Source organism: Niveispirillum irakense DSM 11586 (genome assembly GCF_000429645.1).
Lineage (GTDB): Bacteria > Pseudomonadota > Alphaproteobacteria > Azospirillales > Azospirillaceae > Niveispirillum > Niveispirillum irakense.
This window is the reverse complement of record NZ_KE386933.1, coordinates 960404-1048947: the sequence shown is the minus strand read 5'-3', so window position 1 is coordinate 1048947 and position 88544 is coordinate 960404. Positions and strand designations below refer to the sequence as shown.

The following is an 88544-nucleotide window of genomic DNA, read 5'->3' as shown; positions in this document are numbered from 1 at the left end:
CACTCTCATTGTTGTCGAACACCTTGTGCCGCTTGCTATCCCCAGCCAGCAGCACCGCATCAAATTTGAGCTTGGCAATGTCGATACCCAGGAAACCCGCCATCGTCCCCTCCGCCAGTCAATAGATGCGCCGCGTCCGACGACCATCCTTGTGCATCCAGGCTCACCGGCAAAGGGGCCTCTGATACCGTACAGTCTCTACGCGGCAAAACGGCGGGGGCCTGATCTTAATCTCGAACTCAAAGGAAAAAGGGAGATACAAGCTCACCCGCCGATGGCCAAACCATCGCACGGAGTGGCCGCAGCAGACATACAAGGGAGGTTGGTTTAAGCCAGGGCTGCCAGGGCGGCGACATGACCGGACTGCACCGCCCCTTCTATGGTCGCGGGCAAACCGGTTTGCGTCCAGTCCCCCGCCAGCCAGAGATTTTCCAATCCCTGCACCTTCGCGGCGGGCCGGCGGCTTTCCATGGAAGGGGTGGCGGCAAAGGTGGCCCGGCGTTCCTTGATGACGCGGCAAGGTGGGCAGGTTTGCCCGGATCGGCCCAGATGCGGCGCCAGTTCGGCCCAGATGCGGGCCGATATTGTTTCCGCCGTCTCCTCCATCCAGGCATCAGCCGCGCTGATGGTAACGGACAAGACATCCCCGCGCAGGAACAGCCATTCCGCCAATCCTCCCACCAGCCCCACTAAGGGCAATCCCCCTGGCAGGCTGGACGGCACGGGGGCAGGCAGGCGGAAATGCAGGTTCAGGATGGCCCGGCTTTCCAGCGGTGCCGCAAGGTTGGGAAGGAGCGATACAGCCGCATCGGGGGGCACAGCCAGGACCACCCGATCCGCTGCACCGAGGGGCCGCGCGCCATCGGCAAAGCCCAGCGCCACCACCCGCCCATCCGCAATCTCCAGGTGGCGCAAACGGTGATTAAACCGCACCTCTGCGTCCCGGCTGGTGAGATGGGACAGGGCCGGTGTCACCAAGGCCGCGGAAAGCCCCCCTTCACCGGCAATATAGGGGCGGCAGGCTTCGGCCCCGCGCAGCAATGTGCGCTTGAAAACGGACCAGAGCAGCCGGGCCGATGCTTCTGCCGGATCGGTGTTGAGGATGGAAACGGCCAGCGGGTGCCACAAAGCGCGCCCCGCCGGGCTTTTCATATCCAGCACATCGCCAACCCGGTCCGCAGCACTGGCGAAGGCCAGCCGCAAGGGGGCCAGCATATCCAAAAGTCCCAGATCGGGCGGGCGGCGTTTCCTGTCCAGCAGCCAGAGGGGCAGGGCGCCCATGCCCGGGCTGACCTGCCAGTGCCGCCCATCCGCCACATCCAGGAAGGGCAGGCGAACGGGATCAATCCGGATCAATCCCTGCCGACCGCCAATCCGGTCCAGATAGGCAAACGCATGGAGGTTGGCCCCCAGCATCAGGTGGTTGCCATTGTCGATCAGCCGATCCAGCAGCGGATCAGTGAAGGAGCGGCAGCGCCCGCCGGCCTGTCCCGCGGCCTCATACAGCGTGACGGCAGCCCCTTGTTCCGCCAGAAGGCTGGCACAGGAAAGCCCAGCCAGACCCGCGCCGACAATATGGTAGTGGGGATGAGTGTTCGGTACGGTCAAGGGCGGGGAACGCGCCCCAGCAGGCTGCCCAGTGCCACCCGTATCTTCTCCAGCTTGCTGAGCTTGGGCCGCTGGTCCAGCAGCCCCGGTGCCCAGCCTCGCCGGCAGAGACGCAGCAGGATGCGGTAATAAAGCCGCATCATGGCGAGCGCCGGCCAAAGCGGCCTTGTATCCCCCGTCAGCAACCGCCCCGCCTCATGAAAGCGGCTTTCCGCACGGGCGGCGAGCGCCGTGCAGGCCTGATGGAATTGCGGATGGGAGAGGATGCCCACCGGGTCGGTTCTGGCCAAAGCCGGGTCAATGCCTGCCTGTCGGATCAGGTCGGCGGGCATATAGCAGCGTCCCTCTCGCGCATCCTCTCCCAGATCGCGCAGGATGTTGGTCAATTGCAGCGAATCTCCCAGGGCCAGTGCGAACGCATCGGCACCCGGATCGCTGCGGCCAAACACGCGCACGGACAGCAAACCCACGGCCCCGGCCACCCGGCGGCAATAAAGGATCAGTTCCTCCGGCTCCGGCGCGCAGACGGGACCGTCAACATCCATCATCATGCCATCGATCACGGCATGAAATTCGGCCTGTGGCAGATCGAACCGGTCAATCGCATCGGCCAGATCGCGCAAGGGGCCGCGCCGCTCCACCTCCGCCGTGGCGGGGCTATACAACGCATCGACACGGCGGCGCCAGTCGGCCAGCCCCACACGCTTGGCTTCTGGTGTGGCGGTGCCATCGGCAATATCGTCCACGGCGCGGCAAAAGCCGTAAATCGCGAACATGGCACGCCGCCGTTCTGCCGCCAGCAGCCGCAGGGGCCAGTAAAAGGTTGAACCTTCCTCCACCGGCTGCGCCAGACTGGGGGGCTGGCCCCGGCGCGGACGCTGCGCGATGCCGCGGCCAACACCGGACAGGACGGCCCCCAGCCGCGCCCATAGCCCGACCTCCACCCGGTCAGCCAGCGGGTCGCGGCGACGCAGGCGGCGCGACAAAGCCATGGCAAGACGGATGATGATCGCCGCTTCCAGCCGCAGGCCGGTATTGCCGACCTGCCCCGGCAACAAAGCCGCCTTGGCCAGCAACTCATCCACCCGGTCGAGCGAGCGGTTGATCACGGTGCGCACGGCGGGCGTGGCTGCCTTCTCGACCAGTTGTTCCACAGTGCCGCCCGCATCCTCAAACCAGGCGAGCGGCAGATAGCAGCGGCCCAGTTCCACCCAATCCTCCCGGCAATCCTGGATATGATTCAGGATCTGCAAAGCGGTGCACAGCGCATCGGCGGCCGGTGCCGCCACCATGCTTTCGCCATGCAATTCCAGCAGGAAGCGACCGACCGGATTGGCAGAGTAACGGCAATAGAGCAGCAGGTCAGCCCATTGCCGGCAATGGCTGCCCTGGGCATCGCGGCGAAAAGCCTGCAGCATCTGGCGCGCATGCAGGCCGGAAACACCGGTGGCCGTCAGGCTGGCCTTCAGTTGCAGGGCGGGTGCCAGCCAGGCGCGGTTACCCACGCCGCTGACCAGCGCGCGTTCCAGCGCATCAAGCTGGGCGATCTTCATGTCCGGTTCGACATGGGGATCATCGGCAATATCATCGGCCAGACGGACGAATCCATAGAAGGCCAGCACATGGGGCCGGTAGCGCGCCGGGATCAGGCGCGAGGCAACAGGGAAATTCTCCTCCGACGCGGCTTTGCGCGCCGTGGGTTCCCCCGGCTGGGCAGGATTCTGTACCGTGCGGAAATCGGCCATGGGATAGCCCCGGACAACGATGGCGAAGCAGTTTGCCAGATTGCCGGCTTTGGGAGAAGCACGCTTCGCTATGATCACACGTCTGGATAAACAAAACCCCGGCCGGTCGCCCGGCCGGGGTTGCGCCCCAAGCATGATGCTCGGTGGTTGGGCGATCAGATGACCGCACCGCCCTTGATGCGGGCCAGACGCTCGTTCACGGCGTCCCAGTTCACCACATTCCACCAGGCAGCCAGATAGTCGGCGCGGCGGTTCTGGTACTTCAGGTAATAGGCGTGCTCCCACACGTCGTTACCGAACAGTACCGGGGTGCCGTTGAACAGCGGGGTGTCCTGGTTCGGCTGGGCGACGAGGGACAGCTTGCCGGCGGTATCGGCGGTGACGAACACCCAGCCGGAGCCGAACTGCTTCGTGCCGGCTTCGTTGAACTTCTTCTTGAAGTCCTCAAAGTTGCCGAAATCGCGGGCGATGGCGGCGCCCACTTCACCGGTCGGCTCACCGCCGCCATTCGGGCCCATGATGGACCAGAACATGGAATGGTTGGCATGGCCGCCACCATTGTTGCGCACGGCGGTGCGGATGCTTTCCGGCAGCTCGCCCAGGCGCTTCAGCAGGTCTTCCAGCGACAGACCCTGCAGCTGGCCATGGTCGGCCAGGGCATTGTTCAGGTTGGTGATATAGGTCTGGTGGTGCTTGCCATGGTGCAAGCCCATGGTCGTCGCATCGATGTGCGGCTCCAGCGCTGCGGTGTCGTATTTGAGTTCCGGCAGGGTGAACGCCATGGTGATGGCTCCTGTGGCTGATTGTTATACCGACCCAATCGTTGGGGCGGCCTGACACGGCCTTGAGAGATACGACCGCGATGTCACATGGTCAACCCGCTGTGGCAGTAAAGGTTTCACATCGGATAGCGCCCTAGGCACCAGCGCATTGAACGCCTATAAGGCGGGAAACCCCATCTGGACGACGCGAAAGACCTTATACGCCATGGCGGAACCGACCCTCGGATATTGCGCGGACGCCGTGCGCCGGCACGATCATGACCGTTATCTGACGGCCCTTTTCGCGCCCGCCCCGCTGCGGGACGATCTGTTCGCCCTCTATGCCTTCAACATCGAGGTGGCGAAAACCCGCGAGGTGGTGAGTGAGCCGATGCTGGGCCAGATTCGCCTGCAATGGTGGCGGGAGAGCATAGAGGGTGCCTATGCGGGGACCCCGCGCCGGCATGAGGTGGTGGAGCCCCTGACGGCCGCCATCACCCGGCACCGCCTGGACCGCGCCCTGTTCGAGCGTCTGATCGACGGGCGCGAGGCCGATATGGATGATGAGGCGCCGGCCGATCTGGAATGTCTGGTGAATTACGCCCAGGTCACCGGCGCGCCGGTGACCCAACTGGCCGCATCGATCACGGGCGCGACCGATGCGGCCAGCCAGGAAGCCGCCCGGCTGGTCGGTACCGGCTGGGCCCTGACCGGCATCATCCGCGCCGTCCCGTTCCTGGCGCGCGGCCATCGCAGCCGGCTGCCGGCCAACCTGATGGCCCAGCAGGGCGTGACGGAGCAGGCCCTTTATGATCTGAAACCGGAACCGGGCATCACGAAGGTGGTGGAAGCCGTGGCGGATGCCGCCGCTGATCACCTGCGCCGTGCCCGGTCCCTGCGTCGGGATGTCGCCAAGGCCGCCTTGCCAGCCTTGTTGCCGGCAAGGCTTGCCGACCATTATCTGGGCCGAATCGCCAAGGCCGGGCATGACCCGATGAACCGCGACCTGCTGCGCCCGCTGGTGTCACGGCAATTAGGGCTGGCCTGGAGCGCTACACTGGGACGGTACTGACCGGCCCGCCGGGCTGGGGGATCAATCCCCCAGGCGCCAATCTTCCGGCGCCGGTCGCCGGTCCCCGGCCATGAAGCGGCCGCCATAGGGGGCCAGGCACAGATCAACCAGGGCCAGCACTTCTGACGGGTCCTGACTGGCGAACAGTTCCCCGAACGCATGCTCAAAAGCTGCCGCCAGCATCGGTTCCAGGCGCATCAGCGCCTTGGCCAGCCCCTTGCCACTGCCTGTCCAACCGCCATTGGCGCGGACGGTAAAGTCCGCCAGATCAATATAGAGCCGGGCACCGATGGCAAGCTGTTCAGCCGGGCTGCGCGGCTGGGCCAGATCGGCTGCCAGATCGGAGATGGCATAGCGGCGCGACCGCATCTCCTCTTCCGGCAGATCGGGCGGGCCGCCATCCAGGATGGTCTGGGCCTGTCGCTTCAATTCCTCGATCAATCCGGGATCGCCGGCGATGGGCAGGCCATTGGCCACCATGCGGGCCAGCGACGGCTTGCCGACCCGGCGATCCGCCTCCCAGAAATAGGCCAGCGTGTCGGGATCGTGCAGGAACAGTTCCACCGTGATGCCCAGCCGCTCATGCGTTTCCCGCACGGCGCAGGGCAGGTGGTTATAGACCAGCACGGCATCAATATCCGATCCAGGGCCTGCATTGCCCTTGGCAACGGACCCGGCCAGGAAGGCGGCAATCACGTCGGGCTGTTCGGTCCATTCCCGCAGGATGGTGTCAGCAATCTCGATCGTCGGGGTGATGCCGGTCATGCTGCTGCATTCCCGTTGCCAGCGGCAAGCGCAAGGGTCAGCGCCCGTTCCACCGTCGCCAGACGGATATCGGTACGGTCGCCGGCCAAGACATGGCGTTCCACCAGCACCGCCCCGCCGCGCCGGGCACAAGCGATATAGACCAGCCCCACCGGTTTTTCCGCCGATCCGCCGCCCGGACCGGCAATCCCGGTGACGGCCAGGGCCACATCTGCCCGGCTATGGGCGATGGCGCCCAGCGCCATCGCTTCTGCCACGGGATGGCTGACGGCGCCATGCTGGTCGATCAGGTCAGCCGGCACGCCCAGCATCTGGGCCTTGGCCTCGTTCGTGTAGGTGACAAAGCCACGATCGACGATGGCCGACGAACCGGCCACCGCCGTCAGGCAGCCGGCAATCAGCCCGCCGGTACAGCTTTCCGCAGTGGCGATCCACAGCCCCCTTGTGGCATAGGCCTGCCGGATCATCTCGGCCAGATCAGTCAGATGCTGCGGGAACATCGGTAATCCTCCCGTCGGGGGTGGCGGCTGGGTCAGTCGAGGGTCAGCGGCAGGCGGATGGTGGCCGCTGCCTGGGCCGCAATGCCTTCCCGCCGGCCAGTGAAGCCAAGCCCTTCCGTCGTCGTTGCCTTCACGCTGACGCGGGCCGGATCAATGGCCAGGATTTCGGCGATGCGGGCGGCCATGGCCTCACGGTGCGGGCCGACCTTGGGCCGCTCACAGATCAGGGTGACATCGACATGGGCGATGACCCCGCCCTTTTCCGCTACCAGATCGGCGGCATGGCGCAGGAATTTGGAACTGTCCGCCCCCTTCCATCGTGGGTCGCTGGGGGGGAAATGCTGGCCGATATCGCCGGCGCAGATGGCGCCCAGGATGGCATCGGTCAGGGCATGCAGGCCGACATCGGCATCGGAATGGCCTTCCAGCCCCTGATCATGCGGCACGTTCAGGCCACACAGCCAGACATGATCGCCATCCGTGAACTTATGGACATCGAAACCGGTCCCGGTGCGCACATCGCCCAGGCTTGCGAGATAAAGCCGCTCAGCGCGGGCCAGATCGTCCTTGGTGGTCACTTTCAGATTATCCGGATTGCTGGGGACCAGGGTAACGGCAAGCCCGGCCTGTTCGGCCACGGCGGCATCGTCCGTCAGGTTCATGCCGGCAGCGCGGCGATGGGCGATAAGGATATCCGCAAACCGGAAGCCCTGCGGGGTCAGCGCCCGCCACAGGCCGGTGCGGTCCAGGGTGCCGGCACTGCTGACTGTGGCGCCTGTATCGCTGCCTCGCTTCAGCGTATCGGCCAGCGGTGTGGCGGCAATGGCACCCGGCGCATGGTCCAAAGCAGCGATAACATCGCGGATCGCCTTGCCATCCACCAGCGGGCGGGCGGCATCATGGATCAGCACCAGATCGGGCGCATGCCCGGCCAGGGCTTCCAGCCCGTTCAGCACACTGTCCTGACGGGTCGGGCCGCCAATGATGGGCGGCGGCAGGTCCAGCCCGGCCACGGCCTGTTCGTAAAGATCCTGGAAAGCCGGGTCGATGACGACACGGATGGAGGTGATCTCCGGCTGGCGCAGGAAAGACTCCACCGTCCGGCGCAGCACCGGCTTTCCGGCCAGGGGCAGATATTGCTTGGGCATATCAGCCCCGAAACGGACACCGCGTCCGGCGGCGACGATCAGGGCAACACAACTCGGCATCGTATGACCATGGCAGGGGAATGATGCGGGGAACCTAGCGCGCTTCCCGCCCCACGCCAACTTTTGCCGGCACCGGTCTGGTTTGCCTCAAAGAAGAGGCCAAAAGGGAAGGGGTTGGCCGCATTGCGGCATCACCGGCATGCGGTGCGAAATATTGCAATTTTCATGCGATATGATAGGTTCTCGCCTAATTTTGATGCACTTAGGGAAATTGCCCATTTATTGGGCAGTTTTGCGCCTCTATCGGGCCGTTGCATCAAACGGGTGCAAAGGTATTCGGTAATATGGTCAAGCGTCTCAACCCCATTCAGATCGGCCCGGTCCGGATCGACGATCCGGTGATTCTGGCCCCCCTTTCCGGCGTGACCGACATGCCCTATCGCCGTCTGGTCAAGCGGACAGGGGCCGGGCTTGTCGTGTCAGAGATGATTGCCAGCCAGGCGATGATCCGCGCCACGCGGGAAAGCATGCTGAAGACGGAATGGAGCCTGGATGAGGCACCCATCTCCATGCAGCTTGCCGGGTGCGAGCCCGATGTGATGGCCGAGGCGGCCAAGCTGAATGAGGATCGCGGCGCCCATATCATCGATATCAATTTCGGCTGCCCGGTGAAGAAGGTCGTGAACGGCTATGCCGGTTCCGCCCTGATGAAGGATGAGCCGCTGGCCGGCAAGATCATGGAAGCGACCGTGAAGGCCGTTTCCGTGCCGGTGACGATGAAGATGCGCAAAGGCTGGGATGCCAATAACCTGAACGCACCGCGCATGGCGAAAATCGCGGAAGAGTGCGGCATCCAGATGCTGACCGTGCATGGCCGCACCCGCTGCCAGATGTATAACGGCACCGCCGATTGGAAATTCATCCGCGAGGTGAAGGAAGCGGTGAAGATCCCCGTCATCGCCAATGGCGATATTAACAGCTTCGAAGATGCCGTGCGTTGCCTGGAGGAATCGGGTGCCGACGGCATCATGATCGGCCGCGGCACCTATGGCCGCCCCTGGTTCATCGCCCAGGTGATGCATTATCTGCGCACCGGCGAGAAGCTGCCGGAGCCGGCATTGGCCGATCAGATGCGCATCGTTCTGGACCATTACGACGCCATCCTGGCTCATTACGGCATTGCCGCCGGGCTGAAGATCGCGCGCAAGCATGTCGCCTGGTATTCAAAGGGCCTGCCCGGTTCCGCCGATTACCGCAACGCCATCATGACAACGGAGGATCCGGAGACGATGAAACAGCATATCGTTGGTTTCTACCGGGCCACCATGGATCGCGGCATCACCGAACGGGTGGCCGCCTGATGCCGCGCAGCCCGGTCTATCCCCGCCGCACTGGTGGCGATATTGATCCGACGGCAATCCTGGCAGCCCTTCCCGATCCGGTCATGGTGCTGGATGGGGAAGGGTTGATCCGCTTCATCAATCTGGAAGCCCAGGAATTTTTTGATGTCAGTGCGGCCCGCATCCTGGGCACCAAACTGACGGAACTGATCCCCGCTGACAGCCCCGTCATGGCATTGCTGGATCAGGCGCGGGTGACCCATTCCACCGTCTGTGAATATGGGGTGACGGTGGAAACCGCGCGGATCGGGCCCCATTCCGTCACCCTTCAGGCCGCCCCCCTGGGTGACCCGCCCGATCAGGTGGTGTTGAGCATTCATGAACGCTCCATCGCCCGGCGGATTGACAAGCAATTGAACCATCGCGGGGCCGCCCGCTCGGTCGTTGCCATGGCAGCGATGCTGGCGCATGAGGTGAAAAACCCCCTGTCCGGCATCCGGGGTGCGGCGCAATTGCTGGAAGAAAATGCCAATGAGGATGATCAGATCCTGACCCGCCTGATCTGCGATGAGGCCGACCGCATCGTCGCCTTGGTGGACCGGATGGAAGTGTTTACTGATGGCCGCCCGCTGGAGCGCCACGCGGTGAATATCCATGCCGTGCTGGAACATGTGCGCCGCATCGCCCAGACCGGCTTTGCCCGCAATATCCGCTTTATCGAAAAATATGACCCGTCGCTTCCGCCCGTTCTGGGCAATCGCGACCAGTTGGTGCAGGTTTTCCTGAACCTTGTGAAGAACGCGGCTGAAGCCTGCCCCGACCAGGGCGGGGAGATTGTGCTGTCCACCGCCTATCAGCATGGCGTGCGCCTTGCCGTGGCCGGTTCTGACAGCCGCATGCATCTGCCCCTGCTGGTCAGTGTGGCGGATAACGGCCCCGGCATCCCGGATGATATCCGCGCCAACCTGTTCGATCCCTTCGTCACGACGAAGATGAATGGAACCGGCCTGGGTCTTGCATTGGTCGCCAAGATCATCGGTGACCATGGCGGGGTGATCGACTTTGAAAGCATGCCGAAGCGCACGATCTTCAAGGTTTCCCTTCCTGTCACCGATACAGAACGTCACGGAGAGGGTGCCTAAAAAATGGGCGCAACCATTCTCGTTGCGGATGATGACCGGGCTATCCGCACGGTGCTTACCCAGGCACTGACCCGCTTGGGCCATGATGTAAGGACTACAGGCAACGCCGCCACCTTATGGCGGTGGGTGCAGGAAGGAGAGGGCGATCTCGTCATCACCGATGTGGTGATGCCAGATGAGAACGGGCTGGATCTGGTTCCCCGGATCAAGAAGCTGCGCCCCGAACTGCGCATCATTGTGATGAGCGCGCAGAACACGCTGCTGACCGCGGTGAAGGCGGCAGAGCGCGGGGCGTTTGATTATCTGCCCAAGCCCTTCGACCTGAAGGACCTGATGGCGATTGTCCAGAAGGCCCTGTCGGCGCCGGTACCGTCCAGCCAGCCGGCCCCGCCGCCACCGGCGGAGGAAGAGGAAGAAAATCTTCCCCTGATTGGCCGGTCCCCTGCGATGCAGGAGATTTATCGCGTCCTGGCCCGCCTGATGGGTACCGACCTGACCGTGATGATCACGGGCGAGAGCGGCACCGGTAAGGAACTGGTGGCCCGTGCCCTGCATGATTACGGCAAGCGGCGCGGCGGGCCGTTCGTCGCCATCAACATGGCCGCGATCCCGCGGGAATTGATCGAGTCTGAACTGTTCGGGCATGAAAAGGGAGCCTTCACCGGCGCCACCATGCGATCCACCGGCCGGTTTGAGCAGGCGCAGGGCGGCACCCTGTTCCTGGACGAAATCGGCGACATGCCGCTGGAGGCCCAGACCCGTCTGCTGCGCGTGCTGCAGGAGGGCGAATATACCACCGTTGGCGGCCGTACCCCGATCAAGACCGATGTCCGCATCGTGGCTGCTACCCACCGCGACCTGCGGACCCTGATCCGCCAGGGCCTGTTTCGCGAAGATCTGTTCTATCGCCTGAATGTGGTGCCCATCCGCCTGCCGCCCCTGCGGGAACGGACGGAGGATGTGCCGGCCTTGGTGCGCCATTTCCTGAACCAGGCCGCCCAGCAGGGATTGCCGCACAAAAGCGTCGATAATGCTGCCATGGACCGGCTGAAGCGTTATCGCTGGCCGGGCAATGTGCGTGAGCTGGAAAATATGGTGCAGCGTCTGGCGGCACTCTATTCCCAGGAAGTGATCAGCCTGGATGTCATTGACACTGAACTGGCGGAAACCAGCCCCACGGCGGCACCGACCCAGGAACCGGTGAATGAAGGGCTGAGTGCGGCGGTGGAGCGCCACCTGCGGGAATATTTCGCCGCTCATAAGGATGGCATTCCAGCCGCTGGTCTTTACGACCGCATCCTGCGGGAGGTAGAGCGTCCGCTTCTGTCGCTGTCACTGACGGCGACCCGGGGCAACCAGATCAAGGCCGCCCATATGCTGGGCCTGAACCGCAACACCTTGCGCAAGAAGATTCGCGACCTGGATATCCAGGTCGTGCGGGGCCTGAAATAACAGGGGGCGGCTCCCGTCGGATGCCGCCCTTTTTCCCCTTTGCTTCTGTTGCAGCTTTATCACGTTGCCCTGTGGCGCAGGGTGTAGCTTTCTGGTAACAGTTCTGTTGGCGGTCGGGATCGAACCCTGCCGCCGGCCGAACCGGGCCTTCACTCCTTCAAGCCACAAGGTAGCGGATTGCTTCACCCGATCCTGGTCATGATCGTCCATGTGCCAGCCCTTCAAGGGGCCCGGGTATGAGTGTGACGACACCCGGTTCCAGTGACGTGCCAACCTCCCGGATGACGCATCTCTGGCGCCAACTGGTGGGCTGGTCGCAGGGCAGGCATTTGTCAGCATTCCTGGCGGTGCTGCTGACCCTGGCCGCCATTGCCGCCGGCGCCGCCACCTATGCCGCACTGACAGAAGCGCTGCCCGTCGGGTCGGACCAGAACACGGTCACCCTGCTGCTGACGCTGGATGGTGTGCTGCTGCTGCTGCTGGGTGCGGTGGTTGCCCGGCGCATTGTGGCGCTGTGGGTTGAGCGGCGGCGCGGCATGGCGGGCTCGCGGCTGCATATGCGCCTGATCGCCGTCTTCTCGCTTCTGGCGGTGCTGCCGGCTATCATCATGGCCATCTTCTCGGCCCTGTTCTTCTATGTCGGCCTGCAAAGCTGGTTCAGCGACCGGGTGCGGCTGGTGGTGAACGAGTCCCTGGCCGTTGCCGAAGGTTATCTGAAGGAACATCAGCAGACGCTGTCTCGCGATGCGGAGGTGATGCGCAACGATCTGGCCCGCCTGCCGCCTTCACTCTATTGGGACCCGCCACGTTTCCGTCAATTCTTCCAGATGCAGGCCCTGCAGCGGTCGGTGACCGAAGCAGTGATCTTTGATGGCACGGGCCGGGTGGATGCCGTGTTCGGCCTGGGTTTCGCGTTCGATTTCACAACGGTTGACACCAACGACCTGGAACGCGCCCGCAAGGGTGAGGTAGTGCTGATCGTCAGCGAAAGCGGCAACCGGGTGAATGCGATCATCCAGCTTGATGCCGATTTTGACCGGTTCCTGTTCGTTGGCCGTCCGGTGGAAAGCCGGGTGCTGGAGCATATGGACACGACGCAGAGCGCGGTCCAGGAATACCGGCAGATGGAAGGCCAGCGCTTTGGCCTGCAGGCGCGCATGACAGTGATCTTTGTCGGCATCGCTGTGCTGCTGCTGCTGTCCGCCATCTGGATGGGATTGAATTTCGCGACATATCTGGTGGCCCCCATCGGGGCGCTGATCGCTGCCGCCGACCGTATCCGGGCTGGTGACTTGACCGCGCGTGTGCCGGACAGCGCGGTGGAGCCGGTGGACGAACTGGCATCGCTCTCCCGTGCCTTCAACCGCATGACCAGCCAGTTGGAAAGCCAGCGAACCGAACTGGTCGAGGCCAACCGTCAGTTGGACTTGCGCCGCCGCTTCACCGAGGCCGTGCTGACTGGCGTATCCGCCGGTGTGCTGGGCCTGGACCATCAAGGGCGCATCAACCTGCCTAACCTGTCGGCGGCAGAGTTGCTGGGCGTGGGTGATCCTGCCTCCCTGATCGGCCGTGACCTGCTGGAAGTGGCGCCGGAAATGGCCGAACTGATGGCCAACATCCGTCGCCGTGCCGGGCGTCAGGTGGAAAGCCAGGTTCAGTTGCGTCGTGCCGGCCAGCATCGCACCCTGCTGGTACGGGTGGCGGCAGAAATTGTCGGGGGCGAGATCAAGGGCTTTGTGGTTACGTTCGACGATGTGTCGGAATTGCTGTCCGCCCAGCGCAAGGCCGCCTGGGCCGATGTGGCCCGCCGTATCGCGCATGAGATCAAGAACCCGCTGACGCCCATCCAGCTTTCAGCCGAACGCCTGCGCCGGAAATATCTGAAGGAGATTACCAGCGATCCGGAGACGTTCCGCGCCATGACCGACACGATCGTCCGGCATGTCGATGATATTGGCCGGATGGTGGATGAATTCTCCGCGTTCGCCCGCATGCCACAGCCGGTGATGAAGCCGACCGCGATGCAGGATCTTTGCCGGCAGGCGGTGGTGCTGCAGGCATCAGCCTATCCGGCAATCAAATTTGATACTGATTTGCCGTCCGATCCGCTGCTGGTCACCTGTGACAGCCGGCAGATCGGCCAAGCATTGACCAACCTGCTGAAGAATGCCGGCGAGGCAATCGAAGGCAGGTTGGAGGACACGCCCGCCGGTGCCGAAAAGGTGCCGGGGCATATTACCGCCCGTATCAAGGTCGAGGATGACCATGTGCGGCTGACGGTGGAGGATAATGGCAAAGGTCTGCCGACCACGGAGGAACGTGACCGGCTGACCGAACCCTATGTCACCACCCGGGCCAAAGGCACCGGCCTGGGGTTGGCAATTGTGAAGAAGATCATGGAAGACCACGGTGGCGCGCTGCTGCTGGAGGATCGGCCGGGCGGTGGCGCCCGGGTGACCCTGCTGTTGCCGCGCACCATCCAGCCCAGCACGGCATCGGCCGCGCCGGGTGCCGGTCCCAATGATCCAGTGACCCGATGACCGCCTTGTTGCGGAAGGATTGATTGAGATGGCGCACGATATTCTCATCGTCGATGACGAGGCCGATATCCGCATGCTGATCGCCGGCATCCTTGACGATGAAGGCATGAAGACGCGGGAGGCGGCGGACGCCGATCAGGCACTGGCCGCTGTGGCGGCGCGGCGGCCCAGTCTGGTCATTCTGGATATCTGGCTTCAGGGCAGCCGGCTGGACGGATTGCAGATCCTTGCGGAATTGAAGCGCGACCATCCCGACGTGCCGGTGGTGATGATATCCGGTCACGGCAATATCGAGACGGCGGTGTCGGCCATCAAATCCGGCGCTTATGACTTCATTGAAAAGCCCTTCAAGGCCGACCGGCTGCTGCTGCTGGTGGAACGCGCCATTGAGGCGGCAAGGCTGCGCCGGGAAAATCGGGAGTTGCGCCTGCGCACCGGCGTGGATGTGGACCTGATCGGCCGGTCCCTGCAGGTCAACCAGTTGCGCCATTCGGTGGAAAAGGTGGCCCCTACGGGCAGCCGCGTGCTGATTTCCGGCCCGCCGGGCAGCGGCAAGGAAGTGGTCGCCCGCATGCTGCACACCCGGTCCCGCCGGGCGGAAGGGCCGTTCGTGGCGCTGAACTGCGCCACCATGCGGCCTGACCGGCTGGAGGTGGAGCTTTTCGGCACTGAACATGCCGTGGAAGGGGGCGGCCGCAAGGTCGGCACGTTCGAGCAGGCCCATGGCGGCACGCTGTACCTGGATGAAGTGGCCGATATGCCCCTGGAAACCCAGGGCAAGATTGTCCGCGTGCTGCAGGAGCAGACATTTGAGCGGGTGGGCGGCACCTCCCGGGTGGAAGTGGATGTTCGTGTCATTGCCAGCACCAACCGCGACCTGACGGCGGAGATTGAGCAGGGCCGCTTCCGTCAGGATCTGTTCTACCGCCTGTCGGTCGTGCCGCTGAAAATGCCGGCTTTGCGGGAACGGCGGGAGGATATCCCCCTGCTGGCACGCCATTTCATGCAGCGCACAGCGGAATCCGCCGGCCTGCCGTTACGCGTCTTCGGCGAAGATGCAATGGCGGCCCTTCAGGCCTATGAGTGGCCGGGTAATGTCCGCCAACTCCGCAATACGGTGGAATGGCTGCTGATCATGGTGGCCGGTGATCCGGCCGAGCCGATCCGTGCCGATATGCTGCCGCCGGAAATCGGCGCCATCACCCCCACCGTGCTGAAATGGGAGAAGGGCGGGGAGATTATGGGCCTGCCCCTGCGTGAAGCGCGGGAAGTGTTCGAGCGGGAATATCTGCTGGCCCAGGTCACCCGTTTCGGCGGCAATATCTCCCGCACCGCCAGCTTTGTCGGCATGGAACGGTCGGCGTTGCATCGCAAGCTGAAATCCCTGGGCGTCCATGGCACCGACAAGGGTGCCAAGCTGACCATGGAGTGACAGGGCCATGAAGGTCATCGTCTGCGGCGCCGGTCAGGTTGGCTCCAACATCGCCCGATATCTGGCGTCGGAAGGCAACCACGTCACCGTCATCGACCAGTCGCCGGAGCTGATCCAAAAGATCAGCGACACGCTGGAAGTACAGGCAATGGTTGGCTTTGCCTCCCATCCGAATGTGCTGGAAGCGGCGGGTGCGGCCGATGCCGACATGCTGATTGCGGTGACGCTGGCTGACGAAGTGAACATGGTTGCCTGTCAGGTGGCCAACAGCCTGTTCAATGTGCCGACCAAGATCGCCCGCGTTCGCCACCAATCCTATCTACAGCCGATCTGGGCCGACCTGTTCTCCCGCGAGCATATGCCAATCGACGTGATCATCTCGCCGGAGATCGAGGTGGCGCGGGCAGTTTCCCGCCGCTTGCAGGTGCCTGGCGCCTTCGACATGATCCCGCTGGCGGATGGGTTGGTGCGGGTGATCGGCGTTGTCTGCTCCCAGAATTGCCCGATCATCAACACGCCTCTGCGCCAGCTCACCGGCCTGTTCCCTGATCTCTCCATCGAAGTAGTCGCCATCATTCGTGGCGACCAGCAGTTCATTCCCAGCGGCAATGATCAGATGCTGGCGGGTGATGAGGTTTATTTCGTTGCCGATACAAAGCATGTCCAGCGTGCCATGGCCGCTTTCGGGCATGAGGAACGGGAGGCCCGCCGGGTTATCATCGTTGGCGGTGGTAATATCGGCCTGTGTCTGGCGGAAGAGATTGAAGCCCAGCATCCCGGCGTCTCGGCCCGGATCATCGAAATCGACCGCCGTCGTGCCACCCAGGTGGCACAGAAGTTGAAGCGCACCATGGTGCTGCATGGGGACGGCCTGGACCCGGCGATCCTGGAGGAAGCCAATGTCAGCGCCTCGGAAACCGTGGTCGCCGTCTCCAACAATGACGAGGGCAATATCCTCTCCAGTCTGCTGGCCAAGCGCCATGGCTGTCAGCGCGCCATCACCCTGATCAACAAGACGACATATCAGCCACTGGTCCAGCCGCTGGGCATCGATGCCGTGGTCAGCCCTCGCTCCATCACCGTCTCATCCATCCTGCAGCATGTGCGGCGGGGCCGCATCAAGTCGGTACATTCCCTACGCGAGAATTTTGCCGAGGTGATCGAGGCAGAGGCGTTGGAAACCTCTACCCTGATCAACATGCCGCTGAAGGATATCCGCATGCCTGACGGTATCATCGTCGGGGCCATCGTGCGCGGGCAGGAAGTGATCATTCCCCGGCCCTCCACCGTCATCAAGCCCAATGACCGGGTGATCATCCTGGCAGAGGTAGGGCAGGTGAAGAAGGTAGAGAAGATGTTCGCCGTGCGACTTGAATTTTTCTGACCGGGCTGGTCACAAGCTGGTCAACAGCCGCAATTTACGTTCAACCTGATCAATAACGGGCGCCCAATCACCTGATTGGCGTTGGCGGAACAGGGTCATTGTTGGATACCAGGGGCTGGAATTCCTCTCACGCAGCCAGCGCCAGTCATTGGGCCAGCCTAGCAGTGCCCAGGTCGGTCGCTTGCACGCTCCCGCCAGATGCAGAACGGAAGTATCGACGCTGATAACCAGATCCAGATGGGTCAGCGCCGCCGCCGTATCTGCGAAATCATCCAGAAGAGGGCCAAGGTCGGTAACGCCGGGGCGGTCTGACAGCATGTCGGCTGTCGCAGGTACCATATGTTTTTGTAATAGAAACCATGAAACCTTCGGCACCGACAGCAGCGGTTCCAGCGCGGCGGCGGGGATAGACCTGTTCATATCGTTATAGTGCTGGGGGTTGCCCCGCCAGACCAGGCCGACACGCAACGTGCCTCGCGCTGCCGTAATACGCTTTCCCCAATCATGGCGTAGATCAGGCGATGGATGTAGATAAGGAACCAGATTAGGGATGCTGGTAAGCTGGGTTTCGAAGAGACCGGGCAGGCTGAGAAGAGGGACATGGGTCGTGAAGGGCGGCAACCCTGCACCGCCCGGAAAATCCGAGGCCCGCTCCACAATCCGGATATCCTGGGTTGCAAAGCTGTTTTTCAGCAACCGGACGAGGCTCGCCTGTGCCTCAACCACGACTTCTCCCTGGAATGCCTGCTTGGCCAGTGGAATATATCGCGCCATCTGCAAGGCATCACCGATCCCTTGCTCCGTGTGAATCAAAAGGCGGCCTTTGGGGTCGCACGCACCATCCCATTGTCCGACGGCAAAGCGGCGTTTCGCTGCAGCCATACCGCCATGGCCCTGCCAGCGCGCTTCAAACAATCGCCATCCTTCCTCATACCGGCCGTCGGAAAGAAGACAAATAGATAGATTCCAAGCAGCCTTTGCTGAGCTCGGGTCGATCGTCAGCGCCCGCTCAAGATCCATAATCGCTGCTGTGTCCTTACCCATGGCGTGGTAGATCAGGCCGCGTTGAAGCAAGGCAACAAACATATCACGATCACTTAAAAGTGCTTGATCGTAACATGAGAGCGCTTCTGCTAAATTTCCCGTATTTTCGTGAAGACGTCCAAGGTTAAAGAAACCAGTAGCATTGGGAAGGTGTTGTATAGCCTGTTGCAAAGCAATGCGCGCTTCATCAAATCTGCCAGCAGACGTCAAACAAATACCAAGGTTGCTGTATAAGTCAGCTCTATCCGGCGCTGACATGATCGCGCGATTGAAAAAGGCTATAGCCCCGTTCCAATCCCGCTTAGACTGTATAACCAAGCCCATGCCATTGAGCCCTGCCACATCTTCCGGGTCCATCTCCAACAGACGACAGAACAGTTCACCCGCCTGCTCATACTCACCCTTTTCGATATAAAGGGCAGCTAGGTTATTCAATGTCAGCCGTAATGCCAGGGCATCCGGCTCCTCCATATTCAGGACCTGAGCATATAGGCTGGCTGCATGATCCAAATCTCCGGACTGATGTGCCCGCAGACCAATATTATATATTGATTTTGATTTTCTATTGTTTTTCATTTTATTATTCATTAATTATATTAATACTGAAATTTTCATGAAAACAATTCAATCTATAATCAAAGATCATGTCTCAAATCTCTCAATTAGATCAATCAACCGCACACGCGGAAAGATGTCCCACCTTCATGCCATGACGGGAAGAAAATGTGAATATATCTAATATTGGTATATTGTGAACACTGTTGAGAGTAAGTACCATTTCATCTTTTGATTGATTTTTTTATAAAATCTCTACTTTTTAGTTTTTGCGTTGCCTCATTTGAGGAAATGCCACGAATATAATTCCGCCCCTTGACCACACGGGGCAGGACGCGCGACATCTGGCCCATATTTAATCACTGGAACCCGCTTGCCATGCCCCGAATCGCCTATGTCAATGGCCGCTACGTCCCACACGTTGCGGCGAGCGTGCATATTGAGGATCGTGGCTTCCAATTTGCCGATGGCGTCTATGAGGTGGTGACGGTTATTGCCGGCACGCTGATGGATGAGGAAGGGCATCTGGCCCGGCTGACCCGCTCCCTGAAGGAACTCTCCATTCCCTGGCCGGTGAAGCCGCGAACCCTGCGTATGATCATGCGTGAAGTGGTGCGCCGGAACCGGTCGGCCAATGCGTTGCTCTACATCCAGATCACGCGGGGGCCGGCGCCCCGCGATTTCAAGTTCCCGGCAGAGCCGACGCCCACCCTGGTCATCACCTGCCGCCGCACCAGCTTTCAGCCGGCTTCCGCGCTGGAAAAGGGCGTGGCGGTCATTACCCTGCCGGATATACGCTGGCAGCGACGCGACATTAAATCCATCTCCCTGTTGCCCCAGGCCCTGGGCAAGCAGCAGGCGGTGCAGGCTGGTGCCTTTGAAGGCTGGCAGGTCGATCCAGATGGCTTTGTCACGGAGGGCTGTTCGTCCAATGCGTGGATCGTGACCAAACAGGGCATGCTGGTGACCCGTCCGGCTAGCCATGCCATCCTGAATGGCATTACCCGGCAAACCATTCTGGCCTGCGCCACACAAGAGGGCATCGCGTTCGAGGAACGGGCCTTTACTGTGGCCGAGGCGCTGGATGCCGCCGAAGCCCTGATGACCAGTGCCGGCACCATCGCCCTGCCGGTGACCCGGATTGACGGTCAGCCCATTGGCGATGGCCGGCCTGGCCCCCTGGCAAAACGCGTGCGCGAGATGTATCTCGCCCATGGTGGTGTGGCTGATCCTGTGCGGGCAGGTGGCGTATGAAAGACGCACCCATGCCCATGCCGACCCTGGCGGATATGCCCCTGCCACCTTTCGACCGGTTACCCAAGGCGATCCTGTTCGATTGGGACAATACGCTGATCACCAACTGGCGCTGCATCCATGCGTCCATCAACGCCGCGCTGGCTGCGTTTGGCCTGCCGCAATGGACGCTGGAGGAAAGCTATGGTCGCGTGCGGCGCAGCCTGCGTGACAGTTTTCCGGAAATTTTCGGGCAAGACTGGGAGAAGGCCCGCGACATTTTCTACGCCCATTTCAAGGCCCATCATCTGGATTACATGGATGTGCTGCCGGGGGCGGAGGCGATGCTGCGCGATCTGGCGGGCCGCGGCATCCGGCTGGGTGTCGTCAGCAACAAGAATGGCAGTTTCCTGCGCGCAGAGGCCGAAGCCCTTGGTTGGACGGGCCTGTTCGATGCCCTGATCGGCGCTACCGATGCCAGCGCGGACAAGCCTGACCCGGCCCCGGTCGCCCTGGCCCTGGCACCGTCCGCCATCCCAGCCGGCCCCGATGTCTGGTTTATTGGGGATGCCGATGTGGATATGGAGATCGCGCATCGGACCGGCTGTGTGCCTATCCTGGTCGGCGCCACACCGCATGTGGGGGAGGGGCTGGACCGTTTTCCCCCGGCGATTTGGCTGGACGGATGTGCTGCGATTTCATCCTTGGTTCAGCGTATTGGTGATACCATATCCTGTGACACCGGGACGGAGGGCTGAGAAGCTGCTCCGGGCGTCGGTGGTAACCCTGGGTAGGCCATTCATGACCGCCCCAATAAACCGAGCATAAGCGAGGCTGCTCCAATGTCTGAAAAATCCCAAAATGTTCAGGACGTCTTCCTCAACCATGTCCGCAAGAGCAAGACCCCGGTGACCGTATTCCTGGTCAATGGTGTCAAGCTGCAGGGCATCATCACCTGGTTCGACAATTTCTCGGTGCTGCTGCGCCGTGACGCGCATTCGCAGCTTGTTTACAAGCATGCCATTTCGACCGTGATGCCGGCGCATCCGATCCAACTGTTCGACCCGCCGGCGAAGGAGAATGACCACGACTGAGTTGGGTAACCTCGAAGCGCGCGGGTCTTCCACCCGCGCCTTCGTCCTGCATCCGGTCCTGCCCGAGGACCGGAACGATGCGCGTGAGCCGGACTCCCGGCTTGAAGAGGCTGTCGGCTTGGCCGCAGCCATTGATCTGGATGTGGCGGTTGCCCGCATCTTCCGCGTCATGCGCCCGCGCCCGGCCACGCTGCTGGGTACCGGTGTGGTGGAAGAGGTGAGGGCGGCGCTGGAGGCCGAGGAGATCGGCCTTGTCATCGTCGATCACGCGCTCACCCCCATCCAGCAGCGCAACCTGGAACGCGACCTGAAGGCCAAGGTGATCGATCGTACCGGTCTGATCCTGGAAATCTTCGGTAAGCGTGCCCGCACGCGTGAAGGCCAGCTTCAGGTGGAACTGGCGGCGCTGACCTATCAGCGATCCCGCCTCGTCCGGTCCTGGACCCACCTGGAACGCCAGCGCGGCGGCTTCGGCTTCCTGGGCGGCCCTGGTGAAAGCCAGATCGAAATGGACCGCCGCCTGATCAGCGACCGGATCGTGAAGCTGAAGACTGAGCTGGAAGAGGTGCGCCGCACCCGTGGCCTGCATCGTAAGGCCCGGGAAAAGGTGCCCTATCCGGTGGTGGCGCTGGTTGGCTATACCAATGCCGGCAAAAGCACCCTGTTCAACCGTATGGCCGGGGCGGATGTTTTCGCCAAGGATCTGCTGTTCGCCACGCTGGACCCGACCATGCGGTCGATCACCCTGCCATCGAACCGCAAGATCATCCTGTCCGATACGGTGGGCTTCATCTCCGACCTGCCGCATGGGCTGGTCGAGGCATTCCGCGCCACGCTGGAAGAGGTGATGGCCGCCGACATCATCCTGCATGTCCGTGACGTGTCCCATCCCGATACGGAAGCGCAGAAGGCCGATGTGGAATCGGTGCTGCGCGATCTGGGGATTGATCCGGAGACGGATGACCGGGTGATGGAGGTGTTGAACAAGCTCGACCAGTTGGAAGGGGAGGATCGCGATACCCTTCTTCGTCTGGCCCGGCGCACCGGTGGCATTGCCATTTCCGCCCTGACCGGTGACGGGCTCGACACTTTGTTCGATGCCATTGACCGGCGCATGGTGGCTGGGCGGGAAGTGGTCACCTTTGATCTTCCCCATACCGACGGCGCTGCCATTGCCTGGCTCTATGGCAAGGGTGAGGTGCTGGAGCGGGAGGATGATGAGGACCATGTCCACCTGCGGGTAGGACTGGAGCCAGCAGATCTTGCCCGTTTTGAGGATCGGTTCCCGTACAAGGCCAAGCCCGGTCCGGGACAGGTGACGGCCCGCCCCCGTGCAGAAACGGCGAGACAGCCATGGCATCCCTGAATCAGCGGGCGCGTGTCGATATGGATTCCGTCGCTGCTATCCTGCGGGATGTTGCAGCGACGGAAATCATGCCCCGCTTCCGCAACCTCCTCGCCAGTGATATCCGGGAAAAGAACCCCGGTGACCTAGTGACGGTTGCCGATGAGGCCGCCGAGAAGGCTTTGACGGCCCGGTTGCGGGATGTGCTGCCCGGTTCCATCGTGATTGGGGAGGAGGCATGTGCCGCCGACCCCGATCTGGTCCACCGGCTGGCCACGGCGCCGGAACCGGCCTGGATCATTGATCCGGTGGATGGCACGCATAATTTTGCCCACGGCAAACCGGTCTTCGGCCTGCTGCTGGCCCTATCCCACGGCGGCCAGGCCACGGCCGGTTGGATTTATGATCCGGTGGGCGAACGGATGGCGATGGTGGAAGCGGGCGAGGGGGCCTGGATGGGTAGCCAGCGGCTGAAAGCCAAACCGGCCGCCGCCATTGCGGAGATGCAGGGATCGCTCTCCACCAAGTTTTTTTCTGCGGAAGAACGCAAGCGGCTGGATGGATTGCGCGGGTCTTTTGCCGGCACCTACCGGCTTTTCTGCGCCGCGCATGATTATCTCAACCTCATCACCGGTGTCGGGCAATTCGCCATGTATAACCGGATCATGCCCTGGGACCATGCCGCCGGCGCCCTGGCCTATAGGGAAGCGGGCGGCCATGTCGCCAAGTTCGACGGCTCCCCTTATCGTGCCGCCGATGTGGAAGGCGGCTTGCTGATGGCAGCGGATGCCGAAAGCTGGGCCGAGTTGCGGGATTTCATTTTCCCCAATGCCTGAAAGCTGAAAGGGGCGGGCCATCAAACCCGCCCCTTCCTATACTGGTCAGACCTGCGGTGTGCGATGCACGGCCAACCCGCCGGGCCCCTGGGTGGTGGGCATGATTTCCAGCCGGTTCACATTGAAGTGCGGCGGCAAGGTTGCAGCCCAATAGACTGATTCAGCGACATCTTCAGCCGTCAAGGGAACCGTATCGGCGTAAACCTTGGCCGCGCGCTCGGCATCGCCCTTGAAACGCACGAGGCTGAAGCCGGTTTGCACCATGCCGGGTTCCAGCGAGGTCACCCGCACGCCAGTCCCGATCAGGTCTGCCCGTAAGGAGAGGCTGAACTGGGTGACGAAAGCCTTTGAAGCGCAATAGACATGGCCGCCCGGATAGGGATAGCTGCCAGCGACAGAACTGAGATTGATGATATGGCCGCGACCGCGCGCGACCATGCCGGGCAGCACCAGCCCGGTCACGATGGCCAGCGCCTTATCATTGGTGTCGATCATCACCTCCCAATCATCCAGATTGGCCTTGAAGGCAGGGTCGGCACCCAGCGCCAGACCGGCATTATTGACCAGCAAATCGATCTCGGCGAATTCAGCCGGCAGGGTTGCCAAAGCTTCTTCCACCGCCTTGCGGTCGCGAACATCCAGCGTCAGCACATGGACCGGCACCGACAGCGTGTCCAGCAGCGGCTTCAACTTGGCCAGATCGCGGGCCGTCAGGATCAGTTTGGAGCCGATGGCGGCGAAACGGCGGGCAAAGGCGGCGCCGAATTCGCCACTGGCACCGGTGATCAGAATGGTACGCGGGGTGTAAGCGGGGGCAGGGTTGGTCATCACGTGGTTCCTATCGCTTCAAGCGGTTTGGCGTTCGCTCTTTTTGGCTTCAACCCAGAGCGCTTCCATCTCATCCAGGCTGGCATCCTGGGGTGTGCGTGACTGGGCCGCCAAAGCCGCCTCCACCTGCCGGAAGCGGCGGTCGAATTTGGCATTGGTGCCGCGCAGGGCCGTCTCCGGGTCAATCTCCAGCCGGCGGGCCAGATTGACCAGGGCGAAGAACAGATCACCCAGTTCATCCTGCACCCGTTCCGGCGCCTGTTTCTGGGCCTTGATCTCGGCCCGTAATTCGCCGATCTCCTCCTCGATCTTGTCGAGGATTTCCTCCGCCCGGGTCCAGTCAAAGCCAACGCGCGCGGCACGCTTTTGCAGCTTCGTGGCACGGGTGAGGGCGGGGAGGCCGGGGGTGATGCCATCCAGGGCAGAAGGGGGGAGACCGCTGGCCGCCGCTTTCTCTGCGCGTTCCTTTGCCTTCAGTTCCTCCCAATGTCGGGTCTGGTCGTCCGCCGTGGCGACGGAGACCTCACCAAACACATGGGGATGGCGGCGGATCATCTTGTCTGCGATATGACCGGCAATGGCATCGAAATCGAACAGGCCGCGCTCTTTGCCCATCTGGGCATAGAAGACGGTCTGGAACAGCAGATCGCCCAACTCATCCTTCACCGCCATCATATCGCCTGACTGGATGGCATCCGCCACCTCATACGCTTCTTCAATCGTATGCGGGGCGATGGAGGCGAAATCCTGCTCCAGGTCCCACGGGCACCCGCCATCGGGATCACGCAGCCTGGCCATGATACCGAGCAGACGGGCGAGATTTTCCGACATTGGTTTGCTTCCGACAGGTGGGGCAGATGGTTGGACCTTAACGGCTTCTCTCAGCCCATTCCAGAGGGTGTTTTGGGCTTTTCCACCTAAGAACGGACATTAATCCATTTGATCGATAAGCATGATTATGGAAATTAATGAGATCCCCAAGGTATTGAGCTTGGGTGATCTCACTGCCTAGAACTTGTAGGATTAGGTTGGATCAACCTACACCGTCACCCATGCTGCGGCCGGGGTCCAGGGTCACAAGCGCGTTGCTCTACGAAACTGGACCCCGGCCGCAGCATGGGTGACGGTAGTGAGAACCATTTCCGATTCCAACTAAACCGGACACGTTCTAACCACGCGGTTCGACCTGACCCGGACCCCAGCCGTCAGAGCGCCCGGTTCAGCGATACCGGGCAATGCCAAGGCCGTCAGGGTCGATCGGCGGTTTCGTTCCGCCCATAAGACTGGCAATCAGGCGGCCGGAGCCACACGCCATGGTCCAGCCCAACGTGCCGTGGCCGGCATTGAGGAATAGGTTGGATATCGGCGTGGCGCCGACAATGGGCGTGCTGTCGGGGGTCATGGGGCGCAGGCCGCTCCAGTAATGCGACGGCGCGCTGTTGTCGGCGGCACCGGGGAACAGATTGTTGAGCGAATAGCGCAGCGTCGCTTCCCGCCGCGACGGCAGCACATTGTTAAACCCCGACAGTTCCGCCATGCCCCCTACCCTGATCCTGTCACCCAGGCGGGTGATGGCGATCTTGTAGCTTTCATCCAGCAGTGTCGATACCGGCGCGCGATCCGGGTCGCTGACCGGCAGGGTGATGGAGTAGCCCTTCACCGGATAGATCGGCAGATCCAGCCCAAGCGGGCGGAGCAGCGCCGGAGCGTAGCTGGCCAGGGCCACCAGATAGGCGTCGCCCTGCACTATGCCCTTGTCGGTATGGACCCCGGCGATGCGCCCGCCTTCCACCGCCAGCGACGTGATGGACGTGCCATAGCGGATATCCACCCCCATGCCCGGCAGCAAGGCGGCCAGCTTGTTGGTGAAGATATGGCAATCGCCAGTCTCGTCACCGGGCAGCCGCAGGCCGCCGACGAAATTGTCGCGCGTTGCCGCAAGTCCGGGTTCGGCGGCGACGCACCCATCACGGTCCAGCACTTCGTAGGAGACGCCATATTCACGCAGCACGGCGATGTCGCCCCCGCTGCCGTCGAGTTGCTTCTGCGTGCGGAACAGTTGCAGCGTGCCCTGTGACCGATGGTCATAATCGAGACCGAGCTTGCCGCGCAGCGCCACCAGCTCGTCACGGCTGAACTCTGCCAGCCGCACCATCCGGCTTTTGTTGAGCGCATAGCGTGCCTGGGTGCAATTACCCAGCATGGCCAGCATCCATCGCAACATCGCCATGTCGGCGGTCGGCTTGATGATCAGCGGGGCGTGCGTCATGAACAGCCACCGCAACGCCTTGGTCGGGATTCCCGGTGCGGCCCATGGCGAGGCATAGCCCGGCGAGATCTCGCCAGCATTGGCAAAGCTGGTTTCAAGCGCCGGCCCCGGCTGACGGTCGATCAGCACCACATCATGCCCGGCTTCGGCCAGATAATAGGCGGAGGTCACACCGACGACGCCGGCACCCAGAACGATGACTTTCAAAGCGGTTCTCCAGCAGCGAAGGTTTGCGCAACACCGTTCTCGACAAAAATCCGCGTGTGGCGGGTGCCGAGCGAGGTCAATATTTCATAGGCAATGGTTCCCGCGTCACGGGCCACATCGCTCAGTGATTGCGAGGGACCCAGGAACTCGACAAAGTCGCCTTCCGCCAGCGCCGCTTCGGGCAATGCGCTGATATCGACCGTCAGGCTGTCCATGGATACCCGGCCCAGGATCGGCAGCCGAACGCCACGATGCCAGGCAGCACCGACACCGCTCAGGCTGCGCGGCCAGCCATCGGCGTAGCCGAGCGAGATCGTGGCAACGCGCTGCGCTGCGGTCGCGACATGCTTCAGGCCATAACCGACACCGGTTCCCGCCGCGATGGTACGGATCTGGATCACCCGCGCCCCCAGCCCGATGACGGGACGCAACCCGGCGTCGGCGGGTCCCGGATCGACGCCATAGAGTGCGACCCCGGGCCGCGCCAGATCACCATGATAGTCAGACGACAGCATGACGCCTCCGCTATTGGCCACCGACTTCGGCACCGACGGGAAACAGGCGCCGACAGCGTTGAAAGCCGCCAGTTGAGCACTGTTCTCCGGCCGCTCGGGTTCGTCGGCGCAGGCAAGATGTGTCAACAGCAGGCGCAGTTCGACCTCCCGCGCGAAGGATGCATCCCCGGCCAGCGCCATCGCCGCGGACTGCGGCAGACCCAGGCGCGACATGCCGGTATCGATCTGCAGGGCGGCGGGAAGCGCACGCCCCAAGGTCCGCGCCAGTGCCCGCCAGCGCTCCACCTGCGACAGAGAATTGAGCACAGGCAGGAAATTCTGTTCGGCGCAGAAGGCTTCGTTGCCAGGGTCCACGCCGTTGAGAATGAAGATCTCCGCCCCGGCACCGATGGCCCGGGCCAGTGCTGTCGCCTCACAGAACTGAGCGACGAAGAAACTGCGGCATCCCTCTCGGTAAAGGGCCGGTGCGGCCTGCGCGACGCCCAGTCCGTAGGCGTTCGCCTTTACGACGGCGCCACAGCGTGCCGGCGCAACACGAACCGCCAGCGAGCGATAATTGGCGCGAAGCGCATCCAGATCGATGGTGAGCCGGCTTGACCCGGCAGGCACCGGCCTCTGTTCATTCATGTCTCATCTCCCCACAGGAAGATAAGAAAAATTCCTGTCAATTTCTCACCTAACTGTCGTATGAATTGACAGTCAGGGCCGGATATTCAGCATAATCTGCGAAGCTTTGGAATTTTCTGCATGAGCACGCTTGACGATGCCGACCGTCGGATATTGAACTGCCTGCGGCTTGATGCGCGCATCACCAACAATGCGCTGGCCGCTGCGGTGGGCCTGTCGCCCTCGGCTTGTCTGCGGCGGGTGCGGCTGCTTGAAAAGGCCGGGGTGATCCGTGGCTATACGGCCATCGTTTCCGGGGCCGCTCCCGATGAAGGCACGACCGCGATCGTCCAGATCGAACTGGAACGGCAGACAGAGGAATATCTGACGCGGTTTGAGGCGGCCCTGCGCCCCCATCCCGAGATTCAGGAATGGTATCTGATGACCGGCACAGGCGATTATCTGTTGAGGGTGCAGATTGCAGGCATCGACGATTATGGTGCGTTCCACCGCGATGCGCTGTCGCGCCTGCCCGGGGTCGCGCGCATCAAATCAAGCTTTGCCATGCGCAGCCACCGGCGGGTGTAATCCAGAACAAGGGCCTGCGTCACATCTGCATCAAGGTGACTGGAAGCCCAGCCCTCACCCCAAATAGTTATGACATAAGCGCTCGGTAAAATGCGCAGCACATCACGCCGGTGCCCGCAGTAACCCTTTTGCAAGATGTTGGAATGCTTCCACAGCCTTCGGCATGGTTGCCGGCGGATCGTCGGCGGCTGCGATCCATAAGGCCGCGTTCAGGGCCGCGCCATTCAGCAGCCGCGCTGCCGCTTCGGGATCCATCGGGTGGATCGTGCCATTGTCGATCAATGTCTGGATCGTTACCGTCGCCCGGCGCAGGCACGCATTCTGATTTGGCCATTGCGATGGATCCCCCAGCACGGCGGGGCCGTCCAACAGCATGATACGCTGGATTTCCGGGTCCAGTGCCAGTTCGATGAACGCGATATTCTCCGCCAGCAATCCTTCCCATTCCGTAGCGGCACGAGCCTGCACGCCCCGCAAATGGTCCAGAATTTCCGCGTCAATCTGATCGATGACGGCTTTAAGCAGCCCCTTCTTATCGCCGAAATTATGGTAGAGCGCCCCCCGCGTCAGCCCGGCTTCCGCCGTCAGATCATCCATGGAGGCAGCCGCGTATCCTTTGGACGCAAAGGCTTTGCGCGCTGCCTGGACCAGTTTGCCCCGGGTTTCTTCCACCATCTGTGCGCGGCGTCCGGCCATCGGCTTTCCTTAAAAAAATTTCATACGCGACGTATGTATTTGTTGACATACGTCGCGTATGTGATCATTTATTCACATACGGAACGTATATCAAATCCTCTCGTGAAGGAGGAACGTCCATTTTAGAGGACGGCTCATCCATCACCTGCGGACCTCCTTCAGGGCGCCATCTCTCCTGGCGTCATGGGTCTCCCTTACCCTTTTCGCTCTATGTGAAGGACCAAGATCATGAGCAACCGTGAAGCCATTTTCCCTGTCGGACGGCAGGCGCTTTACGATATCAACCGCTATTCTGCTGCCATCCGCTCCGGCGATCTTCTGTTCGTCTCAGGACAGGTTGGCAGCCGCGAGGATGGCTCGCCCGAACCGGATTTCGCCCGGCAGGTTCAACGCGCGTTTGACAATCTGGCCGCCGTGCTGGAAGCGGCCGGATGCACAATGGCAGACATTATTGATGTCACGACCTTTCACACCGATCCGGAAAACCAGTTCGATATCATTCAGCCCATTCGCCTGAAAATGATCGGTGACGCGCCCTATCCGAACTGGACCGCTGTTGGTGTGAACTGGCTGGCGGGCTTTGATTTTGAAATCAAGGTGATCGCCAGGATTCCTGAAGCTGCATAAGCACGCGGCGGCGCGCCGGATTAAAGGATGATTTCCTTTTTCTCATCAGCACTCCGGCACCCAATCTCGATCAACCGCATGACCTGGACGGCTTCATCGGCGGTGACGGGATTGGGGGCCATGCCCCGTATGGCGTCACGGACCTGGGCAAAATAAGCCAGATAGTCGCCCGGCACAGGCGCAACAGGTTCCGTCTTAGGCTGATCGCCTTCCCACCGGGTCAGCATGGGTACCATGGCCGGCTGGCCCCATCCGGAACCGCCCGGTATCTGCCCGGCCTTCAACGCATCCTCCTGGCTATCCAGGCCATGACTGATGAAGCTGGCTTTATCACCATGAACGGCAAAGCGCAGACCGCTGGCGGCAATCAGCATGGAGGCGTGCAGGATAACCCGCCGCCCATCAGGATAGCGCAGCAGGGCGTGGAAATAATCCGGCGCACCATCGCCCCGCCGCTGGGTGCCGATATCGGTGTAAAGGGATGCCGGCTGGCCGAACAGACACAGGGCTTGATCCAGCACATGTGGCCCCAGATCATACCAGAGCCCCGCACCCGGCCCCGGCTTTTCCCGCCACCGGTTCCGCAGCACAGGGCGGAACCGGTCGAAATGGCTTTCAAACTGGGTGATACGTCCCAACTCCCCCGCCGCGATCAACCGCCGCAGGGTCAGGAAATCACCATCCCAACGTCGATTATGGAAAATAGAAAGGATGCGGTCGCCTCTCACGGACAAGGCCGCCAGATCTTCGGCATCAGCCAGATCAACGGTAAAGGGCTTGTCCACTACCACATGCTTGCCGGCGGCCAGGGCGCGGCGAGCCAGATCGGCATGGGTGTCATTGGGGGTCGCGATGACAACAAGGTCGATATCAGCCGCATCGAAGGCGGCTTGCACGTCTGGCAGAACGCGCGTCTCGGGCCATTGCGACTTCACCTTGTCTGCATTGCTGGACACAATGGCGGCCAGATGCAGCCCCGGTGTCGCAGCAATCAAAGGGGCATGGAAGGTCTGTCCAGCATAGCCGAACCCGATGAGAGCGACGTTGAGCATCTTCCCATATCCCTTTGAAACTATCCGATCGCTTCGATCACCATACCATCATAGGCCGGTTCCACCCCAGGCGGCAGCATGCGGCACAGGCTGTCATAATCCATCAGATGGTTCATGTGGGTCAGGATGGCGCGCTTAGGCTTCAACCGTTCGATCCAGCCGCGCGTGATCTCCCAATGGGCATGGACCGGGTGCGGCGGTTCCAGCCGTACACAATCAACGATCCAGGTTTCCACCCCTTCCAGCACGGCAAAGGCTTCATCGCTCAACCGCACCACATCGGTGGAATAACCGATGCGGCCAAAGCGGAAGCCCAGGCTGCTGGAATGGCCGTGATCCTGCACGAACGGGACAATATCCATCGTGCCGACACGGAATGGCCCTTCTACCACATGGGGCACCAGAACGGGCCGGGCATAGACATTGCCGCCCGGTGGCAGCGGCTTGAAACAATAGTCGAAACGCCGGCCCAGGATATCCAGCGTCTCTGCATCGCCATAGACATCCACCGGCTTACCCGTCAGCCAGTTCACGGCCCGCAGATCGTCGATGCCGTGAACGTGATCGGCATGGGCATGGGTATAAAGCACCCCGTCCAGCCGCTGGACGCCCGCATCCACCAACTGCTCCCGCATATCGGGACCGGTATCGACCAGCACGGTGGTGGAGGCATTTTCCACCAGGATGGACGGCCGGCGCCGGCGATTGCGAGGATTGGCCGGATCGGCATTACCCCAGACATTGCCGATCAACGGCACACCGGAGGAACCGCCACAGCCGAGAATGGTGACCCGCATGCCCTGCCCCGCTTCCCGCCTGTCAGGCTGCCACGGCCAGCGCTGCTGCCGGCACCCTGGTGAAAAGACGACGGAAATTCTCCGTCGTGGCCTGGGCCAGCTCGGCTTCGGACACGCCTTTCACCTCCGCCATATGGCGGGCGGTATGGGCAACAAAGGCCGGCTCGTTGCGCTTGCCGCGCATCGGCACCGGCGCCAGATAGGGCGCATCGGTTTCCACCAGGATGCGATCCAGCGGCACATCGGCCGCAATGGCCCGCAAATCCTCCGATTTCTTAAAGGTCACAATGCCGGACAGGGAAATGTAAAAGCCTAATTCCAACGCTTCTTCAGCCAGTTGCCGGCCGGAGCTAAAGCAATGTAACAGCCCGCGCAACCGGCCTTGTCCCTCTTCCCGCAGGATACGGATCGTGTCCTCATCTGCATCGCGGGTATGGACGATCACCGGGAGGTCAGTTTCCAGGCACACGCGGATATGGCGGCGGAAACTTTCCTGCTGAATGTCGCGCGGGCTTTTATCGTAAAAATAATCCAGGCCCGTCTCACCAATGCCAACCACCTTTGGGTTTAGACGGGAAAGTTCAACCAATTTCTCCACATCGCAATGGGGAAATTCCTCTGCCGCCTGATGCGGATGCACACCAAGCGTACAGAAGACATCCGGATAGGATTGAGCAATATCAAGAACTTGGTTGAATTTGCTGATATGGGTGCAGATGGACAGCATCAACCCCACACCAGCGTCGCGCGCGCGCTGAACCACAGCGTCACGCTCCGGGGCGAAATCCGGAAAATCCAGATGGCAATGACTGTCCACCAGCATCACTTGGCCTCCTCACCCTCCGGCGCGACATAGCGCGGGAAAGCCGGCTGCGGTGCCGGCAACGACGTGCCGGGCACCAGCTTGGCCGTTGACAGATCGCCAAAGCCACGTTGGTCCGCAGGGATCACCAACTGGTCCAGGATGCGGGCACTGCTATCCGGCATGAAGGGCTGGGTCATGATCGCAATCTGACGGATCACATCGGCCAGATTATACAGCACCGTGCCCAGGCGGACCTGATCGGTCTTGCGCAGGGTCCAGGGTGCCATCTCATCGACATAACGGTTGGCGTCGCCAACCACCCGCCAGATCGCATCCAGCGCCTTGGTGAAGGCCTGATTGTCCAACTCCGCACGCACTGCATCCAGCATGCCGGACGCCGCACCCAGCAGGGTATTGTCAGCATCGGTCAGCGCGTCGGGCTGGGGCACCTTGCCATCATGATATTTCTGGATCATGGACAGGACGCGCTGGCATAGATTGCCGTAATCATTGGCCAGTTCACCATTGATCCGCTGCACCATGGCACGCTTGGAAAAGTCGCCATCATTGCCGAACGGGATTTCCCGCATCAGGAAATAGCGGGTCTGGTCCAGACCATAGGTGTCCAGCAGTTCCTGCGGCTTCACCACATTGCCCAGCGATTTGGACATCTTCTCGCCTTCCACGGTCCACCAGCCATGGGCGAAGACGCGCTTGGGCAGCGGCAGACCAGCTGCCATCAGGAACGCCGGCCAATAGACCGTGTGGAAGCGCAGAATATCCTTGCCCACCATATGCAGGTCGGCCGGCCAGTATTTGGCGAAATCGCTGCCCTCACCCGTCACCGGATAGCCGATGGCGGTGATGTAGTTCACCAGCGCGTCCAGCCAGACATACATCACATGCTTGTCATCGCCCGGTACCTTCACCCCCCAGTCAAAGGTGGTGCGGCTGATCGACAGGTCACGCAGGCCCGTCTTCACAAAGCTGATGACTTCCGACCGCTTGCCGGCCGGCATGATGAAATCGGGCTGCTGCTCATAAAGCTGCAGCAGGCGGTCACCATAGGCGGACAGCTTGAAGAAATAGCTCGGTTCTTCCACCCATTCCACCGGGGCGCCGGTGGGAGCAAAGCGCTGACCGTCGCGCTGGGTCAGCTCATCCTCGCCGTAATAGGCTTCGTCACGGACGGAATACCAACCGCTATAGCTGCCGAGGAACACATCGCCGCTTTCCAGCAGCTTTTGCCAGATGGCCTGGACAGAGCGGATATGGCGCGGCTCGGTCGTGCGGATAAAATCCGTATTTGAGATATTAAGAAGTTCCGCCAAGTCACGGAAATTTTGTGAATTTTTGTCAGCCAACGCCTGGGGCGTGGTGCCAAAATTCTCCGCTGATTTCTGCACCTTCTGGCCATGTTCGTCCGTTCCGGTCAGGAACTTGACGTCATAACCGTCCAGCCGCTTGAAACGGGCCAGCACGTCGCAGGCGATCGTCGTGTAGGCGTGCCCGACATGGGGGGCATCGTTCACGTAATAGATCGGCGTCGTAATATAGTAGGGCGCACGCCCGGACATGATCATTCTCCGCTGCGACGGGAGGAGGTTTTTTCGGCTCTTATCAGGCAGTTGCCGCCTCAATCTGCATCAGCACCCCCATCAGGGTCTGACGCCGGTCGAGATTGACGGAATCCGCCTTGGCGAACAGGTGGTTGGTGTTCTCCCACACCTCAACCCAGCGATCAAGGCGCCCGCTCCGAAGGCTCCCCTGCATCAGACGGTGGACAAGGGCGGCTTCGCCCGGCACCACCTCCGGCGGGATGGCCCCGCGCGCCGCCGCGCGGGCTACACGACCCAGCCACCAGCCGATCAATTCGGAAATGGCGGTCCAGCTTGCCTCGTCATTCCCGCGCAGGACGGCATCAATGAAGGCATAAGCACCCAGTATATCCAACCTGGGCAAAGTCTCGAACACGCCCAGCATGGCCTTGTAGAGGTCCATGCCACCGGCTTGGTGCAATTCCAATGCTTTACCGACCGATCCTTCACCAAGCCGGGCCAGGGCCGTTCGGTCCCCTTCTGGCAGATCAGGCTGATAGCGGAACAGCAATGCCTTGACCTGGGCTTCCGACAATGGGTCGAGCATCAGCTTGCGGGTGCGCGAGCGGATGGTGGGCAACATGGCGCCGATATTATCGGCAACCAGCAATATCAATGTCTTGGATGGTGGTTCTTCAAGTATTTTCAGAATGGCATTCTGGCCACTGGTATTCAACTGATCGGCACCATCGACAATGACCACCCGCCACCCGCCTTCTGCTGAGGTGAGGCGCAGGAAAGGGGCAATCTTGCGCACCTCATCCACCGGCAGGTCGCGCTTGTAGCGCTTCCGCTTCTCATCCCAGGTGCGCTGGATGGTCAACAAATCAGCGTGCCCACCCGCAGCGATACGGCGGCAGACGGGATGTTCAGGATCCACATTCAAGCTGGTCGGATCGGGCGGCGGGCCGAAAAGGCCCATCTCCGCTTCTTCCGGCAATCCTTTGATCAGAACGAAACGTGCCATGCGGTAAGCGAGCGTCGCTTTGCCGATACCGGGCGGCCCGCCAATCAGCCAGGCATGATGCATGCGACCGGAATTCCAGCTTTCCAGCAGCAGGGCCTGTGCCTCTGCATGGCCTTCCAGATGGCTGTTGCGGCGGGGATGGAAAGCCTCCGCATCGAAAGGCTCCGCGCTCACCGCAACGCTCCCAGCCGGTCCCGTACCGCTTGGCGGATATCGGCCTGTATCACATCGATCCCGTTACCGGCATTGATGATGGCGCACCGATCCGGTTCGGCGGCGGCAATGGCGAGATAGCCATCCCGCAGCCGGCGATGGAAATCGAGCTTCATCTGCTCATACCGATCTTCGCCCCCGTTACGGGCGGCAGCGCGGGCAAGGCCGATGGCAGGATCGACATCCAGGATCAGGGTGAGATCAGGACGGGTATCACCCACCGCGATGTCGCGCAGCCGGAACAGCAGATCAAGCGCCAGCCCATGACCATAGCCCTGATAAGCAATCGTGCTGTCCGCAAACCGGTCGCACAGCACCCATTGCCCCGCGCCCAGCGCCGGCAGGATGGTCCGCTGCACATGGTCGTGCCGGGCGGCGGAAAGCAGCATCGCCTCGCTGACCGGCAGCCAGCGACCAACCGAACCATTGACCAGCAGGGAGCGGATTTCCTCCGCCCCTGCCGATCCGCCCGGCTCCCGCGTGGTCACCACCTGCCGGCCTTCGGCGCGTAAAGCCTCGGCCAGCAGGCGGATCTGGGTGGATTTCCCTGCCCCCTCGCCGCCTTCCAGAGTGATGAAGCGGCCTTGAGCGGTCATTTACTGTGCCTTTGCAGGTTCGGCTGCCGGTTTCGCGGTATCCGGCGCGCCGAAAAGCATATGCGACGCCGCCGCCGCAACACGTCCAAACAGGCCCTTGCGCTGCACTTCCGCACTGGCCACGAGGGGGATTTCCAGGGTCTGGAAATCCGGTGCCGTGATGCGCAGGGTTGCCAGCTTGGCCCCCTTGGCAACCGGTGCTTCCACCGGGCTGTCAGCCACCAGGGTCACCTTCATCTGGCGGCGCTGCTCATGGGTGAAAGTGATCTTGACCTGCTGCTCAACAGTCAGCGGCACCGTTTCCGCCTCTCCCAGCCAGACGGGCAGGCTGTCGACAATCTCACCGGCCTTGAACAGGGCGTAATTGTCGAATTCCCGCCAGCCCCATTCCAGGATGCGGGCGCTTTCATCGGCACGGGCCTGCATATTGGGCAGGCCATTCACCACCATCACCAGACGCCGATCATTGCGCTTGCCGGTGGCGATGAGACCATAGCCCGCCGCCTCGGTATGGCCGGTCTTCATGCCATCCACACCCATGTTCCGGTAAAGCAGGGGATTGCGATTGCCCTGCTTAATGCCGTGATAGGTGAATTCCTGCTCCGAATAATAATGAAAATATTCGGGGAAATCGTGGATCAGGCGAACCGCAAGAGTGGAAAGATCACGGGCGGTCGAATAATGGTCGGGGTCGGGCCAGCCGGATGCATTCATCAGGTTGGTCGCATTCAAGCCAAGTTCCTTCATCCGCTTATTCATGGCGGTCGCGAAGGCGGCTTCCGTGCCGGACAATCCTTCGGCCAGCACGACGCAGGCATCATTGCCAGACTGGATGATGACGCCGCGGATAAGGTCTTCGACCTTGATGTTGTTGCCCAACTCCACAAACATCTTGGAGCCCTGGACCTTCCAGGCCTGTTCGGAAACCGGCAAGGTGTCGTCCAACGACAGACGGCCTTCCTTCAGCCGTTCGAACACCATATAGGCGGTCGCGACCTTGGACATGGAAGAAGTCGGCATCCGCTGATCGGCATTTTTCTCGAACAGCACCGTCCCCGTCTCCATATCGATCAGGATCGCCTGTGCGGCGATCGTGTCGAGGTTGGCGGCGGCGACCGGCAGGGCGGAGGCGGAGAAAAGGAGGGCAACCGCCAGCCCGCGGAAAGCGCCCTTCATCCGACGTGCAATCCGGAATTCCATGTCGTGCAATAACCCTTCAAGACTGCGTAACCAATGCCGGGGCAATCCACCACCGGCCATGCGCCCCCGCATAATGGCCGGCAGCGGCGGCAAATGCCACCCCTGCCGCCGGGCATCGGGGATTAATCCGTTCGCGCTCAATCCACAATGATACGGGCACCGTTGGTACCGGTGGCCAATACCTGCGCCAGCACCTGATCGGCCCGATCCACATTGTCGAATGGCCCGACCCGGACGCGGAAGAACTGCGTGTCACCCACCATGGCCTGAGAAATGGCCGTCGGCGAGATGGAATTCAGCCGCGCCCGCAGCCGGTTCGCATTGTCATAGACCGTAAAGGCACCCGCCTGCACATAAATGCGCTGCGGTCCGGGCGGCAAGGGCTTCTGTTCCACCACAGGGGCCGGCATGAAGCGGCCATCATCCGTGGTGGAGCCGGCCAGGGTGGTCGGCGCTGTCACCGTACGCGGCGACGACTGCGGTCGGCTCGGCGGCGGCGGTGCCCCTTCGACCGTAACGCTGGGACGTGGCGCCGCCTTGGGGATGGGCGCCCCATCATCGGACACCGTGGCGCCGGCCACCTGCGTGGCATTCATGGCGGCGGCGGCGATGGCGCGGCTCTCGTCAGCCAGCACTTCAACCCGCACCTTTGCCGTGCCCTTCTGGTCGAAGCCCAGCAACTGGGCCCCGCGACGGGACATGTCGATGATCCGGCCAGCGACGAAAGGCCCCCGGTCATTGATGCGAACGACGATGGAGCGACCATTTTCCAGATTGGTGACGCGCACCAGACTGGGCATCGGCAGGGTCTGATGCGCGGCCGTCAGCTCATTCTCATTATAGGCCTCGCCGTTGGCGGTGACCTTTGTATGGAATCCCGGGCCATACCAACTGGCAATGCCGGTCTGGTTATAATTGTAATCGACTTGTGGATAGTACCAGACGCCATTGATCTGGTAGGGGGAGCCCACCTTATAGGTGCCGCCGGGTATCGCGGCCGGCTCCGAGGCCGCAGGGGCCTGCTTCTGCGTCGCCGGTGGCGGTTTGGACGCGCACGCCGACAAGCCGGCCAGACCGACGCCGATAAATACCACTTTTACAAGATTTGCCCGCGTCATGCCGACCAGTCCCCTACGGATTGTGGCCGCACACTACATCAAGTCATTTGGCTGCGCCAATATGGTCCGCAAGGATTCCGACTGCCGTTGCGAAGTAGGTCGAACGGTTCCAGTCCATGATGGTCCGGTAATTGTCATAGACCAGATAGGCTTTACCCCCTGCCCCATCCGGCATGATCAAGGCAGCATTCATCGCGGCGGTCGGCAAAGGCTTGCCGTCAATCTGATGGAATCCGCGCTTTGCCCAGACAGAAAGCGGCTGGGCCTTGTCCAGGCCAGCCCAGGCGACCAGGTCTGCCTTGCCCTTGGGTGGGCGAACGGCGCGCCCCCAGGTCTGGTCCACATGCCAGCCAACGGTGGAAAGATAATTGGCCGCGGAAGCGAACACATCAGCCGGCGTTCCCCAGATATCGCGGCGGCCGTCGCCATCAAAATCCTGGGCATAGCGGTTGAAACTGGATGGCATGAACTGGCATTGCCCCATAGCCCCGGCCCAGGAACCGATCATACGGTCGGGCGCAATATGTCCTTCCTTCAGAATCTGCAATGCGTGCAGCAACTCACTGCGGAAAAAGGCCGATCGCCGCCCGTCATAGGCAAGCGTCGCCAATGCGTCGATTACCTTGAAACCACCCATATTGCGGCCGAAATCCGTTTCCATCCCCCAGAGAGCGACGATGAAGCGCGGCTGCACCCCATAGTGCCGGCCCACCTTTTCCAGCAGCGCACCATGGGTGCGGTACAGTTCACGGGCCTTGGCAATGCGGGTCTTGTTGACTGCACGGGAAAGATAGGTGTCGAACGTGATGGTCCGTTCGGGCTGGCGCGCATCCAGTTCGAGAATACGGGGAATTGGTTGGATATCGGTCAGCGTCTGTGTCACCAGCGGTTCCGGGATGCCTGCGGCCAGGGCTTCCTGCCGCAAATCCCCCAGCCATTGCTGGAAATCAGGCGCTGCCAAGGCGGGAAAAACCCCGCCAGCCAGCGTCCAGACCAGCAACCCACAGCGGATCGCACGCTTTGACCAGTTCTTCATCAACCGTCACTCCCTTTGCTCTGCCGTCGTTTGTGGCACAAGCAATTGAACGGCGGCAACCCGTCGGGCTGGCGGTCGAACGATTGTCACCCATCGGTGACAGATCAGGGTTCCGGAAACAAAGCACTGGTGCGACCGGCCAGCCAATAGGCCAGCAAACCGCGATATTCATGGGACGCACGGTCAATCTGGCCCATATTTTCACCCAGACTGATTGAAAAACGCCATTTCTCCCGCTGATTGGCCACAAATCCGACCGGATAGGGCACAACCTCAATCCCCGCCTTGCGGAAAACGCCCATGGACCTGGGCATATGGGATGCCGAAGTCACCAGTAACCAGGGCCCTGCACCTGGCGTCAGCAGCGGCTTTGTGAGAATGGCATTTTCATAGGTATTGCGGGAATCACTTTCCAGGGTCACCCGCGCCATATCCACCCCAAGATCGGCCAGCAAGGCAGCCGCATAAGGCGCTTCCCGTGCATCTGGGGCACGGGGGTCGCCGCTGCCGCCGGTAAAGATCACAGGGGCGTCCGGATAGTGACGCATCAAGCCGGGCACCACGGTCAACCGCTCCGCATCCTGGTTTAATTGCGGGCTCTGATGCTCATCCGATCCGATCGGCATGATCGCACCACCCAGAACAATGATGCCAGCAATCTTCTCAGGCAGGGGATTGGGCATGGGGAAGCGCTGCTCCAGCGGCAGAAGCAACCAGGTGGAAAGCGGTGTGACCATGATCAGTGCCAGCGAGAGGATACAGAACCCCATCAGCAGACGACCGGCCCGGAAGCCAAAAAGACCCAGCACCAGACCCACCAGACCCGTAACCACAAGGAAATTGCTTGGAAAGGTCAGTGCCCCCAGCAACTTGGTGAGACCAAAACTCATGCAACACCGCCTAAAAATACAGACCCTGTGGTCGGGATAGTGGCACAGGAGAGACCATGGCCTCTCCGTTAATATCGCGTGGAAGGCTAAATCCGGCCCCTACCCCGGTCCGCTATATTCAGGCGTCGGGGTGTGAACCAGCAAATGGCCATAATTTCCAGAAAAGAAATTCATGTGAAGGGCATGGTTCGATCATATTCTTCGTGGGTTTGGTGGATATGAGCATGCTATGGTTCATGATGTTGGGTGAATTGATCACCAAACCTGCTATGCCGGTTTCGGAATTTCGCCGTCGTGACTCTCTCCACTCCCTTTCTCCCGTCAGGCACCATGGAAATAGACTCCATCGCGCGTGATGCCGTTACCGGTCTCTGGGAGATGCGGCCTTTCGCCAATCGTGTATCGGAACTGATGGACGCCCATAACGGGCAGTTGATCGCCGGTTTGCTGGTGGTGGAAATCGAGCGAATGCACCAGCTTTTCCGGGTTCATGGCCAGGGTTCGCTGGACCAGGCAATGTCCATGCTGGTACGGCGGCTGCTGCCGATCTGCGGGCCCGATGATTTAATTTGCCGATTCGCTCAGACCCAGTTTGCCATTTTCCTGCCTGGTCTTGACCATGCCGGCAAGGCGCTGTTCGCTGCCTCCGCCATTGCCAACAGCATGGGCGAGACGATCAGCATCGAAGGGCAGCAGATCCATGTCTCAGCAAAAATCGGGGTCGCAGTTTCCCCTGCCGACGCAACCGACGGGCCATCGCTGATCCGCAATGCCTGCATCGCCCTGGAGCAGGCCCTTTCATCCGGTACGGCCAGCTATCTCCACTTCACCCGCTCCATGCGCTCTGAATTGAAGGAAAAACTGGATCTGGAGGATGCGCTGCGTGCCGCCATCCGCGAGGACCAGTTGACCGTCCATTACCAGCCCAAGGTTGCTATCCAGGATGGTACACCGGTGGGGGGGGAAGCGTTGCTGCGCTGGACCCATCCCGACCGGGGCATGATCCCGCCAAACGTCTTCATTCCCACAGCGGAGGAAACGGGATTGATCGTTCCCATCGGGGAATGGGTGCTGCGCAAGGCCATCAATCAGATAAGGGAATGGCTGGATGAGGGCCTGCCGCCAATCCAGATTGCCGTCAATGTGTCGGAACGGCAGTTCCGATGGGGACATCTGCCGGCCTTGATCGACGTTCTGTTGGCAGAAAGCCGGATTCCTCCCCATCTTTTGCAGCTTGAGATCACGGAAACCATCCTGCCGGATGATCTGGAAGGCGCGTTGCAGCAGATGCGCTGGATCGCCGACCGGGGCGTCGCCTTGGCGCTGGATGATTTCGGTACCGGCTACTCCTCTCTTTCCTATCTGCGGGAACTGCCGCTGGATTGCCTGAAAGTCGACCGGCAATTCGTATCGGATATGGAGCGCGACCAATCCACCCGTCACATCGTGGAAGCCATCGTTGCCATGGCCCAGGCGATGGATCTCAAGGTAGTGGCGGAGGGGATTGAGACGCCGGCGCAATGGGACATTCTGCGCCGACTGGGGGTGGAAGAAGGCCAGGGATACCTGTTCGCCCGCCCGATGCCGGCGGAGGCATTCGCCGCCTTCGTTCGCCATGCCGGGGCCGAAGGCTGATCCAGCAGGGATTAAAGCAGGACCAGAGTCGCCAGCCCCAGGAATGAGAGGAAGCCCACCACATCCGTTACCGTGGTCAAAAAGACGGATGAGGCGACGGCTGGATCAATCTTCATCCGATCCAGCAGGAATGGAATCAAGGCGCCGAACAGGCCGGCGCAAAACAGATTCACCACCATGGCGCAGCCGATCACCATCCCGATCAATCCATTGCCAAACCAGATATAGGCGATGGTGCCAACAATGGTCGCCAGCGCCAGACCATTCAACAGGCCGACCAGCACCTCCTTGGAGATGACGCGGGCAGCGTTGCTGGGGGTCAGTTCCTTGGTGGCGAGTGCGCGCACAGCAACGGTCAGCGTTTGGGTACCGGCATTACCCCCCATGCTGGCCACGATGGGCATCAGCACCGCCAGCGCCACGATATGGGCAATGGTATCGGCAAACAGATCAATGACGCTGGCGGCAAACAGGGCCGTGACGACATTCACCGCCAGCCAGCGGAAGCGGGACCGCGCCGTATCCCAGACGGCGCGATACAGGTCGTCTTCTCCCACGCCGCCCAGCGCGAGCAGATCAGCCTCCGCCTCTTCCTCGATCACGTCCACAACGTCATCGACCGTGATTGCGCCCAGCAGGCGCCCGCCCTTATCGACAACGGGAGCAGAGACGAGACCGTAATTGCGGAAGAGGCGCGCCACCTCTTCCTGGTCCATGGTCACCGGGATGCGGTGAATATCTTCATGCAGAATTTCATTCAGCTTCACGCCGCGCCGGGCCCGCAGCACCCGCGACAAGGGCACACTGCCGACAACGCGATGCATCGGATCGACAATGAAGATATCGTAGAACTCTTCCGGCAGGTCGCTCTCATCCTGGGTGGCGGCGGCCCGCAGATAATCCAGCAGCCCGCCCACGGTCCAGAATTCGGGAACGGAGACGAACTCACGCCCCATCAGGCGGCCGGCGGAATATTCCGGATACGTCAGCCCTTCTTCCACCAGGGCCCGGGTTTCAGGCGGCAGATTGGCCAGGATTTCCGCCTGCGCCTCAGCCTCAAGATCCTGGATGACATCGACGGCATCGTCGGTGTCCAGTTCCGCCATGGCGGCGGCCAGGGCCTTGGGCTCCAGCCGCTCCACCACCTCTTCGCGCAGGTCAAGGGGAAGATATGTGAGGATTTCGGCGTCGAAGACGGGGCGCAGCAGCGCCACCATCTCCTCCCGCCGGTCCTCATCAGCCATTTCCAGAAGATCGGCGACATCGGACGGGTGCAGATCGGCCAGAAGATTGGCCGCACCACCCATGTCCCCATCATCCATCAGGCCGAAAACGCGCAGCATTTCCGGGGCCCCGGTGCTGCCGTCCAGTTCGACGGCGCGCCGGGGCTGTTCTTCCGGCCGATCCGGGTTATGCGGGTCGGCCGGATGGGTCATGCGGTCGCGTCGGCGAAGGGGGCGTGCATCTGGGCGTCGATCACGGCCAACGCCGACATGTTCACAATCCCGCGCACCGTCACCGACGGGGTCAGGATGTGGGCCGGCTTGGCCGCCCCCAGCAGGACAGGGCCGACCGCCAAACCGTCACCCAGCATCTTCAGCAGGTTGAAGGAAACGTTGGCCGCGTCCCGGTCGGGCATGACCAGCAGGTTGGCCGTGCCCTGCAGGCGGCTGTTGGGGAAGATGCGGCTGCGGATTTCCGGGCTGATGGCAGCATCGCCATGCATTTCGCCCTCCACCTCCAGGTCAGGACAGCGGGCGGTCAGGATCTGCAACGCCTCACGCATTTTCAGCGCCGCTGGGTCGTTATGGCTGCCGAAATTGCTGTGCGACAGCAGCGCCACCTTGGGCGACAGGCCGAAGCGCCGCACCTCCTCCGCCGCCAGATCGGTGATCTCGGCCAGATCGGTGGCGGTGGGTGTGGCATTCACATAGGTATCGGTCAGGAAGAAGGTGCCGCGCGTCAGGATCAGCACGGACAGCGCCGCCATCACCCGGGCACCGGCCTTCTTGCCGATCACATCATTCACATGCTTCAGATGCCAGTCATACAGGCCAACCGTGCCGCAGACCAGGGCATCGGCCTCCCCCTTCTCCACCATCAGCGCGCCGATGACGGTGCTGTTGGTGCGCACCACCTGACGGGCGCGGTCAGGCGAAACGCCACCACGCTGCATGATGCGGTGATAGGTCTGCCAATAATCATTATAGGCAGGGTCGTTCTGCGGATCGATCAGGCGGACATTCTCATCCAGACGCAGGCGCAGACCCAGCTTCTCAATGCGGCGTGTCACCACCTCGCGACGACCGATCAGGATCGGCTGGGCGATGCCATCTTCCAGCACCTGCTGGGCGGCGCGCAGCACCCGCTCCTCTTCGCCCTCGGCATAGGCGATGCGGCGGGGATCGGCCTTGGCCTTGGCGAAGACCGGCTTCATCAACAGGCCGGAGCGGAAGACGAACTGGCCCAACTGCTCCCGATAGGCATCGAAATCCTGGATCGGGCGCGTGGCAACGCCGCTTTCCATCGCGGCCAGCGCCACGGCAGGCGCAATCTCCAGGATCAGGCGCGGGTCGAACGGGCGCGGGATCAGATATTCCGGGCCGAAACTGGGCTGCTGCTCGCCATAGGCCATGGCGACCATATCATGCACTTCCGCCTGGGCCAGACGGGCGATGGCCTTCACCGCGGCGATCTTCATCGCCTCATTGATGGTGGTCGCCCCCACATCCAGCGCACCGCGGAAGATGAAGGGGAAGCACAGGACATTATTGACCTGATTGGGGAAATCCGACCGGCCGGTGCCTACAATGGCATCCGGACGCACGGCCTTCACCTCATCGGGCATGATCTCCGGCGTCGGGTTGGCCAGTGCCATGACGATGGGGTGTGGCCCCATCTTCTTCACCATGTCCTGCGTCAGCACACGCGGGGCCGACAAGCCCAGGAATATGTCGGCATCGCCGATAATATCATCCAGCGTGCGGGCATTGGTGGGCTTGGCATAGCGCTGCTTGCGCGGGTCCATCAGTTCGGTGCGACCTTCATAGACCACGCCCTTGATGTCATTGACCCAGATATTCTCCACCGGCAGGCCCATATCGACCAGCAGGTCCAGGCAGGCCAGCGCCGCCGCACCCGCACCGGAACAGACCAGCTTGACCGTGGCGAAATCACGGCCCGTCAGCTTCAGCGCATTGGTGATAGCGGCGGCGACAATGATGGCGGTGCCATGCTGGTCATCATGGAAGACCGGAATCTTCATCCGCTCGCGCAGGGTCTTCTCGATATAGAAGCATTCCGGCGCCTTGATATCTTCCAGATTGATGCCGCCAAAGGTGGGCTCCAGCGCGGCGATCACCTCCACCAGCTTCTCGGGATCTTTCTCATTGATCTCGATATCGAACACGTCGATGCCGGCGAACTTCTTGAACAGAACGCCCTTGCCTTCCATCACCGGCTTGGATGCCAGCGGGCCGATATCACCCAGGCCCAGCACCGCCGTGCCATTGGTGATGACCGCCACCAGATTGCCGCGGCTGGTATATTTGGCGGCATTTGCCTCGTCTTCCACAATGGCTTCGCAGGCATGGGCCACGCCCGGCGAATAGGCCAGCGCCAGATCGCGCTGAGTCGCCAGCGGTTTGGTCGGGGTAACGGCGATCTTACCGGGGGTCGGCAGACGGTGATAATCAAGCGCCGCATCGCGGAAGGCGTCGGTCATTTCCTGGAATGCTCCCAGCGGGTCGGAAGGGATTGTTTTGTTTGATCCTAGTTAGGCCCGTCCACTATCCGCTGTCCAGCCATAGCAGCCCCTTATCCTTGACCGGTGCGGCAATAAGCGCGCGAACCTGCCTTGCGCGCTCCGGGGTGCTGGAAAGCCGGAACCATTTTCCGGATATCCGGAAAGGACCGGCTTTCCCTTGCCCGCCTTAGCCTGGATTGGTCGACGCCCAGCGCTGTTCCTGGGTCCGTCCGCCATAGCCATAGGCATGGCCATCCGCCGCATGGACCAGGACGTAGGATTCCGGGTGCAGCGGCCCCAGCAGCTTCGCCATGCCAATAAATGCTTCCGTCACAAAACGGGTTGTTTCCGCCTTCAGGTTGGTGCCGGCTGTGATCTTGATATCAAGCCAGAAGGCAGAGAGCCCGGCATCGGCGGGCCGGCTGCCGGCAATGTACCAGCCTGCTGGATCAGCCGGTTCCACCAGCACGGCTGTGACGCTGGGGTCTTTGCCTAAATAGGCCTTGGCACACTCTGCCGCCGCGGCGGCAATCGCCGCGCGCAAATCGGAACCGGGGGGCTGAATATAGCGAATCGTGATCATGGGCATGTCTGGTTCTTTCCATCCTGGATATCGGATGCCCTCACCATGCCTGCCGCTTCACATAAGTAGAATTATATGATTGAGTATTTATAACATCGTACTTTTTTATGATTGCCATGCTTGATCTCGAATCCGTGCGCCTCTTCGTGTTGGCGGTCGATCTTGGCGGACTGACCCGGGCCGCAGAAGCCGCCGGCACTGTGCAGCCTGTCGTCAGCCAGCGGATCAAGGCACTGGAGGAAAGGCTGGGCGTCCGCTTGCTGGACAGGTCCCCCCGTTTCCTGCGGCCCACGGCTGATGGTGCCCGTTTTCTGATCGAGGCAAGGGCCCTGCTGACAGCCCATGACCGGGCCGCAGCGTTCCGCAACCATCCGGTCACCCGGGTCCGGTTGGGGATCAGCGACCATGCCATGGGCGGGGCGGCGGCCATGGTCCTGAAGCGGTTCCGCGCGTCCCTTGGCGGGGAGATCGACCTGGATATCAAAGTGTCCCTGTCGCACCCTTTGCGCCTTGCCTTCGATGCCGGTGACCTGGATGCGGCCATCATCCGGCGGGAGGCGGGGGGAACGGACGGGGATCTAATGGGGCAAGACCCGTTGATCTGGTGTGGCGACATCACCGCTTTCCGGGCCGGTCATCCCCTGCCCCTGGCCACGTTAGGTGCGCCCTGTGGTATCCGGGCCGCCGCCATTCGCGGTTTGGACAAGGCGGGCATCGCCTGGCGGGAAAGCCTGATCGCCGGGAGTTGCAGCACCTTGCTGGGCGGCGTCGGCGCCGGTTTCGGCATCGCGCCGATGGGCCGTTTCGGCAGCCAGGGCATGCCGGATATCGGGCCGTCGCTTGGGCTTCCGCCCCTGCCCGCTTCGGACATTGTTTTTCTGGCCCGGACCGGGACGCCGGCATTGGCCAACGCGCTGCGCGCCCTGGCCGCCAGCATAAGGGCCGCCCTGGCCTGATCCCGAGCGGAACCCGGAAAGCGAAAAGGGCGACACCGCTGCCGGTATCGCCCTTTTTCATCGCCCTTGGTAGAAGGCGGTAACTTCAAGTGGTGCGGCCGAAAAGACTCGAACTTTCACGGGTTGCCCCACAGCGACCTCAACGCTGCGCGTCTACCAATTCCGCCACGGCCGCAAAACACATGTCAGAACACCTGGCAGTGACTGGCACTGCGTCGGTGCCGGGGTGGATAGCAAATCATGTGACCGGGTTCAACATCAATCTCACACCCATCGCATCATATTTGGTGGCTAACCGATTTGCCCCAGCGAAACCGCATGTTAGCCTCTGTCACCCTCAGCCCCGGCCCAGCAAACGGAGAGCCCCTACAATGAAGACCAGAAGGCCCCTGATCGCCATCCTGGCCGCCGCATCCATGCTCAGCACCGTTCCCGCCTTCGCCGACACACTGGTCGGTCTGGTCGCGCCGCTGACCGGCCCCAATGCCGTGTTCGGGGAGCAGATGCGCCGGGGGGCCGAAATGGCCGTGGCGGATATCAACGCCAAAGGTGGCGTATTGGGCGATAAGCTGCGCCTGACCAATCTGGACGATGCCTCCAACCCCAGCCAGGGTGTGGCGATTGCCAATAAGCTGGCGACCGAAGGCGGCGTTGTCGCCATCGGCAATTTCAATTCGGCCGTCTCCATCCCCTCTTCCAAGGTGTTCGAGGATGAGGGGATCATGATGATCAGCCCTGCCTCCACCAACCCGCAACTGACGGAACAGGGATATGAGCTGATTTTCCGCACCTGCGGGCGTGACGATCAGCAGGGCGACGTGGCCGCGGCTTGGTTGGTCACGCATAACAAGGGCGACAAGATCGCCGTCATTCATGACCAAACCACCTATGGCCGTGGGCTGGCCGACGCCACCAAAGCGGCGCTGAACAAGGCCGGCGTCAAAGAGGCCATGTATGATGCCGTCAATGTCGGCGACCGCGACATGTCGGCCCTGGTCACAAAGATGAAGGATGCCGGCATCCAGGTGGTCTATTTTGGCGGGCTGCACACCGAAGCCGGTTTGTTGATCCGGCAGATGGGTGAAGCCGGGCTGAAGGCGGGCTTCATGTCCGGTGACGGCACCGTGAACCAGGAATTCTGGAACATTGCCGGTAAATTCGCCGAAGGCGCGCTGGTGACTTTCGGCAATGAATATCGCGACAAGCCGGAAGCATCCGATGTTGTGAAGCGTTTCCGCGCCGCCAAGTTCGAGCCTGAAGCCTATACGCTCTACACCTACGCCGCCGTGCAGGCCTGGGCGCAGGCAGCGGAAAAGGCGAAATCATCGGATGCGTTCAAGGTGGCAAAAGCCATGCGCGACGGCAGCTACTCTACCGTCATCGGCCCGCTGGCCTTTGACGAGAAAGGCGACCGCCGCACGACGGACTATGTCGTCTATCGCTGGTCGGAAGGCAAATATACCGTCATCCCCGGTCAGTAAGCGGGCAGATGGGGCCATCGGGGCTGGTCCGGTGGCCCTTGCTTGTTGATCCCCCCATGTTTTACTGGCGGAGCGTGTCGTTTGCCTCTCAAATCGCTGTTGCTGGGCTGTGCGGCCCTGCTGGTTTCAGCCTCCCCCTGTCTGGCGGATATCAAGGTCGGATTCGCGGCCCCGCTTTCCGGACCCCTTGCCGCAGTGGGGGAGCAGTTGCGGACCGGCACCCAACAGGCCCTGGCCGATATCAATGCCAAGGGTGGGGTGCTGGGGGAAAAGCTGGTTCTGGTGACGGAAGATGATGGCGGCCTGCCGGCGCAGGCCGTTTCCGTCGCCAACAAGCTGGTGACACAGGATGTGGCCGTCGTCATTGGCCATTTACAGACCGGGACCACCCTGCCCGCCGCCAAAATCTATGGCGATGAAGGCATTCTCACCATCACGCCAACGGCAACCGCGCCGGAAGTGACGGAGGATGGCGGTGATCTGATGTTCCGCACCTGCGGACGGGATGATCAGCAAGGACCGGTGGCCGCCGCCTATATCGCCCGCCATTTAAAAGATAAGCGCATCGCGCTTCTGCAGGACCAGACCACCTATGGCAAGGGTCTGGCCGACGCCACCAAGCAGGCGCTCAATGCGGCGGGTATCCAGGAGGTTCTCTATACATCGCTGAAAGGCGGTGAACGGGATTATACCGCCCTGGTCACCCGCCTGAAGGCAGAGCGGGCGGAAGTTGTGTATTTCGGCGGCTATTACAGCGATGCCGCCCAGTTCGTGCGCCAGATGCGCGAGGCGGGGCTGGATTCCATCTTCATTTCCGGCGATACGCTGGCATCTGATGATTATATGGCGCTGGCCGGCCCCGCTGGCGAAGGCACCTTGATGAGTTTCAGCGCCGATGCCCGCACCTTGCCCGCCGCCGCGACGGTGCTGGAAGGGTTCCAGGCGCGGGGGGAAAAGCCGGGTGCCTATACGCTTTACGCCTATGCCGCGCTGCAGGTCTGGGCACAGGCGGCGGAAAAGGCCGGCAGCAGCGATGGCGCCAAGGTGGCAAGGGCATTACGTGACCGGCGCTATGACAGTGTGATCGGCCCGCTATCCTTCGATGAGAAGGGTGACCGGCGCGACACGGATTATGTGATCTACCGCTGGGCCGGCGGTAAATACAGCACTGTGCCTTGATGCGTTGATGGGCGCGGAACCGGCTTTGCTACCCGCGCCCCTCCCGCTATTTCAGGCCGCCACCAGATCCAGAAACTGGCGGGTGATCGCCAGATCGGCGCGCTGATTGTTGCGGCGGTCGGCTGCCTCCCAATCCTCACCCCATTGTTCGATCTGGTAATTCTCGTCCAACTGCGCGAGATCGAAAGTCTCTTCCGGTGTCAGGCGGCCTTCCACGAAAGCCAGCGCCAGCACCAGCGACCCCGTGATGCCGATGACATTCTGCAGCGCCGTCAGGTGCCAGGGGTTCAGCGCATCAATCGCCGTACGCAGCGCCTTCAGCGCCTGCGGTGATTGCGGCTTGTGGATGATGCCTGCTGCCAGGACCAGATGCGCATCGTGGCGCTGGGCTACCCAGTCCAGCAGCGGTTGCCAGAATTGTGCCTGCCGTTCCACCAGGGCCGGCGGTTCCTCCGCCCGGTAGCAGAGCAGTTCCGACCCGCCATATTCAGCCGCTGCCGCCGCAACGTCGGACATGCGGTCAATAATCCCGTCCAGGCAGGTGCTGGAAAGCTGGGTCAGCGGCATGGTCTGGGGCTTCACCTCTTCCCCTTGCGCTTCCCATTCCGCGGCTATGGCGTCCGCCAGGGGGCGGCTGGGCAGGGTCAAGGGCAGTTTGGCGGGTGTGCGCATCGACCGCCCATCCAGGGCGATGCTCCAGCCACCATCCACCGGCACCACGGCAACCTGCTTATAAAAGCGCTTCATCGCGTTTTCCTCTCCGCGAGAATATCCATCAACGCCCCCGGCACCTGGGCGTAATTTTCCACCAACCGGTCAGCGCCGGCGGCCTGAAGCTCGCTCAATTCATGATAGCCCCAGGAAACGCCGACAGACGCGACCTTGGCGTTCCGGGCCATCCAGATATCAAAGGTCGTATCGCCGATCACGATGGTGCCCTCTGCATCCGCGCCGGTTTCGGCCAATGCATGCAGCACCATGTCGGGATTGGGCTTTCCCGCCACACGATCACTGGTCTGCAAGGTGACGAAACGGTCAGCCAGACCATGATGTTTCAGCGTTGCATCCAGGCCGCGGCGGCTTTTGCCCGTGGCGATGCCCAGCAGGAAGCCTTCCTGCTCCAGCCGGTCCAAGGCCGCCAGTAAGCCGTCGAACAACGGTTCGGGATGGGTGCCGGCCAGCCGGTTGCGATAGAAGGCCTGCTTATATGCCTCGGCAATGGCTTCATGCAGGGCATTGTCTCCCGAATCCGGCGCCAGACGGGCCACCGCTTCCACCAGGGGCAAGCCCACGACCCGGCGGACGGCGGCAGCCGGCGGGGGTGGCAGCCGCATTGCATCGAATCCGGCGACCATGGCGGCGACAATGGCGTGCTGGCTATCCACCAGCGTGCCGTCGCAGTCGAAAAGGGCGAGCTTCAGCAAAACAAACCTATCCAGATCGGGGCGCTGTGAAATGGCGCGTCCCTGATGACGCCGATATAAGTCAAAGCGCGCTTTGTCGCCATGGCCCACCCTGCATGGGTGCCCCAAGCACCAGCCAGTATGCGCCCCATAACAAACAAAAAGGGCGCCCGTCGCCGGGCGCCCTTGAAGGGGACAATACCTGTGCCGCAGCGGGACAGGATTATTCGGGGCTGGAAGCATCCCCATCGGCTTCCGGCGTGCCCATCATCGCACCGGCAACGATACCGGCATTGGCACGGATCTTCTGCTCGATGCTGTCGGCCACGGCCGGGTTGGTGCGCAGGAAGGTCTTGGCATTTTCACGCCCCTGACCGATGCGCTGCCCATCATAGGAGAACCAGGAGCCGGACTTGTCCACCACACCGGCCTGGATGCCCAGATCCAGCAGCTCACCTACCTTGGACACGCCTTCGCCATACATGATGTCGAATTCGACGACCCGGAACGGCGGTGCCATCTTGTTCTTCACCACCTTCACGCGGGTCTGGTTGCCGGTGACGGTCTCCCGATCCTTGATAGCGCCGATGCGGCGGATATCCAGACGGACCGAAGCATAGAATTTCAGCGCGTTACCACCGGTCGTCGTTTCCGGATTGCCGAACATGACGCCGATTTTCAAGCGAATCTGGTTGATGAAGATCACCAGACAGCGCGACTTGGAAATGGAGCTGGTCAGCTTGCGCAGCGCCTGGCTCATCAGACGGGCATGCAGGCCGACATGGCTGTCGCCCATCTCCCCTTCCAGTTCGGCGCGCGGCACCAATGCGGCAACCGAGTCCACCACCAGCACATCGATGGCGCCGGAACGGACCAGCGTGTCAGCGATTTCCAGCGCCTGCTCACCGGCATCGGGCTGGGAGATCAGCAACTCGTCCACATCCACGCCCAGCTTGCGGGCATAGCTGGGATCGAGAGCATGCTCAGCGTCCACGAAAGCGCAGACGCCGCCATTCTTCTGCGCCTGCGCAATGGCGTGCAAGGCCAGCGTCGTCTTGCCCGAGCTTTCCGGACCATAAATCTCGATGATACGGCCGCGCGGAAAACCGCCAATGCCAAGAGCAATATCCAGGCCCAGCGAACCGGTGGAAACCACCTCCGTCTCGGAGATCGCTTCCTTGGCACCGAGCTTCATGATCGAGCCCTTGCCGAAGGCCCGTTCAATCTGGCCCAGGGCGGCGTCCAGAGCTTTTTGTTTATCCATGGGTGTTTCAACCAGGCGAAGTGGAGCTGCCGACATCGTAACTGTCCCCTTCCTTCTCGCACGGATAGGTGTCCGCGTTCAACTGCACCTGTTGTACTCTTTTTGTTCCAGAACGCCAAGGGAAAATGTTCTTGTAAAGTTCTCTTCCCTTGAAAGGGGAGAGAACGGGCCGGCTGGCTGCTTACCAAAAGCCGAAAAGCGGCATAGGATAGGCGCATGATGTCGCCATACCGCCCTCGCCCCCATCTGTTCTCACCCACCACTTTGCTGCTTGGGTGCGGCCTGCTTTTGCCCAGCCTGACGGCGCAGGGTGCGGAACCGCCGAAAAAGCCAAAAGCTGAAGTGATGGAAGAGGAAGTGATCGTGACGGGCCGGCGCGATGGAGAGCCGGATTTCCAGGAACGGCAGGATTATCACAACCAGGAATATCGCCGGCTCAAGGAAATCTACGAGCCTGATCCACCCGTCCCCCCACGGATGGAACGTCTGACGCGGATGCCAGAAGCAATATCCACCACGGTACAGGGCAAACCCACGCTGACGGAAAAATACTGGTAATGGCCCGTCTGCAGGATTTGGAACAGGCTGCCCGTTCCCTGGCGGAACGGGGTGACGACGCTGCCGCCATACCGATCTGGCAACAGATTCTGGCCCAGAACCCCGACCATCCCATTGCCCTGCTAAGTGTAGGCGATGCGGCCCGGCGGCAGGGTGATGGGGAAAAAGCTGAGACGTTGCTGCGCCATGCGGTACGGGTGGCCCCCCGGCTGGTGCCTGCCCGCTGCGCCCTTGCCAACCTGCTGCTTTATAGCGGGCGGGAAGATGAGGCGGGGACATTGTTGGAACAGGCAACCAGCCTCTCCCCCAGCACCCCCTATGTCTGGCGCGATTTGGGGCTCTGGCATCGGGTAAATGGCCGCCCAGCGGCAGCGCTGGAAGCGTTTGACCGTGCGCTGGCCTTGTCACCCAACGACGCAGCCGCTGCCCTTGGACGCAGCCTCTGCCTGCTGCGGCTGGGGAGATGGGCGGAGGGGTTTGCCGCGTATCATTATCGCTGGTCGGTGGCCGGCCGTCCTCCCCGCCATGGCACCATTCCCCAATGGAGGGGTGAGGGTGACCTTGCCGGCAAACGGCTGCTGGTCTGGGACGAACAGGGGGCCGGCGACACCATCATGTGCGCCCGCCTGATCCAGCCGCTTCTTGCAGCGGGTGCCGATGTCTGTTTTGAGTGTCCGACAGCGCTGGTGCCGCTGTTCCTGGACGGACGATTCGGCAGGCCGATCGCCAGGGGCCAGCCCCTGCCCCCCATGGATATGCAGGTGGCGCTGTTGGATCTGCCCGGTCTGCTGGGGCTGACACCGCAGACTATTCCCTGGCACGGCCCCTATCTGGCCGCCGATCCGGCGCAGCTTGAATCCTGGGGGCGACGTTTACCCCGGCAGGGCAACCGCCCCCGCATCGGCATCAGTTGGGCCGGCAATCCCGCCCATCCCGGTGACCGCTGGCGCACGCCAGGCCTGGAAGCCTTGTTGCCGCTGCTGGAGCGGTCGGGCATTGACTGGTACGCACTGCAGGTCGCCAGCGGGCGGGATCAGCTTGATGCCACTCCCCTGCCCGCCCATGTCACTGATCTGGGGGGCATGATCACCGGTTGGGGCGACAGCGCCGCCATCCTCAGTCATCTGGACCTGCTGATCACACCGGACAGTGCCTTGTGCCACCTGGCTGGCGCCATGGGGCGTCCGGTCTGGACGCTGATCTCTACAGATACTGACTGGCGCTGGCTGGAAGATGGAAATCGTACCGGATGGTACCCATCCATGCGGCTGTTCCGGCAGAAGAGCCGGGGTGACTGGGCGGGATTGCTGTCAAGGTTGATACCGGCATTACCGACCTGACGCGTAAATCTCTTTAAATGTTGCAACCGCGACTTGCCGTTACCCCGTCCTATCGGCAACATGGGATCCGTTACGCCGTCCCGCCCGAAGGTGCCCCGCTTGGACACGCTTGCGATTGCCAGCCTGCTGGATCTGCTGCCGGAAGGGGCTGCCATTTTCGATGCGCAGGAGCGGTTCGTTACAGCCAACCCTGCTTTCCTGGCCCTGTTTCCCGATACTGTCCCCTTCATGAAACAAGGGGTGCGTTTCGAGGAATTGTTGCGCGCCGGCATCGAGGCAAAGGCCAACCTTCCGGCCCGCGATCGGGACATGGAGGAATATATCGCCGAGCGGATGTTGAGCTTCCGCTACCCAACAGAAATGCCAACAGAATTCCGCTTGTCCGATGGCCGCTGGATCGCGGTACAGGATAAGCGCATGCCAGACGGCGGCACCTTGTGCCTGCGCACCGACATCACAGCATTGAAACGGCGGGAGGCGGAACTGCGTGACAGTGAACGCCGCTACCGCCAATTGGTGGACCTGACGCCGGATGGAATCGGGGTCCATGATATCCAGGGCCGTGGCCGTTTCCTGAATGCCGCCGGGCGCAATATGCTGGGCCTCACAGCCGATGAACCGGTCATCGGTCTGCCGATACTGGATTTCACGACGGAAGAATCGCGTGCGCTTGGAGATATGATGATCCGGCGCGCCGCCGCCGGAGAGTCGCTCCGCGGCGTGCGGATGGAACTGAAAACGCGCAATGGCGGCCTGATCGTCATCAGCCTTTCCGCCCTTCCCTTTGAAAGTGCAGGAGAAAGGCTCGTCCTCTGCCTGTTCCGCGATATCACCAGCGAAACAGCCGCCAATCTCCGCCTGCGGGAAAGCGAGGCGCGGGCTCGCTCCATTCTGGACACGGCGATGGATTGCATCATCGCCATCAACGATGCCGGCGAGGTGCTGGAGTTCAATCCGGCGGCGGAACGGACTTTTGGCTGGAGCCGGGCCGACGCGCTGGGCCGCCCCCTGGCGACCCTGATCTTCTCCCCCGATCCGGAAACGGATCAATCGTCCGGCATGTTTGGCATGGATGATACCGCGCTCTCCGGCCTGCTGGGGCGGCGGGTGGAGATGGAGGCGGTGCGGCGTGATGGCACCCGCTTCCCCGTGGAACTGGCCATGACGGCCGTGCCCTTAGGGCCAGGCCGGCGCTACACGGTGCATCTGCGCGACATTACCGAGCGGAAACAGGCCGAGCATGAGATCTGGGAGAAGACGCGCATCCTGGACAGCATGATGGATAATGTCGGCATCGGCATCGAGGTCTATGGCGCGGATGGAAGGCTGTTGCTGGCCAACCGCCGGGTCGGGGAACTGCTGGGCGTCGCGCCGGAGATCCTGGTGCCCGGCCTGCTGGACCGCGATCTGGTCCGGATACTGGCCGAACAGGGCGAATATCCAGGGGAAACCGTGGAAGAAAGCTTGGCCGATTATGAACGGCTTCGTTACGACAAGGGCGGTGTCTATTTCAACGAGCGGCAGAGGCCCAACGGCACCTGGCTGCAGGTACGGCATTTCCCCATGCCGGGTGGGGGCTTCGTCTCCCTTTTCTCTGACATCACGGAACAGCGCCGGCTGGAGGCCCAGCTTCTCCAGGCCCAGAAGATGGAAGCACTGGGCCAGTTGGCAGGCGGTATTGCCCATGATTTCAATAACATCCTGTCCGTCATCGGCGGTTATGCCGCCCTTGCCCGACAGGGGGTGGAAAAGGAAAGCATCTTTGCGGGATATCTGGGCAAGATTGTCCAGGGGGTGGAACGGGCAGCAGCCCTGACGCGTGAATTGCTGACCTTCTCCCGCCAGAAAGCCGGCGGTGCCGTCACCATTGACCTGGGCGCGGTTGTCCGCGGCCAGGAATTCATGCTGAAACCGCTGCTGGGCGCCACCATCTCCCTTTCGGTCACCGTGCCGGGGGAACCGGTGTGGGTGGCCATTGACCCCGACATGGCTGCCCAAGCCCTGGTCAATCTGGCCATCAATGGGCGCGACGCGATGCCGGGGGGCGGCCCGCTGACTGTGGAACTGGTCCAGTTCAGGGCGGACGATCCCGAAAGGCCGCCCCCGCCCGCCGGATTTACCGCTGGCGATTATGCCCTGTTACGGGTGAGCGATGCGGGGGCGGGCATCCCTGCGGAATTGCTGGAACGGATTTTCGATCCTTTCTTCACCACCAAACCCCCTGGCGAGGGCACCGGGCTGGGACTGGCCATGGTCTATGGCACCGTGAAGCAGGCCAATGGCGTGATCCAGGTAGAGAGCCCGACCGGGCGCGGCACCTGTTTCAGCATCTGGCTGCCGCTGGCCCCTGCCCCCGCCAATTATCCTCACCCGGCTGTCGGACGCGCGCTGCCGGCTGATTGCGACCGCGCCACCATCCTGGTGGCAGAGGATGAACCCGACCTGTTGACCATTGTCAGCCAGGTGCTGGAAGGGGCCGGCCATGTCGTGCGCACGGCGGCGGATGGGGTGGAAGCGCTGGAACGATTTGAAGAGGGCGGGGTCGATCTTCTGCTGACCGATCTGGTAATGCCCAATCTCGGCGGTGTCCGGCTGGCGCATCTGGTAACAGCGCTGGCCCCTGATGTGGTGGTACTTTTCATGACCGGTTATCCTGGCCGGCATCACGCTGCCATAATGGACCTGCCCCCCGATATCCCGGTCCTTTACAAGCCCATCGACCCGGACACGCTTTTGGCCGCCGTGGCCGATGCCCTGGCATCCAGCCGCACATCCGGCTGATTGTTACGGAAGGAGATTTTGAATGTGTGCCAGCTATATCCCTGAAGATCCGATTCGCAGCATCCGCATCCTGGTGGTGGAGGATCAGTTACAGACCCGTACCTGGATCGTCGACGTCCTGCGCACGATGGGGGTCCGTGATGTGCTGTCGGCCGCGGACGGGGTGGAGGCCCTGGAGACGGTAAAGCGGGAACGCTATATTGATCTGATCATCTGTGACTGGGCCATGCCCCGCATGAATGGCATGGATCTGCTGACCGCCGTACGCGCCATATTACCCGGCATCCCCTTCATCATGGAAACCGGCCATGGCACGGTGGATCATGTGCTGGCCGCCCGGGAAAGGGGCGTAGATGCTTTCATCGTCAAACCCTACAGCGCAGCGCAGCTTGAAGTGAAAATCCGAACCGTGGCGAAGAATGCGCTGCGGGGTTAGTGGAAACCGGACCTGTTGCCCGTCTGGGACCAGATAGCCCATGCTGGCGCCCGCAATTATTGCCGGAGATTTCCTTTGTCATCCCAACCTGTCGGCCTGATCTGCGCCGTACCGGAAGAGATCGCCCATTTCGGTGATCATCTGCACATCACGGCGCGCCAGACGCTGGCCGGATTTTCGTTCCTGTCCGGCAGTATCGATGGCCGGCCGGTGGTCATCGTGGAAGCAGGGATCGGCAAAGTGAATGCGGCGATCGTCGCCACCTTGCTGCTCACACAATTCAATGTCCGGTCGCTGATTTTTTCCGGTGTTGCCGGCGGGCTTGATCCCAGCCTGGGTATTGGCGATGTCATCATCGCACGGACGCTGATCCAGCATGATTATGGCGCCCTTTGCGACGGGGTGATTACCCCCTACCAACCCGGTGTGCCGCCTTTACCGGGGCTTGAGGGGCCGGTGGGCTATCATTTGCCGGCCGGACTGGAAACGGTCATCGCCAATGCTTTGCAGCATTTCGTTCTGGGTCCGCTGCCGGCTGCTGCCGCCGGCGGCACCCCACGTCAACCATCAGTTCGCCTGGGCACGGTGCTGACGGGCGATCATTTCCTGAATTGCGGAGTGACGAGAGAACGACTGCATAGCCGCTTCCAAGCCCAGGCCATCGAAATGGAAGGGGGAGCACTTGCCCAGGTCGCGGAACGATTTGGCGCGCCCCTGCTGGTGGTCCGTGCGCTTTCTGATCTGGCGGGGGCGGAAAGCCACTTGGACTTCCCCCAGTTTGCCCGCGCTGCTGCTGCCGGTGCCGCAGCCCTGGTCCGGCACCTCTTGCCCCTGATATCGGAAATGCCATCCACCAGCGACAGGCCGGCCCCTCTCATCCGTTAAACCAGCGGGGGATGTATTGTCCCCATCGGAGATGGATGGGACTATCATGGAAATCAACAGCAGCACGACATCGCTGTTCCAGACGGCGAGCAGCCGGCGGCCGTCGCCGCAGGAACGGTTTGAACAAACCGATACCGATAAATCAGGGACCCTTTCCCTGGATGAATTCAAGGCTGGGGCACCCAAGGGACAGGGCAGCGGCGGCAACAATGTCGATCAGGCCGAACTATTCACATCCATGGATGCCGACAGCAATGGTGAGCTGACACAGGCTGAAATGGAAAGCGCGTTCCAGCGGATGGGGAATGGAACGCGCGGCGCCTTGATCGATGCCCAGGCCGGGGCCGGTGGCCCGCCGCCGGACGGGGGAGCGGGTGGCACCAGCGGGAGCGCCAGCAATAGCGGGGATATTGCCAGCCTTCTGTCCAGCAGCACTGATAGCGAGGACGAGGAGGAGGACGATGCCATCTCCAGTCTGATCAGCCAGTTGCGCAGCGCCGCCGCCAGCTATGGGGCCAATGCCAGTACGGGCACGGCCGCAAATTCCAGCATTCCGGGCAGCCTGCTGGCCTAAACGACCAACCGGATGGGCGGCTGCGGGCCCTGCCTCAATCCGCTACCGCACATATGCCCCCTTCCATATTTTTGGGGGCATCCAACTCCGGGGTGGGTGCGCATCATTGTAAATACGCAGCCCACCCCATATTTTTCAGTGGTTTGTAGCCGTTTGTCGCGCTTGTCTTTGGCCGCGTAGCGCTTATCCTTTAAGAGCAACCCACATGGGATCAAGGATTATAGCCATGGCCAAGAAGGCACCCTCCATCAATATCGGCATCTCCGACAAGAACCGGGAAAAGATCGCCGAGGGGCTGTCCTGCCTGCTGGCGGACAGCTACACGCTCTACCTGAAGACGCACAATTTCCATTGGAACGTCACCGGGCCGATGTTCAACACGCTGCATACCATGTTCATGGCGCAGTATACCGAACTGCATACGGCGGTGGACGAGATCGCCGAACGTATCCGCGCCCTGGGCTTCCCCGCCCCCGGCAGCTACAGCCAATATGCCAAGCTGACCAAGATCGCCGAGGAAACCGGCGTTCCCAAAGCGGAAGAGATGATCCGCCAGTTGGTGGAAGGGCACGAAACCGTGGCCCGCACCGGTCGTGCGCTTTTCCCCGTGGTGGAAGAAGCAGGCGACGAGCCTACTGCTGACCTGCTGACCCAGCGGCTGCAGATCCATGAGAAGACCGCCTGGATGCTTCGTTCCATGCTCGAGTAATTTTGGCGATCGAGCTTTATCAAAAGGGGCCTGCCGGGCGACTGGCAGGCCTTTTTTCATGAATCTTCGGCGCTATGAACCTTGGTCGGCACTCCATTGCCTGAAGAAATGGGTTTTAGGGTTGATCATTGTCGGATGCCCGGCCAGTCTTCCTGATCATCCCAGCCGGCAACACTCGTCTTTTTCAGGAGCTTTGGTCTTTTCAATGTCACTTATCCTCCGGTCGCCGCGCCCTGCGGCACTGGCCCTGTGCCTTTCCTTTATCGCCCTGCCCGTTCTCTCCCCCGTTGCCGCCCAGGCTGTTGATAGTATCGAGGCCCCCACGGCATCGGCACTGCCGCCCGGCGTGGAAGCCATGATCCGTCAGGCGGCCGCTAAAGGCGATGCTGATCTGCTGGAAAAGACCAGTGGCCTGGCGGTGGAGACCTATCCCGACCAGGCAAAGGCAATCCGCGATTTGCATAACAGTCTGGTTGCCCAGCGCAAAACAGCAGAGCAAGCAGCCAAAAGGGCCAATGGCGCCCGCGTTCTGGCCGGCTGGACCGGCAGTGGCGAGCTTGGCGCCTCTCTTTCCAGCGGCAACAGCGATGATAAGGCCTTTGCGTTTGGCCTCGCCCTCAGCAAAGAGACCTTGGCCTGGCGCCACCGGGTGATGGCGACCGCCGATTACCAGCGCAGTGACGGCCAGACCAGCAAGGAGCGGTTCACCGCCGGGTACGAGCCCAATTATTTTATCAATGACCAGTTTTACGTTGCCGGCCAGTTCGGCTGGGAACGCGACATGTTCGCCGGATATCGCCACCGCCTGACAGAGACGGTGGGTGCCGGTTATGTCCTGGTCGATGATGGCGTTAACCGGCTGGAAGTGGAAGGCGGCCCCGGTGCGCGCCACACTTTCTACGCCGCCACGCCAGAACGTGCAGCCTGGACCGAGAATGAGTTCGTGTTCCGGGCCGCGGCTGAGTTCGTTCATCAATTCAGCGACGATGCCTCTTTCTCCCAGTCAGCCAAAAGCCTGATCGGTGCGGAGAACCGGACAGTGGAAGCGATCTCTGCCCTGACCACCCGCATCAACGACCTGTTCTCCGCCAAAATCAGCTTCACTGTGCGCAATGAGAGCGACCCGCCGGATGACCGCAAGGCCACCGACACGATCAGCCGCGCCACGCTGGTTTATTCCTTCTGATCCTTGTTGCTTCCGGTCGGGGAAGAGCGCTGCTAGAACAGGTGGCGAACTTCCCCGTTGCCAATGAAGCCGACATGACCGCCCCCAGCCCGCTGCGCCTGACGGAAATCGAAGAGCTGACCCTGGATGAAGCCCGCGAGGAGCATGCTGCCCTCGTCGCGGAGATCCACCACCACCGCGAGCTTTATTATTCCAAGGATGCGCCGGCCCTTTCCGATGCCGATTATGACCGGCTGGAACAAAGGCTGGCCCGGCTGGAGGCCCGTTTCCCGGAACTGGTGACGACTGACAGCCCGACCCAGACCGTGGGCGCCGCCCCCTCCTCCGGTTTTGGCAAGGTGAAGCATAAGGTGGCGATGCTGAGCCTCGCCAACGCATTCGAGGATGAGGATGTGGCCGATTTTGTCGGCCGGGTCCGTCGCTTCTTGAACCTGAGCGAAGATGCCGCCGTCGCCTTCGTTGCTGAACCGAAGATTGACGGCCTGTCCCTGTCCCTGCGCTATGAAAAAGGACAATTGGTCCAGGCCGCCACGCGCGGCGATGGGGCGGAGGGGGAGGATGTCACCGCCAATGTCCGCACCATCAAGGATATTCCCCATACGCTGAAGGGGAACGCCCCCGACATCGTGGAAGTGCGCGGTGAGGTTTATATGAACCGCGCCGAATTTCTGGAACTGAATCGCGTGCAGGCGGAAAAGGGCGACAAGGTCTTCGCCAATCCGCGCAACGCCGCCGCCGGCTCCCTGCGCCAGCTTGATTCCAAGATCACTGCCAGCCGTCCGCTGCGCTTCTTTGCCTATGCCTGGGGTGAGGTCTCAGCGCCGCTGGGCCGTACACAATGGGAAAGCCGGCAGAAGCTGGAGAGCTTCGGCTTCACCCTCTCCACCCCATCCCGCCTGTGCGATGGGGCGGATGCCCTGCTGGATTATTACCGGGAGATCGGTATCCAGCGGCCGACCCTGCCCTTTGATATCGACGGCGTGGTCTACAAGGTCAATGATCTGGCCTTGCAGGAACGGCTGGGCTTCATCTCCCGGTCGCCGCGCTGGGCCACGGCGCATAAATACCCGGCCGAACAGGCGATGACCCGGCTGAACACCATCTCCATCCAGGTCGGCCGCACCGGTGCCCTGACGCCGGTGGCAGAGCTGGAGCCGGTGAATGTCGGCGGCGTGGTGGTCAGCCGCGCCACGCTGCATAATAAGGATGAGATCGAGCGCAAGGATATCCGCGTCGGCGATATGGTCATCGTCCAGCGCGCGGGCGATGTGATCCCGCAGATCGTGGGCTATGTCGCGGACAAACGGCCGGCAGATTCCCATCCCTACGCCTTCCCCGACCATTGCCCGGAATGCGGCTCCATTGCCACGCGGGAGGAAGGCGAAGTCGTCACCCGCTGCACCGGCGGCCTGATCTGCCCGGCCCAGGCGGTGGAGCGGCTGCGCCATTTCGTGTCCCGCAACGCCTTCGATATTGAGGGGCTGGGGATTGAGCGTATCCAGCTTTTCTTTGAACAGGGGCGCATCCGCCAGCCGGCCGATATCTTCACCCTGGAAGCGCGGGAGGAGCAGCGTATCGACCGGCTGGTCACCATGACCGGTTTTGGCAAAAAATCGGTGGAGAAGCTGTTCCAGGCCATCGAAGCACGGCGCACCATTGCGTTGGACCGTTTCATCTTCGCCCTTGGTATTCGCCAGATCGGAGAAGCCACGGCCAAGCTGCTGGCCCGCGCCTATCGTACCGTGGAAACCTGGCAGGCCCGCATGGTGCAGGCCGCCTCCGAACGCGCTGATAAGCGGGAGGAGAAAAAGCCGGAGCTGGTGGGCGAAGCCTATGCCGAACTCTGCGGCATCGAACAGATCGGTGTCAGCGTGGCCGATGACCTGACCGACTTTTTCCGCGAACAGCATAATCTGGACGCGCTGGCGGCCTTGCTGGAACAGGTGAAGCCGGAGGAATATGTGCCCCCGGCCACTGCCAGCGCCTCCCCCGTCACCGGCAAGACCGTGGTGTTCACCGGCACGCTGGTCACCATGGGCCGGTCGGAAGCCAAGGCCAAGGCGGAGGCGCTGGGCGCCAAGGTCGCCGGGTCTGTCAGCGGTAAGACCGATTATGTCATCGTCGGTGCTGACGCCGGGTCGAAGGCCGCCAAGGCCCAGGAATTGGGGGTGACCATCCTGTCAGAGGAAGAATGGGCGGCCCTCATCGCCGGCCATTGAAGTGGCGTTGGCATGAACGGCGAAACTATAGTGTCCACAGCTAATTTTTCGCCGTCCGCTCCCGCCGCATCTTTCGCAACCCTCGGGAAAATCAGCATATTTCCAGGCTTTTCCAGGTTGGCACGGCCATTGCTCTTGTTGGGTCAACATGTATTCGACACAAGGCCACTCGGGGGAGCCACATATGTCCTTTAAGTCCATCCTGTTCGCCGCCGCCCTGTCCTTATCCGCGTTGCCGGCATTGGCGTTCGGCCCTCAGGATTTCACCGCACGTGAAATATCGGTGAAAAACCTGATCGGCCGTCTGGATATCACGGTGGCGGCGGGGGCCGACAAAGTGACGGCCAGCGTCACCGGCCCGGATAACAGGGTCGCCGACGTGACTGTTCGTCAGCAGGGTAAGCAACTGGTGATCGAACAAAGCCGCCCCTGGCACCGTGCCGACAAAGTCACCCGGGAAGATTGGGTTGATGTGAAGATCACCGTGCCCGCCGGGACACCGCTTGCGGTCAGCGGGTTCATCGGCGAAGGCAATGTAGGGGATCTGCTGGCGCCGCTCACCATCGATTCCCACACGTCCGGGACCTTCCGCGCCGGGCATGTCACCACGGCTGCCATCGGTATTTCCGGCAGCGGGGATATCCGTCTGGGGAAGGTTGATAATAATCTCTCCGCAGAGATTGCCGGCAGCGGGTCCGTACAAACGGGGGAAACCGCCGGCAAAGTGACAGCCGATGTCCGGGGCAGCGGCAAATTTACCCTGGACCGGGTCGATGGTCCCATGGCGATCGCCATCAAAGGCAGCGGTGACGTCATCGTGAAGAGCGGCACTATCGACCCCTTGACTGTTTCCATCGTCGGGTCCGGGAAAGTGATCATTGATGGTCAGGTGCGCAGCCAGTCCATCAGCCGGATTGGCTCCGGCACGGTGATCATCAATGGGCGCAAAGGCTGATCGCCGCCTTTCCCCACACCTTCCTTTTCGCCTGAAAAATCGCCCGTCATGATCGGAGCCAGCGATGCGCTATACGCGGCACCTGCCCACCCTTTTCCTGTCCGCCGGTCTTCTGTTGGCCGCCCTGCCCGCCAGTGCCGATATTGTTGGACCGCAACGGATCGGGGCCAGCAATCTGTTGATCCATGACATTATCGGCACGGTCACGGTTGCGACCGACGCAAATGCCAAAGACATCACCGTCACGATCAATGGCAAACCGGATGAACTGGCCCTGTTATCCGTCGGGCAGAAAGGCGACGCTGCCACCATTACGCGCAGCCGTCCGCCCAGCAAGATCGGCCGCGACTGGAATGTGAAGAATGACGATATCGTGATCGACATCACCATGCCCAAAAATGGCGATGTCACCGTGAACGATATGCTGGGCACGTTGCATCTGAACGATCTGGATGGAAAATTAGTCGCCAATATCAGCAGCGCCGCCGATATCACCACCGGTACCCTGGCCAGTGCCAGTTTCGCCATCAGTGGTGCAGCGGGTATCAAGGCCGGCTTCATCCAAGGCCCCTTGTCGCTGGTGGTCAGCGGCGCCTGCACTTTTGATGGTACGGGCGTTCAGCAGGGATTGCGCGCCGAAATCTCCGGCTTCGGCAATATCAGCACAGCCCGGACACGGGGACCCATTGATATCCAGATATCCGGCGTCGGGGATATCGAGATGCAAGATGGCGACACCGACATGCTCCGCGTTTCCATCAGCGGCATGGCTGGCGTGGATTATGAAGGCGAAGTCCGCAACCGCGATATCAATGTAAGCGGCCTTTCCAGCATCCATATCAACGGCCAGAAGGCCCGCTGACCGACCCCAGAAGTCAGGCGGCCCGGCGGAAGACGATGAATTTCGACAGGGTGAAATTGAAGATCAGGCCGGAAATGCTGCCCGCCGCCACCCCGGCATAGGGCAGCAACCGCCCCGCCGCCTCAAACCCCGTTGCCGTGAGCAGCGCGGGGCCAGCCTGAAGCACCAGCACATAGACACCATAATTCACCAGGGCCCCAACCGCATTGGCGGCCAGGAACTTGCCCCATTGCCGTATGGCGCCCCGGCGGCTGACACCGGTGAAGGTGTAGCGGCGGTTCAGGTACCAGGTGGAGGTAGCGGCCATCAGATAGGAGAAAATCCGACCGCCATAGGGGTCCAGCCCCAATAGATGCAGCGCCACTGCCAGCGCTGCCATATCAACCACCAGCCCGACAATGCCGATCAGGCCAAAAGTCAGCAACTCGCGCGAGACGGAACGGGACATCGGAGAACCTGGATCAAAAGCAGCGGATGGGGCTTTCCCATCCGCTGGTAATATGCAGCCGGATTATCTTACTTCAGGAAGGCGCTGTCGAAGTCCGGGGCCGGAACTTCCAGATATTTCAACCGCTTCATCTCCCGCCGACCGCGCGTCACCGTATCCAGGATCAGCCCGCAGGTCAGCGACAGGAAGGAGAGCAGGCCCAGTCCCGTCGCCAGCACAGCCGTGGGGAAGCGCGGCACCAGCCCGGTTTCGTAATAGGTGACAAAGAGCGGGAAAGCGATGCAGATCGACAGGATGGCAAAAAGCGCGGCGATGATGCCGAAGGACTGCATCGGCCGTTCCTCCTTGATCAGCTTGCCGATCATCCACAGGATGCGGAAACCATCGCGGAAGGTGGAGAGTTTGGAAACCGAACCTGGGGCGCGATCCTTATAGGGCGTTTCCACCTCGCCCAGCGGCATGCTCATTTCCAGCGCATGCACCACCAGTTCGGTCTCGATCTCAAACCCGCCGGCCAGCACGGGGAAGCTCTTTACAAAGCGGCGGGAGAAGACGCGGTAGCCGGATAAGAGATCGTCCGTGCGCTTGCCGAAAACCACCGTCACCAGGGACGTCAGCATGACGTTACCCAGGCGATGACCGGCGCGGTAAGTTTCCCAATCCGTTACGCGGGCGCCATTCACCATATCCAGCTTCTCATCCAGCAGCTTGGCCACCAGGGCCGGCGCGGACGGGGCATGATAGGTATCGTCGCCATCGACCATCACATACACATCCGCCTCGATATCGGCGAACATGCGGCGGACGACATGGCCCTTGCCCTGCAACGGCTCCCGCCGGACAACGGCGCCGGCCGCACGGGCAATCTCCGAGGTGCGGTCCTTGGAGTTGTTGTCATAGACATAGATGGTGGCCGTGGGCAGGGCCGCCTTGAAATCGCGGACCACCGCCTCGATGGAGGCTTCCTCATTGTAGCACGGCACCAGCACGGCGATGCGCGGTGTGGCCTGGACATTATCGAGAAGGGACATGGGGAAATCCGGAAGGCAGGTGGAAACCAATTGATAACACGGCATTCAGGGAAAAGATGCGTCCGAAAACGGCCGCTTTCATGACGGCGCCGCAGGGGTGGGACCACGAACCAGCCGGCACAGCATCATCGGTTCATCCAGATTGGACGTGACGAGGCGGCAATCCCCCATATCAGCGGCCAATCCGTAACGCGGCAGGATATGCTCAGCCGTCCAGACCTCCCAATGCGCGACCAGCCAGTAAAAATCGCCCTGATGGTTGGCGATGCGATCCCGCATCACCTGGTTCAGCTTGATATCGCCATGGTCGGGATGGATGAAATAGGAATGGACACGCAGGAAGGGCACCTGCGGCGGAAAGCCCGTGATCAGGAAGCTGGTGGGCGCATAACCGGTCTGGATGATGATGGTATTGTTCGGATTGGGCAGCGTCGGTGCGTTCACTTCCACAAACCGGTCGGCAAAGGGCATACGTGCCCAGGTGCCGGGTTTCCCGGTCACCGTCACCAGCACCAGCAATGCCAGCGCGATCCCGCCCCGCACCTTCACCGGCAGCGGCCACAGCGCGACCGCCACCACCATCAGCACCGGGGCCAGCATTTCCAGCGGGATCAGGTAGCGATAGATGGCAAACAGCTTCAGCCAGACCAGATAAGTGATGGCACCCGCCACCAGCACATAAAGCGCCGGACGGCGCGCCACGAGCATGGTGGCTTGCCGCCCCCGCAGGGCCAGCAGGATAAAGGGGGTGGCGATCATCACGATATAAGCGACCGGGATCCGCAGGTCGCGGAAGATGATCTCCCCCACCTTCTTCGGGTCGGCCAACCAGATGAAGGGGAACAGCAGATTGTTCAGGAAGCCGTGGGGGATGAATTTATCATCGCGATACGGCTCCGGCACACCCCAGGGGGAGCGGAACAGATCGTTGAAATAAGGGAAAAGCGGGTTCTGGTAGAAGCTCCACAGATGCCACATCCAGTGGCCGGAGAAGATCGCCATACCAGCGATCACCCCGATCCCGAAGAAGAAGGACAGGAAGAAGCGCCGCCAGAGCGTACCGCCCACAAACAGAAAGGCAAAACAGGCGCCAACGGCAAAGGGCAGGGTTGGCTGTTTCAGCCCCACGGCACTGCCAACCAGCAGCCCGCCCAGGAAAACAATGCCATAAGCCGCCCCCGCCCGGCCCTGCCAGACGATATCTGCCTTGGCCACCACCAGCCATGCAGCCCCCAGCACGAACAGGCTGATGACATTGTCATAGAAGGTGGCGCCCAACAGGCCCAACTGCCCCGCCCCGCAAAAGCCGACAATGGCCAGCGCCAGGGCGGCCAGGGTACGCAGCCGCACATTGGCCGCGAGCGGCGACAGCAGGGTGAAGGCCAGACCGAACAAGGGCACGACATTCAGCCCCTGCACCACCGACAGGACGTAGGAGACACCGCGCGCCGGCAGTATCTGCGCCAGCCAGTAAACCGGCAGATCCAGCGTGGGGTTATAATAGGTGGCCACCTGCCCCGGCGCCACATCCAGGGCCAGTTCCCGCCCGGTCAGATAGGCATAGGCATTGTACCAATGGTAATTGCGCAAATCCCAATTACCATCCTGCCCCAGCGACAGGGACCAGAACCCCACCAGCAGCGGGAACAGGATCAGCACGGCCAGGGCGATCAGATGCCAGCGACGGGCATCAGGGGCGGGATGCAGGGACATCGGTTGGTTTCACCGGATGGGAGGGCCGAACGGCCGGGTTGCAGACTTCCGTGATAGGCGGGGCTTCGGGCAAGATCAAGGCAGGCTTGCGGCCCCGCCCTCGGCACTCCGCTCGACAGGGATAACGCATTGGGTTACCACCCGATCCCATGTCGACGATCAAAGCCCTGCTTCACCCCTTCACCACCGGAATGCTGAAGCCGCCTGCCCAGGCGCTGATGCTGCGTGCCCATGCCGATGCGGCGCTGGATGCGGACTGGCGGCAGAACCTTCTCTGCATCACCGGGTTCAAGCCCGATCATGATGCGCTGCTGGCCGGTGGTTTCAAGGTTGAGGCGGCCTTGCCGGCAGAGGCTGGCCCCTTCGATGCCGCCCTGTGCCCGCTGACCAAGCACAAGGCCGACAGCCTGGCCGCCATTGCCCAGGCCTGGGCCGCCCTGCCCGTAGGTGGCCTGTTGCTCTGTGCCGGCGACAATGATACCGGGGCCGCCAGCCTGCAGAAGGATGTGGCCAAGGCGCTGGGACCATTGGAAACCGCCTCCAAATTCCATGCCCGCATCTTCTGGACCCGTAAGCAGGAAGGGGAGATGCCGGCGCTGTTAAAGGGCTGGCTGGCCGGTGGGGCCACCCGCCTTGTCCCGGAAACTGGATTCCATGCCGGCCCCGGCATGCATGGCTGGAACAAGATCGACCGCGGATCGAAGCTGCTGGCCGATCATCTGCCCGGCGACGTGCGCGGCCGTATCGCCGATCTGGGGGCCGGCTGGGGCTACCTGTCCGCCATGCTGCTGAAAACCGGTCGCCACCTGAAAGGGCTGGATCTGTTCGAAGCCGATGCGGCAGCACTGGAAGCGGCGAAGCTGAATATTCAGCCGCTGTCCGGCGAACCCCCCATCCGCTTTCATTGGGCGGATGTGACCAAGGGACTGCCCCGCCAGCGCTATCACAGTGTGATCATGAATCCGCCCTTCCATAGCGGCAAGGCGACGGATATCGAACTGGGCACCGCCTTCATTCAGCAGGCCGCCCATTGCCTGGAAAAAGGCGGGCTGATGCTGATGGTCGCCAACCGCCAGCTTCCCTATGAAGCCGCGATCGACGCCCATTTCAAGGAACGCCGGCTGGTGGCGGAAGCCGATGGCTTCAAGCTGATTGAGGCGCGGGCGTAGGACATTTAAAGGACAGCCCGTCGCGTTGATACCAAAGCCACAATCAATTAAGATCACCTAGGCACGATACAGCAGGCGTAAACGATTTTATGGGGAGGAACCCGCTGTGGCGACGCTCGATTTCAGCCGTATGACGTCAGCTGAGAAGCTTGATCTGATCGGCGAGCTTTGGGACAGTATCGAAGCTGACAACGTCCCTCTGACGGCGGAACAGGTTGCCGAGCTTGACCGCCGTTATGCAACACTGGACACAGATATCAAGCAGGGACGAGACGCCTTCACCGTCTATGATGAGTTGACGGCACGTTATCGGTGATGCAGGTCGTCCTGACCCAGCAGGCAGAAGCTGACCTTGCCGCCGCGCGGGACTGGTACGACAGTGAGGCGCCCGGTCTTGGATCACGGTTCATGGAAGAGTTCCTGAACATCGCCCGGCAGTTGGCTGATAATCCAGCTCTTTATCAGATTGTACGGCGGGACATCAGACGCGCAGTATTTCGCCGATTTCCTTATAGTCTGTTCTTCCGCATCCGTGGCAACGTTGTCGAGATTTTCGCCTGCTTGCATGCGAGGCGAAACCCTACTCTTTGGAAGTGCCTTCCACAGTGATCAAAGATCGTCAGCGGGAAGCAGTAACAAGAAGATTTGAGGTCCAATCGCTCCTAAAGCCTTTCGTCGATTTCGTTGATAACGCATCCCCCTGCCCCGCGCATTCCCGCCCCGGCGGCACTGCCCGTTTACCTGGGGCCCTGCATCGCCATATAAAGCCCCATCATGATGATCGATTTTCTCAAGATGCAGGGGCTGGGCAATGATTTCGTCATTGTCGACGGCCGCACCCGACCGATCCGCTTTTCGGCAGCGCAGGCGCGCGCCATCGCCGACCGGCGAAAAGGCGTTGGTTTCGATCAATTGATCATCATGGAACCGCCCGCAGAGCCGGCGGCTGATATTTTCATGCGCATCCTGAACCCGGATGGCAGCGAGGCCGGTGCCTGTGGCAATGCCACGCGCTGCGTCGCGTCCCTGGTGGCGCGCGATCTGGGGCGGGAGCGTCTGACCATCCAGACCATTTCCGGCCTGCTGGCCTGCACCATCCGCCCGGATGGGCTTGTGACGGTGGATATGGGGCCGGCACGGCTGGACTGGCAGTCCATACCGCTGGCCCGCGCCGCTGATACTGCCCATGTCGATCTGGCCGAAGGTCCGCTGGCTGATCCGGTTTGCGTGAACATGGGTAACCCCCACGCCGTCTTTTTTGTGGAAGATGTCGAGGCGGTGGACCTGCCAAAGTTCGGCCCGCTGCTGGAGACCGCCCCCCTGTTCCCCGACCGCGCCAATATCGAAGTGGTGCATGTCACCGGGCCGGCATCGGTGCGGATGCGGGTGTGGGAACGCGGGGCCGGCATCACCCAGGCTTGCGGGTCGGGCGCCTGCGCCGTCGGTGTGGCCGCCATAAGGCGCGGGCTGGTGGAAGGCCGGCTTGTCACCGTGAGCCTGGATGGTGGTGACCTGATCATTGAATGGCTGGAGAACGGCCATGTGCTGATGACCGGGCCGGTGGCCACTTCCTTCACCGGCACCCTGGATAACAGCCTGCTGGACGTGCCGGCATGAGTGTGGAAACCAACCTGCCCGATGCCGCCGACCTGCATGACCATGCGCATGAGGGCGGCGAAGGCGGCCCGGCGGAAGTCACCGGCGGTGTGGGGGAACCCACGCTGGTCACCTTCGGCTGCCGGCTGAATGCCTATGAATCGGAAGTGATGCGCACCCATGCCCGGCAAGCCGGGCTGGCGGATGTGGTCATCGTCAATACCTGCGCCGTCACGGCGGAAGCGGAGCGCCAAGCCCGCCAGACCATCCGCCGCATGCGCCGGGAACGGCCTGAAGCCAAGATCATCGTCACCGGCTGTGCCGCCCAGGTCAGCCCGGAGAAATTCGCCGCCATGGGCGAGGTGGATCATGTGCTGGGCAATGATGCCAAGCTGACCGCCGCCCCCTGGTCCGATTTCGGCACCGGTGCCGCCGAACGTGTCGCCGTCAACGATATCATGAGCGTGAAGGAGACGGCGGGCCATCTGATCCAGGGCATGGAAGGGCGCGCCCGCGCCTTTGTCCAGGTGCAGAATGGCTGTGACCATCGCTGCACCTTCTGCATCATCCCCTTTGGCCGCGGCAATTCCCGCTCTGTGCCGATGGGGGAGATTGTCGCCCAGGTCCGTGCCCTGGTGGCGTCGGGCTATAATGAGGTGGTGTTGACCGGGGTGGATATCACCTCCTTCGGGGCCGATCTGCCGGGCAATCCCAGCCTGGGCCAGATGACCCGCCGCCTGCTGGCCGCCGTGCCGGAACTGCCGCGCCTGCGCCTGTCATCGCTGGATGCGGTGGAGATGGATGAGGATCTGTGGCGGCTGATCGCTGAAGAACCGCGCCTCATGCCACATCTGCACCTGTCCTTGCAGGCTGGCGACGACATGATCTTGAAGCGGATGAAGCGTCGCCATCTGCGCGATGATGCCATCGCCTTTGCCGAAAAGGCCCGGTCGTTACGCCCGGATATCGTCTTTGGTGCCGATATCATCGCCGGCTTCCCGACGGAGACGGAGGAGATGTTCCAGAACAGCCTGCGCATTGTCGAACAATGCGGGCTGACCTGGCTGCACGTCTTCCCCTACAGCCCCCGCCCCGGCACGCCGGCGGCCAAGATGCCCCAGGTGCCCGGCCCCATCCGCAAGGAACGTGCGGCCCGGCTGCGCGCGGCTGGTGAGGCGCAGGTGGCAGCCTATCTCGCCTCCCAGGTGGGTCGTTCCGTCAGCGTACTGGTCGAGAAATCTGGCCTGGGTCGCAATGAGGGCTTTGCCGAAGTGCGCGTACCGGACCATTATGAACCCGGAACGATCCTGCGCGCCCATATTACCGGCATTGCCGGCCACCAACTTACCGCCACGGTCCTGGACTGATGCTGAACTGGTTCAAGAAGAAAGACCCGCAGCCGTCGCCTGAAAACGACATGCGGCTTCGTCGCCCGTCCCCCGCGCTTGAAAAAGCCGGGGACGAACCGGACATCACGCCCGATCAGGTCAAGGAAGAACCGGGCGAGATCACCATTCCGATTCCGGTCCCGGTTTCCCCGCCGCCGCTGCCCCCGGCCCCGCCGGCAGCCCCGGTTGTGCCGGAACCGCTGGTGACGCCACCTGCACCGCCGCCCCCAACCCCCGTGGTGGAGCCGGTGAAGGAAGAACCGGCTGAGGTGGAAATCCCCGTCCCGGTACCCGCCCCCAGCCCGGAGCCAGCCGCGCCGGAACCAGCGGAAAAGCCGGCAGAGATCGAAATTCCGATCCCCGTTTTCACCGCTGCCCCCAGCGCCGAGGCCGCCGCCCTGGCGGAGGAACCGCTGCCGGAACTGGAGGACAAGCCGGAACGCAAAAGCTGGTTCTCCCGGCTGAAGGACGGCCTGTCCAAATCCACTGCGCGTCTGACCGATGGCATCAGTGGCATCTTTACCAAGAAGAAGCTGGATGATGAGGCGCTGGAGGAGTTGGAAGAACTGCTGATCCGGGCCGATCTGGGCCCGGTCACCGCCGCCCGTCTGGCTGCTGGCCTTGCCAAGACCCGCTTTGGCAAAGAAGTGACGGCGGAAGAGGTGAAGCAATATCTGGCCGCCGAGGTGCAGAAGATCGTGCAGCCGGTGGCCCAGCCACTGGTGATCGACACGACCAAGAAGCCGCATGTGATCCTGCTGGTCGGCGTTAATGGCACCGGCAAGACCACCACAATCGGCAAGCTGGCCCGTCAGTTCCGCGCTGAGGGCAAGAATGTGTGGCTGGCCGCCGGTGACACGTTCCGCGCCGCCGCTGTCAGCCAGTTGCAGATCTGGGGGGAGCGGACAGGCTGCCCTGTCATCTCCAAGCCGACCGGCGCCGATGCTGCCGGCCTTGCCTATGAGGCTTTGGAAAAGGCCACCGCCGCCGGGGCTGACGTGCTGTTGATCGACACGGCCGGTCGCTTGCAGAACAAGGCCGGGCTGATGGAAGAGTTGCGCAAGATCGTCCGCGTAATCAAGAAGGTGCAGCCCGACGCGCCGCACACCACCTTGCTGACGCTGGATGCCACCACCGGCCAGAACGCACACAGCCAGGTGGAAGTGTTCAAGGACATGGTGTCCATCAACGGCCTGATCCTGACCAAGCTTGATGGCTCTGCCCGTGGCGGCGTGCTGGTTGCGCTGGCCGAGAAATTCAAGCTGCCCGTCCACGCCATCGGCGTTGGCGAAGGCGTTTACGACCTGCGCCCCTTCGAGGCCGACAGCTTCGCCCGCGCCTTGGTCGGGTTGGAGTAAGACCCGCCCTCTGTTTCCCTGCCCCTTTTATGGGGCAGGGTCAGGCGAATATCTTCGCCACCTCATCGCCCTCCAGCAGGCGCCAGTCCCCCTCTTCCAGATCACCCAGATCCAGCGCACCGATGCGGGCGCGGTGCAGGGTTTCAACATGGTTGCCGACGGCGGCGAACATGCGGCGGATCTGGTGATAACGCCCTTCCTGAATGGTCAGCCGCGCCTTTTTCTCATCTAAGGCTTCCAAAGTCGCCGGCAAGAGCGGGGTCTTTTCCGATTTCAGCATCAAGGTGCCGCTGGCAAAAATATCCTTCTCATCCCCCGTCAGGGGACGGGCCAGTTCCGCCTCATAGACTTTGGGCACATTGGCCTTGGGCGAGATGATGCGGTGGAGCAACTGGCCATCATCGGTCAGCAGCAGAAGACCGGTCGTGTCCCGATCCAGCCGGCCAACCGGGGCGATGATGGGATTGCGGTATTCAAACCGCTCCGGCAGCAATTCATAAACCACCCGGCCCGGATCGCTGGTGGAACAGGTATAGCCGGCCGGCTTATTCAGCATCAGCACGCAGCCCTGCGGCGGGTCCAGTTCCTCCCCGTCGATCAGGATATCCTCATGCTCAGCCTTGTCGCCATCGGACAGGATAGTGCCATCCCGTCGCGTCACGCGCCCGGCCCGCAGCAACATTTTCACATCACGCTGGCTGCCATAGCCCAGATTGGCGATCAGCCGGACGAGACGCATGAAAATTGTCCTTGGAGGTCAAATAGAGGAGTGCAGGGAGGATGGGGGAGGCGGATACGCCGCTTCAAACCGGTTCCGGTTCCAGCGGTTCGCCCGGCTTCAACCACCAGGAGGCTTCGGCCAACTTGCCTTCGAACAGTTCCAGCATCGGCCGTTTCATCCGGTCGATCAGTGGCCAGTCGTGGGTGGCGACGATGACGGTCGTGCCCTGCTTGTTCAACTCGATGAACAGCCGCATGATCTTCATCGACATGTCGCGGTCGATATTGCCCGTCGGCTCGTCCGCGACGATCAGTTGCGGGTTGTTGATCACGGCCCGCGCAATGGCGACCAACTGCTTTTGACCACCAGACAGGGTGGGTGGCAGGGCATGCAGCTTATCCGCCAAGCCAACCCAGGCCAGCAGATCGGTCACCGCTTCCCGGACATGGCGTTCTTCATGCCCGGAGATGCGCAGCGGCAAGGCCACATTGTCAAACACGGTCATATGGTCCAGCAGGCGGAAATCCTGGAACACGACGCCGATTCGACGCCGCAGTTCCGGCAGCTTCGCCCGTGGCACCTTGGATAAAGGTTCCCCAAACAGGGTGATCAAGCCCCGTGACGGCCGCTCCGACAGGTAAAGCAGTTTCAGCAGGCTGGACTTACCGGCACCGGTGGGGCCGGTCAGGAACTGGAAGGAGCCGGGCGCCAGTTCGAAACTGAGATCGCGCAGCACCTCCGGCCCATTGCCGTAGCGCAATCCGACATTCTCGAAACGGACCACCCGTCAACTCCTTCCCATGCCCCGTAAAACCCGGTCAGGCGCAGCCGGCGCCGACCGCTTCAACGGGCGTACCGGCAGAGCCACCGTCACGCACCGGCACCAGACCCACCCGCTCAAACGCTGTCAGCGTCTCATCGGCCCAGGCCTTCAGGTCGGTCAGGCCGCCATGGCCGGTCCAGACATCAATGCCGAAGCGCTTTTCCAGATCGTTCTCGGTCAGCTTCAGGGCGTCGCGGACGGAAATCAGCTCGCGTTCCAGCAGGTTCCAGATGTCGCTTTCGCAGCGCTTCATGGTGACAACATGCACGCCCATGCCCTGAAACGCCTTCAGACGCTTGAACGCGGCGTCATTGTCATAAGCACCGAAACCGCCGGCAACCTCGTTCAGCACCACATAACGGCGGCCAATGGGCAGCCACTCATTCTTGTCGAAGCTGTACTGGATCAGCGCGCGCGCATCCTCAATCGCCTGCCCTTCGGCCTTGGTGGTCACCACCAGATCGATAGGGGGCGAGTTGCGGCGGCGCAGCAGGGAGCCGGCATTACGCGCTTCCGACCAGGCGAACAGTTCAGCGGCAACATTGGCGCCAACGTCGATGATATAGCCGCCTTCCAGCACGGTACGGCCAAACTCATCCCAATATTTGATGGCAAGGTTGGGATCGGTGGAGCTTTTGACCTTGGTCAGGTCTTCACCAATGCCCAGTTCCTTCACATGGTGGAACAGGCGGCCGAATTTGGACCGGTTGTTCAGACTGTCACTGTCCGCGGCCGCCAGCTTGACCGGCACGCCCTTCTGCTCGTGCTGCAGCACAAGCATCTGGGCCGTCAGGGTCTTGCCCTGCCCACCCGTCTTCGCCATCGAGATGAAGGTCCGCGTCATGCCAATTCTCTCCTGAACCCTGCCGGAATATCGGTCGCGGGCAAATGACCCCTGGGCAAGCCCTGTGCCCACCACCCGCGAGCGCGGAATCGTTACCCTTTTTCCCCGTCCCCTTCAATGGTAGCGGGGGCTTGCGTCCCTATTTTACCACGGGGTGCGTCCCGATCACACGGGATCAACAGGCGGCAGGGAAGACAATGTCAGCAATTCTTCCGCTTCTGCCGCCGGCAGCGGACGGGAGAAGAAGAAACCCTGACCATAGCGGCACTCCAGCCCGCGCAGGAAATCCACCTCCGCCTGGTTCTCGATCCCCTCCGCCACCACATCCAGGTCCAGGCTTCTGGCCAGCATCAGGATGATGCGGGGAATTTCCTCCCGCCGGTCGCCATGGCCGGCGCCCTGGACAAAGGCGCGGTCGATCTTCAGGGAACTGAACGGATAGCGGTGAAGATAAGAGAGACTGGAATAGCCCGTGCCGAAATCATCCAGCGACAGACCCACGCCAAGCGTGCGGATCTGCTGCATCATGGAGGCCGCCCGCACCGGATCATCCATCAGCAGGCTTTCGGTGATTTCCAGCTTCAGCGTATCCGGCGGAATCGCACTGCGGGTCAGCGCCTCTTCCACGATGGTGACCATGTCATCTTCCAGCATCTGCCGGCCGGAGACATTGACGCTCATGAACAGGCCGGAGCCATATTGTTTCTGCCATAGGGCAAGCTGGGTCGTTGCCTCACGCAGAGCCCAGCGGCCGATCTGCAGGATCAGGCCGGTATCTTCTGCCAAAGGCACGAAATCAGCCGGCGCAATCATGCCACGTTCGGGATGGAACCAGCGGATCAACGCCTCGAACCCTGCCACCGACTGGTCGGACAGGCGGACAACCGGCTGGTAAAAGAGTTTAAGCTGGTCGCGATCTGCCGCCATCCGCAGATCGGATTCCGTCCGCAGACGGGAAATGGCATGGGCGCGCAAGGCCTTGTCGAACAGATCGACCCGGTTTCGTCCTTCCCCCTTGGCGCGGAACATGGCGAGGCTGGCATCGCGCATCATGTCCACCGCCTGGGTATAGCCGGAATGGGACATGGCAATGCCGCCCGATACGGTCAATACCACCCGCTCCCCACCCGGCAGCAGGACCGGCTCCGCGATTCGGGTGGCAAGGCGGCTCGCCGCAGCAACAGCCGCCTTTGTATCCACCACCCCGTCGACCAGTACCGCATATTCATCGGCGGAAATGCGGGCGATGGTATCCCCTGCCCGCCTTTCCTGCTCCAGCCGGCGGGCCAGGATACGCAACACTTCATCCCCTGCAAGCGGACCCAGACTGTCATTCACCCGCTTGAAATGATCCAGATCGAACAGGATCACAGCGAAGGGCGGATCGTCCGGCCGCCGGCGCCGGCTGATCGCCTGCCCGATACGATCCAGCAACAGCGAGCGATTCGGCAGACCGGTCAGCCCATCGTGAAAAGCATCGAACAATATCTGCTGTTCGGCCCGCTTGCGCGCCGTGATGTCGGTCATGGAACCGGCCATGCGCATGGCATCGCCCACGCCATCCCGGATCGCCACGCCCCGGATCAGAACCCAGAGTTCCGCCCCGCTATCGTGGCGGATGCGCACTTCATGTTCCAGATGATCACTGCCGCCGGACAGATGCAGGGAAAAAGCCGTGCGCAGACCGGGCAAGTCGCTCGCATGGACCAGATTGAACCAGTCCTCAATCGTGCCCACCCACTCCCCACCCGGCAGGCCCAGCATGTCCGACCAGCGGGGGGAATAATAGACCTCGCCCTCCGGGATACGCCAATCCCAGAGCCCGTCATTGGCGCCCTGCGAGGCCAGGGCATAACGCTCCTCGCTGATCCGAAGCTGTTCCTCTGCCATTTTGCGGTCGCTGATATCGGACTGGGAGCCAACCAGCCGTACCGGCTCGCCGGCTTCATTCAGGACCGCGATGCCACGGCACAGCATCCAGCGCCAGCCGCGCGTGCCATGCTGGATGCGATATTCAATCTGGAACGGGCGTCCGCCGGCGGATAATTGCGCATCCAATGTTGCCTGCAGCCAGATAAGATCCTCCGGATGAACCCGGCTCAGCCATTCTTCCGGCCCGTCGCCGATCTCTGCCTCGCCACAGCCGATCAGGCTTTTCCAGCGCGGGGCATAATAAATACGGTCGGTCCGCAGGTCCCAATCATAAAGCCCGTCATTGGTGGCCGCTGCCGCAAGGGCCAGCCGTTCCTCGCTGATCCGGAGATTTTCTTCCGCCTCCTTGCGGGCGGTGATGTCGATGGCGGTGCCGATCAGGCGGGCAACCCTGCCGGTGCCCTCCTCCAGCGCAGCACCCCGCACCATCAGCCAGGTCCAGCCACCCCGGCCATTGGTAATGCGATGCTCGATGATGAAGCGACGGCCCGGTTCTTCCTGCGGTGGGCGCAGGGTGGCTTCCAGCCAGGGCATATCTTCCGGATGGACACGGGCGAACCAATCTTGCGGCAATACAGGCCGTTCTTCCCGCTGCGCCACCCCGTCGGGCGATGACAGGCCCAGCAAGATGCGGAACCCGGGGGAGAGGAACAGCCCGCCGCCAACAAGATCCCAATCCCACATGGCTTCGCCGCTGGCGAGGCCCGCCAGCATGTAACGCTGTGCCAGTTCGTCGTCAGAAGAGGGGTGAGTCAAGATAGGGCCGACGAATGCTATTGTTGCCATATCGTACGACATCTTGATGATGGCTGACTATGCCTGTTCTCAGCCATGCGAATTCTATAATAGAATGCCGCTATGGAATGGACCGACCAGGGAATTTTGCTTTCCGCCCGCCCCTATGGGGAGAGCGCCGCCCTGGCGGTGCTGCTGACCCGTGACCATGGAAGGCATGCCGGGCTGGTGCATGGTGGTCAATCCAGCCGTCACCGCGCCACGCTGGAACCGGGCAACCAGCTGGCCGCCCACTGGCGCGCCCGCATCGCCGACCAGTTGGGCCAATGGTCTTTGGAAGTGGAACGCGCCAGTGCCGCAGCCCTGCTGGATGACCCGAAACGGCTGTCCTGTCTGGCATCGGCCTGCGCCCTGATGGATTCCAGTCTGCCGGAACGGGAGCCCCACCCCGCTCTGTTCGATGCCACGCTGGCCCTGTTGGACGCCATGCAGACGGATGTGTGGGCCGAAATTTATGTCCGGTGGGAGATCGGGCTGTTGAATGAAGTCGGGTTCGGTCTTGATCTGTCGCGCTGTGCCGTAACGGGACGGAGTGCTGAGGATCTGGCCGGAGGCAATGAAATGCTGAGCCATGTCAGCCCGCGCAGCGGTCGTGCCGTCAGCACATCTGCCGCAGAGCCTTACCGGGACAAATTGCTGCCCCTCCCGCCCTTTCTGCTGGGTTTGAGTGATGGGGGGCCGGTTGAAGTGGCGCAGGGCCTGACCATGACCGGCCATTTCCTGGAACGGTTCGTCTTCGCCCAACGCCATGTCGACCTGCCGCCGGCGCGACGGCGATTTGCAGAACGCTATACCCGACATCAAACCATATCTGATATGGATGGCGCATGACCGACGCTGCTTTCGAGATCGTGGACAAGCGCCTCGCCGATGCATTGGGCGAGCGCTATCTGTCCTATGCCCTATCCACCATCGTCTCCCGCTCGCTGCCCGACGTGCGCGACGGGTTGAAGCCCGTACATCGCCGCATCCTGTTCGCGATGAGCCAGTTGAAGCTGGACCCGAACACGATGCCGAAGAAATCGGCCCGTGTGGTCGGCGATGTGATCGGTAAGTTCCACCCTCATGGCGACCAGTCCGTCTATGATGCGATGGTACGTCTGGCGCAGGATTTCGCCAGCCGCTACCCGCTGGTGGAAGGCCAGGGCAATTTCGGCAATATCGACGGCGATAACGCCGCCGCCATGCGATATACCGAGGCCAAGCTGACCGAGGTGGCCAAGGCCCTGATGCTGGGGCTGGAGGAGGACGCCACCGATTTCCGCCCCACCTATGACGGCGATGGCGAGGAACCGATTGTCCTGCCGGCCGCCTTCCCCAACCTGCTGGCCAACGGGTCGGCAGGTATCGCGGTCGGCATGGCCACCAGCATCCCGCCACACAATGTCGGTGAAATCTGCGGCGCGTTGAACCTGATCATTGAGCGGGAATTGCTGCCCGCCCCGGAAAAGCGCCGCCCGGTGACGGTGGACGAGCTGGTAAGCTGGGTGCGCGGGCCTGATTTCCCCACCGGCGGTGTGTTGGTGGAAAGCCGCGCCAACATCATTGAAGCTTACCGCACCGGGCGCGGCGCCTTCCGCACCCGCGCGCGCTGGACCAAGGAGATGCTGGGCCAGGGCACCTGGCAGGTGGTGGTGACGCAAATCCCCTATCAGGTGCAGAAATCGCGCCTGGTGGAAAAGATCGCCGAATTGCTGTCCGAGCGGAAACTGCCGCTGCTGGAAGATGTGCGCGACGAGTCGGCCGAGGATATCCGGCTGGTGCTGGTGCCCAAGAGCCGGAATGTCGATCCGGCCGTGATGATGGAACAATTATTCCGCAACACGGACCTGGAAACACGCTTCAGCCTGAACATGAATGTGCTGGATGGCGGGCTGATCCCGCGCGTCATGAACCTGCACGAGGTGCTGAAGGCTTTCCTGGACCACCGGCAGGAAGTGCTGGTGCGCCGCTCACGGCACCGGCTGGGCCAGATCGACCACCGGCTGGAAGTGCTGGGCGGCTATCTGATCGCCTATCTGAACCTGGATGAAGTGATCCGCATCATCCGGGAAGAGGATGAGCCGAAGAAGGAGCTGATGCGCACCTTCAGCCTGACGGATGTCCAGGCCGAGGCCATTCTGAATATGCGGCTGCGCAGCTTGCGCCGGCTGGAAGAGTTCGAGATCAAGAAGGAACATGATTCCTTGACGGCAGAGCGCGCCACACTGGCCGGCCTGCTGGAGGATGAGGGCAAGCGCTGGAAGGCCATCCGCAGCGAAGTGCAGCAGATGGATAAAAAATTCGGCCGCTCCACCGAACTGGGGGAACGTAGGACCGAAATCGGCGAGGCGCCGACCGATCTTGTGGTGCCGGTAGACGCCATGATCGAGCGGGAGCCGCTGACCATCTTCCTGTCGGAAAAGGGCTGGATCCGCGCCGTTTCCAAACATCTGGGCCCGGCAGAAACCGCCGACACCAAATATAAGGAAGGCGACAAGGAAGGCTTCGTCCTGCATGCCGAAACGGTGGACAAGCTGCTGCTGTTCGCCAGCAACGGCAAATTCTACACCCTGTCGGCCGACAAGCTGCCCCGTGGGCGCGGCTTTGGGGAACCGGTGCGCCTGATGGTGGATATGGGCGACGCCGAGATCGTCACCCTGATGCGCCATCGCCCCGGCACGCGCCTGCTGGTGGCCTCCACCGATGGACGGGGCTTCCAGGTGGAAGCCGATGATGTCATCGCCCAAACCCGTGCTGGCAAGCAGGTCTTGAATACCGGTGACGGGGCCACGGCGATGATGGCCGTGCCGGTGGAAGGCGATGCGGTTGCCGTGATTGGCAATAACCGCCGCCTGCTGGTGTTCAAGCTGGAAGAATTGCCGGTCATGGCGCGTGGCAAGGGCGTGGCCCTGCAGAAATATAAGGATGCCAGCCTGTCCGACCTGAAGCTATTTACCCTCGCGGATGGCCTGTCCTGGAAGATGGGTGGGGCTGAAGGCCGGGTCCGCACCGTCGCCATGCCAGAGCTTGCCGGCTGGGTCGCCTTCCGGGGCACCCCAGGCAAGCTACCCCCCAATGGCTTCCCCAAGAAGAACAAGTTCACGGATTAAGGGCGGGCAGTGACGGAAGTACCGGAGGGTTTAAAATCCAGTACGTCGTAACGCCTCTAAATAAAAAAGGCCGCATCGGTTTCCCGGTGCGGCCTTTTCCATGAGGTGATGGTTAGAGCCGTGTGCGTTTAATCGGAAACGCATACGGCTCTAAGCCCTTGTTCAGCGAGCAGATTCACGCTCCAAAGCGATTCCGCTTTTCCGCGATCTGCTCTAGTAGGTCAGACGGACGCCGACCTTACCGGTCCAGCTATATTCTTCATACTGAAGCAGGCGGTCGCCATTCGGGCCCTTCTGATAGGCCAGATAGGGCTCGTCCCCCAGGTTAACCAACTCACCGAACAACTGAATATTGTCGTTGAGCTGGTACTTGGTCGTCACATCCCACTGGATGTGGTTTTTAACGTAGCGGTCGCTTTCGGCATCGCTGCCCAACTCATCCAGATAGCCACTGCGGTAGGTGGCAGCAATGCGCAGGCTGATCGGCCCCTTCTCATACCCGACCACACCGGTGAAGGTATTCTTGGACGATGCCGGCAGCGGAATCTTGCGGCCGAGCACATCGCCCTCGGCATCGGTGTAGGTATAGTTCAAGGAAACCAGCAGCCCGTCGAACGGCTGCGGCAGGAACAGCAGCGATTGCTGGTAGTTGGCTTCGAACCCCTTCACGGTGGCGTTGTCACCATTGATCGGGATGATCGCCTCGTCATAGGCGATGCCGTTCAGCACACCATCCTGGAACTCGGCATCGACGATATAATCCTTAATCGTCTTGTAGAAGAACCCACCGGAAAGAACGGCCTCGCGCGCCGGATACCATTCGGCACCGATATCGAAGTTCCAGGCGCGATAGGGGTTCAAATCCGGATTGCCGAATTCGCCTTCACGATCACCATCCTCGGACTCCTCCACCACAAAGCGCGGCGCGATCTTGCCGATGCCGGGACGAACAACGGAGCGGAAGATGCCAGCGCGCAGCACGACATCGTCCTGCGCCTCGTACCGCACGGCGACGCTGGGCAGCCAATCCGTATATTTCTTGGACTGGCCGGTCGGCGTGATGAAGACGGTATCCTCATCCAATTCTACACCGTTGCGAACCGCACCCTCGGCCACCAACTCGACCAGATTGCCAGCAACCTTGTCCTTGGTGTGTTCCACACGCAGACCGCCAATGACGCGGAGCGGCCCACCCTCGTACCGGCCCATCACATAGCCGGCATAGATATCCTCATCCACCGCGTAATCGGCGATGGCGGATTCATAGATCGTATCGACATCACTCAGTTCCAGATCGGCGCGATTGCTGGCCAGCCAGTCGCGTAGCCCCTTCTTGGACGGGACCGGGCCGATATCCGTGATGCGATAGGTGCCCTCTCCGATCACATCCGCCAGGGTGAAATTACCATCGAACCCATCGAAATAGTTCAGATCGAAATCATAGGTCTTCTGACGCAGACGGGCCTTGGCGCCGAATTTCAGATCAAACTGTCCCTGATCCAGGCCAAAGCTGCGGGTGATATCCGTCTTGAAACCCCATTCCTCATCTTCTGATTTGGAAAGGTCGGTTTCTTCCAGGCGATAGAATGCATAGCGGCTGGGATTAAGGAAATTGGCCGCGTTGCGGTCGAAGGTGAAAGTAGGCTTACCCAGATCGCTGTAATCGAACGTCACGGCACCGGAACTGCCGCCCGTACCGCTGAAGCGCTGGCGGAAGCGGCCCGGATCAAGCGAACCATCCTCCTTCTCATCCGCCAGGGAGTAGGAGGCGGAATATTCAAAGGTCCAGGCATCCAGATGGGTTTCACCGCCGGCGACCAGCGAGGAAATCGTCTGCCGCTCAAACCGGTCCTTCAGATCGCGGATCACGGTGAAACGCTCACCATCGGCGCTGTCAAAGCGGGCCGTGGTGGCGCTGCCGCTATTCGGCACAGCATCTTCCATGTCGAAGATCAGCCGGCGGCGATATTCCTGATCGTCAAAACGGCTGTAAAGGCCACGCAGATAAAGATCGGTATTGTCATCGGCACGGAAATCGATGGAGAGCGAACCGCCGATGCGTTTGCGCGTCACGTCATAGTCGCGATATTCCACCGTATCCGCATAGGTAATACCATCCTCCTCATTCCAGCCGTCCATCTCGACATTGTCGGTCTCGAACTTGCGCTTGTAGTAGGAGAAGCCACCGGCAATACCCAGCCTGTCTGTCAGCATGGTGGAGAAATCCACGCTGCCTTTCGGCGACCAGCTATTGGTGAGGTCGTTATAGGACCCTTCCAGCTTGGCGCCAAAGAACGGTTCCGACCGTTCCAGCGCGCTGGTGGTGTTGATCTCGATGGAAGCGCCAATCGTATCGGCATCCATATCCGGGGTCAGGGTCTTCTTGACCTCGATCGATTCCACCAGTTCCGTCGGGATCACGTCCAGGGCCACCGACCGGATGTCGGCCTCCGGCGACGGCGTACGCACACCGTTGATGGAAGCTGCATTCAGGTTCGGGTCAAGGCCGCGCACGGCGATGAAACGCCCTTCCCCCTGGTCGTTCAACACATTGACGCCGGACAGGCGGCGCACGGCCTCCGCCGCGTTCTGGTCAGGGAACTGGCCGGCGCTGTCCCGGGTCACCACGCTCTGCACCCCATCGGCCGCGCGCTGGCGCGCGATGGAGGAGGCAAGGTTGGCACGCTGACCGACCACGATGATCTCGGCCATCTGGCTGTCGCCACCCAGCAATATGTCAGCCGTGACAGCGCCGGCGCCCGGTACCTGTACCGCTTGCTGCTGCGAAACCCCGGCGCTGTAGCTTGTGCGCAGCGTGTAGCTGCCAGCCGTCACATCCGCAAAGCGATAGGTGCCGTCGGGCTGGGTCGCCGTCTTGCGACCCAGTTCCACAATCTCAACTTCGGCGCCGGCCAGCGCGCGGGCACCCCCATCCACCCCCACACGGCCAACGATCTCACCCGCCCATGCGGTGGCACCGAAGGAAAGCGTCGCCGTCAGCGCCGTAGCGGAGAGCAGCACTCTATTGAAGCGATTGGACACAAGAAACTCCCTTCCCGGAAAGCTGGAAGGGCTGTGCCCGAACTACGTTACGGTATCATTGCGGTGCGGTGAAGTTTTGCCACCATTTCAACGCAGCGCAACGAGGGATTGAAATAATAATGCCTTCAAGCTGTTAGTTCATGCCAACCCGGCTTTCCACCATGACCCTTATATCCTGGGCCCGGATCCATTCCGGGGAGCCTGCCGGCAACATGCGCTCGGCATGGTCGGCATGGTACTTTGCGGCGCGGATATCGCCGCGGGCCAGCGCCTCTTCCGCGCGGGCATAGGCCAGTTGCGGCGGCATGTCGGCGCGGCTGTAGGCGCTGGACAGCAGGCGCCATGTCAGCGCGGACCCACGTTCGATACGGGCCGCGGCGTTCAGATGGGTAATGGCTTCCTGCAGGAAACGATCATCCCCGACCTCCAGCAGCGCCTGTCCCAGGGAGGCACGCAGCAGGCCTGATTCCGGATCCAGCCGCACCGATTCACGGTAAGGGATCACCGCATCAGCGGCCTGCCCATTCTCAAACAGGATTTGCCCCTTCAACTCATGAAAATAGGCATTGTCCTTTTCCTGCGCGATCAGGCCATCGGTGAGATCCAGCGCATCCTTGGTGCTGCCCCGCTGATAATAGGCAATGGCGCGAGCATAACGGGCGGGAATGCCCTTATCCTCGGCACTGTAACGACGCAGGGCAAGCGACGGCCGCAGGAAGCCCATCAGCTTCGCGACCATCCGTTCATGCATATCGTAGAATTCTTCTGGAAACCGCTTGCCGTTATTCTGCGATTTCGTTTCCACGAAGTTACGGATCGCCTCAATACGGTTACGGGTCAGCGGGTGGGTGCGGACGAATTCAACCTGCCGGTTTTCCGGCAGCAATTCCTGCCCGGCCAGCTTCTGCATCATCTGCAGCAGGCCTTCAGAAGACCAGCCCAGCTTTTCCAGATACATCATCGCCGCCTCGTCAGCGGACCCTTCCTGGGCGCGGGTGAAGGCGAAGAAGGTGCGCATCGCCGCTTCCTGACCACCGCCCATGACACCGGCCGCAACATCGCCCCGCCCGGCACCCAGGGCCGCCGCCAGCCCCAGCAGGGTGAAGATGGTGGCAATGGTCGCGGCGTTGGACATGGCATCGCCGCTGCGGGCCAGATGGCCGCCAGCAATATGCCCCGTCTCGTGCGCTGCCACGCCCAGCAATTCGCCCAATGTGGTATCCATCAGGAACCCGGTATGGAAGAACATGTTCTGCCCGCCCGCGACAAAGGCGTTCAGCGAATCCTCCCGCACCAGCCCGATGGTCACCGCTTCCGGCACCACATTGGCGGCGTTGAAGATCGGTGTGGAATAGGTCCGCAATATATGCTCGATTTCGGTATCGCGGATGAAACTGATCTTCCGCTGTGCCATGGCGGGCTGTACCGCCATTGTCACCGACATCAGCAAGGCCACGGCCGCACTGGCAATCCGCTTTGGAACCGCAAACATGAGTCTATCCATCGGCAAAGCCCCTCGTCCTGACACTAGCCATGAAAATCTTGGCGATGGAAGGGCGCTGTTGGGAGATGCGGCCTGGGCGGCTTCCCAACGCGGGACCGTGGCCCCCTTCATCGTGATGGAAGTGATGCGCGCCGCCAATGCCCGTGCGGCGGCCGGCGGCGATGTGCTGCATCTGGAAATCGGCCAGCCCAGCTCAGGCGCGCCGGCCAAGGTGCTGGCTGCCGCCCGCGCCGCGCTGGATGGTGACCGGATCGGCTATACAGACGCGTTCGGCCTGCCGGCTCTGCGGGAAGCCATCGCCCAATGGTATCGGGACCGGCATGGGGTTTCCGTCCCGCCCGAACGGATCGCCGTGACCACCGGATCGTCGGCCGGCTTCATGCTGGCCTTCCTGGCCGCGTTCGAACCTGGTGACAGGGTGGCCCTGGCCGCCCCAGGATATCCCGCCTATCGCAATATCCTGAAGGCGCTGGGCCTGGAACCGGTGGAAATCCCGACCGGACCGGAAACACGGTTCCAACCGACACCCGCCCTGCTGGAAGCATTGGACCGACCGGTGCGGGGCCTGATCATCGCCAGCCCCTCCAACCCTGCCGGCACGATGATGACCCCCGCCGCATTGGCGGACCTTGCCGGCTGGTGCGAACGCAACAATGTCCGGCTGGTCAGCGACGAGATTTATCACGGAATCGAGTTTGGCACCGTACCGGCCCAAACAGCCGCCGCCTTCAGCCAGCGCGCCATCATCATCAACAGTTTCAGCAAATATTTCAGCATGACCGGCTGGCGCCTTGGCTGGATGATTGTGCCGCCGGAACTGGTGCGCGCCAGCGAATGTCTGGCACAGAATCTCTATATCTCCGCCCCCTCCCTATCCCAGCACGCCGCCATCGCCGCCTTCGACAGCGTGGAAGAGGTGGATGGCCATGTCGCGCGGTATCGCCGTAGCCGGGAATTGCTGCTGAATGAACTGCCCAAGGCAGGCTTTACCAAGCTGGCACCCGCCGATGGCGCCTTCTATCTCTATGCCGACATCAGTGACCTGACCGATGATAGCGAAGCCTTCTGCCGCCGCATTCTGGGCGAAACGGGCGTGGCGGTGACGCCGGGCCTGGATTTCGACACGACGCGCGGCCAGCATTTCCTGCGGATCAGTTTTGCTGCGTCTGAAGCTGAAATTGCTGAGGCCGCCCGCCGGCTGGTGGCATGGCGGCGGTAAAAATCAGCCCCAGCCCCTCAACGCCGCAGCCAATGTTCCGCAGCAGCGCGGCGCCTTTCCCATCCGGCCCGCTCCAGTTCGGGCGATGGCTCTTCACTGACCGGATATCCAAGGCATAGATAGGCGATGAAATGCCATTCCGCCGGCACATTCAGTGCCGCCGGGATGGTTTCCGGCTCCAGGATTGAAACCCAGCCCAGCCCGATATCATGGGCGCGCGCCACCAGCCAAAGCGTGTGTATGGCAATGGCGACGGAGTAATCCACCGTCTCCGGCATGGTTCGCCGGCCAAGCCCCTTGCCCTGGTCTGGGTCGGGCACAGCGAAGACCGCCAGATGCACCGGCGCATCAAGCAGCCCCGCCAGCTTCAGTTTGGCATAATTTTCCCCCTGCCCGGCCAGGGTCTGATCGGCCAGGGCGGCGGCATTGGCGGTGGTGAAATTGTCGATGATGGCGGCGCGACGTTCCGCGTCTTCCACGATGACGAAGCGCCAGGGCTGGCTCAACCCGACGCTGGGCGCCAGCTCGGCATCGGTCAGCAACCGTTCCAGCAGGCCGGATGGCAAAGGATCGGGCCGGAAATGGCGGACATCCCGCCGCCAAGCCAGCAAATCACGGAAACGGCGCCTGAATTCATCATCGAATTCCGGCGCCTGCGCCTTTCCCCCAGCCGCCTCAGCCATAGAGCTGCTTGGCGCGTGTCTCAAAGGCCGCGACCATGCGCTTCACCGCTTCATTGAACAGGGCGCCAATGATGGTCTGCAGCACCTTGTTGCGGAATTCGAAGTCGACATAAAAATCGACGGTGCAGCCTTCAGGATGCGGCTCGAACACCCAATGGTTATTGAGGTGGTGGAACGGCCCCTCAACATACTCCACATGGATCGCCAGCTTCTCCGGGTGCAGGGTCACCTTGCTGGTGAACCGCTCCCGGATCAGCTTGAAACCGATCACCAGATCGGCCCAGATCACATTATCCTGCTTCTTGCGAATGCGGCAGGCCACCGCCCAGGGCAGGAACTCCGGATAGCGCTCCACATCGGCGACGAGATCATAAAGCTGTTGCGGCGTGTAAGGCAGTACACGCCGTTCGGCATGAGTCGGCATCGGTTGGCGTTGCTCCGTTCAATCCCTGTAAGACCAGCCGCAATGCTGGCGCAACCTCATTCCGCCGGAATGCCGGCCGTCGCCATGGCAACAATATCAATCACCGGCACCTGTCCGGCCAGCTTCGCTTCCCGCGCGGCCCGCAACTTCCGGAAATCATCCCCGGCATGGTAGGAGCTGCGGGTCAGCGGGCTGGAAGACACCATCAGGAAACCCTTGCCACGGGCAATGGTTGCATAAGAGGCAAATTCATCCGGCGTGACAAACCGATCCACCGGCGCATGCTTGGGCGTCGGCGCCAGATACTGACCGATGGTCAGGAAATCGACATCCGCGGCACGCAGATCATCCATCACCTGCCCGACCTCTTCCTTCGTCTCCCCAAGGCCGACCATGATGCCGGACTT

78 protein-coding genes and 1 tRNA gene (1 of these 79 cut by a window edge) are annotated in these 88544 nt (G+C 61.8%); 38 read left to right on the top strand and 41 right to left on the bottom strand.

The features are described 5' to 3' along the window. Positions 1-327 precede the first annotated feature (327 nt). The 3 genes from hpnE to G473_RS27805 all read right to left on the bottom strand — a co-directional run bounded on the left by hpnE (position 328) and on the right by G473_RS27805 (position 4135). The gene (gene hpnE / locus G473_RS0118915; RefSeq protein ID WP_029014391.1) at positions 328-1608 is read right to left on the bottom strand and encodes a hydroxysqualene dehydroxylase HpnE; all 1281 of its coding nucleotides are present in this window, start codon (positions 1606-1608) and stop codon (positions 328-330) included. Beyond that, positions 1605-3353 (bottom strand): squalene/phytoene synthase family protein, encoded by a 1749-nt coding sequence (locus tag G473_RS30675; protein ID WP_161631012.1) that lies wholly within the window; start codon positions 3351-3353, stop codon positions 1605-1607. Before G473_RS30675 ends, hpnE begins: the two co-directional genes overlap by 4 nt. Before the next feature lie 155 nt (positions 3354-3508). Then, positions 3509-4135, bottom strand: coding sequence for a superoxide dismutase (locus tag G473_RS27805; protein ID WP_035707744.1), 627 nt, complete (start codon positions 4133-4135; stop codon positions 3509-3511). Positions 4136-4340: 205 nt separating this feature from the next. On the opposite strand from G473_RS27805, the gene G473_RS0118895 reads away from it, so the two are divergent. After that, positions 4341-5186, top strand: coding sequence for a phytoene/squalene synthase family protein (locus G473_RS0118895; RefSeq protein WP_029014390.1), 846 nt, complete (start codon positions 4341-4343; stop codon positions 5184-5186). Positions 5187-5207: 21 nt separating this feature from the next. Here G473_RS0118895 and G473_RS0118890 read toward each other — a convergent pair whose 3' ends face one another. From G473_RS0118890 to G473_RS0118880, 3 genes are read right to left on the bottom strand one after another with little or no spacing between them, the layout of a single operon-like run. After that, positions 5208-5951: a nucleotidyltransferase domain-containing protein gene (locus G473_RS0118890; RefSeq protein ID WP_029014389.1), complete on the bottom strand. Its 744-nt coding sequence runs from the start codon at positions 5949-5951 to the stop codon at positions 5208-5210. Further along, positions 5948-6451, bottom strand: coding sequence for a CinA family protein (locus G473_RS0118885; RefSeq protein ID WP_029014388.1), 504 nt, complete (start codon positions 6449-6451; stop codon positions 5948-5950). Before G473_RS0118885 ends, G473_RS0118890 begins: the two co-directional genes overlap by 4 nt. 32 nt (positions 6452-6483) lie before the next feature. Continuing rightward, on the bottom strand, positions 6484-7659 hold the full coding sequence (locus G473_RS0118880) for a bifunctional 2-C-methyl-D-erythritol 4-phosphate cytidylyltransferase/2-C-methyl-D-erythritol 2,4-cyclodiphosphate synthase (protein ID WP_029014387.1): 1176 nt from the start codon (positions 7657-7659) through the stop codon (positions 6484-6486). A 284-nt stretch (positions 7660-7943) separates the two neighbouring features. On the opposite strand from G473_RS0118880, the gene dusB reads away from it, so the two are divergent. From dusB to trkA, 6 genes are all read left to right on the top strand, one after another. Then, positions 7944-8960, top strand: coding sequence for a tRNA dihydrouridine synthase DusB (gene dusB, locus G473_RS0118875; protein WP_029014386.1), 1017 nt, complete (start codon positions 7944-7946; stop codon positions 8958-8960). Beyond that, positions 8960-10081: a two-component system sensor histidine kinase NtrB gene (locus tag G473_RS0118870; RefSeq protein ID WP_029014385.1), complete on the top strand. Its 1122-nt coding sequence runs from the start codon at positions 8960-8962 to the stop codon at positions 10079-10081. The genes dusB and G473_RS0118870 overlap by 1 nt, the downstream gene beginning before the upstream one ends. A 3-nt stretch (positions 10082-10084) precedes the next feature. Further along, complete coding sequence (gene ntrC, locus G473_RS0118865; RefSeq protein ID WP_029014384.1) at positions 10085-11533, top strand: nitrogen regulation protein NR(I); 1449 nt, start codon at positions 10085-10087, stop codon at positions 11531-11533. A gap of 236 nt (positions 11534-11769) precedes the next feature. Then, entirely contained in the window at positions 11770-14073 is a 2304-nt protein-coding gene (locus tag G473_RS27800; RefSeq protein ID WP_245580130.1) for a sensor histidine kinase NtrY-like, read from the top strand. Between the two features lie 28 nt (positions 14074-14101). Next, on the top strand, positions 14102-15505 hold the full coding sequence (gene ntrX / locus G473_RS0118855) for a nitrogen assimilation response regulator NtrX (protein WP_029014383.1): 1404 nt from the start codon (positions 14102-14104) through the stop codon (positions 15503-15505). A gap of 7 nt (positions 15506-15512) precedes the next feature. After that, positions 15513-16889, top strand: coding sequence for a Trk system potassium transporter TrkA (gene trkA / locus G473_RS0118850; RefSeq protein ID WP_029014382.1), 1377 nt, complete (start codon positions 15513-15515; stop codon positions 16887-16889). A gap of 9 nt (positions 16890-16898) precedes the next feature. Here the strand turns inward: trkA and G473_RS29540 are convergent, their stop codons facing one another. Further along, complete coding sequence (locus G473_RS29540) at positions 16899-18509, bottom strand: tetratricopeptide repeat protein (protein WP_161631011.1); 1611 nt, start codon at positions 18507-18509, stop codon at positions 16899-16901. Between the two features lie 357 nt (positions 18510-18866). Here G473_RS29540 and G473_RS0118840 point away from each other — a divergent pair, with 357 nt between their 5' ends. The 5 genes from G473_RS0118840 (at position 18867) to G473_RS0118820 (ending at position 22996) form a co-directional block, all read left to right on the top strand. Further along, the gene (locus tag G473_RS0118840) at positions 18867-19742 is read left to right on the top strand and encodes a D-amino-acid transaminase (RefSeq protein ID WP_029014381.1); all 876 of its coding nucleotides are present in this window, start codon (positions 18867-18869) and stop codon (positions 19740-19742) included. 11 nt (positions 19743-19753) lie between these two features. After that, the gene (locus G473_RS0118835; protein WP_154667463.1) at positions 19754-20479 is read left to right on the top strand and encodes an HAD family hydrolase; all 726 of its coding nucleotides are present in this window, start codon (positions 19754-19756) and stop codon (positions 20477-20479) included. An 84-nt stretch (positions 20480-20563) separates the two neighbouring features. After that, entirely contained in the window at positions 20564-20815 is a 252-nt protein-coding gene (gene hfq, locus G473_RS0118830; protein ID WP_029014379.1) for an RNA chaperone Hfq, read from the top strand. Next, complete coding sequence (gene hflX / locus G473_RS27790) at positions 20802-22181, top strand: GTPase HflX (RefSeq protein WP_051330435.1); 1380 nt, start codon at positions 20802-20804, stop codon at positions 22179-22181. The genes hfq and hflX overlap by 14 nt, the downstream gene beginning before the upstream one ends. Then, positions 22169-22996 carry an inositol monophosphatase family protein gene (locus G473_RS0118820; RefSeq protein ID WP_029014378.1) on the top strand — a complete coding sequence of 276 codons (828 nt, stop codon included), beginning with the start codon at positions 22169-22171 and terminating at the stop codon, positions 22994-22996. Before hflX ends, G473_RS0118820 begins: the two co-directional genes overlap by 13 nt. Before the next feature lie 45 nt (positions 22997-23041). Here G473_RS0118820 and G473_RS0118815 read toward each other — a convergent pair whose 3' ends face one another. The 4 genes from G473_RS0118815 to alr form a co-directional block, all read right to left on the bottom strand. After that, positions 23042-23824 (bottom strand): SDR family NAD(P)-dependent oxidoreductase, encoded by a 783-nt coding sequence (locus tag G473_RS0118815; protein ID WP_035707741.1) that lies wholly within the window; start codon positions 23822-23824, stop codon positions 23042-23044. Positions 23825-23842: 18 nt separating this feature from the next. Continuing rightward, positions 23843-24655, bottom strand: coding sequence for a nucleoside triphosphate pyrophosphohydrolase (mazG, locus tag G473_RS0118810; protein WP_029014376.1), 813 nt, complete (start codon positions 24653-24655; stop codon positions 23843-23845). Positions 24656-25043: 388 nt separating this feature from the next. Next, positions 25044-26300: a D-amino acid dehydrogenase gene (locus tag G473_RS0118805; RefSeq protein WP_029014375.1), complete on the bottom strand. Its 1257-nt coding sequence runs from the start codon at positions 26298-26300 to the stop codon at positions 25044-25046. Then, entirely contained in the window at positions 26297-27442 is a 1146-nt protein-coding gene (gene alr / locus G473_RS0118800) for an alanine racemase (RefSeq protein WP_029014374.1), read from the bottom strand. Before alr ends, G473_RS0118805 begins: the two co-directional genes overlap by 4 nt. A 120-nt stretch (positions 27443-27562) precedes the next feature. Here alr and G473_RS0118795 point away from each other — a divergent pair, with 120 nt between their 5' ends. Next, on the top strand, positions 27563-28009 hold the full coding sequence (locus G473_RS0118795; RefSeq protein ID WP_029014373.1) for an Lrp/AsnC family transcriptional regulator: 447 nt from the start codon (positions 27563-27565) through the stop codon (positions 28007-28009). 102 nt (positions 28010-28111) lie between these two features. On the opposite strand, the gene G473_RS0118790 is transcribed toward G473_RS0118795, so the two are convergent. Continuing rightward, the gene (locus tag G473_RS0118790; RefSeq protein WP_029014372.1) at positions 28112-28705 is read right to left on the bottom strand and encodes a TetR/AcrR family transcriptional regulator; all 594 of its coding nucleotides are present in this window, start codon (positions 28703-28705) and stop codon (positions 28112-28114) included. A 228-nt stretch (positions 28706-28933) separates the two neighbouring features. On the opposite strand from G473_RS0118790, the gene G473_RS0118785 reads away from it, so the two are divergent. Then, positions 28934-29332 carry a RidA family protein gene (locus G473_RS0118785; protein WP_029014371.1) on the top strand — a complete coding sequence of 133 codons (399 nt, stop codon included), beginning with the start codon at positions 28934-28936 and terminating at the stop codon, positions 29330-29332. Positions 29333-29352: 20 nt separating this feature from the next. Here G473_RS0118785 and G473_RS0118780 read toward each other — a convergent pair whose 3' ends face one another. The 10 genes from G473_RS0118780 to G473_RS0118730 all read right to left on the bottom strand — a co-directional run bounded on the left by G473_RS0118780 (position 29353) and on the right by G473_RS0118730 (position 39604). Further along, positions 29353-30384: an oxidoreductase gene (locus tag G473_RS0118780; protein WP_035707737.1), complete on the bottom strand. Its 1032-nt coding sequence runs from the start codon at positions 30382-30384 to the stop codon at positions 29353-29355. A 20-nt stretch (positions 30385-30404) separates the two neighbouring features. After that, positions 30405-31181, bottom strand: coding sequence for an MBL fold metallo-hydrolase (locus G473_RS0118775; protein ID WP_029014369.1), 777 nt, complete (start codon positions 31179-31181; stop codon positions 30405-30407). A gap of 22 nt (positions 31182-31203) precedes the next feature. Next, positions 31204-32004 carry a TatD family hydrolase gene (locus G473_RS0118770; RefSeq protein ID WP_029014368.1) on the bottom strand — a complete coding sequence of 267 codons (801 nt, stop codon included), beginning with the start codon at positions 32002-32004 and terminating at the stop codon, positions 31204-31206. After that, positions 32004-33563, bottom strand: a complete 1560-nt coding sequence (gene metG / locus G473_RS0118765) for a methionine--tRNA ligase (RefSeq protein WP_029014367.1) — start codon at positions 33561-33563, stop codon at positions 32004-32006. Before metG ends, G473_RS0118770 begins: the two co-directional genes overlap by 1 nt. Positions 33564-33606: 43 nt before the next feature. Further along, entirely contained in the window at positions 33607-34725 is a 1119-nt protein-coding gene (locus tag G473_RS0118760; protein WP_029014366.1) for a DNA polymerase III subunit delta', read from the bottom strand. After that, positions 34722-35360: a dTMP kinase gene (gene tmk / locus G473_RS0118755; protein WP_029014365.1), complete on the bottom strand. Its 639-nt coding sequence runs from the start codon at positions 35358-35360 to the stop codon at positions 34722-34724. The genes G473_RS0118760 and tmk overlap by 4 nt, the downstream gene beginning before the upstream one ends. Next, complete coding sequence (locus G473_RS27785) at positions 35361-36536, bottom strand: D-alanyl-D-alanine carboxypeptidase family protein (RefSeq protein ID WP_035708242.1); 1176 nt, start codon at positions 36534-36536, stop codon at positions 35361-35363. A gap of 161 nt (positions 36537-36697) precedes the next feature. Beyond that, complete coding sequence (locus G473_RS0118740) at positions 36698-37678, bottom strand: septal ring lytic transglycosylase RlpA family protein (protein WP_029014364.1); 981 nt, start codon at positions 37676-37678, stop codon at positions 36698-36700. Between the two features lie 43 nt (positions 37679-37721). Beyond that, positions 37722-38714: a lytic murein transglycosylase gene (locus tag G473_RS0118735; RefSeq protein WP_051330433.1), complete on the bottom strand. Its 993-nt coding sequence runs from the start codon at positions 38712-38714 to the stop codon at positions 37722-37724. Positions 38715-38818: 104 nt separating this feature from the next. After that, positions 38819-39604, bottom strand: coding sequence for a YdcF family protein (locus G473_RS0118730; protein ID WP_029014362.1), 786 nt, complete (start codon positions 39602-39604; stop codon positions 38819-38821). A gap of 330 nt (positions 39605-39934) precedes the next feature. On the opposite strand from G473_RS0118730, the gene G473_RS27780 reads away from it, so the two are divergent. After that, positions 39935-41239 (top strand): putative bifunctional diguanylate cyclase/phosphodiesterase, encoded by a 1305-nt coding sequence (locus G473_RS27780; RefSeq protein WP_084438309.1) that lies wholly within the window; start codon positions 39935-39937, stop codon positions 41237-41239. Positions 41240-41250: 11 nt separating this feature from the next. Here G473_RS27780 and mgtE read toward each other — a convergent pair whose 3' ends face one another. From mgtE to G473_RS0118710, 3 genes are all read right to left on the bottom strand, one after another. After that, positions 41251-42675, bottom strand: coding sequence for a magnesium transporter (gene mgtE, locus G473_RS0118720; RefSeq protein WP_029014361.1), 1425 nt, complete (start codon positions 42673-42675; stop codon positions 41251-41253). After that, a complete protein-coding gene (locus G473_RS0118715; RefSeq protein ID WP_029014360.1) occupies positions 42672-44963 on the bottom strand; it encodes an NADP-dependent malic enzyme in 2292 nt (763 codons plus the stop codon). The genes mgtE and G473_RS0118715 overlap by 4 nt, the downstream gene beginning before the upstream one ends. Positions 44964-45171: 208 nt before the next feature. After that, positions 45172-45573, bottom strand: a complete 402-nt coding sequence (locus G473_RS0118710) for a tautomerase family protein (protein WP_029014359.1) — start codon at positions 45571-45573, stop codon at positions 45172-45174. Positions 45574-45683: 110 nt separating this feature from the next. On the opposite strand from G473_RS0118710, the gene G473_RS0118705 reads away from it, so the two are divergent. Continuing rightward, on the top strand, positions 45684-46523 hold the full coding sequence (locus G473_RS0118705; RefSeq protein ID WP_029014358.1) for a LysR family transcriptional regulator: 840 nt from the start codon (positions 45684-45686) through the stop codon (positions 46521-46523). Between the two features lie 90 nt (positions 46524-46613). Here the strand turns inward: G473_RS0118705 and G473_RS0118700 are convergent. Continuing rightward, a tRNA-Leu gene (locus G473_RS0118700) sits at positions 46614-46698 on the bottom strand. A gap of 196 nt (positions 46699-46894) precedes the next feature. Between G473_RS0118700 and G473_RS0118695 the strand changes: the two genes are divergently transcribed. Further along, a complete protein-coding gene (locus G473_RS0118695) occupies positions 46895-48004 on the top strand; it encodes a branched-chain amino acid ABC transporter substrate-binding protein (RefSeq protein ID WP_029014357.1) in 1110 nt (369 codons plus the stop codon). A gap of 81 nt (positions 48005-48085) precedes the next feature. After that, positions 48086-49183 carry a branched-chain amino acid ABC transporter substrate-binding protein gene (locus G473_RS0118690; protein ID WP_029014356.1) on the top strand — a complete coding sequence of 366 codons (1098 nt, stop codon included), beginning with the start codon at positions 48086-48088 and terminating at the stop codon, positions 49181-49183. Positions 49184-49234: 51 nt separating this feature from the next. Here G473_RS0118690 and G473_RS0118685 read toward each other — a convergent pair whose 3' ends face one another. The 3 genes from G473_RS0118685 to recA all read right to left on the bottom strand — a co-directional run bounded on the left by G473_RS0118685 (position 49235) and on the right by recA (position 51886). Beyond that, positions 49235-49930 (bottom strand): ATP12 family chaperone protein, encoded by a 696-nt coding sequence (locus G473_RS0118685; protein ID WP_029014355.1) that lies wholly within the window; start codon positions 49928-49930, stop codon positions 49235-49237. Beyond that, a complete protein-coding gene (locus G473_RS0118680) occupies positions 49927-50607 on the bottom strand; it encodes an HAD-IA family hydrolase (protein WP_029014354.1) in 681 nt (226 codons plus the stop codon). The genes G473_RS0118685 and G473_RS0118680 overlap by 4 nt, the downstream gene beginning before the upstream one ends. Before the next feature lie 202 nt (positions 50608-50809). Next, positions 50810-51886, bottom strand: a complete 1077-nt coding sequence (gene recA / locus G473_RS0118675; protein ID WP_029014353.1) for a recombinase RecA — start codon at positions 51884-51886, stop codon at positions 50810-50812. 180 nt (positions 51887-52066) lie between these two features. Here recA and G473_RS0118670 point away from each other — a divergent pair, with 180 nt between their 5' ends. From G473_RS0118670 to G473_RS0118620, 11 genes are all read left to right on the top strand, one after another. Further along, positions 52067-52408 (top strand): hypothetical protein, encoded by a 342-nt coding sequence (locus G473_RS0118670; protein ID WP_029014352.1) that lies wholly within the window; start codon positions 52067-52069, stop codon positions 52406-52408. Further along, on the top strand, positions 52408-53748 hold the full coding sequence (locus G473_RS27775) for a tetratricopeptide repeat protein (protein ID WP_051330431.1): 1341 nt from the start codon (positions 52408-52410) through the stop codon (positions 53746-53748). The genes G473_RS0118670 and G473_RS27775 overlap by 1 nt, the downstream gene beginning before the upstream one ends. 99 nt (positions 53749-53847) lie before the next feature. Further along, on the top strand, positions 53848-56529 hold the full coding sequence (locus tag G473_RS0118660; RefSeq protein WP_029014351.1) for a PAS domain S-box protein: 2682 nt from the start codon (positions 53848-53850) through the stop codon (positions 56527-56529). A gap of 22 nt (positions 56530-56551) precedes the next feature. Then, positions 56552-56965: a response regulator gene (locus G473_RS0118655; protein WP_029014350.1), complete on the top strand. Its 414-nt coding sequence runs from the start codon at positions 56552-56554 to the stop codon at positions 56963-56965. Positions 56966-57040: 75 nt separating this feature from the next. Further along, positions 57041-57850 (top strand): 5'-methylthioadenosine/adenosylhomocysteine nucleosidase, encoded by an 810-nt coding sequence (locus G473_RS27770; RefSeq protein ID WP_051330430.1) that lies wholly within the window; start codon positions 57041-57043, stop codon positions 57848-57850. A gap of 46 nt (positions 57851-57896) precedes the next feature. After that, on the top strand, positions 57897-58424 hold the full coding sequence (locus G473_RS0118645; protein WP_029014349.1) for an EF-hand domain-containing protein: 528 nt from the start codon (positions 57897-57899) through the stop codon (positions 58422-58424). 226 nt (positions 58425-58650) lie between these two features. Then, entirely contained in the window at positions 58651-59133 is a 483-nt protein-coding gene (locus G473_RS0118640) for a Dps family protein (protein ID WP_029014348.1), read from the top strand. Between the two features lie 205 nt (positions 59134-59338). Beyond that, positions 59339-60319 (top strand): DUF481 domain-containing protein, encoded by a 981-nt coding sequence (locus G473_RS0118635; RefSeq protein ID WP_029014347.1) that lies wholly within the window; start codon positions 59339-59341, stop codon positions 60317-60319. Between the two features lie 74 nt (positions 60320-60393). Continuing rightward, positions 60394-62538: an NAD-dependent DNA ligase LigA gene (gene ligA / locus G473_RS0118630; protein WP_029014346.1), complete on the top strand. Its 2145-nt coding sequence runs from the start codon at positions 60394-60396 to the stop codon at positions 62536-62538. 184 nt (positions 62539-62722) lie between these two features. After that, positions 62723-63493, top strand: a complete 771-nt coding sequence (locus G473_RS29535; protein ID WP_029014345.1) for a GIN domain-containing protein — start codon at positions 62723-62725, stop codon at positions 63491-63493. Between the two features lie 64 nt (positions 63494-63557). Continuing rightward, on the top strand, positions 63558-64355 hold the full coding sequence (locus G473_RS0118620) for a head GIN domain-containing protein (protein WP_029014344.1): 798 nt from the start codon (positions 63558-63560) through the stop codon (positions 64353-64355). A gap of 13 nt (positions 64356-64368) precedes the next feature. On the opposite strand, the gene G473_RS0118615 is transcribed toward G473_RS0118620, so the two are convergent. The 3 genes from G473_RS0118615 to G473_RS27760 all read right to left on the bottom strand — a co-directional run bounded on the left by G473_RS0118615 (position 64369) and on the right by G473_RS27760 (position 67547). After that, a complete protein-coding gene (locus tag G473_RS0118615) occupies positions 64369-64803 on the bottom strand; it encodes a GtrA family protein (protein WP_029014343.1) in 435 nt (144 codons plus the stop codon). Positions 64804-64871: 68 nt separating this feature from the next. Beyond that, entirely contained in the window at positions 64872-65834 is a 963-nt protein-coding gene (locus G473_RS0118610; RefSeq protein ID WP_029014342.1) for a glycosyltransferase family 2 protein, read from the bottom strand. Between the two features lie 78 nt (positions 65835-65912). After that, the gene (locus tag G473_RS27760; RefSeq protein ID WP_035707728.1) at positions 65913-67547 is read right to left on the bottom strand and encodes a hypothetical protein; all 1635 of its coding nucleotides are present in this window, start codon (positions 67545-67547) and stop codon (positions 65913-65915) included. 149 nt (positions 67548-67696) lie between these two features. Between G473_RS27760 and G473_RS0118600 the strand changes: the two genes are divergently transcribed. From G473_RS0118600 to ftsY, 6 genes are all read left to right on the top strand, one after another. After that, positions 67697-68716: a class I SAM-dependent methyltransferase gene (locus G473_RS0118600; RefSeq protein WP_029014341.1), complete on the top strand. Its 1020-nt coding sequence runs from the start codon at positions 67697-67699 to the stop codon at positions 68714-68716. 106 nt (positions 68717-68822) lie between these two features. Continuing rightward, positions 68823-69032 carry an addiction module protein gene (locus G473_RS27755; RefSeq protein ID WP_035707722.1) on the top strand — a complete coding sequence of 70 codons (210 nt, stop codon included), beginning with the start codon at positions 68823-68825 and terminating at the stop codon, positions 69030-69032. Next, entirely contained in the window at positions 69032-69325 is a 294-nt protein-coding gene (locus G473_RS0118590) for a type II toxin-antitoxin system RelE/ParE family toxin (protein ID WP_029014340.1), read from the top strand. Before G473_RS27755 ends, G473_RS0118590 begins: the two co-directional genes overlap by 1 nt. 165 nt (positions 69326-69490) lie before the next feature. Next, positions 69491-70333, top strand: coding sequence for a diaminopimelate epimerase (gene dapF, locus G473_RS0118585; protein WP_029014339.1), 843 nt, complete (start codon positions 69491-69493; stop codon positions 70331-70333). Continuing rightward, a complete protein-coding gene (gene mtaB, locus G473_RS0118580) occupies positions 70330-71679 on the top strand; it encodes a tRNA (N(6)-L-threonylcarbamoyladenosine(37)-C(2))-methylthiotransferase MtaB (RefSeq protein ID WP_084438305.1) in 1350 nt (449 codons plus the stop codon). Before dapF ends, mtaB begins: the two co-directional genes overlap by 4 nt. Further along, positions 71679-73058: a signal recognition particle-docking protein FtsY gene (gene ftsY / locus G473_RS0118575; protein WP_425411583.1), complete on the top strand. Its 1380-nt coding sequence runs from the start codon at positions 71679-71681 to the stop codon at positions 73056-73058. The genes mtaB and ftsY overlap by 1 nt, the downstream gene beginning before the upstream one ends. 40 nt (positions 73059-73098) lie before the next feature. Here the strand turns inward: ftsY and G473_RS0118570 are convergent, their stop codons facing one another. The 4 genes from G473_RS0118570 to G473_RS0118555 form a co-directional block, all read right to left on the bottom strand. Beyond that, positions 73099-73797: a pseudouridine synthase gene (locus G473_RS0118570; protein WP_029014336.1), complete on the bottom strand. Its 699-nt coding sequence runs from the start codon at positions 73795-73797 to the stop codon at positions 73099-73101. A gap of 64 nt (positions 73798-73861) precedes the next feature. Further along, positions 73862-74563, bottom strand: coding sequence for a cell division ATP-binding protein FtsE (ftsE, locus tag G473_RS27750; protein ID WP_051330429.1), 702 nt, complete (start codon positions 74561-74563; stop codon positions 73862-73864). Positions 74564-74597: 34 nt separating this feature from the next. Continuing rightward, the gene (locus G473_RS27745; protein ID WP_035707719.1) at positions 74598-75446 is read right to left on the bottom strand and encodes a hypothetical protein; all 849 of its coding nucleotides are present in this window, start codon (positions 75444-75446) and stop codon (positions 74598-74600) included. Between the two features lie 165 nt (positions 75447-75611). Beyond that, positions 75612-78164 carry a sensor domain-containing protein gene (locus G473_RS0118555; protein WP_245580125.1) on the bottom strand — a complete coding sequence of 851 codons (2553 nt, stop codon included), beginning with the start codon at positions 78162-78164 and terminating at the stop codon, positions 75612-75614. 72 nt (positions 78165-78236) lie between these two features. Here G473_RS0118555 and recO point away from each other — a divergent pair, with 72 nt between their 5' ends. Both recO and parC read left to right on the top strand, forming a co-directional pair. Next, the gene (recO, locus tag G473_RS0118550; RefSeq protein ID WP_029014334.1) at positions 78237-79004 is read left to right on the top strand and encodes a DNA repair protein RecO; all 768 of its coding nucleotides are present in this window, start codon (positions 78237-78239) and stop codon (positions 79002-79004) included. Continuing rightward, positions 79001-81265, top strand: a complete 2265-nt coding sequence (parC, locus tag G473_RS0118545; protein WP_029014333.1) for a DNA topoisomerase IV subunit A — start codon at positions 79001-79003, stop codon at positions 81263-81265. Before recO ends, parC begins: the two co-directional genes overlap by 4 nt. Before the next feature lie 213 nt (positions 81266-81478). Here the strand turns inward: parC and G473_RS0118540 are convergent, their stop codons facing one another. Further along, entirely contained in the window at positions 81479-84307 is a 2829-nt protein-coding gene (locus G473_RS0118540) for a TonB-dependent receptor (RefSeq protein WP_084438303.1), read from the bottom strand. A 133-nt stretch (positions 84308-84440) separates the two neighbouring features. Then, the gene (locus G473_RS0118535; RefSeq protein WP_035707707.1) at positions 84441-85799 is read right to left on the bottom strand and encodes a M48 family metalloprotease; all 1359 of its coding nucleotides are present in this window, start codon (positions 85797-85799) and stop codon (positions 84441-84443) included. On the opposite strand from G473_RS0118535, the gene G473_RS0118530 reads away from it, so the two are divergent. Beyond that, positions 85798-87030, top strand: coding sequence for a pyridoxal phosphate-dependent aminotransferase (locus G473_RS0118530; protein ID WP_084438365.1), 1233 nt, complete (start codon positions 85798-85800; stop codon positions 87028-87030). The two genes, G473_RS0118535 and G473_RS0118530, sit on opposite strands and share 2 nt — an antisense overlap. Before the next feature lie 17 nt (positions 87031-87047). On the opposite strand, the gene bluB is transcribed toward G473_RS0118530, so the two are convergent. The 3 genes in view from bluB to lipA are tightly spaced (at most 56 nt apart) and all read right to left on the bottom strand, a layout consistent with a single transcriptional unit that may run on beyond the window. Further along, positions 87048-87713 carry a 5,6-dimethylbenzimidazole synthase gene (bluB, locus tag G473_RS0118525; RefSeq protein ID WP_029014330.1) on the bottom strand — a complete coding sequence of 222 codons (666 nt, stop codon included), beginning with the start codon at positions 87711-87713 and terminating at the stop codon, positions 87048-87050. Next, positions 87706-88137, bottom strand: a complete 432-nt coding sequence (locus tag G473_RS0118520) for a type II toxin-antitoxin system RatA family toxin (RefSeq protein ID WP_029014329.1) — start codon at positions 88135-88137, stop codon at positions 87706-87708. The genes bluB and G473_RS0118520 overlap by 8 nt, the downstream gene beginning before the upstream one ends. Before the next feature lie 56 nt (positions 88138-88193). Further along, positions 88194-88544 carry the final stretch of a lipoyl synthase gene (lipA, locus tag G473_RS27740; RefSeq protein WP_035707702.1) on the bottom strand. 645 nt of this gene lie beyond the right edge of the window, so only the last 351 of its 996 coding nucleotides appear in the window; the start codon falls outside the window, past its right edge; the stop codon is at positions 88194-88196.

Bases quoted from the DNA above. Each gene is read 5' to 3' on its own strand.
- G473_RS30675 (WP_161631012.1), bottom strand. From the start codon at position 3,353: ATGGCCGATTTCCGCACGGTACAGAATCCTGCCCAGCCGGGGGAACCC.
- G473_RS27805 (WP_035707744.1), bottom strand. From the start codon at position 4,135: ATGGCGTTCACCCTGCCGGAACTCAAATACGACACCGCAGCGCTGGAG.
- G473_RS0118895 (WP_029014390.1), top strand. From the start codon at position 4,341: ATGGCGGAACCGACCCTCGGATATTGCGCGGACGCCGTGCGCCGGCAC.
- G473_RS0118890 (WP_029014389.1), bottom strand. From the start codon at position 5,951: ATGACCGGCATCACCCCGACGATCGAGATTGCTGACACCATCCTGCGG.
- G473_RS0118885 (WP_029014388.1), bottom strand. From the start codon at position 6,451: ATGTTCCCGCAGCATCTGACTGATCTGGCCGAGATGATCCGGCAGGCC.
- G473_RS0118880 (WP_029014387.1), bottom strand. From the start codon at position 7,659: ATGCCGAGTTGTGTTGCCCTGATCGTCGCCGCCGGACGCGGTGTCCGT.
- dusB (WP_029014386.1), top strand. From the start codon at position 7,944: ATGGTCAAGCGTCTCAACCCCATTCAGATCGGCCCGGTCCGGATCGAC.
- G473_RS0118870 (WP_029014385.1), top strand. From the start codon at position 8,960: ATGCCGCGCAGCCCGGTCTATCCCCGCCGCACTGGTGGCGATATTGAT.
- ntrC (WP_029014384.1), top strand. From the start codon at position 10,085: ATGGGCGCAACCATTCTCGTTGCGGATGATGACCGGGCTATCCGCACG.
- G473_RS27800 (WP_245580130.1), top strand. From the start codon at position 11,770: ATGAGTGTGACGACACCCGGTTCCAGTGACGTGCCAACCTCCCGGATG.
- ntrX (WP_029014383.1), top strand. From the start codon at position 14,102: ATGGCGCACGATATTCTCATCGTCGATGACGAGGCCGATATCCGCATG.
- trkA (WP_029014382.1), top strand. From the start codon at position 15,513: ATGAAGGTCATCGTCTGCGGCGCCGGTCAGGTTGGCTCCAACATCGCC.
- G473_RS29540 (WP_161631011.1), bottom strand. From the start codon at position 18,509: ATGAAAAACAATAGAAAATCAAAATCAATATATAATATTGGTCTGCGG.
- G473_RS0118840 (WP_029014381.1), top strand. From the start codon at position 18,867: ATGCCCCGAATCGCCTATGTCAATGGCCGCTACGTCCCACACGTTGCG.
- G473_RS0118835 (WP_154667463.1), top strand. From the start codon at position 19,754: ATGCCCATGCCGACCCTGGCGGATATGCCCCTGCCACCTTTCGACCGG.
- hfq (WP_029014379.1), top strand. From the start codon at position 20,564: ATGTCTGAAAAATCCCAAAATGTTCAGGACGTCTTCCTCAACCATGTC.
- hflX (WP_051330435.1), top strand. From the start codon at position 20,802: ATGACCACGACTGAGTTGGGTAACCTCGAAGCGCGCGGGTCTTCCACC.
- G473_RS0118820 (WP_029014378.1), top strand. From the start codon at position 22,169: ATGGCATCCCTGAATCAGCGGGCGCGTGTCGATATGGATTCCGTCGCT.
- G473_RS0118815 (WP_035707741.1), bottom strand. From the start codon at position 23,824: ATGACCAACCCTGCCCCCGCTTACACCCCGCGTACCATTCTGATCACC.
- mazG (WP_029014376.1), bottom strand. From the start codon at position 24,655: ATGTCGGAAAATCTCGCCCGTCTGCTCGGTATCATGGCCAGGCTGCGT.
- alr (WP_029014374.1), bottom strand. From the start codon at position 27,442: ATGAATGAACAGAGGCCGGTGCCTGCCGGGTCAAGCCGGCTCACCATC.
- G473_RS0118795 (WP_029014373.1), top strand. From the start codon at position 27,563: ATGAGCACGCTTGACGATGCCGACCGTCGGATATTGAACTGCCTGCGG.
- G473_RS0118790 (WP_029014372.1), bottom strand. From the start codon at position 28,705: ATGGCCGGACGCCGCGCACAGATGGTGGAAGAAACCCGGGGCAAACTG.
- G473_RS0118785 (WP_029014371.1), top strand. From the start codon at position 28,934: ATGAGCAACCGTGAAGCCATTTTCCCTGTCGGACGGCAGGCGCTTTAC.
- G473_RS0118780 (WP_035707737.1), bottom strand. From the start codon at position 30,384: ATGCTCAACGTCGCTCTCATCGGGTTCGGCTATGCTGGACAGACCTTC.
- G473_RS0118775 (WP_029014369.1), bottom strand. From the start codon at position 31,181: ATGCGGGTCACCATTCTCGGCTGTGGCGGTTCCTCCGGTGTGCCGTTG.
- G473_RS0118770 (WP_029014368.1), bottom strand. From the start codon at position 32,004: ATGCTGGTGGACAGTCATTGCCATCTGGATTTTCCGGATTTCGCCCCG.
- metG (WP_029014367.1), bottom strand. From the start codon at position 33,563: ATGTCCGGGCGTGCGCCCTACTATATTACGACGCCGATCTATTACGTG.
- tmk (WP_029014365.1), bottom strand. From the start codon at position 35,360: ATGACCGCTCAAGGCCGCTTCATCACTCTGGAAGGCGGCGAGGGGGCA.
- G473_RS27785 (WP_035708242.1), bottom strand. From the start codon at position 36,536: ATGAAGGGCGCTTTCCGCGGGCTGGCGGTTGCCCTCCTTTTCTCCGCC.
- G473_RS0118740 (WP_029014364.1), bottom strand. From the start codon at position 37,678: ATGACGCGGGCAAATCTTGTAAAAGTGGTATTTATCGGCGTCGGTCTG.
- G473_RS0118735 (WP_051330433.1), bottom strand. From the start codon at position 38,714: ATGAAGAACTGGTCAAAGCGTGCGATCCGCTGTGGGTTGCTGGTCTGG.
- G473_RS0118730 (WP_029014362.1), bottom strand. From the start codon at position 39,604: ATGAGTTTTGGTCTCACCAAGTTGCTGGGGGCACTGACCTTTCCAAGC.
- G473_RS27780 (WP_084438309.1), top strand. From the start codon at position 39,935: ATGGAAATAGACTCCATCGCGCGTGATGCCGTTACCGGTCTCTGGGAG.
- mgtE (WP_029014361.1), bottom strand. From the start codon at position 42,675: ATGACCCATCCGGCCGACCCGCATAACCCGGATCGGCCGGAAGAACAG.
- G473_RS0118715 (WP_029014360.1), bottom strand. From the start codon at position 44,963: ATGACCGACGCCTTCCGCGATGCGGCGCTTGATTATCACCGTCTGCCG.
- G473_RS0118710 (WP_029014359.1), bottom strand. From the start codon at position 45,573: ATGCCCATGATCACGATTCGCTATATTCAGCCCCCCGGTTCCGATTTG.
- G473_RS0118705 (WP_029014358.1), top strand. From the start codon at position 45,684: ATGCTTGATCTCGAATCCGTGCGCCTCTTCGTGTTGGCGGTCGATCTT.
- G473_RS0118695 (WP_029014357.1), top strand. From the start codon at position 46,895: ATGAAGACCAGAAGGCCCCTGATCGCCATCCTGGCCGCCGCATCCATG.
- G473_RS0118685 (WP_029014355.1), bottom strand. From the start codon at position 49,930: ATGAAGCGCTTTTATAAGCAGGTTGCCGTGGTGCCGGTGGATGGTGGC.
- recA (WP_029014353.1), bottom strand. From the start codon at position 51,886: ATGTCGGCAGCTCCACTTCGCCTGGTTGAAACACCCATGGATAAACAA.
- G473_RS0118670 (WP_029014352.1), top strand. From the start codon at position 52,067: ATGATGTCGCCATACCGCCCTCGCCCCCATCTGTTCTCACCCACCACT.
- G473_RS27775 (WP_051330431.1), top strand. From the start codon at position 52,408: ATGGCCCGTCTGCAGGATTTGGAACAGGCTGCCCGTTCCCTGGCGGAA.
- G473_RS0118655 (WP_029014350.1), top strand. From the start codon at position 56,552: ATGTGTGCCAGCTATATCCCTGAAGATCCGATTCGCAGCATCCGCATC.
- G473_RS0118645 (WP_029014349.1), top strand. From the start codon at position 57,897: ATGGAAATCAACAGCAGCACGACATCGCTGTTCCAGACGGCGAGCAGC.
- G473_RS0118640 (WP_029014348.1), top strand. From the start codon at position 58,651: ATGGCCAAGAAGGCACCCTCCATCAATATCGGCATCTCCGACAAGAAC.
- G473_RS0118635 (WP_029014347.1), top strand. From the start codon at position 59,339: ATGTCACTTATCCTCCGGTCGCCGCGCCCTGCGGCACTGGCCCTGTGC.
- ligA (WP_029014346.1), top strand. From the start codon at position 60,394: ATGACCGCCCCCAGCCCGCTGCGCCTGACGGAAATCGAAGAGCTGACC.
- G473_RS29535 (WP_029014345.1), top strand. From the start codon at position 62,723: ATGTCCTTTAAGTCCATCCTGTTCGCCGCCGCCCTGTCCTTATCCGCG.
- G473_RS0118620 (WP_029014344.1), top strand. From the start codon at position 63,558: ATGCGCTATACGCGGCACCTGCCCACCCTTTTCCTGTCCGCCGGTCTT.
- G473_RS0118615 (WP_029014343.1), bottom strand. From the start codon at position 64,803: ATGTCCCGTTCCGTCTCGCGCGAGTTGCTGACTTTTGGCCTGATCGGC.
- G473_RS0118610 (WP_029014342.1), bottom strand. From the start codon at position 65,834: ATGTCCCTTCTCGATAATGTCCAGGCCACACCGCGCATCGCCGTGCTG.
- G473_RS27760 (WP_035707728.1), bottom strand. From the start codon at position 67,547: ATGTCCCTGCATCCCGCCCCTGATGCCCGTCGCTGGCATCTGATCGCC.
- G473_RS0118600 (WP_029014341.1), top strand. From the start codon at position 67,697: ATGTCGACGATCAAAGCCCTGCTTCACCCCTTCACCACCGGAATGCTG.
- G473_RS0118590 (WP_029014340.1), top strand. From the start codon at position 69,032: ATGCAGGTCGTCCTGACCCAGCAGGCAGAAGCTGACCTTGCCGCCGCG.
- dapF (WP_029014339.1), top strand. From the start codon at position 69,491: ATGATGATCGATTTTCTCAAGATGCAGGGGCTGGGCAATGATTTCGTC.
- mtaB (WP_084438305.1), top strand. From the start codon at position 70,330: ATGAGTGTGGAAACCAACCTGCCCGATGCCGCCGACCTGCATGACCAT.
- ftsY (WP_425411583.1), top strand. From the start codon at position 71,679: ATGCTGAACTGGTTCAAGAAGAAAGACCCGCAGCCGTCGCCTGAAAAC.
- G473_RS0118570 (WP_029014336.1), bottom strand. From the start codon at position 73,797: ATGCGTCTCGTCCGGCTGATCGCCAATCTGGGCTATGGCAGCCAGCGT.
- G473_RS27745 (WP_035707719.1), bottom strand. From the start codon at position 75,446: ATGACGCGGACCTTCATCTCGATGGCGAAGACGGGTGGGCAGGGCAAG.
- G473_RS0118555 (WP_245580125.1), bottom strand. From the start codon at position 78,164: ATGGCAACAATAGCATTCGTCGGCCCTATCTTGACTCACCCCTCTTCT.
- recO (WP_029014334.1), top strand. From the start codon at position 78,237: ATGGAATGGACCGACCAGGGAATTTTGCTTTCCGCCCGCCCCTATGGG.
- parC (WP_029014333.1), top strand. From the start codon at position 79,001: ATGACCGACGCTGCTTTCGAGATCGTGGACAAGCGCCTCGCCGATGCA.
- G473_RS0118530 (WP_084438365.1), top strand. From the start codon at position 85,798: ATGAGTCTATCCATCGGCAAAGCCCCTCGTCCTGACACTAGCCATGAA.
- G473_RS0118535 (WP_035707707.1), bottom strand. From the start codon at position 85,799: ATGTTTGCGGTTCCAAAGCGGATTGCCAGTGCGGCCGTGGCCTTGCTG.
- bluB (WP_029014330.1), bottom strand. From the start codon at position 87,713: ATGGCTGAGGCGGCTGGGGGAAAGGCGCAGGCGCCGGAATTCGATGAT.
- G473_RS0118520 (WP_029014329.1), bottom strand. From the start codon at position 88,137: ATGCCGACTCATGCCGAACGGCGTGTACTGCCTTACACGCCGCAACAG.